Raw genomic sequence first — 108,892 nt, forward strand, 5'->3', positions numbered from 1 at the left:
CACCGGTGCGGCGCTCATGGCCCTGGGCCAGCTCACCGCGGCCCTGCTGGGCAACCACCAAGCGCTCGTCGATGCCGTGCGCAGCAGCGCTTCGAACACCGACGAGCAGGTGTGGCAGCTGCCACTGGAGCGCAAGTACCGCAAGCAGCTGGACTCGGACATCGCGGACATCTCCAACCTCGGAGGCAAGTACGCGGGGGCGACCACTGCCGCGCTGTTCCTTGCGGAGTTCGTGGGGGAGACCCCGTGGGCCCACCTGGACATCGCCGGCACCATGCAGTCGGATACCGACGACGTGTGGCGCTCCAAGGGCGCCACGGGCTTCGGCACCAGGACGCTGATCGACCTGGCGCAGAACTTCTCGCGCCGCTGACCCTCGGGAAGGATTCTTCGCCGAGACAAGCTCCGGCCGGTGCGCCGTACCCGCAGGACGCGGGTGCGGCGCACCTTCCATGGAACCGCACGGACAAAACCACGAATGGGCCACGAACGGGGGGAACCGATGTACACCATCCGCGAGTACCGACCCGGGGACGAGCCTCAGTGGCTCGAATGCAGGCTGCTGAGCTTCTTCGGGACCGACTACTACGACGACGTGAAGACCGCCAAGACCGTCCTGCCCGACCCGCAACTCTGCTTCGTTGCAGAGGAAGAGAGCCGGGTGCTGGGGCTCATCGACGTCGAGGTCGACGGGCAACGCGCAACCATCGATTCGATCGCAGTGCGCCCGGAAGCCCAACGCCGGGGGATCGCCGGAGCGCTGCTGGGACACGCCATTGAACGGCTGCCGGAGGGAGTTCTCACCCTCGATGCGTGGACGCGGGAAAACACCGAGGCAAACGCCTGGTACCAACGCAGCGGATTCGTCGAAAACCACAGCTACCTGCATGTCTACAAGGGGTGGGACGAGCCGAACGACGGGTACGCCAGCCCGCCCGGTCTCTCCGCACCGGTCATGGCGTTCATGCACGCCGACATCGAACACGAGGCTGCCATGCGGGAAAAGCACGCGCGGGTGTACACCTGCAGGCAGTACCTGAAGCAGCTCTGAGGCAATTGCCGAGTCGCCGGGCGGGGCGCCAGTCACCGCAAAATCGGGCCGCCTCACCGAGCAACCCCGCCCGGGGACGGCCCTGCGGGTGCTTTTGGTACGGGTGTGACGCGATCACCCGATAAAGTGGCGCAGATGACACTTGCGCAACATGTGTCAAACGTCTTAGGAAGGGCAGCCGTGCACGATCGGATCCATCACTCCAAGTTCTTAGACCTCCTGATGTCGGCCGAGCAGGCCGCCGCCCTGGTGAAGCCGGGGATGACGGTGGCCATGAGTGGTTTCACCGGCGCCGGCTACCCCAAGGCCGTCCCCGGCGCGCTCGCCGGGTTGATGGAATCCGAGCACAATGCGGGCCGCGACTTCAAGATCAACGTGCTCACCGGCGCCTCGACGGCACCGGAGCTCGACGGCGTGCTGGCCCGCGCGGGCGGCATGGAACTGCGACTGCCCTACATGTCCGACCCGGAGCTGCGCCGCCGCATCAACGACGGCGAGATGGAATACATGGACATCCACCTGTCCCATGTGGCCCAGCACGCCTGGTTCGGCTTCTACGGCAAGATCGACCTGGCCATCATCGAGGTCGTCGGCGTGACAGAGGACGGCCGGCTGATCCCGTCCTCCTCCGTGGGCAACAACAAGACCTGGCTGGACATGGCCGACAAGGTCATCATCGAGGTCAACTCGGAGCAGTCCGCCGCCATGGACGGCATGCACGACATCTACTACGGCACCGCGCTGCCCCCGCACCGCAAGCCGATCGAGCTGACCGCAGCGGACCAGCGGATCGGCGAGCCCTACCTGCGCGTGGACCCGGCCAAGATCGTCGGCGTGGTGGAAACCAGCGCCCCGGACCGGTTGAGCCCGTTCGCGCCGGTCGACGAGACCAGCACGCAGATCGCCGACCACCTGCTGGACTTCCTGGACCACGAGATCCGTGCCGGCCGCCTCACCGACAAGCTGCTGCCGCTGCAGTCGGGCGTCGGCAACATCGCCAACGCGGTGCTCGCCGGGCTGGCCCGCGGCGGCTACAAGGGCCTGCAGGCCTACACCGAGGTCATCCAGGACGGCATGCTGTCGCTGCTCAAGGACGGCACGCTCGATTTCGCCTCGGCCACCTCCTTCTCGCTGTCGGCTGACGGCATCGACGAGTTCAACGCGCACGTAGACTTTTACCGCGAGCGCATTCTGCTGCGCACCCAGGAAATCTCCAACCACCCGGAGCTCGTGCGCCGGCTGGGCTGCATCGCGTTGAACGGCATGATCGAGGCCGACATCTACGGCAACGTGAACTCCACCAACGTGGTCGGCTCGCACGTCATGAACGGCATCGGCGGCTCCGGCGACTTCGCCCGCAACGGATACCTCTCGGTCTTCATGTCCCCGTCGACGGCCAAGGGCGGGAAGATCTCCGGCATCGTCCCGATGGCCAGCCACGTGGACCACACCGAGCACGACACCATGATCCTGATTACCGAGCAGGGCCTGGCCGACCTTCGCGGGCTTTCCCCGAAGATGCGCGCCCAGGTGGTCATCGACAAGTGCTCAAACCCGGAGTACCGCCCGATGCTGCAGGACTACTTCGACCGTGCCCGCGTCGGCAGCTACGGCAAGCACACCCCGCACCTGCTGAACGAGGCCCTCAGCTGGCACCAGCGCTATATCGAGACCGGGGACATGCGCCCGGGTATTGCCACCGGCTAAGCGGCTTCGGCTCTTGCCGTTTCGCGACGGGCACCCCCTCGACCGCCACGGCAGGCGGTCGAGGGGACGGAGCTGTCGGACCCGGACCCTGCCTGCACCGGCTTCCCCGCCGGCCGCCGGCGGGATGGCGATCAAACACCTTGACGCAGGGCGCTTCGGCTTCTAGCATTCGACTCGTGAACGTGCCCATTGAAGTGGGCCGCTGGTTTCGGGGTCGCTGGAACCAGCTCCATACCTTCTGATCCCCGGGGAAACCCGGGGTTCGGCATCTGTTTGATTCCCCGTTGGCGGGGTCGGAGTCCGGGACGGACGCAGGCCAAACGGAGTGGCAATGACTGTCGCAGGCATGAACGGTCCCCACGTGGTGTTGCTGGCCACGGGCGGAACAATTGCCTCCCGCGCGCCGGAAACCGGGGGAGGGGCTGTCGCTTCCGATGCCGGGGACCAGGTCCTCATGAGCCTGGGGGTGCCATCCCCGTACCCGGTTCGCGTGGTCGATGTTTTCCGGAAGGGTTCCTACCTGCTGACGGTGGACGACATGATTGCGGTCTGCGTCCGGATCAAGGATGCTCTGGCCGATCCCCTTGTCCTGGGAGTGGTTGTCACCCACGGCACGGACACCATGGAGGAGACGTCCTATCTTGTTGACCTCACCCACGATGATCCCCGGCCTGTGGTGTTCACCGGGGCGCAGCGGGCCGCCGACTCGCCGGACCCAGACGGTCCCGGCAACCTGGCCCGGGCCGTCGCCGTGGCCGGTGCCCCCGAAGCCCGCGGCGCGGGGGTGCTGATCGTCTTCGCGGGGGAGGTCTTCCCTGCCGGCGGGGTGCGCAAGAGCCAGACAACCAAGCCGAACGCCTTCGCAAACCCGGATTTCGGGTCGGCGGGATCCGTCTCGGCCGCGGGCGAGGTCCGCATGGGCCGCCCGCCGGTCCGCATGGAGGCCTTGACCTTGCCGGGACCCGCGGCCGGATCTCCGCGTGTCGACTTGGTTGCCTCATACCCCGGGGCCGACGCCACGCTGCTGCGGGCCGCGTTGGGTGCCGGCGCCGCGGGGATCGTGTTGCAGGGGACGGGAATCGGCAATGCAAATCCGCTGCTGTGCGCGGGGATCTCCGAAGCCACGCGGGCCGGCATCGTCGTGGTGACAAGCACTCGGGTGGACGCCGGGCCAGTGGTCCCCGTGTACGGTGCCGGCGGCGGTGCGGACCTGCGCTCGGCAGGGGCCATACCCTCCGGGCTGCTGCGGCCATCCCAGGCCCTGGTGCTGCTCAGCCTCCTGCTCCGTATCGGAACCTCCGGAACCCGCATTGCGGAGGTCTTTGCCCTCCGGGGTGGGTCTCGTCTGCTCCCCGCCGGCCCGGGCGCAACGTAAACCAGCAAGCAAAGCCAGTGAAAGGTTGAGGTCATGGCCAAGGACATTCAAGTCGCGTTCGGCGTCGATGTCGACGCGGTTGCCGGAATGCTCGGTTCTTACGGGGGCGGGGACTCGCCGTGCGACATCTCCCGCGGGATGTTCAGCGGGGAGGTCGGGGGTCCGCGGCTCATCCGGCTCTTTGCGAAATACGGGCTGCCGGCCACCTGGTTCGTACCGGGCCACTCGATCGAGACGTTCCCGGACCTGACAAAGATGATCGTCGATGCCGGGCACGAGATCGGGGTCCACGGCTATTCGCATGAAAACCCGATTGCCATGACCAGAGCGCAGGAAACCGCAATCCTCGACCGCTCCATGGAGCTGATCGACAAGGTGTCCGGCCGCCGCCCCACCGGCTACGTGGCACCGTGGTGGGAGTTTTCCCCCGTCACCAACGAGATCCTGCTCGAGCGGGGTTTCAAGTACGACCATTCGCTCATGCACAACGACTTCGAGCCGTACTACGTCCGGGTCGGCGACAGCTGGAAGAACATCGATTACACCAAGGACGCCGAAACCTGGATGGAGCCGCTGGTCCGCGGGCGGGAAACCGGTCTGGTGGAGATCCCTGCCAACTGGTACCTGGACGACCTGCCTCCCATGATGTTCATCAAGGCATCCCCGAACTCCCACGGGTTCGTCAGCCCCCGGGAGATCGAGCAGACGTGGCGCGACCAATTCGACTGGGTCCACCGGGAGATGGACCAGGCCGTCTTCACCATGACCATCCACCCGGATGTCTCCGGGCGCCCGCAAGTGTTGCTGATGTTGGAGCGCCTCATCGAACACTTCAGCAGCCACGACGGCGTCAGCTGGCGCACCTTCGACCAGATCGCCGACTCGTTCCTGGAACGCAGCCCGCGGACGGAAAGCAACCCCTGAGCATGCGGCAGGGTGCCTTCTACCCGTGGGCATCGAGTCCCACCGGTGCCGACGCATCTGCCGCCTGTCGGAAGAGCTGTGGACCGCAGTGGTGCAACGCGCGGTTCGGGCGCGTTGCACCACGGCCATCGGCTGGCCGGCCGAAACACCGGCTCTTCCGGTCGCTGGTGCCCAGTGGCGAATCGCTGAGACGCGGGGCCTATGCGGAAACGGCGTTGCCCTGGTCCGGGCCAAGGACCAGCGGCTGTGCCGACGGCAGCACCACGTTCGGCTGAGCGGGAACCAGCGGATCCATGCCCATGCGGGTGCGGTACCAGGAGGATTCGGTGGCGACCCAGATGGTCATCGGCAGGCCGGTGAACCACCCGGTGTATTCCCGCTCCGGGGTCCACTTTGCCGAGCGCTCGTAGTAGCTCCAGGAAGCCTCGTTGCGGTTGTCGATCACCGTAATCGGGGTCCCGCCCATGGACAGGGCGTAGGTGAGCCGCGCGTCGGCCATGTGCTGGCGGATTCCCAGCCGGCGGTAGGCGGGGTGCACGAACATCCCACCGAGTTCCAGCGGGCGTTCCACCTCGGTGGGTGCCGTCACGGAGGTGTGCACGATTCCGACACCCACGCGGGTGCCCTCGTGCAGGGCGGTGACGACGAATTCGGCATGATCCATGCGCTCGTGCCAGCGGGCATCGGGCGTGTGGCAGAGTGCGGACAGGGCATCGCGCTCGGCGCCCATGGGCGGAGCGTAAGACAGGGAGTACTCAATGGTTGGAAGCACTGGGAGCGGTCCTCTAAGTGAAAAAGAGCGAACGAAAGAAGGGGTTCCCGGGATTACGCCGGGCCGGTTCTTTGGCCGGTAGGGGACCGATGCCGGCGGCTCCCGGCAGCTTCCTTGTAGGGCCCAGTTTTTGGGCGTCGTGGAAACGACAAAAGAAATTATTACCCGAGCGTAGGCCTCTTGTAAACACGGCTCGAAAGCGCCAAGCTGGTGGACAAATTCAAGCGGCCCTTCGCGACGTTTGAAACCCCCGAAATTCCCCGTATTTACGCGGTTTTTGGTGCCCATGAAGTTGCCGGGGTGCGGGCGGCGTTTTACGGAAAATTCATGCGCCCGTTTCCCGTGGTTTCCGGGGCCGCTCGGGCCGGTTTTCGGTGGAGGTGGTTCGAGGCCGGTGAGCGCGGCCCGCACGTAGGAGTTCGAGGTCGGGGCAACGCCGTCGATTTGGTGTGCACCTCGCACCTCGGCTAACCTTGTGAGGTACGCCCCTGTGGGGCTGATCGATCGGTTCTTTAGCTCAGTTGGTTAGAGCGCTCGCCTCACACGCGAGAGGTCAGCAGTTCGAGTCTGCTAAGAACCACCAACAAGAAAACCCCCGGCATTTGCCGGGGGTTTTCTTTATGCCCGTGGGCCGCGTTCGCGCCCTGGTGGGAGCTACTCGTTGAGCATCTCCAGAACCAGGGGCTTCACCTTGGCGCCCAGCAGTTCGATGCTGCGGACCATGGTTTCGTGCGGCAGGGTCCCGTTCGAGTACTTGATGTCGACCCGTGAGAGGCCCAGCCCCTTGGCGAACGTGGCGATCTTCTTGGCCACGGTTTCCGGGCTGCCGGCCAGGAGGGAACCTTCCGGGCCGGCCGAGGCCTGGAACCGCATGCGGCTTGCCGGCGGCCAGCCGCGCTCGGCACCCAACCTGTCCATGGTGCGCTTGTAGTGCGGCCACAGAAGATCCAGGGCTTCGTCATCGGTGTCGGCAACCAGTCCGTGGAAGTGCGCGCCGATCTTCTGCTCCGGGTGGCCGAATTCCTCGAGCGACCGCTTGTAGAGGCGGGTCAGCGGTTCAAAGGCCATGGGTGCGCCGCCGATGATGGCCAGGAAGAGCGGCAGCCCGTGGCGGCCTGCCCGGACAACGGATTCCGGGCTTCCGCCGACGCCGACCCAGGTGTCCAGCTGGCCGGATTCGATGGGTGGGTAAACGCTCTGGTTGCGCAAAGCGGACCGGGTCTGTCCCTGCCAGGTCACCGGCTCGGACTTGCGGAGCTTGGCAAAGAGGGCGAGCTTCTCCTCAAAGAGGATTTCGTAGTCGGAGAGTTCGTAGCCGAAAAGCGGGAACGACTCGATGAAGGATCCGCGGCCCAGGATGACCTCGGCGCGGCCGTTGGAGAGCGCGTCGACAGTTGAGAAGCGCTCGTAGACGCGCACGGGATCGTCGGAGCTCAGGACCGTGACCGCGGAGCCCAGCCGGATGTTCTTGGTCACGCCGGCGATGGCGCCCAGAACGACCTCGGGTGCCGACACCGAGTAATCGTCACGGTGGTGTTCCCCGACGCCGAAGAAGTCCAGTCCCGCGGCTTCCGCGGCCTTGGCTTCCTCGACAACGTTTCGAATGACCTGGGCCGGGTGCAGCAGGCGGCCATCGGAATCCTCGGTGATGTCTCCGAATGTCTCTACGCCGATTTCAAGTTGCCGGCGCTGGGTGTGGTTTTCGCTCATGGTCGCAGTGCTCGCCTTCCATAGATTTGAATACTTTTGCATCTATTTTTGCTCAACGCGGGTGGCTCGGAGGATATTCCCGGGCCGCTCCCCGAAGGCCTGTGCGCAGGGCAACATGTGAGCCACGAAACCTGTTCAATAAATACCCAAGATACGGCTGTAAGGTGGGGGTGAAAAGGCGCAACCGACAGGAGTGAGCGTGTCTTCAGGCAAGGATCCGGACGGTGCCAAAACGGTGCCCTCCGGTGAAGACCCAAATCCACATGTCGCGAGCATCAGGCGGGTTCATACACGTGAAATGAACGTGGTGGTCCCGGCCGATCCAAGCGCGCCCGAGACGCCGAAACGGCCGCCCGCGCCCGGAAACCCGGCAGTGCCCGGACGGCGCACGATGGATCACGGGAAACACTCGACACCTCCGCGGCAGACGCCGAGGGCACCCGAGCAGCCGGCCAAGTTGCCTCCCGCGGTGCAGGACAAACTGAACGCCCAAACCGGCCAGGTCGGCGTGACCCCCAGCGGGGCCCCCGCGTTGCCGCCGAGGGCCAACCCCACGGCCAGACGCATGATTGCCCGCTGGCTGGCCTCCGACACCCCTCCGACCCAGGCGTTCAGCATCGTGGACAGGCTCAGGGGCACGCCCTACGCCAACCCCAAGGTCAACTCGGCGCAGGACGCCTCGGCGCGCAAGACCCTGGAATTCGCGCTGGATCTGGCCGAAACGATGTTCCGTTACGGGGCCGGTGCCCTGGAGGTCGAGACGAGCGTCATCGCGGTGACCGCGGCCCTGGGCCTGCGGCACATCGACGTGGACATCACCAACCAGTCGATCCATCTGAACTTCTCCCCGCCCGAGGGCGAGTCGTACTCCATGCTGCGCGTTGTGCGCTCGTGGACCAACAACTTTGCCGGCCTTGCCTACGTGCACCAGCTGGTCTCCGACATTGTCGCCGGCGGTGTCACCCGCCAGCAGTCGGTGGACAGGCTTCGGGAAATCTCCCGGCAGCCAAAGCCCTTCCCGCGTTGGATGGTGTCCGGCGCGGCGGGCGGATTCGCCGCGGCGTTTGTTGTCTTTATCGGCGGATCCCTGGTGGGGGCCGCGATTGCATTCTTCACCGCGCTTTTGGTCGGCCAGATCGCGAAGTACGCTTCGCGTTGGCGCATCCCCGATTTCTTCTCGATCGCCGCGTCGACCTTTGTGGTCACGGCCATCGCCGTGCTGTTCCATGCCTTGAATGCGCCGATCGACCCGGCATTGGTGGTTTCGGGCGGAATCTTGTTGCTGCTGCCCTCGTCCCGGTTCGTGTCGGCGCTGCAGGATGCCATCAACGGGTTCCCCGTGACCGCCGCGGGCAGGTTCTTCTCCGCGGGACTCAGCTACGCCGCAATCCTGACGGGCATCATGGCCGCCCTGGTGATCGGCCAATTGGCCGGTGCGCCGGAGCTTGACGTGCGGACCATCGACAAGATCGCCTACCCGGGGTGGCTGCTGGTCATCCTGGTCGCGGCGGCCGTCGTGCTGGGTGCCGTTACCGAACAAACCAGCCGGACCCTCCTGCTTCCTACCGGGGCCATCGCGCTGCTTGGCTATCTTTTGCTGCTGGGCATCCAGGCCCTGGGCGTGGGGGACCGGACCGCTCCGGCCGTGGCCGCCACGTTCATCGGCTTGGCGGGCCGCATCGTTGCGCACCGGATGCGGGCGCCCCAGCTGGTGCTTGCGGCCCCCGCCATCGTGTTCCTGCTGCCGGGCTTGATGATCTTCCGGTCCATGTACGGCCTGGTGTTCGACATCGAGGACATGACGGGTGCGCTGATCGACATGTTCACGGCGTTCACCATCATGATGGCCATCGCCGGCGGCGTGGTCTTCGGGGACACCCTGGCGCGGCCGTTCACCGGCAGCGCCGTCAGCGGGGAACGCAGCGGCATCCGCCGCCGTTAGCGCGTGCGGCTTACCGGGGCAGCGACCAGTCAATGGGGGCTGCCCCTTGCGCTTCCAGCAGCTGGTTGGTTCGGCTGAAGGGGCGCGACCCAAAGAACCCCCGGCGTGCCGAGAGCGGCGAGGGATGCGCGGAGGCGATGATCGGGGTGTCGCCGAGGCGGTCGCCCAGCGCCTGGGCGTCCTTGCCCCAGAGGATCGCAACCAGCGGGGCATCGCGTGCGGCAAGCGCCTCGATCGCCGCGTCGGTGACGGCCTCCCAGCCGATGCCGCGGTGGGAGCCCGCGGCGCCGGCGCCGACCGAGAGCACTCGGTTCAGCAACACCACTCCCTGGGCCGCCCACGCCGAAAGGTCGCCGTGGGTCGGGGTGATTATTCCCATGTCCGTGTGCAGCTCGGTGTAGATGTTCTGGAGGCTCCGGGGGAGCGGGTTCACGGTTGCCCGGGTCGAGAAACTCAGGCCCACGGAATGCCCCGGCGTTGGGTATGGATCCTGTCCCATGACCAGCACCCGGGCATCGGCCAGTGGCGACCTGAAGGCTCGCAAGATGTTCTCGGGTGCCGGAAGCACGTGCTCCCCGGCGCCTCTGCGCTTCTCGAGGGTCCGGGCAATGGCGACGAGGTTGCCTTCCACCGGAGCCAACGCCTCGGCCCAGTCGGCGGCCACGAGGCCCGCCGCAACCGCATCGCCAAGCCCCTTGTCGAAGGGGAACCTGGTGGTGTCGGGCTGTTCGTCGGGTAGCTCAAAGAGCGTTGGTTCTCCGGTGTCCATAGGAGCCATTGTGGCCGGATCGGACCCCCTTGAGGCAAATGACATGCACCGGATCCGCGTTAGAATAATTACATTGAACTAATTTGTTGGGGTTCACCATGCGGGGAACTGGATTGTTGAGGGTGTGCGATGCCAACCGAGGCACTTGGGCTTGATTTCGAGCTTGATGAATCCAGTGAATTGGACGAGCGTTCCCAGCGGATACTTGCGCTGGAGCGGCAGTGGTGGAAGTACGCTGGAGCCAAGGAGCAGGCAATCGCGCAGCTCTTTTCCATCTCCGCAACCAACTACTATCAGCTGCTGAATACCCTGATCGACACGGACGCCGCGTTGGCTTATGACCCCATGCTGGTCAAACGATTGCGTAGACTACGAACGACGAGGCATCGCGCTCGTTCGGCCAAAAAGGTCGAATCAGAGGCTTGAGTGCAACGCAGGTTGAAGGTTTCATTCTTCAGCCGCGCCTGCACCCTTGTATCCGCGTGTGCCCCCAAAGCTAGACACATCACCGAGGACGGGCATGACCAACTATCCGCGCGATGAATTTGATCGCGTCCCAGAGTTCAGCAACCGCAGTGGCTCGCACCGCGCCAATGGCTGGGCGGCTGCCGCATCTGTCGGTGGCGCGCGCCCGGGCCTTCGTTGGCTGGTGGTCTTCGGTGCCGTTGCTTTGCTGGTCGGAGTGTTTTCCTTCACGGCATTGCCCAAGCTCCTGAACGACGGAGGCGGCAAGCCCCCGGCAAACGTGGCGGCAAGCAGCTCCGAGTCCTCGGCCGACAAGTCGGCGTCGAAGGGCTCGGCGAAGGAATCCGAGAGCTCGAAGGCCTCTGACAAGTCCTCGAAGTCGGCTGAACCCAGCGAATCCGATGCGGTCCCGAGCGGCAGCGAATCGGGCCTCGGCGACGCAGCCGATCTCTCGATGAAGGTGGGTGTCTACAACGGCGCCAAAAAGGTCGGACTTGCCGGCACTGTGCGCACCACGCTCCTGAACGCGGGATTCACCAATGTCTCGGCCGCCAACTGGAGCAAGCAGGTTACCTATTCCACGGTTTACTACCGTGACGAGGCCAGCCGCGCCACCGCCGAACAGGCAGCCAAGGAGCTTGGAATCACCTCGATCGTGAAGACCAGCAACATCCCGGGCAGCATTGCCGTGGTCCTGGGAAACACCTTCCGCTAAGGACCGCGCCGCTGTCTATGCTCTGGGCTAACGCGTACAGCTTGCACTCTCCATGCTTGAGTGCCAAGATTTGTATTAGCACTCACGAGTTCCGACTGCTAATTCGATCGAAGTTTCGAGGCGAATCCATGCGGTCCGGAGTCTGTGTTTGAGTGAGTCCTGGACCTGAGCAGCGAGAATGTTTCACGATCGTCCCATGACATCGCGGAACATTCGTCCGTCGCGGGCGTTGCCTCCGGTCGTAGATAAGCATGAACGTCCCGAAAGGACATAGCCGCTATGGCCAAGATCATTGCATTTGATGAGGAAGCACGCCGCGGCCTTGAGCGCGGCCTGAACATTCTGGCCGACGCCGTCAAGGTAACGCTCGGCCCGCGTGGACGCAACGTCGTTCTGGAAAAGAAGTGGGGCGCCCCCACGATCACCAACGACGGTGTCTCCATCGCCAAGGAAATCGAGCTCGAGGACCCGTTCGAAAAGATCGGCGCCGAGCTCGTCAAGGAAGTTGCCAAGAAGACTGACGACGTTGCTGGCGACGGCACCACCACCGCCACCGTTTTGGCCCAGGCACTGGTCAAGGAAGGCCTGCGCAACGTTGCAGCCGGCGCCGACCCGCTGTCCCTGAAGCGCGGCATCGAGAAGGCTGTCGAGGCCGTCACCGTTGAGCTGCTGGCTTCCGCCAAGGAAATCGAAACCAAGGAAGAGATTGCGGCCACCGCATCGATCTCCGCAGGCGACGAGGAAATCGGCGCACTGATCGCCGAGGCACTGGACAAGGTCGGCAAGGAAGGTGTCATCACCGTCGAGGAGTCGAACACCTTCGGCCTCGAGCTTGAGCTCACCGAAGGCATGCGCTTCGACAAGGGCTACATCTCCGCTTACTTCGTGACCGACAACGAGCGTCAGGAAACGGTCCTCGAGGATCCGTACATCCTGATCGTCAACTCGAAGATCACCAACGTCAAGGACATGGTCTCCATCCTGGAGAAGGTCATGCAGTCGAACAAGCCGCTGCTGATCATCGCCGAGGACATCGAGGGCGAAGCCCTTGCCACCTTGATCGTGAACAAGATCCGTGGCCTGTTCAAGTCCGTCGCCGTCAAGGCTCCGGGCTTCGGCGACCGCCGCAAGGCCATGCTGGCCGACATCGCCATCCTCACCGGTGGCCAGGTCATCTCCGAGGAAATCGGCCTGAAGCTCGAAAACGCCACCATCGACCTGCTGGGCTCCGCCCGCAAGGTCGTTGTCACCAAGGACGAGACCACCATCGTCGAGGGTGCAGGCGACGCCGAGGAGATCGCCGGTCGCGTCAACCAGATCCGCGCCGAGATCGAGAACACCGATTCGGATTACGACCGCGAGAAGCTGCAGGAACGTCTGGCCAAGCTGGCCGGCGGCGTTGCAGTCATCAAGGCCGGTGCCGCAACCGAGGTCGAGCTCAAGGAACGCAAGCACCGCATCGAAGATGCAGTGCGTAACGCCAAGGCCGCCGTTGAAGAAGGCATCGTCGCCGGTGGCGGCGTGGCACTCATCCAGGCCGGCGCTGCTGCATTCGCCAAGCTGGAACTGACGGGCGACGAAGCAACCGGTGCGAACATCGTCCGCGTTGCCATCGAAGCACCGCTGAAGCAGATCGCCTTCAACGCCGGCATGGAGCCGGGCGTTGTCGCCGACAAGGTCAAGGGCCTGCCGGCCGGTCACGGCCTGAACGCCGCCACCGGCGAGTACGTCGACCTGTTGGCTGCAGGCGTGAACGACCCGGTAAAGGTGACCCGCTCTGCACTGCAGAACGCCGCCTCGATCGCCGGTCTGTTCCTCACCACCGAAGCCGTTGTTGCTGACAAGCCGGTTCCGGCAGGCGCAGCAGTAGGCGCCGGCGACGACATGGGCGGCATGGGCGGATTCTAATCCCCCCTGCAGCACCGCTGGCAATACCGCACGGGCCGCGGAGCACGTTCCCCTCGGGGAATGGTGTTCCGCGGCCCGCCGCATTTAACAAACCCGGAAGCGTGGCCGTCAGGATGGTTCCGGGCGCTCCAGGAGCTCGAGTTCCGCGGCCAGGTTCGCCCGGGCCCGGGTTTCCCACAGCGAACGGGCCAGCGGGCTGGAATACAGGTAATCCGCCTCCAGCAACTTGCGCAGGATAGCGGCCCGGCCCGCGGCAAATGCGGCATCCGGCACGTGGGCGTATTCCCGGCGCACGGAGAGCGCATAACGGCGGTAGGCGCCTGCATCGCGGCCCAGGACCTCCAGGTCCGCATCGCAGAGCAGCTGCCCCGCGGCATCGCCGGGGCCGGGGCGATGCTCGATGGTCAGTTCAACCATCCGCACCACCTCGTCGATCTCGGCCAGATCGAGCCTGGCTTCCGGAAGCTGCGCGGCTGCCAGCGACGCCGAATCGCGTTCGTCGGAGGGGCGTCCGTTGTAGACGGCGTCGTGGTACCAAGCCGCCAGGTAGAGGACGCGGTGTGCCGGGTCCTTCTCGTTGGATCCGGTCAGGGTGTCGAGGGCGCTGAGCATTGCCAGCAGGTGGGCCCGGTCGTGGTAGGCGCGGTGGGGCTCGGACCACCGCGCCAGCAGGTCCCTGCCAAGTTCCGGCTCACCGGGCAGCAACCCGTCCCAGCGGGCCAGCAAGACCGCATCCAGGCGCTCCGGGCGTTCCCGCGCAGGCACCCGCAGACCGGAGCGCACCAGGCGGCGCACCAATTCGGTTGCGGAGACCGGCAGCGCCCCGGCAGCCACCAGGGTGTCGTAGCGTTTCTGCGGGACGTCGTAGTGGTCCCTGTCGAAGGCTCTTTCCGGCAGGCCCTGCTCCAGTGCGAAGGTGCGCAGCTCGTCCAACGACGCGTCGGATACGAGATGGGAGAACAGGGTGCCGTGGGCCGGCCACAGCGGGGGATCGATGAGTATAGCCACAAGGCAACACTAATGCCTGGCGGTTGCCCCGGCTCTGCCACGGGTCAGTACGTGAACAGGTTGGTGTTTGCCGCTTCTGCCTCCTCGTAGTGCACCGAGGCCCGGTTCAATGCGGTGCCGATGGCGTTGAGGGATTCCTCGACTCGGATCTGGGTGGAGCGCCAGTCCGCGACGACCGTCTGGAAGTTGGCGGACGCCGAGCCCTGCCAGGTCCCCTGCAGGTCCTGCAACGAGGAAGTCATGGAATTCACCTCCGCCCGCACCCTTTCGATGGTCGCCTGCACGGCCATCGACCGCAATTGCATTTCACCGGTGTTCGCGGCGAATGTGCTCATTGGTTCTCTCCTTTGGGCGGCGCTCCAAAGCCGGGCGGAAGGGTCGGGCCCTTTCGCGGGGCAGGAGCGGCAGCGGCTGGGGATGTGCTCCCGTTCCTAGGCTAGAAACAGCAAGTCCGCCGCGGGACGGACCCGCGACGGACTGTGCATAAGCCGGCGGAACCGTCCAGGTTCCACCTTGGTGCTGCGAATTACCAAGGTCAGGCCTCGGTGGAGGAGTCTTCTGGTTCGCGCTCCGGCTCGACGTAGGGAAGGTGGATCGACATGGTGGCGCCGCCTCCCGGGGTCTCGCTGAGCCTGATCGAACCGTCGTGTTGGGCCGCAATGGCGGCCACGATGGCAAGGCCCAAACCGGTTCCGCCGGTTTCGCGTTGCCGCGAGGAATCAGCGCGGTAGAAGCGTTCGAAGACGCGACCGGCCTCCTCCTCGGATATGCCGGGGCCGTGGTCGCGGATCTCCAGGACGGCATCCGACCGGCCGTTGATTACGGGTTTCACGCCAACGGCTATTTCAATATCGCTACCCTCGGGGGTGTAACGCAGCGCGTTTGTCATCAGGTTTGCCACGATCTGGCGCAGCCTTGCCTCGTCCCCGCTGGTGGGCGCGGGTCGCGGACCGCCGCCTTCCAGCCCGACCAGGCGCACCCTGCGGTCGGGGGCATTGACCCGCGCGTCCTCCGCAGCGTCTCCGGCCAAGAGCAGGAGATCCACGGGTTTCCGGTCCAGCGGGCGCTGCTCGTCCAGGCGTGCCAGGGTCAGCAGGTCCTCCACCAGCTGTCCCATGCGCTTGGATTCGGCCTCGATGCGTCCCATGGCGGTGCGCAGCATTTCCGGGTCAGCCAAGCCGCCCTGCCTGTAGAACTCCGAGTACCCCTGGATGGTGACCAGCGGGGTGCGAAGCTCGTGCGAGGCATCCTGGATGAAGCGCCGCATCTTGCGTTCGGAAGCGGCCCGGCCACGGAACGCGTGCTCAATGTGCGCCAACATGGCGTTCAGCGAGCGCGAGAGCCTGCCGACCTCGGTTTCCGGGGGATAGTCCTCGACGCGGCGGGAAAGGTCCCCGGCGGCAATCGCCGCGGCCGTGCGTTCCACCCGAAGCAGCGGCAGCAGGGCCCGGGTGGTGATGCCGTAGGCAATCATGGACATCAGCAACGTCGCAAGCATTCCCGTGGACATGACAAGCATGGCGGCCTTTGTCACCGTGTCCTGGACCGAATCCATCGGCAGGGCGTAGATGAGGTCGTAGTCGCTGCGATTCAGCGTGACGATGCGTACGCGCCAGCCGCTGGAGCTCATGGAGGTCCCCGGTACCGTCACCGAGCTCGATGGATCCTCCCGGAGCTTGTTCAGCGTCGCGAGATTCAGGTCCGGGATGTCCGCAGTGACGTTGTTTGAGGTTTCCTTGCGCGGCATGGTGTAGAGGATCCTGCCGGATTCATCGCGCAGGTCCCCGTAGAAACGGTCGAACCCCGGGCTCTTGGGATTGATGGGGGTGATCTCCGCATAGTCGTTGAGCATCAACGAGGTGATCGCAACCGAATTGCTCTTGAGCTCCGAATCGACCTGGGCGGTGAGCATGAGACGAAGCGACTGCGCGGATCCGACGGCAGTGACAACGATGCCCAGGATCATCAGCATGCTCATCAGCGCCACTAGTTTGGTACGCAGCGAAACCTGCCGCCAGAAGCGACGCAACCCTTGCACTCCCTAAACCCCTTAGCGGCGATCCGAGGTGCGCATCAAGTAGCCGACCCCGCGTTTGGTCTGGATCAGCGAAGGCCACTCGGGACGCGAGTCGATCTTGCGGCGAAGGTAGGAAATGTAGGACTCGACGATGGAGGCGTCCCCGTTGAAATCGTATTCCCACACGTGGTCGAGGATCTGCGCCTTGGAGAGTACCCGGTTGGGATTCATCATCAGGTAGCGCAGCAACTTGAATTCGGTGGGGGAGAGGTCGATGACCTCGCCGGCCCGGCGGACCTCGTGGGCGTCGTCGTCGAGTTCCAGGTCGTCCACCCGGATCACCGCGGTGTCTTCCTCCGCCGGCTGGGTGCGGCGCAGCACCGCACGGATGCGGGCGACCACCTCATCGAGGCTGAAGGGCTTGGTGACGTAGTCGTCCCCGCCAACGGTCAGGCCGGTGACCTTGTCCTCGGTGTCGTCGCGGGCCGTCAGGAAGAGCACCGGGAAGTGCTTGCCCGCGGCGCGCAGCCGGCGGGTGATGGTGAAGCCGTCCATGTCCGGAAGCATGACATCCAAGACGGCCAGGTCCGGGGCTTCCTTTTCAACTGCGGCGAGGGCTTCGCGACCGTTGGCCGCTGCCACGACTTCGAAACCTGCGAAGCGCAATGAGGTGGAAAGCAACTCGCGGATATTGGGTTCATCGTCAACAACCAGCAGCCTGGCTTCGGGGGTCTTGGCATTCATGCCTATAGTCTGCAACCGTTAACTGTAAGAATCCTGTGTGTTCATTGTGCGGATCTTCGACCTTGCCCGAATGCCGGCACATCGTCCGCGGCCAAGTCACCCCGAAAAGGCTCTTAACTCCTGCGGCGTTCGCGGAAATTGAGGCCGAGGACGACCATTAGCAAGATGAAGGCCAACGGCAGCCCGTAGAGCCCGACGGCCAGCAGCAACGGCGACAACGCCACGGACATCGCGTACTGGACCAGTATGACGGCCAGCGCGACGAGCGAAATGATGGCAATGCCACCGGCGAACAGGGTCAGGAACCGCTGGGCGGCCGGAGTTTTCACGGTGGTATTCACACCTTAAAGTTACAGCGCGCCGGCCCCGGAACCACAATGCGGGTCCACGCCGCAGGTGGGCCGCCAATTGCCGCGAATGTCGTACCCTAGAAGAATAGACTTGCCCGGCGTGAAGAGCCCACCGATCCGTCCACGGATCTGGGGCCCGCGTAGGGAATCGCCAGATATGGGATCGGGGACTGAGTTTCCCCGTGGCCCATTGTGACGCAAGAACGAGGTAGCAAGACGTGCCAACCGGCAAAGTGAAATGGTACGAACCCACGAAGGGGTTCGGGTTCCTGGTGACCGATGAGGGTCAGGAAGTGTATTTGAACGCCTCGGCTCTGCCGGCAGGCGTGACCGAGTTGCGCGCCGGTACCCGCATGGAGTTTGGCATTGCCGAAGGCCGCAAGGGTGCGCAGGCGCTGAGCGTGCGCGTCCTGGAGGCGGCCCCGTCGGTGGCCCGCGCCAAGCGCAAGGATGCAGTGGACACCGCGGTACTGATCGAGGACCTCATCAAGGTGCTTGATTCGGTATCCAACGGGTTGCGCCATGGGCGCTACCCGGAGAAATCCCAGGGCGCAAAGGTAGCTTCAGTGCTGCGCGCCGTCGCCGACGATCTCGACGTCTAAGCCCATGGCCCGCAAACCAAAGCTCGACGAGACACTGGCCGCGGCGCATGATCGCGCACGCACGGCCCTGCTGGAGATCGCTCCGGAGTCCATGATCGGTGAACACCTTGATGCGGTGTGCGACGGTGACCGCTTGGTGACCCACCGTTTTGTCACGCTGCAGCCCGGCTACGAGGGTTGGTGCTGGTTTGCGACCCTGACGCGGATTCCGCGCGCCCAGGCCAAGGACATCACCGTGTGTGAAGTCGGAATCCTTCCTGGCGACGACGCGCTGCTGGCACCCGCATGGGTTCCGTGGGCGGAACGCGTGCGGCCGGAAGACCTGGAAGCCGAGCGTCTTGCCGCCGAGGAAGCTGCCGGGCATGCCGCGGGCGGCGCGGAGGAATCCGGGAACCTCGACGAAGGCTCCGAGCAGGAAGCCGCCGACGAAACCGATGGCGGCTCCGTAGACTCGGCCGAGCAGTTCGAAGACGAAGAAGATGCCGACGGGGAACTTCCCGAAGAGGACTAAGTCCCGGCAAAGTGGTTGAATGATCGACCGGGAGACTTGTCGATCAGGGGGCCGGGCGGAAGATGCATCAGCATCTTCCGCCCGGCCCCCTTGCGTTGCTGGGTATGGTGCCGGACCCGCAACCGACTTCAGGTGTGCGGCGGCACTGACTTGCCCGCAAACGAAAACGGGGAGCATTGCCTGCCTGCCTCATGGCAGGTGGGCAATGCTCCCCGTTCGCTGTCAGGCGACAGCGGGCTTAGCCGTTGGCGATCACGTATTCGATGCACTTGATCAAGGCCGAGATGTCCTCGGGCTCGATGGCAACGAAGGTGGCCACGCGCAGCTGGTTGCGGCCGAGCTTGCGGTACGGCTCGACGTCCACGACGCCGTTGGCGCGCAGGGTCTTTGCAATTGCTGAGGCGTCGATCGAATCATCGAAGTCGATGGTCGCGATGACGTTGGAGCGGTCCTCCGGGGCAGCAACGTACGGGCTCGCGAACGAGGAGGCCTCGGCCCATTCGTAGAGGCGGGATGCCGAATCGTTGGTGCGGGCTGCGGCGAATTCCAGGCCGCCGTTGGCGTTGAGCCACTGCACCTGTGCGTTGAGCGAAACCAGCGTCGAGAGCGACGGGGTGTTGTAGGTCTGGTTCAGGCGCGAGTTGTCGATGGCGGTCTTCAGGTTCAGGAAGTCCGGGATCCAGCGGCCGGAGGCCGCGATTTCCTCGGCGCGGGCAATGGCCGCCGGGGAGAAGAGCGCGATCCACAGGCCGCCGTCGGAGGCGAAGTTCTTCTGCGGAGCGAAGTAGTAAACGTCGGCCTGGGAAACATCGACGTCCAGGCCACCTGCCGCCGAGGTGGCGTCGATGACAATCAGCGAGCCCTCGTCGGCGCCTTCCACGCGGTGCACCGGTGCTGCAACGCCGGTGGAGGTTTCATTCTGCGGCCAGGCGTATACGTCAACGCCGGCTTCGGCAACCGGCACCGGGCGGGTGCCCGGCTCCGACTTGATGATGGAGGACTCCGCAAGGAACGGTGCCTTGTTGGTGGCCGATGCGAACTTGGAACCGAATTCGCCGAAGGACAGGTGCTGTGCCTTGTTGCGGACCAGGCCGAAGGTGGCGATGTCCCAGAAAGCGGTGGATCCGCCGACGCCCAGAACCACTTCGTAGTCTGCCGGGGCGTTGAAGAAGGTCTTCAGGCCTTCCTGGATGTCGCGAACCAGGTTCTTGACCGGGGCCTGGCGGTGGGAGGTCCCCAGCAGTTCGCTGCGGGCCTCCACGAGGGCCTGGACCTGCTCGGGACGGACCTTGGATGGACCGGCACCGAAACGCCCGTCCACTGGCAAAAGATTTTCGGGAATGGTCAGGCCGGTGCTCATTTTGCTCCTCGATAAAAGGCTGGGTTCACTCTTCCGACGCGCCACGTGATGACAATTGCCTTGGGGTCGGTGTTCCAATAATCCCGCATGGCGCACCCAAACGCGTAAAAGCGAGTCGTCATTATTAACGGCCGCAAACCCGCGAAGTCATGCCGGCTGCGCCGAGAAGTCCGGGGCTAGCCGCGTGTGAAGCGGCAGGGGGCCTGCGTGGCAATTCGTATGAGAAGCGCCGGGTAGAGTGGTGGGCGTAGTAATTCCGTGTAAAACCAACCCTTGCAGGAGCGGCAGACGTGTCAGACCTGATCGATACCACCGAAATGTACTTGCGCACCATTTTGGAGCTCGAAGAGGAAGAAATCACGGCGCTCCGTGCCCGTATTGCAGAGCGCCTGGGTCATTCGGGTCCCACCGTCTCGCAGACCATCGCCCGCATGGAGCGTGACGGCCTGGTGGTTGTGACAACCGATCGCCACCTTGAGCTCACCGAACGGGGTCGCGAACTGGCCACGGGCGTGATGCGCAAGCACCGCTTGGCCGAGCGACTGCTGGCCGATGTGATCGGCTTGGAATGGGAATTCGTCCACGACGAAGCCTGCCGCTGGGAGCACGTCATGAGCGAGCGCGTGGAGAAAAGGCTGTACCAGCTGCTTGGCCAGCCGGCATCCTCTCCCTACGGAAATCCCATCCCCGGACTCGAAGCACTGGGCGGCCCGGAACTGGCCGAAATCTCGGTAGGTGTCCAAAATCTCGATTCCGCCCTTTCCGACGGAAACACGGGCCCCGTGCGCGTAGAGCGATTGGCCGAATCGATCCAGGTTGAACCCGAGCTCCTGGTGCAGCTCGATGAGGGCGGAATTCGCCCGGGTGCCCTAGTCACGCTGGAACGCGCGGACGACTATGTCTTGGTTCGCGTCCAGGGTATCGAAGGAGCGCTGGAGCTTCCGACCGAGGTCAGCGCACATGTGTTTGTCCGGCGCTTGGATAGATAACGGAATTGTAACTTTGGACTAAAGCCCGGTAGGGTTTCTAGTTGTGTCATATTTTCGTGACTCAATCCAGATCCGGTTCGCATAACCTTACCGGCGGATCCTGGACTAAGACTTACCGGTAGGGGCGGAGGACCCAATTCAACCGTTTCATGGTTTTGAACCATGGATCTTGGGGTGAAGTTGAGTCCGCCACGGTGGGCTCGGCCGAGTTAATCTCATGACTCGAATCCGACAGCTAACTTCGCAGGCGATACATGAGAGGTTGTCATTTGACACAGCAGCACAATTCCGGCCGCCGTCGTGCGTCCGGTCCGGTTGATGCTTCGCCTGCCGAAGGCACATTGGAACGTATTGTCGACTCCGCGTTGAGCGAGGAAGCACCTTCCCGCCGCAGCGGTCGACGCTCCCTGCACGTGGTTCCCGAGCTGGCCGAGACGACTCCGGCAAGCTACGTGGGCCGTCGCTTTGAAACCAGCCTTCGCTACGGCGCCGCACCCGAGGCCGCGGCCATTGCCGCAACCGAGCGCGTCGAAGAACCGACTCCCTTGGCACCAGAGTTCCACGCCCAGGTCGAGTCCGAAGAACTCAACAACGTATTGCGTTTCGAGCCGCGCCCCAAGCGTTCGCGCCTTGGCTTCACGCACAAGATCGCCGCAGTTGCGGCCGTTTCCGGCCTGGCGCTGGCCGCGGCCAGCCCGTCGCAGGAAGCCGACCAGCTTCCAAACGGGGAAGCTCGCGTTGCACAGTCGGTTGTCGCGGACGTGAAGGCTCCGGCCGCGGACGAGGTCAAGATCGAGCGTGTTTCGGTCACGAGCAAGTTCACCAAGGAAGACAAGCTGGCCACCGTGATGACCGCTGCCGGCGGCGACGTTTCCAAGATCGCCACGCACGGTGTCCTTGCCCAGCCGGTGGACAACATTCGATTGACTTCGCGCTTCGGTCACCGCAAGAACCCGACCGGCCCCGGCTACATGAACCACAACGGCCTGGACTACGCAGTTCCCATGGGAACCCCGATCAAGGCCACCGCCGCCGGCACCGTCGTACAGGCGGGATGGGCAGGGCACTCGGGCTTCCGCGTGGAGATCGACCACGGCAACGGCCTGCACACCAGCTACAACCACAACTCGGCCGTGAAGGTCTCGGTCGGACAAAAGGTTGAGCGCGGCGAAGTTGTTTCGCTGAGCGGTAGCACGGGCAACTCGACGGGTCCGCACCTGCACCTTGAGGTCATTGTCAATGGCAAGTGGGTAGACCCAGCGGGTTGGTTATAACGAAGAATGTCACCGTTCCGTGATCAGAACGTGACATTTACAGTCGTTTCATATATTCTAGAAATGTAGTCGGCGCTCAAGCCCGATTACCGCCATGAGGAGTGCCGAGCACTGCCGCCGCATGGTGTCCGTTCAAAAAAACGCATGGCAGTGGCGGGGGACCCACTTTTTGGCTTCTGAAGTTAGGAAGCCTTGGGGTTAAGTAACCCGGACCCGCAAGGGGCCGGATTGCCGAGTGACTCCCACTCGAACCCGACAGCTCACCTCGTAGGCATCAGGAGAGGCATAACAACGTGACTACACGTCAAGCACTTGGTCGCCACCGCGCGACTTCGGTTCGGACGAACCCACTTGAATCCATCTCGAAGGCAGTTGCCTCGAATGCTGGGTCGGTCGGTCGTCAGGCAGCAGTAATTGCAGCAGCATCCGGTCTGGTTCTTACCCTGGGTGTTCCGGGTCAGGGCCCGGCAACCCGCGAGGCATCGTCTGCCCCCGTAGAAGGTCTCTCCGCAGAGCGTGTTGCAGTCAAGGCTGTTTCGGTCTCCGCATCCAAGGTCAAGGACCTGGATATTGAGCGCGCCGCATTCACCTCCAAGCCGGCTCCGGTCGTCGTAGCAGTCGCCAACACGGTTACGACCCGCGACAGCAACACCGCGACCCGTGCAACGGCCAACCGCGCTTCGGGCGACGCCTTTGCGCCGACCACCCGCACCAGCCGCGGCGGCGCCGTCAGCACCGCAGTTGCTCCTAAGAGCGACTCGATCAGCACCGCAAACCTCTCCGGCATTGCCGCGACGGCAGCGCAGTACGTTGGCGTTCCCTACGTCTGGGGCGGCAACACCACCTCGGGCTGGGATTGCTCCGGCTTCGTCAAGTACGTTTACGCCAAGCATGGCATCGACATCGCCCGTGGCACCTCCGCGATCCGCGCCTCCGGCCAGTTCGTGCGCACCAGCAGCCCGAAGCCGGGCGACCTGGTCTTCCAGAACGGTGGCGGCCACGTAGGCATCTATCTCGGCGGCGGAAAGATGATCGGCGCACAGAACCCGACCGTCGACACGATCATCCACGACGTGACCCGCAACCCGCTTTACGGCTACTACACCCTGGCCAAGTAAGCAGCATTCTTTCAAGGGCCCCGCTGAATCCGCAAGGATGCAGCGGGGCCCTTTGCTTTGCGCGGACGGAATTGAACGATACCCCCAGAGGGTATATTGTGGGTCCTGTGAAGAAGTCGTTCAGACCTGTCAATCGCCGGGCGCTGTCGCCCGCCATTCAGGTTGTGGTCTTGTGCGCGTTCTTCCTCGGCCTGCTCTCCATGCATGTGCTCACCGGGGCCGCCTTCGGTCCCGTGCACCATGGGGAAACCCGGAGCGCGGCTGTTACCGAGGCTTCCCTCGCTGCGTCAGCGCACGACCACGGCGAACAACACATGCAGGCCTCCGAACCCGACGGTGATCACGGGATCGGGCTGGGCGAATGCGCACTTCTAGTCGCCTGCGTTCTCGGCCTCGTGGTGTTTGCACACAAACTCGGACGGCCGGGGATCGGAGGAACCGCCCCGCGTGCGGGTCCGACGCCCTATCGTCCGCGCCTGATCGCCTTCAGCGCCGGCATTTTCCAGCCGCCTTCACCACAACAACTGAGTATTTGCCGTAGATGAGTGTTCCGGAGCAAAGCCGGAACACAAACACATCTCACGCAAGGAAAAGACGTTGAAAAAGAACAAGACAACCCTGATGCTTTCGACGGCCGTCGTGGCGGGCACCCTGGTCCTGGCCGGTTGCTCCGCACCGGCCACCGTCCCCGGTGGAAACACCACAGCCGGCCAGCAGGCGTCCGGAAACGAGCACAACGGCGCCGACGCCATGTTCGCCCAGACGATGATCCCCCACCATGAACAGGCCGTTCTCATGAGCGAGATCATGCTGGAAAAGAGCAACCTGAGTCCGGAAGCGGTGAAGCTCGTCACCGACATCAAGAACGCGCAAGCCCCCGAGATCAAGCTCATGGAATCCTGGTTGGAAGGATGGGGCGAGTCCCGGGAAATGGGCCACAGCATGGCGATGGACGGCATGCTCGGTGAGGAAGACCTGAAGGCACTGACCAGCGCCCAAGGTGCCGCAGCCGAGGAACTCTTCCTGAACCAAATGATCGGGCACCACCTTGGAGCCACGAAAATGGCGGAAGAGGCACTGAAAAATGGCAAGGATCCGAGGGTGCTGGAACTGAGCCGGAAAATCATTGCCGACCAAAACGCCGAAATCGCGCACATGCGCGACATGCTCAAGAAGTAGCGGGCGAGCCAACAAATGAAGACAATGACAACGAAGCCGTTACTTTTCGCTTCCGTGGCGCTGGCAGGCGGCTTGGCATTTGCCGGCTGCGCCCAGGACCCCGGTGATGCCGGGCCAGGCCCGGGCGCTCCGTCAATCGAAAGTGCTGCGCCGGCAGATGCCACGGCGCAGCCAATGGAGACTGTCGCTGGATACCCGACCGCTCATGTGCACGCCATCGCGGACACCGGCAAGGGACAGGTGCTGCTTGCCACGCACGACGGCCTCTACGACGTCTCGGTGAACCCCGCCCAACGCATCGGCCCCGTCGTCGACTGGATGGGTTTCACCCTCGGGAAGGACGGTTTCTATGCCTCTGGCCACCCGGGTCCCGGCGCCGACCTGGACAACCCCGTGGGCCTGATGCGCTCCACCGACAAGGGGCAAACCTGGGAGAGCCTCTCCCGTTCGGGGATTTCGGACTTCCACGCGATGACGGCAAGCAAGAACGCGATCATCGGGTTCGATACGACGTTGCGTTCCACCGCCGACGGCACCACATGGAAGGACCTCGAGCCGAGGATCCTCCCGGCGACACTTGCCGCGGACCCACGCGGAAGCCTCGTACTGGCGGCCACCGAACAAGGCCCGTGGCGCTCCACGGACGACGGCGCGACCTTCAGCGAGCCTGCGCCAAACACCCCGCCGCTGCAATACCTGGCGGTGGCCCGCACCAAGGCCGTCGGCATAACGCCTGACGGGGTTGCCTGGACCAGCCAAGACGGAGGGGTGGGCTGGAAACGGGGTGCGGAGCTGCAAGGAACCGTCAGCGCGGTGGCCATGAGTCCGGACGGATCCCGGATCTGGGTGTCCAGCTCGCTGGGCGTCGAACATTCGGACGACGGGGCCGGCAGCTTCGAATTGCGTTTCGCTTCGCCCCAATAAACGCGAATGGTGTTGTGAAGCCCCGTTTTTCGGGGTTTCACAACACCATTCCCGGAACGGGCAACTTGCAAAATTCGGAGGGAATTCGAACCAATTTCACCCAAACCCGCGCGGAATCACCGACCTTTGTCCTAGGCTAGCCCCAGAGTCAATGCTCAGAGCCACGCGCGTCACATGAGGGATTCCGTTGTGAACGGGTCCCTCTGTTGCGCCGGGTCGGGATCTAAGGATGCGCCGATGCGAACCCTAGTGCTGAATGCAGGATTTGAACCGCTGGCGGTAGTCACGTTTCGCCGGGCACTGCTGCTTGTCTTCATGGACAAGGCCACGGTGCTCGCGGCCGACGAAGAGCACCCGGTGGTCGGCCCCAACCAAGTCATGGCCCGCCCCACGGTGATCCTGCTGAACCGCTACGTCCGGATGCCGCACCGCCGCAACCTCCAGGTGTCGCGCCGCGGAGTCCTGCGCAGGGACGCCCACCGGTGTGCCTACTGCGGCCGCAGCGCCAGCACGGTGGACCACATCATTCCGCGCAGCCGGGGCGGGGCCGACAGCTGGGAAAACCTCGTGGCGGCATGTCATGGCTGCAATAGCGCCAAAGGCGACAGGACGCTGGCACAGTTGGGATGGAAACTACGTTTTGCACCCGGCACTCCGCGCGGCGCCCACTGGTTCATCACCGAACTGGACCGCCCCGCGGAAGCCTGGAGCCCATTCCTTCGGAGCGCAGCATGAAATTTGATGCCATCATCGTGGCAGGCGGCCGTGGCTCACGGCTGGGCGGGGTGAGCAAGCCTCTGCTTGAACACCACGGGGAAACCCTGCTCGAGCACGCGCTGAACGCGGTGAAGGACGCCGAAGGCATTGCCGTGGTCGGAGCACACGCACTGGCGGACGCCGTGACCCGGTACATGGAAAACGCACCCGACAGCCAGCGCGTGGTCATCACCCGGGAGTACCCCAACTATGCCGGTCCGGCCGCCGCCGTGGCCGCGGGGCGTGCGGCGCTCGACGACGGCCCCGATGACGAAAGCGCCGAATGGCCAAGCGCCGCAGCGGAAATCACCGTGGTGTTGGCCGCCGACCTGCTGGAACCGGCTCCCGTGGTGAAGGCGCTGCTGGAGGTGGCGCGCCGCAGGGCCCCCGGCGTCGAGGCGTGGGTGCCGCAGGACGCCGGCGGGGTCCTGCAGACGCTAGCCTGCGCCATCACCACCGAGGCGCTGAAGGCGGCAATCCAGCAGGCCGCCGAACCCCACGGCAGCCTGGAGAATGCGTCAATGATGCGTCTGCTTGCTACAGTGCAGATGGAACGACTGAAGCTGCCAGAGGTGGATTTCAGCGACATCGACACTCCGGGGGATGCCGGGCGTCACGGGATTACGGTGGCAAACGGCCACTGACGAGGAGAACACCAAATGCCTGCAGAGGAACTCGACGACTGGGTCAGGGAACTACTGGCCGCCTATGAACTCACCGACACGCAGGTCGACATCGACAAGGTGCTTTCCCTGGCCGGGGTTGCGGCCCACGGAATCGTGCGCCCCGCGGCCCCGCTGACCACCTACGTGGCCGGCTACGCGGCGGGACTCGCCGTGGGCAGGGGACAGGCAAGCGAGAAGCACGCCATGGATTCCGCCGATGCCCTGGCGCGTGAGGTCCTGCAGGCGCGCGTCACCGCCGGCACCGACGACTAGAGCATGCCCGACCACGACCACGACTGGGAACACGCGCGGCAGGACGCACACCGGCTGGGCCGGGCCCTGCAGCTGGCCCCGGAACTCGTCCCCTTGCACCAGGCCGGCGGCCGCGTGCTGGCCCGGGACCTGGTTGCCCGTTACCCCATACCGCACTGCGCAACCTCCGCCATGGACGGATTCGCCGTGTCCGGGCGGGGCCCCTGGCTGTTGCTCGACGCGGTTGCCCACAACCCGGCCGAGGGCGCCAGGGTCTCGCTGGCCCCCGGCGAAGCAGTTGCGGTGGTGACGGGATCCTTGATCCCCGACGGCGCCGAGGCCATCGTCCGCCTGGAGCACACCACCGAGCGAGACGGGATGCTCACCGCCGACAGGCAGCTGTCCCCGGGAGCCGACATCCGTCCTGCCGGAACCGAGGCCGCGCCGGGCGACGTGCTGCAGGCGGCGGGCACCGTGCTTCGTGCCGGGGTCGTGGCCACCGCCGCGGTGGCGGGGTACGACGAGCTGCTGGTTGCCGCGCGTCCCAAGGTCCACCTGGTCTACACCGGGGACGAGGTCACCACCTCCGGCACCCCGGCCCCCGGACAGGTGCGCGACGGTTTCTCCCCGGTCCTGCCGCAGATCATCGCGGCGCTGGGCGGGCGGGCAGCGAGCTCGGCGCGCATCGGCGATTCCCGGGCCCAGAGCCTTGACGCGCTCACCGACGTGCCTGCCCTGGCCGCCGACATCGTCGTCACCACGGGCGGCACCGGGTTCTCCGACCGCGACTTCGTGCGCGGCGCCGTGGCCGAACTTGGCGGCAAGGAAGTCGTTTCCTCCATCACCATGCGTCCCGGCCACCCCTCGATGCTCGCGACGCTGCCCGACGGGCGCATCCTCGTGGCACTGCCGGGCAACCCGCTGGCCGCACTGATGGCGGTTGCGACGCTGGTCGACCCGCTGTTGCGCGGCGCCTGCGGCACGGAACCGGCGGAACCCGGCAACGCGCTCGGCGCCGTCGACTTCGGACCGCTGCCGGGCCGGCACAGGCTCATCCCGGCGCGCTGGGTGCGCTCCGCAGACCCGTTTGCCCCCGACGCGCTGGCCCCGGCCGAGCACGTCGGCTCGGCCATGCTGCGCGGGCTCTCCGGGGCCGAGGCGATCCTGGTCGTCCCGCCCGCCGGCGCCCGGGCCGGAACCCCCGTCGGCTACCTTGGACTACCTTGGTAACCGGGGAATCCCATCGATTTGGCCGGCGGCAGCCGGACGCAAGAAAAGGAATGTGAGAATGGGACGCAAAATCGTGCGCCGGCGCATCGTCCGCGCCACCCTTGACGGTGCGTGGAACGAGCGGGAGGAAAAACTCGCCGTCGAGGAACCCCTGGAAATTCGTTTCGGATCCACTCCCTTCACCACCTCCATGCGCACCCCGGGCGACGACTTCGACATGGTCGCCGGGTTCCTGCTCGCCGAGGGCATCATTTCCCGGGCCGAGCACCTGGTGGCCATGCGCTACTGCGCCGGCACCGACGAGGAAGGCAACCAGACCTTCAACGTCATCGAGGTGCAGCTGGGCTTCGGTGCCCAGGCCCCGGACCTGTCGGCGGCCCGCCACGTGGTGACAAGTTCCGCCTGCGGCATCTGCGGGACCAATTCGATCGACGAGGTGCGCAAGAAATCCCACTACGCGCTGGAATCCGCGGCCGGGATGGTGGAGCTGGAAACCCTGCTGGCCATGCCGGACACCCTGCGCGAGGCCCAGCAGCTCTTCAGCGCCACCGGCGGCGTGCACGCGGCCGGCCTCTTCGGCACCGACGGCAAGCTGCTGGTGCTGCGCGAGGACGTGGGCAGGCACAATGCGGTGGACAAAGTCATCGGTGCGGCCCTGCGCGAGGGCCTGCTCCCGCTGGGCGAAACGGTCCTTCAGGTCTCCGGCCGGGCGTCCTTCGAACTGGTCCAGAAGGCGGCGATGGCGGGGATCCCCGTGCTCTCCGCGGTCAGCGCCCCGTCGTCGCTTGCCGTCGAGCTGGCGCAACAATCGGGACTCACCCTCGCCGCTTTTTCCCGCACCAGCAGCGTGAACCTATACACTCATGCTCAACGCGTACTAGGTGCCTAGAAGGCCCACCGGCTCGACGGCCGTGGGAACCCCCGGTGCCCCCGACGCCAGTGCCAGCACGCCCCCGGTGGCGAGCAATCCAGCAACACCGCTGTGACGTGGAGGAACAAGATGAATCGCCCGGCCCCAACGCAAGACATCAACGAAGACGACCTGGTGGTCGGCAAGCCGAAGCGCAGTGCCGCCGGGGTCGAGGCGGTCAAGGTGTCCCTTGAGCGCGGCTTCGCCGAGGCCGGCGTGACGCGCACGATCCGTTCGATGCTCCGGATCAACCAGCGCGGCGGCTTCGACTGCCCCGGTTGCGCCTGGCCGGAGTCCATCACCGGCGCCCGCAAGCCCGCAGAGTTCTGCGAAAACGGCGCCAAGGCCATCGCCGAGGAAGCCAGCGCGCGCACCGTCACCCCCGCGTGGTGGGCGGAGCACCCCATCGGCGTGCTCCGCGAGAAGACCGAGTACTGGCTCGGCTCGCAGGGCCGCATCACCGAACCCATGGTCATCCGCGCCGGGGAGACCCACTACACGCCGATCACCTGGGCCGAGGCCTTCCGCACCATCGGCGAGCACGTCAACGCGACCACGCCGGACAAGTGCGTCTTCTACACCTCGGGCCGGACCGCCAACGAGACCGCGTTCATGTACCAGCTGCTGGCACGCTCGCTGGGCACCAACAACCTGCCGGACTGCTCCAACATGTGCCACGAATCCTCCGGCTCGGCGCTGAACCCCACGATCGGCATCGGCAAGGGCACCGTCTCCCTCGAGGACTTCGAGCACGCCGAGCTGATCTTCGTCGTCGGCCAGAACCCGGGCACCAACCACCCGCGCATGCTCTCGGCGCTTTCCGAGGCCCGCAAGCGCGGTGCCCGCGTCGTCGCGGTGAACCCGCTGCCTGAGGCCGGGTTGTTCGGCTTCAAGGACCCGCAGAGCGTCAGCGGCATGCTTGGCAAGTCCTCCGACGTCAGCAGCCACTTCTTGCAGATCAAGGTCGGCGGGGACCTGGCGCTCTTCCAGGCATTCGGGCACCTGCTGCTGGCCGCGGAGGAAATGAACCCGGGGTCCGTGATCGACCGGGCCTTCATCGATTCGGCCACCGACGGCTTCGAGGCCTACCGGGCCGCCCGCGCGGACCTCGACTGGGAGGCCACGGAGGAGGCCACCGGGCTGACCCGCGTGGAGATCACGGAGATCGCCGGGCTGCTGATCGAATCCAAGGCGACGATCTTCTGCTGGGCGCTGGGCCTGACCCAGCAGCCGCACTCGGTGCCGACGCTCAAGGAAATCATCAACCTGCTGCTGATGCAGGGCAACTTCGGCAAGCCGGGCGCCGGCGCCTGCCCCGTGCGCGGGCACTCGAACGTGCAGGGCGACCGGACCATGGGCATCTGGGAGAAACCGGGCGAGAAGCTGCTGGCGGCCCTCGACGCGGAATTCGGGATCGACTCCCCGCGCGCCCACGGCTACGACTCCACGGAGGCACTCGACGCCTTCGCGAACGACGAGGTCGACGTCTTCGTGTCGATGGGCGGCAACTTCGCCCTGGCGAACGCGGAGACCGAGGCGCTCGAGGCCGGCATGCAGCGCGCCAAGCTCACCGTCCACATCTCCACCAAGCCCAACCGCTCCCACGTGGTGCACGGGCAGACCTCGCTGATCCTGCCCACCCTGGGCCGCACGGACCGCGACGACAAGCACGCCGGCGGCCCGCAGTTCCTCTCGGTGGAGGACTCGATGTCCGTCATCCACTCGACCCAGGGCCGGCTCAAGCCGGTCTCCGAGCACTTGCTGGCCGAACCCGTCATCGTCGCCCGCATGGCCACCGCCATCCTGGGCGAGGACCACGTGGTCCCCTGGAAGGCCATGGCCGAGGACTACGACGTCGTCCGCGACCACATCTCCCGGGTGCTGCCGGGCTTCGAGGACTTCAACCGCCGGGTGCGCGGCCGCAACGGGTTCGTACTGCCCAACCCGCCGCGCGACACCCGCTCCTTCGCCACGGACATCGGCAAGGGCAGGTTCACGGTCTCGCCGTTCGAGGCGCTGCACGCCCCGGAGGGGCACCTGATCCTGCAGACCATGCGCAGCCACGACCAGTACAACACCACGTTCTACGGGCTGGACGACCGCTACCGCGGCATCAAGGACGGGCGCCGCGTCATCCTCATCAACCCGGATGACCTCCTCGAGCTGGGCCTGGAGGACAAGTCGCTGGTGGACGTGATCTCCACCTTCGGCGGCACCGAGCGCCGCGCCAACAGGTTCCGCCTGGTGTCCTACCCGACGGCCAAGGGGTGCGCCGCGGCGTACTTCCCGGAGGCCAACGCGCTGGTGCACCGCGACCTGGTGGCCCGCGAATCCAACACCCCCGGGTTCAAGGCCATGACCGTGCGGTTCGTGCCGCACTCCCTGCAGCCCGGCCCGACCCTGGACAGCTGACCGGTCCGGCCGCGCCCGGGCCGCCGGTATAGTTGGTCTGCACCTCGGACCCGTCGGGGCCCGGCTGACCGGTGCGGCAATCCCGTGGTGCCACGCGCGGCCACACCCTAGATTTGGCGGAACACCTCATGAGCATGGAAAGCGTCGCCTGGAATTCGCTGTGGCGGATGTCGGGACAGGACAAGGGCAAGGCGTATGCGCCGACCACACCGCGACGGGTCCTGGCCTTCGCCGGGGTCTACAAGAAGCAGCTGCTGGTGTTCGTCTTCTTCTCCGTGTGCGCCGCGGTCCTGACCGTCGTGACACCGGTCCTGGCCGGCCGGGTCGTCGATGCGATCGTCGCCCAAAGCGATGCCGCCACGGTGCTCGGGCTTGCCGGGATGATCGCCGTGGTTGCCGTCTTCAGCGCGATCTTCTCGCTGATCGTGCGCTGGTTCTCCTCCAGGCTCGGCGAGGGCATCATCTTCGACCTGCGCACCGCCGTCTTCGACCACGTGCAGAAGATGCCCGTTGCCTTCTTCACCAGGACCCGCACCGGCGCGCTGGTGAGCCGGCTGAACAACGACGTCATCGGGGCCCAGGCGGCCTTCGCCGGGACCCTGTCCGGGCTCGTCTCGAACGTCGTGGCCCTGGTGCTGACGGCCGGCGTCATGTTCTCCACCTCGTGGCAGGTCACGCTCGCGGCCCTGGTGCTGTTGCCGATCTTCCTGTTCCCGGCGCGCCGGTTCGGCCGCACCCTGGCCCTGCTGCGCAAGGAGTCGGCGGACCTCAACGCCTCCATGGCCACGCAGATGACCGAGCGCTTCTCGGCCCCCGGCGCCACCCTGATCAAGCTCTTCGGCCGCCCGGCCGACGAATCCGCGCAGTTCGCGATGCGCGCCGGCCGGGTCCGGGACATCGGCGTGAAGATGACGATGCGCCAGTTCTTCTTCGTCACAATGCTCACCCTGGTGGCGGCCCTGGCGCTGGCCCTCGTCTACGGACTGGGCGGCGTGTACGCGACCCGCGGCCAGCTTGCCGCCGGCGACGTGGTGGTCCTGGGCATGCTGCTGGTCCAGCTGTACTCGCCGCTGACCGCGCTGGCCAACGCCCGGGTGGAAATCACCAGCGCGCTGGTGAGCTTCGACAGGGTCTTCGAGATCCTGGACCTCAAGCCGCTGATCACCGATTCGCCGACGGCCCGGGCCCTGGACCCGGGGCCGGTGGACGTGAAGTTCAAGGGCGTGTCCTTCGCCTACCCGAGCGCGGAGAAGGTCTCGCTTGCCTCGCTCGAGGACGTTGCGGTGCTCGACGCCCGGGGCGGGGAGACGGTGCTCCACGGCATCGACTTCGACATCCCCGCGGGTTCCACCGTCGCGTTGGTGGGCTCCTCGGGTGCGGGCAAGTCGACCATCGCCTCGCTGCTTGCCCGTTTGTACGACGTCGATTCCGGCTCGGTCGAACTGGCCGGCGTCGACATCCGCGAACTGAAACTCGGTTCGCTGCGCTCCACCGTGTCGATGGTGACCCAGGACGGGCACCTGTTCCACGAGACCATCGGCGCGAACCTGCGCCTGGCAAAGCCCGGGGCCAGCGACGCGGAGATCTGGCAGGCGCTGACCCGGGCCCGGCTGCTGCAGACCATCGAGGCGTTGCCCGACGGCCTGGACACCGTGGTGGGGGAGCGCGGCTACAGGCTTTCCGGCGGCGAACGCCAGCGCATGACGATCGCGCGCCTGCTTCTCGCGGCGCCGCAGGTTGTCATCCTGGACGAGGCGACGGCGGCACTGGATTCCTCCAACGAGGCGGCCGTCCAGGCGGCCCTCGCCGAGGCCCTGGAAAACCGCACCGCGCTGGTCATCGCGCACAGGCTCTCGACCATCCGCTCGGCCGACCAGATCCTGGTGGTCGAGGGCGGGCAAATCGTTGAGCGCGGCACCCACACCGAGCTGCTGGCGGCCGGCGGTCGGTACGCCGAACTGCACGAAACCCAGTTCGCCCAGTAGCGGCAGCAGGGCCGTCTGTCCGTTGTCGGGCTAGCCGCCCAGCAACGAGGGCAGGACGTGGTCGCGCAGCAGCGGAGCGATGTCGTCGCGTTCAAGGGCGACCGCGGGGTTGAGCCACATCATCTGCTCGATCTCGGCTTGGATGCACGGTGCTTCCGCAGTGGTCGCACCGTAGAGGTAGGCGTGGATTTCGGTGTCGGCCTCGTTCGCCGCGGGGCCGTTCCAGTGCCCAAGGAATTCGACCTGGTCGGGGGCGAAAACCAGGCCGATTTCCTCCCGCACCTCACGCAGGACCGCGGCCTCGGGGCTTTCGTCGGGTTCGAGCTTTCCGCCCGGTTGCATGAACATGGTGGTTGCGCGTTTGCGCACCAAGAGAATGCGTCCGGCGGGGTCAAGGAGCCGCATGGCGGCGATGGTGAGAATCTTTGGCACACCTTGAGCTTAACAACAGCCAAAAGTACATGCGAGGATGATAACGTGCTCTTTGGGCTGAATTAGTCTCGACTATTGGCGTAATACGAAAATAGTGGTATTGCGCCCGGCACAAAGTAGTCTTCGTGCGACGTCCGGATACTGGGACTATCCGGACATGGGCACGGCCAACGGGGGATCATACATGGATCTACAAATGGAGAATTGATGCAGCGGGGCACCAACTTAGGTCGACTCGGGGATTTTAATCAGGCTGTTATTTTTGAGTCGATTCGTCGCGCTGTCGACGGGGTAAGCCGCGTTGAGCTGGCGGGCTCCACGGGACTTTCTCCACAGACCATCTCAAACGTCGTACGCCGATTGCTCGATGAAGGTTTGGTCCGCGAGGACCGCACCATCGTTTCCGGTCCGGGCAAGCCCCGGACCGTCTTGGAACTGGAAGTCAACCGCATGGTTGCCATCGGAATCCACCTGGATCCCGGAGTTATTTCCGTCGTCATGCTAAACCTGCGCGGTGAAGTGATGCATTCCCGCCGGCTGGATATTCCGCCGGTCGAGGTGCCGGAGAAGACCGTCGAAACCATGGCCAAGACCGTGGAAGAGATCATCGCCGCATCGGGCATTCCGCGCGCCAACGTCGTTGGCGTCGGAGTGGCGGCTCCCGGGCCGCTGGACCGCGAGCGCGGGGTCATGATCGATCCTCCGTTGCTTGACGGCTGGAAGGACGTGGCGATCGTCGAGCCACTGCGACGCATGCTCGACCTGGATGTCATCCTCGAAAAGGACACGATTGCCGCATCCATTGCGGAATTGTGGAAGGGGAACGACGCCGCGCGGGACAACTTCATCCTCATGTACGTGGGTGCGGGCATCGGCGCAGGCATGGTCCTCAACGGGGAAATCCACCGAGGCGTCAGCAACAACGCGGGCGAGGTCGGCCACTACTCGACCGGCGTCGTCGCCCAGCCGTGCACCTGCGGCCGCAACGATTGCCTGCATGCCAACCTGGCGTTCAACCACGTGGCGCAATTGGCCCGTGAAGCCGGCTTGACGTTGACCGTGCCGGATGACGGAACCCCCGAAGAGCGTGCCGAAGGCATGAGCCAGATCGTGAAGATGGCTGGCGAGGGCAACGAAAGTGCCGCGACCCTCATGCGCGGATGCATGGGCAAGGTCGGGCAGGTCGCCGGCCAGCTCTGCAACGCGCTGGACGTCTCCCAGGTCATTTTTGGCGGACCCCTGTGGTCCGAGGTCGGGGACTACTGCCTTGACGGAGTCCGCGAGGTCATCAACGAGCGATTCAGCTCCAAGAACGTGCACGGCATCGAGGTTCGTTCCTCGACGCTTGGACCCGAAGCCGGGGCAATTGGCGGTGCCTGCGCAGTGATGGACGCCAGTTTGTCGCCAAAGGCCGCTGCGCTCCTGCTGCGCTAAGCGGTCGCAAAAATCAGTTGAAGGGTCGTTCGGTTACGCGCCGAACGACCCTTTTACGTGAATTAGGTGACTCGGTTGACAAACCCTTCTAAATGGATTTAGATGTCCGGTAGGAGTTGGTAGTAACCGAACTGCCCACCGTTGTTTGCGTGAAAGTCTCGATTATCCGCAATATTGATGTGTGGGGGAACGGCAGGTCGGCTGCTGGGGAGCCACTCCAACGCCGTCGACCGGTGATGTGGGATGTAATGGGAGTTATCCCACATTTCACCGGTCGACGGCACCTTTTCTTAAAGCCCTTCCGGGTCGATCCCGCCCGCTCCGCGGCGTCGGGATGCTCTGGCCGCACACATGCGGCAAACGCCCCGAGCGGTTCATGCCGGCGCCGTGAAACGACGCCCGGATCCGCAGTGGCGGCTTTTCAAACACTCCCTTTCCAAACCCGGGCAAGGCCCGTCCAGGGATGCGTGCGCCTGGGCGATGGTCCGTCCGGTGCGCCGCACGACCTCCGCGGCCGGCACCAACGACTGACCGGTTTCCTCGGGAGAGCCATTAAACGCGTTATGACCTGCACAAGTGCAGGTCATAACGGTGTGGTGCCCCTGGCCGGAATTGAACCGACGGCCTACCCTTTAGGAGAGGGTCGCTCTATCCAACTGAGCTACAGAGGCTTGTTTCGTCGAAACGAACCCTACTAATCGTAGCGGTTTTTCGACAAGAATTTTGGAAGCGGCACCCCGCACGTCGCACCGGGTGCCGCTGGCCGGGGTTAGAGCAGTCCCTGCTTCGAGGCTTCCCACTTCTCGCGGAACGTGCGGATGAAGGAGGCCACCAGCACCCCGACCAGGATCGCCGCGGTGGCGAAGAGCAGGATCCAGCGTGTGGTGGTCAGCGTCGAGGCCAGCGCAACCGCGGCCGGGTCGACCGGGCCGTTGAGGAGCGCGTCGATGGCGCTGTTCTCCCACAGGTCAACGACGGCGAACAGCATCGGCACCGCCCACAGCACCCAGCGCAGGGCACCGCGCGACGTATTGAGGTTCACCGCAAGCATCGTGACAAGGGCCAGGAAAAGCGGGAAGAGCAGGCCTGCGGTCTTGTGGAGGTAATTCAGCTGGCCGACGGCATTCTTGTCCATCGAGGCCCGCAGGGCCTCGATGTGTTCGACGGAATAGCCGCCGATCATCTGGTCCGGCATCATCAGTCCGTTGGACAGGTCGGTCATCTGGTTCAGCGTCAGCAGGTGGTAGTACCAGAAGAGGAGAATCACTGCGCCAACGCCTGCCACCAGGACCAGGTTTCCGTTGCCCTGCGCCTGTTCGGGCGTGCGTTCCGTTGACGGGTTGACGACCGGCGCCGCGGGGGCAGGGCGGTTGTACTGTTTCGACTTGCGTGACTTGGCCATGAACCAATTATGCCTTCAAACAAACACCCACCGGCCAAGCCGGGGCAGGCTCCACGTAGACTAGGGCCCATCATGGATTTCCTTTTCGATGACTTCGTCGCACCCGCTCCAGCCCAGCCACTGCCGGACGCCCTCGAGCTCCTCAGGGGCCTGAACCCGCAGCAGGAACAGGCCGTCAAGCATGCCGGTTCACCACTGCTCATCGTTGCAGGAGCGGGCTCGGGCAAGACCCGCGTGCTCTCGCACCGGATTGCCTACCTGCTGGCCACGGGCCGCGCACGCCCGCATGAAATCCTTGCCATCACCTTCACCAACAAGGCTGCGGCGGAAATGCGTGAGCGCATTGCGGCATTGGTGGGCGACGATGTGGCCAAGAAGATGTGGATATCGACCTTCCACTCATCGTGCGTACGCATCCTGCGCCGCGAGGCCGCCGCGGTCGGGCTGAAGTCGAGCTTCTCGATTTACGATTCGGCCGATTCGCTGCGCCTGATCACCATGGTTTCCAAGGGCCTGGAGCTGGACCCGAAAAGGTTCACGCCGAAGTCCATGGCCCACAAGATTTCTGCGCTCAAGAACGAGCTGATCGACGACGAGCAGTATGCCGCGACCGTCGACTCGAACGACCCCTTCGCCCGTGCGGTTTCTCAGGTCTACCGCGGATACGCCGAGCGCCTGCGCGCGGCGAACGCCCTGGACTTTGACGACCTGATTGCGCACGTGGTCAACATCTTCCGCGCATTCCCCGCCGTGGCGGACAACTACCGCAGGCGTTTCCGCCACGTCATGGTCGACGAGTACCAGGACACGAACCACGCCCAGTACGCGTTGGTGCGCGAGCTGACCGGACCCGACGGCCCCACCCCGGGCGGGGAACTGACCGTTGTCGGCGATTCCGACCAGTCGATCTACGCGTTCCGCGGTGCGGACATCCGCAACATCGTGGAATTCTCCAAGGATTACCCGGACGCCGAAACCATCAAGCTGGAGCAGAACTACCGCTCCACGCAGACGATCCTCTCGGCAGCCAACGAGGTCATCAAGCGCAACCCGAACCGACCCGAGAAGCGCTTGTGGACCGCCGAGGGCGACGGCGAAAAAATCGTCGGCTACGTGGGTGAATCCGAATCCGACGAGGCGCGCTGGATCGCCGACGAGATCCTTCGCCTGAACGACGAGGAAGACATCCGACCCGGGGACGTCGCGATCTTCTATCGCACCAATGCCCAGTCGCGTTCGCTCGAGGAACAGCTCATGCGCGTGGACCTGAAGTACAAGGTCATCGGCGGCACCCGCTTCTACGACCGCAAGGAAGTCAAGGACGCCCTGGCGTACCTCCGGGTCCTGATGAACCCGGAGGACGACATCAACGTCCGCCGCATCCTCAACGAACCCAAGCGCGGCATCGGCGACAGGGCCGAATACTCGGTTGCGGCCCTTGCCGAACGCGAACGCATTTCCTTCATGGAGGCCCTGCGCCGGGCGGACGAAGCGCCGGGCCTGGGCACGCGGGGCCAGAACATGATTGCCTCGTTCGTCAAGATCCTCGACGACCTGGCGGTCGTGGCAGACGGGTCAGGTCCGGCCGAGGCCCTCGAGGCGGTGCTCGAACAAACCGGGTACCTGGAAATGCTGCGTTCCTCCAACGACCCGCAGGACGAGTCGCGCGTCGAAAACCTCGCCGAACTGGTGGCCGTGGTGCGCGACTTCATGAAGGAAAACCCCGAGGGCACGCTCACGGACTTCCTGGAACGCGTGGCGCTCGTCGCCGACGCCGACCAGATCCCCGACGCACCCAGCGACGACGAGGGCGCAAACATGGCCCGCCGCGAGGGGTTCGTCACGTTGATGACGCTTCACACGGCCAAGGGGCTCGAGTTCCCGGTGGTGTTCCTCACCGGCATGGAACACGGGATTTTCCCGCACCAGCGTTCGCTGACCGACGAGAAAGAACTCGCCGAGGAACGCCGGCTGGCCTACGTGGGGCTGACCCGTGCCCGGGAACGCCTGTACCTCACGCGTGCCGAATACCGCAGCCTGTGGGGCCAGTCGCAGTACAACCCCGCGAGCCAGTTCCTCGAGGAAATCCCGGTTGACTTGCTGGATTGGAAGCGCGAAGGCACCAAGCGTTCGTCCTTCGATTCGTTCGGCGGTTCCGGGAACTTCGCCACCAGCCGCTACGAATCCGGCTCGTATTGGGGCGCTGGACGCGGAAATGCCGGCGGTGGAGCGACGCGCCTGAGCGGCGCCAGCGAAGAACACACCCTGCGCACCGCGCCCACCGCACGGGCAGCGGCGCGCAGTGCCCGTGTCCAACCCAACAAGGAAATCATCGCGCTGAACATCGGCGACAAGGTCTCGCACGGCACCTTCGGGCAGGGCGTTGTCCTGGCGCTTGAGGGCGCCGGTGACAAGACTGTCGCGAAGGTGAAGTTTGCGGACGCCGAAAAGCGGTTGCTGCTCCGTTACGCACCTTTGACTAGGCTTGACTAGCATTTTTGCGGCACATTTTACGCGCCGGGAGCGGCGGGCATGGCGCCGGGCCCGTCTCTACGTTTTGTAGAACTGGGTCATTGCGGTGGAAAGCGTTAGTCTGAAGGTGCATCAGGCCTGATTAAGGCCCGGTGCTCCCCTCTGAGGCGCGACATGGTTATGCCTTGCCGCGTCTTCGAGTCAGCATAGACTTCGACAAGAAGGACACAAGCCCGTGGACCTGTATGAATACCAGGCGCGCGATATGTTCGAGTCGCACGGCGTACCCGTGCTGGCCGGCATCGTTGCCTACACTCCTGAAGAAGCCAAGGCCGCAGCCGAGAAAATCGGCGGCGTCGTGGTTGTTAAAGCCCAGGTAAAGGTCGGAGGCCGCGGCAAGGCCGGTGGCGTCAAGGTCGCAAAGACCGCCGACGAGGCATTCGAGCACGCAACCAACATTCTCGGCATGGACATCAAGGGCCACACCGTGAACAAGGTCATGATCGCCCAGGGTGCAGACATTGCCGAGGAGTTCTACTTCTCCGTACTGCTGGACCGCGCCAACCGCAACTACCTGGCCATGTGCTCGGTTGAAGGCGGCATGGAAATCGAGGAACTCGCCGTTGAGCGCCCCGAGGCACTGGCACGCATCGCCGTTGACCCGGCCGTTGGCATCGACCAGGCCAAGGCCGACGAGATCGTTGCAGCAGCAGGCTTCGCCCCGGAACTGACCGAAAAGGTTGCCTCGGCAATCCTGAAGCTGTGGGACGTCTTCAAGAAGGAAGATGCAACCCTGGTTGAGGTCAACCCGCTGGTTCGCACCGGCGCCGGCGACATCGTGGCACTGGACGGCAAGGTCTCCATCGACGAGAACGCCGACTTCCGCCACCCGCACCACGCAGACCTTGAAGACAAGGACGCCGCGGATCCGCTCGAGGCCAAGGCCAAGGCCCAGGACCTCAACTACGTCAAGCTGGACGGCGAAGTGGGCATCATCGGCAACGGTGCTGGCCTGGTCATGTCCACCCTGGACGTTGTTGCCTACGCAGGCGAGAACCACGGCAACGTGAAGCCCGCCAACTTCCTGGACATCGGAGGTGGAGCCTCCGCAGAGGTGATGGCCGCCGGTCTGGACGTCATCCTGAATGACGAGCAGGTCAAGTCCGTATTCGTGAACGTCTTCGGTGGCATCACCGCGTGTGACGCCGTTGCCAAGGGCATCGTCGGCGCGCTGGCCGAACTCGGTTCCGCAGCCAACAAGCCGCTCGTTGTGCGCCTTGACGGCAACAACGTGGAGGAAGGCCGCCGCATCCTGGCCGAGGCCAACCACCCGCTGGTCACCCTGGCAGCAACCATGGACGAGGGCGCCGACAAGGCCGCCGAGCTCGCCAACGCAGCGAAGTAAGTAGGGATACGCGAACATGAGCATTTACCTTAACAAGGACTCCAAGGTCATCGTTCAGGGCATCACCGGTGGCGAGGGTACCAAGCACACCGCCCTGATGCTGAAGGCCGGCACCAACGTCGTCGGTGGCGTCAACGCCCGCAAGGCCGGCACCACCGTCGTGCACGGCGGCAAGGACATCAAGGTTTACGGCGCAGTGGCAGAAGCCATGGCCGAAACCGGTGCCGATGTTTCCATCGTCTTCGTTCCGCCGGCATTCACCAAGGATGCAGTCGTCGAAGCCATCGAGGCAGGCATCGGCCTGGTCGTTGTCATCACCGAAGGCGTTCCGGTACAGGATTCGGCCGAGTTCTGGGCACTTGCCCAGTCCAAGGTCGACGCCGACGGCAAGCAGATCACCCGCATCATCGGCCCGAACTGCCCCGGCATCATCACCCCGGGTGAAGCACTGGTAGGCATCACCCCGGCCAACATCACCGGCAAGGGCCCGATCGGCTTGGTCTCCAAGTCCGGTACCTTGACCTACCAGATGATGTACGAACTGCGCGACCTCGGCTTCTCCACCGCCATCGGCATCGGCGGCGACCCGGTCATCGGCACCACCCACATCGACGCCCTGGCTGCGTTCGAGGCGGACCCGGAGACCAAGGCCATCGTCATGATCGGTGAAATCGGCGGCGACGCCGAAGAGCGTGCAGCCGACTTCATCAAGGCCAACGTCACCAAGCCGGTTGTCGGCTACGTGGCAGGCTTCACCGCACCCGAGGGCAAGACCATGGGCCACGCTGGCGCCATCGTCTCCGGCTCGGCCGGTACCGCACAGGCCAAGAAGGAAGCACTTGAGGCTGCCGGCGTGAAGGTCGGCAAGACCCCGTCGGAAACCGCAACGCTGCTGCGCGAAGTTTTCGCCGCCCTCTAAGGCACAATCAGCATCCGCCGACGGCGGCCGACCACCCGGTATTCCGGGAGACCGGCCGCCGTCGGTCTTTAAGCGCCGCCCGGCCCGGCCGATTCCCGCGGTGCGGGAATGCCGCTTGTGGGCGGTGCCACGGTGATGCCTAGGATGCGGGGAGGAAAAGTGTCCTCCAGCATCGAAAGGCAGGCCGCTTCGCATCATGAAACGTTCTCTCACGCGGATCCCGGCAGCGCTCGCGCAATTGAGATTCAAGCCGTTCCCGAAACCGGGCGGCAACTCCGCAACAGCGGCCCTCACCGTGGAAGACCTGCGGCTGCTGGCCAGGCGCCGCACTCCCACCGCGGCCTTCGACTACGCCGACGGCGGCTCCTATTCCGAGGAAACCCTGGACCGCAACTACCGCGCGTACCGGAACGTGGAGCTTGTCCCCGGGATCTTGCGCGACGTGAGCGTGGTGGACCCGCGCACAACCGTGGCCGGGACGGAGTTCTCGCTGCCCGTGGGCATCGCCCCCACGGGGCTGACCCGGCTCATGCACGCGGACGGCGAACACGCGGGGGCCGCGGCCGCCGCCAAGCACAACGTTCCCTTCACCCTGGCCACCATGGGCACGGTGTCCATCGAGGAAACCGCAGCGGCGGCGCCGCTGGGCACCCGATGGTTCCAGCTGTACCTGCGCCAGGACCGCGCACTGTCCCTGGAGATGATGCGCAGGGCCCGGGCTGCCGGCTATGACGCACTGATGCTGACGGTGGACACCGCCGTCACCTCGACGCGCGTGCGCGATGCGCGAAACGGCATGACCCTGCCGCCGACGCTCGGCGTGCGGACCATGGTTGATGCGGTCAGGCGCCCGGGGTGGTGCCTGGACTTCCTCACCACGCCGCCGCTGGAATTCGCGAACTTTGCCGATGACCCGGGAAACGTCAGCGCCCAGTTCAACACCATGTTCGACGCCTCGCTGAGCTACGCCGACCTGGGCTGGGTCAGGGAGGCCTGGCCCGGGACCCTGATCGTCAAGGGCGTCCAGGGACCGGAGGATGCCGTGGAGTGCTTCGGGCACGGAGCCGACGGCGTGGTGGTCTCCAACCACGGGGGACGGCAGCTGGACAGGGCCCCGGTGCCGCTGATGCAGTTGCCGGCGATCCGCGCCGCCGTCGGGCCGGAGAAGCTCGTCATCGCCGACTCGGGAATCATGAGCGGCGGCGACGTGGTGGCAGCGCTGGCGGCCGGCGCCAACTTCACGCTCATCGGCAGGGCCTACCTCTACGGACTGATGGCCGGGGGACAGGCGGGGGTTGAGCGCACCCTGGAGATCCTCGAGCGGGAGATCCGCCAGACCATGGCGCTGCTGGGCGTGCGCACCCTGGACGAACTCGGCCCCGGGCACGTGCGCCTTGGCACCGTGGACGCATAGGGGCGAACGCCCTACACACAAAAATCGTGCGTTGTTCCCGGATTGCTTTGGGGAACAACGCACGATTTTTCACGTACCCGAGGTGCGGGGGAGCTGTTCAGGCCGCGGTGACCCTCACCGGAATGGACTTCCAACCACGCAGGGTGGTGTGCATGAACTGCTCGGGTTCGGCGGTCAGCTCGATGGACTTCACCCGGTTCGCCAGCTCGGTGATGAGCACATCCATTTCAAGGCGGGACAGCGGCTGACCCACGCACTGGTGGATGCCCATGCCGAAGGCCAGGTGCCCGCCGGACTGCCGGGTGATGTCGTATTCGTGGGCGGTGGGACCCCAGCGGCGCTCGTCGCGGTTCGCCGCGCCCACGAAGACTGCAACCTTGGTGTCCTCCGGGACGGCGACGCCGCCGATCTCCGTAGCCTCGCTCGTCGTGCGGTAGAAGGACTGGAACGGTGACTCGAACCGGAACGCCTCGTCGATGGCGAACTTCACGAGCTTGGGATTCTCGTGGACCTTGGCATACTGCTCGGGGTGGCGCACCAGGGTCAGCAACGTGGACCCGAGGGAGAAGATGGTGGTGTCAAGGCCCGCCGAGAGCATGGCCCGCACCAACAGTGCCGCCTGCGCGGTGGTTATTTCGCCGCGGTCCGCATAATCCCAGATCTGTGCCCCGAGGCTGCCGGGGCTCAAGCGCTCGCGGGCCGTGTTGGCCATGGCCCAGTCGTTCGTGCCGGCGCCGGCGGCAAAGTGCTCACGGGCCAGGGGCGTGTCGGGCCCAAAGGTGGAGAAGTTTGCGGCCCCGAGCGTCAGGAGGTTTTCGGCCCGCCCTTCCCGCGGGATGCCCACCGCGTCGCCGAATGCCCGCAGCGGGAAGACCTCGGACATGTCCTTGATCAAGTCGAATTCGCCGCGTTCCAGGAGTTCGTCAACGAGCTCGGTCGCGTACTCCTCGAACCCGGCACGCAACGAACGAACCCCGCGCGGGGAGATGACCCCGGCCATGGCCTGGCGCATCTGGGTGTGGATCGGTGGATCGGATTCCATGATGCCCTGGGCCCGCCAGCTGGGTTCGTGGTGCAAATTCTTGGGCCCGGCACCCGCGCCGGAGATGAAGGTCCGGTAGTCATCTAGGACTTCTTTGCATTCATCAAAGCGGGTGACTGCGAGGACGCCGTGTTCCTGGATTTCGACCACGGGTCCAACCTCGCGCATGCGTTCAAAGAGTGCGTAGGGATCCGCGAGATGTTCGGTTGAGTAGGGGTCTTCCGTGAATATGGGTGCCGTCGCGCCGGCCAGTTTCGAGTCCAAGGGTGCCTCCCCAAAGTAGTGGTGAATGCCATCAACCTAACGCGATGTGAAAGTTGGGGTTAGTGCGATTCCCACATAGTGAGAACCCGAATTGTTCTTCCGTTGCGCAGCATGGAACATCGTTGCAATGCCTGAATATATGTCTTGCATCACACGAAAAGCCGAAGGGAGGGACGAGGGATGGCAACGTCATTTGAGCGGGGTCTGAGCATCCTGGCCGAGGTCGCCGCCGACGGCGATGTCACTGTCGACGCGGTGGCGAGCAAACTAGGCATTCCCTCCAGCACCGCATACCGGTACTTCAGGGCGCTGCGCGAACAAAACTTCGTGATCGAGGAAGAAGGACACTACCGCCCCGGGCAGGTCATGCTCAGGGTTTCCGGCCAGCACCAGGCCCAGTCCTTCCTGTCCGAGGTCGGAAACGCGGTCCTGCGTGAAATCGTGGACCAGGTGGGGGAAACCGCGGTCATGATCGTGCGCATCGGTTCCCAGGCCATGTGCCTTCGCCGGGTGGAACCCGACAAGTCCTTGAAATACTCGTTCGCCGTCAACGAATTGCTGCCCCTCCACGCGGGCGCCGGTCAACGCCTGCTGCTTGCCTGGGCGCCGCCCGAGGTGGTGCATCAGGTACTCTCCGGACAGATGGCCCGGTTCACCCAAAACACCCTGGGTCGCGAGCAGATCCTGGCCTCCATTTCACAGATCCGCTCCTCCGGATACGTCCTCTCGCGCGGCGAACTCGATCCCGGGTCGGTGTCCATCGCCGTCCCCGTGGTGAACCACGGCGAAGTCGTCTGCTCCATCAACGTGGCCGGCCCCGAAGGCCAATGCGGCTCAAAGCTCTGGATTTCCTCCACGCTGCGGGTCATTCGCGAGTCCGCCAACAAACTTACCCACGCATTGCAAGAAAGCACTCCGAACAAATCAACCAGGGAGACCCTTGATGACTACAGCAGTATTGGCTGAGACGGCACCGGTGACCATCGGCGTTCACCGTGCCACCCTCGATGACCTCATCCAGGTTGCCCGGCACCGCCGTCCGGTGGTCATCGACGAGGCCGTCTTCGAGGCCATGCGCCCGAGCCAAGAATGGCTCCAAGGCGTGGTCGACCAGATGGGCCCCGGCAAGCAGACCCCGCCGATCTACTCCATCAACACCGGTTTCGGCTCGTTGGCTGGGCGCCGGGCCTTCGCCGAACCGTCGGATGCCGCCGAGCTCTCCCGCCGGCTGGTGCTCTCCAACGCCGCCGGCGTCGGGCGCAACGTGGACGAGGAGGTGGTCAGGGCGACGATGTTCATCCGCATCGTCAGCCTGACCCAGGGCTACTCCGGGGTCCGCCCGGAAATCATCACCACCCTGGCCAAGATGCTCAACGCGGGCGTCTGCCCCGCGATCCCGGAGTACGGTTCGCTCGGCGCCTCCGGCGACCTCATCCCGCTGGCCCACGTGGCCATCGTGATGTCCCGATCGCACACCGGCGAGGACGAGGAACTGGACTCGGGTGAGGCCCTCCTGGACGGCAAGGTCGTCAGCGGCATCGCCGCGATGCGGCATGCCGGCATCGAGCGACTGCCGCTGGGTGCCAAGGACGGACTGGCCCTGCTCAACGGCACCTCGTTCTCTTGCGCCCAGGCGGCGCTGGCGCTCTACGACGCCCAGAACCTCTTGGAAACAGCCCAGATCACCGCCGCGATGAGCATCGAGGCGCTGATGGGCTTCGGTGACGCATTCATCGACGAACTGCACCAGGCGCGCGGCCAGCGCGGACAGATCGAGGTCGCCGCACGCATCCGCGAACTGCTGGCCGGATCCACCCTGATCGACGGAAACGCCTCGACCGACCCGGTTCGCCAGCCTCCGCAGGACGCCTACTCGCTGCGTTGCGTTCCGCAGGTCTTCGGCGCCATCAAGGACACGCTGGGCTTCGCGGCGGGCATCATCGACAACGAGATCAACGCGGCCACCGATAACCCGCTGATCTTCCCGGCGCTGCCAGACACCCGCAAGCTCAAGGCGGTGTCCGGCGGAAACTTCCACGCCGAATACGTCGCCTTCGCCGCCGACTTCATCTCGATCGTGGTCACCGAGATCGGCAACATCACCGAACGCAGGCTCTTCCGCCTCGACGACGGCACCCTGAACCGGGGGTTGCCGGACATGCTCATCGACAGCGAGCAGACCGGGATGGACTGCGGCTACATGCTGCCGCAGTACCTGGCCGCGGCGCTGGTCTCCGACTGCAAGACCCTCGCCCACCCGGACTCGGTCGATTCGATCCCCACCTGCGCCAACCAGGAGGACCACGTGTCGATGGCCAACAACGCCGGCCGCCACGCGCGGCAGATCGTGGCCAACATCGAATCCGTGGTCGGCATCGAGCTGCTTATGGCCTCCCAGGCCCTTGAGCTGAGGGCCATGCGCCAGGAAACCGGGGACGCGCGGCCCGGCCCGGCCAGCGCCGCCGCCCTGGAACTGGTGCGGTCCTCCAAGTCCGCCGACGGCCGGCCCGTGGACCACATCCGCAAGGACGTCGTGCTCTATCCCCGGGTCCGCAAGGCACTGGATCTGGTGCACAGCGGCGCCGTCGTCGAGACGGTCAACAAGGTCCTCGCCGGCTAGCCGGACGTAACCGGCCGGGATCCGCCCGGCCGCCCACCACTCAACACCCATCCAATCCACCCATCCAGCCCGCCGGCAACCGCCGGTGGCTCCATCAACCCTGCCCCATTCCAGGGTCGCACCACCCGCATCGACGCCGATGCAAACCAATCACTCCAGCAGTTCCGAGCTCACTCACAGGGAGAAAAAACCATGAAAAACTCGACTCGCACCGCTCGTCCCGCAGCACTGGGCGCCCTTGCCCTTGCCGCATTGCTTGCCCTGACCGCCTGCGGGGGGAACGCAGAAGCGGAAAAGAAGGTCCCGGAAGCCGCGGCCAGCGCACCGCTCTTTGCGCAGCTGCCGGAAAAGATCCAGTCGGCCGGAACCATCAACGTGGCCAGCAACGTCGAATACCCGCCGTTCGAGTCCTTCGACACCGACGGCACCACCATCATCGGTATCGACAGGGAAATCGCCGACGCGCTGGAGAAGCAGCTGGGCGTCACCATGGACTTCGACAACATCGCCTTCGACGCGATCATCCCGGGCCTCGCCTCGGCCCGCTACGACATGGCGATGTCGGCCATGTCCGACACCGTGGAACGCCAGAAGCAGGTCAACTTCCTGGACTACTTCTCCGCCGGCGGCGGGGTCATGACCTCGAGCGCCAACGCGGAGAAGTTCAAGACCCTGGACGACCTGTGCGGCGCCCACGTCGGCATCGTGAAGGGTACCACCGAGGACGCCGACGCGGCCGAGGCCTCCAAGAAGTGCGAGGAGGCGGGCAAACCGAAGGTCGAGGTGACGATCTTCGCCGGACAGAACCAGGCGGTGCTGGCCCTGCAGTCCAACCGCGTGGATGTCTTCCTGGTGGATTCGACCTCCGGTTCGGTCATCGCCGCCGAGTCCAAGGGCGCCCTGGCCATGGGCGAGCGCTACCAGGACCTTGCCTTCGGCATAGTCTTCCCCAAGGACCAGGAACAGCTCATGACCGCGATCCAGAAGGGGCTTGAGGCCATCAAGGCCGACGGCAGCTACGACAAGATCCTGACGAAGTACAACATGGCAGACCACTCCCTGGAATCGTTCCCGGTCAACGGCGTGAAGCAATGACATCGCGTCCAATGACTTCGCGTGCACGCCGGGCGGAGGAACCCGGACTGGTCGTGGTACCCGCCCGCTACGTGGGCCGCTGGATCGCCGCGGTGGTGGTCATCGGCATCCTGGCGATGCTCGTCTACGGCATGTTCGCCAACGAGCGCTTCCACTGGGACGTGGTGGGCCAGTACCTCTTCGCCAAGCCGGTGCTGTCCGGCCTCGGCCGCACCCTGATGCTCACGGCGATCTCCATGCTCATCGGCATCGCGCTGGGGATCGTGGTGGCCGTCTGCAGGCTCTCGGCAAACCCGATCCTCTCCACCGCGGCCTGGGCGTACTCGTGGTTCTTCCGCGGCACCCCGCTCATGGTGCAGCTGCTGTTCTGGTTCTTCCTGGCGGCGCTGATCCCCAACATCGGGATCGGGGTTCCGTTCGGCCCGGAGTTGCTGAGCATCGACACCAACTCGGTGATCTCCCCGTTCACCGCGGCCCTGCTGGGCCTCAGCCTGAACGAGGGCGCGTACATGGGCGAGATCGTGCGATCCGGGATCCGGGCCATCCCGCCCGGGCAGACGGAGGCCGCGAAGGCGATCGGCATGTCCCGCCTGCAGACCATGCGGCGGGTCATCCTGCCGCAGGCCATGCGGGTGATCATCCCGCCGACCGGCAACGAGACCATCGGCATGCTCAAGTACACCTCGCTGGTGATCGTGATCGGCTACTCGGAGCTGCTGACCAGCGTCTCGATCATCTACTCGCGGAACTTCCAGACCATCCCGCTGCTGATCGTGGCGGCCATCTGGTACCTGGCCGTCACCGCGGTGCTCTCGGTCTGCCAGTACTTCGTCGAGCGCCACTTCGAGCGCGGCTTCACCCCCGTCAAGGGCAGGAAACCCGCGGCGCCCGCGGCCGCGGCGGCCCTCCCGGGGGCCCCTACCGGGGCCTCGCCAAGCATCGAACCGGAATTGGAGCCGAGCAAATGAGCGAACCAGTCCTGCGCGCCCAGGGCGTGCGCAAGTCATTCGGGCACCTGGAAATCCTGAAGGGCATTTCCCTGGAGGTGCAGGCGGGGCAGGTGGCCTGCCTGCTGGGGCCTTCGGGCTCCGGCAAGTCCACCTTCCTGCGCTGCATCAACCACCTGGAAAAGATCAGCGACGGGGAGCTCTGGGTCCACGGCGAGCGGATCGGCTACCGCCGAGCCGGCAACAAGCTGCACGAGCTTAAGGAAAACGAGACCGCCAGGCAGCGCGCCTCCGTGGGCATGGTGTTCCAGCAGTTCAACCTCTTCCCGCACCGCACGGCGCTGGAGAACGTGATCGAGGGGCCCCTGATCGTGCAGAAGATGCCGCGCGCCCAGGCGCTGGCCGAGGGTATGGAGATGCTGGACCGGGTGGGGCTGGCCGACAAGTACCAGCACTATCCCGCGCAGCTCTCCGGCGGCCAGCAGCAACGCGTGGCCATCGCCCGGGCGCTGGCCCTGAAGCCGAAGCTCATGCTCTTCGACGAACCGACCTCGGCCCTGGATCCGGAATTGGTCGGCGAGGTGCTGGACGTGATGACGTCGCTGGCTGCCTCCGGGATGACCATGATCGTGGTGACCCACGAGATGGGCTTCGCCAAGGAGGTCGCGGACGTCGTCCACTTCATGGCCGACGGGCAGCTCGTCGAATCCGGGGACCCCAGGCAGGTGCTGGAGAACCCGCGGGAACCCCGCACCCAGGCGTTCCTCTCCAAGGTGCTGGCCTAGCCCGCACCACTCGCACCCGCACCATCCGCACAGCCGGAGAAGGGAACGTCCAGATGAACGGGCAAGGACTGAACACCGCAGTATCACTGACCGAAGTATCGACTCCCGAACCGCGGGCCCTGGTGGGCCGGCTGCCCGGCTACTCCCGGTCGGCGTCCGCCGGAACGGTGCGGTGGGTGGCATCCTCCAACGAGTCGTGGATGCCGCCCTCGCCGGCGGCCCGGGAGGCCATGGCCGCCAGCGTGGAAGGGGCCAACAGGTATCCGAGCCTGGCCGGGGACCGCTTGGTGGCGGCCCTGGCCGAGGGGCTCGGGCTGCCCGGCGCGCAGGTGGCGGTTGGCGCCGGCTCCCTGGCGCTGCTGGGACAGATCCTCAACGCGTTCGCCGGGCCGGGCGACGAGGTGCTCTACGCGTGGCGCAGCTACGAGGCGTACCCCATACTTGTCACCCTGGCCGGGGCCGAATGCGTCGAGGTGCCGCTGGACGCGGCGCACCGACACGATGTCGGGGCGATGGCCGCGGCCGTCACCGAACGCACCAAGGTGGTGCTGTTCTGCAACCCGAACAACCCCACCGGGACGGTGCTGGACGCCGGGGAGATCGGATCCTTCCTCGACGCGGTGCCCGGGCACGTGCTGGTGGTGCTCGACGAGGCCTACCTCGAATTCTCCGGCGACTCCGGGCAGACGCTGCAACTGCTGAGGGACTACCCGAACCTTGCCATCCTGCGGACCTTTTCCAAGGCCTACGGGCTGGCGGCGGTGCGGGCGGGATACCTGCTGGCTCAGGAAGCGGTCGTGCGGGCCATCCGCGCCGTGGCCCCTCCCTTCGGGCTCAGCGCCGTGGCGGAGGCAGGGGCCGTGGCGGCGCTGGCGGATGCCGACCACCTGCGCGGCACCGTGGATGCGGTCTTGGAAGAACGCGCTTTCCTGCACCGTGAACTCACCGCCCGCGGCTACAGCATCCCGCCCAGCGGGGGAAACTTCCTCTGGATCCCGGAGACCGACGCGCGGGCCGCGGACATCGAACGAAGCTGCGCGGCGCACGGGGTGTCGGTGCGCGCCTTCGCCGGGTCCGGCGTGCGCGTGAGCATCGCCCCTCGCGAGGCCTCGCTGGCGGTGCTGGCAGCCCTGGACGAACTCGGCCGGCAGCCGGCGCCGGCACAAACCACCCCACCCACCCCGCAAGACCACAGCTTTGAAATACACCGCACTGGAGGTGCATCGTGATCGGCACAAGCGAACAGCCCGTCGTTGAAGACCCGCGAGGGGGAATCCTCGTTTCGGAGGACGGATTCTTCGACGTTGAGGTGGCGGGGATCAACCGCGAATCGGATTCGGTGGTGTCCCTGGAACTGGCCCACCCGGCCGGCCTGGCCCTGCCGGCATGGAGCCCCGGCTCGCACATCGACGTGCTGCTCCCCAACGGGTTGCTGCGCCAGTATTCGCTGTGTTCGGCGCCGGGCGATGCCCGCTGGCGGCTCGGCGTGCTGCGCGAACCCGCGGGGCGCGGCGGCTCTGCCTACATCCATGAAGACCTGCGCCCCGGCGCACGGGTCAAGGTGCGGCACCCGCGCAACAACTTCGAGCTGGCCCCGGCGCCCGAGTACCTGTTCATCGCCGGCGGCATCGGCATCACCCCCATCCTGCCCATGCTGCGCGCAGCCGAGGAATCCGGTGTGCCGTGGCGGCTGGTCTATCTGGGGCGCAGCCGCAGCTCCATGGCGTTCACCGAGGAGCTGGCCGCCTACGGAAACAAGGTGCACCTGCACGCCGACGACGAGTCCGGGTTCTACCCGCTTCCGGAACTGCTCGGGGACCCCTCGGCCGCCTTCCATGCCTACGTGTGCGGCCCGGGCCCGCTGCTCGATTTCATTTCCGGCCTCGCCGCCGACTGGCAGGATTCGTCCCGCTACAGGTTCGAGCGCTTTGTCGCCGACCCGGCCGCGAGCGCGCCGGCGGCAGGGGACCACGAGTTCACGGTGGAGACCACCCAGGGACTGGAGGTGAAGGTGCCGGTGGGCACCAGCATCCTCAGCGCCCTGGAGCAGGTGGGCGTCCGGGTCCTGAATTCCTGCCGCGAAGGAATCTGCGGCACCTGCGAAACACCGGTGGTGTCCGGGGAGGTCGACCACCGCGACTCGCTGCTCAGCGACGAGGAGCGCGAGGCCGGGGACACCATGATGATCTGCGTTTCACGCTGCAAGGGCAAACGACTGGTCCTGGACATCTAGGAGCAGGCGGCCCGGTTGCGCGGCTGGCGGTCCAGCACGGCCGGGGGTCCTGGAACGTCAGTCGCGCAACCTGAAGAACGAGGTTCCGGCCGCGGTGAAGGCGCCGGGCAGCAGCAGGATGGAAAGTTCCGGGTTGAACTGCACCTCCGTCGGCCCGCGTCCGTCCAGCGCTGAGGCGAGCTTTTCCGGGGCGAGCGCCTCCAGCAGCCATTCGGACGGTCCGGCGCCCAGCTGCAGGAGACCGGTTCCTGGGTCGTAATCGAGCCAGGCGGTGATCCAATCGCCGGCAAAGCGCGGCAGGGGATTGGCTGTGGTTGCGGGTGCTGCATACGTGTTGTGGGACATGGGTGTCACGGTCCTTGAAGCTGGTTGTCCTTGCCCTGCCGCAGGTGTGCGTGCGAAGGCCGCTTCGTCATCCGAACCACCCGCCGTACAACAATGGGGTTGGTACCTGGTCAGTCGGAGCTTTGCCATAAGCAACCAGAATTCGTGAAGCTGTTCCAACCATACGTGGGTGAACGGACAATTAGCCACCGCGGGGTCAGGAACCGCAACAATCCGTCATCGGGTCGCAGTGCAGCCTGCACCCGGCCGGGAGGCATAGGCTGGGAAGAATAGAAATCCAACCCCAGCTTCCGGAGGTACACCATGCGCGCCACACTGATCCACGGACCGCGGGACATCCGCGTCGAAGACTGCCCCGACCCGGTGCTGCTCGCCGACACCGACGCGCTGGTCAAGGTCACCGCCGCCTGCGTGTGCGGGTCCGACCTGTGGCCTTACCGCGGGGTCAACGAGATCCCGAAGCCGCGGCGCATCGGCCATGAATTCATCGGCGTCGTCACCGCTGCCGGGGACAAGGTGGCAACGCTGAAGGTCGGGGACTTCGTGGTGGCCCCCTGGGCCAACAGCTGTGGAACCTGCCCGCCGTGCCGAAATGGCGTCCAGGTGGCCTGCGAGCACCGCGCAGTCTGGGGCGGGAACGACGAAAACGGCCTGCCGGTGGACGGCGGCCAGGGCGAGGCCGTGCGCGTCCCCAACGCCGACGGCACCCTGGTGCCGGTCCCCGGAGTCACGGAGCCGGACGAGGCGCTTGCCAAGTCGCTGCTCGCGCTCTCGGACGTGATGGGCACCGGACACCATGCCGCGCTCGGGGCCAAGGTGGCACCCGGCCGCAGCGTTGTGGTGGTCGGCGACGGAGCCGTGGGCCTGAGCGGGGTGCTGGCCGCCAAGCGACTGGGCGCCACCCGGATCATCGCCATGTCCAGGCATGCAGACAGGGCGGAGCTGGCCCGCGAATTCGGGGCCACCGATGTGGTCGCCGAACGCGGGAAGGAAGCCGCCGCGAAGGTGCGCGAGCTGCTCGGGGGAGTGCTTGCCGACTCGGTCCTCGAATGCGTGGGCACCGAAGAGTCCCTGGGCCAGGCGCTGGCCTGCACCAGGCCGGGCGGCGCAATCGGCTTCGTCGGAGTTCCGCACGGGGAAAACCCGCTGCCGCTCTACGAGCTCTTCTCCAAGAACATCACGGTGGCCGGCGGGGCCGCCAGCACCCGGGCCTACCTGCCCGCGCTGCTGGAAGACGTGCTGGCCGGGAAGATCAATCCCGGGCTGGTCTTCGATACCGTGATGCCCCTGGAACAGACGCCGGAAGCCTACCGGGCCATGGACGAGCGCCGCTCCATCAAGGTCATGCTGGTGCCGTAGGACGCACAGGGGGCCGGCACTGACAGGAATCGTATCCCCGCCAATGCCGGCCCCCTGTCGTGGCTGTCTGTTCTATGCGTTCTCGTGGCTGCGCTCGGAGGCCGGAGCGCGCTTCGGAAGGCTGCGTCCCGCGAAGAACTCGGGCCGGCGCACGGCCGCGCCCACCAGGAACAGCGCGCCCAGGGCGATGATGCCCACGCCGATGACAAACACCAGCCCGATGCCGAAGATCTCCGATCCCGATCCGTAGGACGGATCCCAGGAATCGACAGCGGTCTGGATGAAGACCGCAACCAGTGCGATGCCGCCCAGCAACGGGGCCAGCAGGCGCAGCAGGAAGTTGCGCAGCGAGTCCAGTGCGGTGTGCCTGAAGTACCAGACGCAGGCCAGCGCCGTGATTCCGTAGTAGAAGCAGATCATCATGCCCAGCGCCAGGATGGTGTCGTTCAGGACGTTGTTGCTCAACACCCGCATCAGCGCGTAGAAGCCGGCCGAGACGCCGCCGGCGACGATCGTGGCGAAGGCGGGTGACTTGAACTTGTTGACGGAGCCGAACCGCTTGGGCAGGGCGCCGTGGTGCGCGATCGCGAGCAGCGAGCGGGCCGGGGAGATCATGGTGGACTGCAGCGACGCGGCGCAGGAGGACAGCACCGCCAGCGAGAGCAGGATCGCGAACGGGCCCATGACCGGCGTCGCAATGGCGGTGAAGACGTTAGCGGAGTTCTCCGGATTGCGCAGGCCCAGCCCGGTGTCCCCGACGCCGGCGAACATCACCGTGGCGATGGAACCGACCAGGTAGATCGCGAGCACGCCGATGGCAGTCAGAGCCGCGGCCATGCCGGAGGTCTTCTCGCCGTTCTTGGTTTCCTCGGTCATGGTCAGGCACACGTCCCAGCCCCAGAAGGCAAAGATCGACAGGCTCAGGCCAACCGCGAAGGCGGAGAAGGAATCGATGTGCATCGGGTTGAACCAGGAGGCGTCGAAGGCCAGGTGCCCCGGCTGGCCGGCCGCCTTGGAGAAGGCTCCGACGGCAAACCAGGCGAGCACGACCAGCTGGAATCCCACCAGGACGTACTGGACCAGACGCGTGGTGGTCAGCCCGCGGCAGGCGATGAAGACCGCCGCGCCGACGAAGGCCAGGCAGGTGAGGATGTTGATCGCGTTGTTGCCGGCCAGGTCGGCCAGGGCGGGGTTGCCCGTGGCCTGGGCCAGGAACAGGTAGAAGAAATCCACCGCCACGCCTGCGAGGTTGGAGAGCACGATGATGTTGGCCGCCAGCAGGCCCCAGCCGCCCAGCCAGCCCAGGGCCGGGCCAAAGGCCTGGCTCACCCAGGTGAAGGTGGTGCCGGAGTCGGGGGTGTCCGCGTTCAGTTCCCGGTAGGCCAGGGCGACCAGGAACATCGGGATGAAGCCGATGATGAAGATGGCCGGCAGCTGGGTGCCGATGGCCTGGACCGTGGGGCCCAGCGAGGAGGTCAGCACGTAGGCCGGGGCGATGGTGGAGATGCCGATCATGACCGCGGCGAAGAGCCCCAGCTGGCCGGACGCCAGTCCCTTGCCGCGGACCGGGCCCGTGGCCGACGAGGGCGCCTGGGTGTTTGCGGACGCTTGTTTCAGCGTGGACTGGCTCATGACTCGTCGTCCTTTGCGGCTGGTTCCTGCTGGGTGATGCAGTGGATTCCGCCGCCGCGGGCGAAGAGTTCGCGGGCGTCGACGCCGACGACCTTGCGTCCCGGGTAGGCGTCGGCCAGCACGGCCAGCGCCTTTTCGTCGTTGGGGTCGTTGAACGTGCAGGCGACGACGCCGCCGTTGACGACCAGGTGGTTGATGTAGCTGTAGTCGACGAAGCCTTCCTCGTCGCGCAGCGTGGCCGGGGCGGGTACCTCGATGACGTTGAACGGGCGTCCGGCGGCGTCGGTGGCCCCGTTGAAGGAGGCGATGATTTCGCGGCTGACGGCGTGGTCGGGGTGTTCCGGGTTGTGCTGGGTGTGGACGAGGACGTTTCCGGGGGAGGGGATGGTTGCAACGATGTCGACGTGGCCGCGGGTGCCGAATTCTTCGGAGTCGCGGCTTAGGCCGCGGGGCAGCCAGTGGACCTTGGTGGCCCCGAGGGTGCGGGCGAACTCGGCCTCGACCTCTTCCTTGGTGATCCCGGGGTTGCGTCCGGCGTCCAGCTGGACGGTTTCGGTGGCCAGCACCGTGCCCTCGCCGTCGACGTGGATGCCGCCTCCCTCGTTGACCAGTGCCGAGGCGATGCGCTGGACGCCGGCCCATTCGGCGACCTGCGCGCCAATCTTCGAGTCCTTGTCCCAGGCCGCCCAGTCCTGGGCGCCCCAGCCGTTGAAGACCCAGTCGACGGCGGCAAGTTCCCCGGCGTCGTTGGTGACGAAGGTCGGGCCGATGTCGCGCATCCACGCGTCGTTGAGTTCCGCGGTGCGGATTTCGATGCTCCCGTCGAGGTAGTCCGCCGCGATCGCGGTGTCGGCGGGATCCACGACCATGACCACGGGAGCGAACTCGGCCACTGCGTGGGCAACGTTGGCCCAGGTGGAGCGGGCCGCGTGGGCCTCTGCGTCGGTCTCGCCGAGGGTGTAGCCCTCGTGGGGGAATGCCATCCAGACGCGCTTCTGCGCCGAGGTTTCTGCGGGCATGGTCCAGCTCATGGTGTTGCTCCTGCGGATGTGTGCTGCCTGAACGGGAGTGTCTTGGCCGTGCCGCGTCCCGCCCGGATGCACCGGGGCGGGAGCCTCCTGTCACAGTAAATGAATGTCGTTCGTTTTAGTATGGTGCCTTGCGTCACGTTGCGCAAGGGCTAAAACGAACTTCATTCGTTAGACTCGGGTCAAGCGCACAACAACCCAGGGAGTCTTCTTCGATGGCACGACCCAGCAGCCCGAAACTTTCGGCACCGGCCATTGCCGCGGCGGCACTAGAGATCGTGGACGCCCACGGGGAATTCACGATTCCGCGCCTGGCCAAGGTCATGGGCGTGAGCCCGTCGTCGCTCTACAACCACGTCTCGTCGAAGGACGACATCATCGAGATGATGCGCGGACAGGCCATGGGGGAAATCGAGTTGCCCGATCCGGACGCGGACTGGGTGCAGACCCTGCGGCAGATCGCCAAGGGCTACATGCGTTCCTATGCCAAGCACCCGCGGCTCATCCCGCTGCTCACGTCGCACACGGTCCGCGACGAGCTGACGCTGAGGGTCTACGACCTGCTCGCCGAGGCATTTGCCCGCGGCGGATTCAGCGCAAGCGACTCGCTGGCCGCGATCACGGTGCTGGATTCCTTTGTGCTCGGTTCGGCACTGGACGCCGCGGCGCCGTCCCAGGTGTGGGAATCTAACGAGGATTCGTCGGAGGCCTGGCGCGCCGCGCTCGAGGCGGGCCTGGCGGTCAGCGACAGGGCGCAGAGGACATTCGAGTACGGCCTGGAGATCCTGCTGGCGGGATTCTCGCTCCAGGCCGCCTCGAATGTTCAGGTTGCCTAGCGCAGCAATTCGCGGATGTCGTCCGCGTTGAGCACCTTGCCGAACCCTGCGCCCTCGTCCATGACCGAGGAAATCAGCTGGCGCTTGGAATCCTGCAGCGCCACCACCTTTTCCTCGATGGTGTTCTTGGCGACCATCCGGTAAACCATCACGTTGCGCGTCTGCCCGATGCGGTGGGCGCGGTCGACGGCCTGCGACTCCGCGGCGGGGTTCCACCACGGGTCCAGCAGGAAGCAGTAGTCGGCCTCGGTCAGGTTCAGCCCGAAGCCGCCGGCCTTCAGCGAGATCAGGAACACCGGCGCGGCGCCGGACTTGAACGAGTCGATGACCTCGGCGCGCTTGCGCGTGGAGCCGTCAAGGTAGGCGTACGGCGTGCCGGCCTCCTCCAGCCGGTCCGCGGCCTTCTTCAGGAAGGACGTGAACTGGGAGAAGATCAGCGCGCGGTGGCCCTCCGCGACGACATCCTCGAGCTGCTCGAAGAGCATGTCGAGCTTCGCGCTGGAGATGTTCGCGTACTCGTCGTCGACCAGGGAGGCGTCCAACGAGAGCATGCGCAACAGCGTCAGCGACTGGAAGATCGTAAAGCGGTTCTTGTCCATGTCGTCGACCAGGCGCAGCACCTTCTGGCGCTCGCGCTGCAGGTGCGTGTCGTAGATCTTGCGGTGCGCCGGGGAGAGCTCCACGTGCAGCACCTGCTCCTGCTTCGGCGGCAGGTCCGTGACAACCGCGTCCTTGGTGCGGCGCAGCATGAACGGGCGGATCCGCCGGCGCAACCGAGACAGCGGTTCGTCGAGGCCCTGGCGTTCGATCGGGCGCTGGTAGTTTTCCGCGAAGCGCACGGCGGAGGGGAACAGCCCCGGGGAAACGATGGCGAAGATCGACCACAGTTCCATCAGGTTGTTTTCCATCGGGGTGCCGGTGATGGCCAGCTTGAAGCGTGCGGGCATGTCCCGGGCCACGTGGTGGGCCTTGGTTGCCTTGTTCTTCACGAACTGGGCCTCGTCGAGGATCAGCCCCGCCCACGAGATGTCCGCATACGCGTCTGCGTCGAGGCGCAGCAACGTGTAGGACGTCACGACGATGTCGTAGTCCTTGGCGAGCTGGGCCAGCGACGCGGTGGCGCGGGTCTCGGTGTCGGTGATCGCCGCGACCTTCAGGCTCGGCGCAAAGCGTGCCGCCTCGTCCTTCCAGTTGGAGACCACGGAGGTCGGTGCGACCACCAGGAACGGCGCACGACGGGTGGCGTCCTGGGGCAGGTCAGGGTGGTCCTGCGGCTTCGCCCAGATCTGGTGGGCGTGCAGGATCAGCGCCAGCGTCTGCAGCGTCTTGCCCAGGCCCATGTCATCGGCCAGCACGCCGCCCAGGCCGTTGCGCCACAGCGTGCTCAGCCAGCCGAAGCCCTCCAACTGGTAGGGGCGCAGCGTGGCGTTGAGCGTGTCAGGCAATTGCGCCGGGGCGGCATCCTTGAGGTTCAGCAGCGCGCCGAGCGAACTCGCCCACGCATCGGGCCCCTCGATGTGGGTCGCCAGGGCGTCGAGCTCCTCCCAGAGCGACAGCTGGTACTGCGTGATGGACAGGTCCCCGTCCTTGTCCTTCATGTCGCGCAGGGCCCCGGCCTCCGCGACGAGGGCGCGCAGCTTTTCGAAGAGCGGGTTGTCCAGCGAGAAGTAGCTGCGGTCCGGCATCAACAGCTTGGTCTGGCCGTTCGAGAGGGCGCGCAATACGTCGGCAAAGGGGATCTGGCGGTCCCCGATCGAGATCAGCAGGCCCAGGTCGAACCAGTCGCGACGGTCCGATTCGACGGTGGTGATGGTCAGCTCGGGGGCCTCGGTCAGCTCGTGGAAGACGGGGCGGACGCCCTTTTCCTCGATGACCAGCCCGTCGAGGTTCTCCAGCTCCGGCAGCGTGCGGCGGACGAAGTCGATGACGTCAAGACCCTGCAGGTGCTTGGGGCCAAGGACCGCCGATTCCAGGGCGGGGAAGTCGTTGAGGATGTCCAGGGCCGCGGACTCCAGGGCGCTTTCCACCACGGTGTCGCGGTCCTCGGCCTCGACGACCAGGCCGTTGTAGTCGAAGACCCAGTCCAGTTCCACGTTGTCGCGCGAGCCGTAGCGGATCTTGCTGACAAGCTTCGGGGGCAGCACGGCGGGCAGCTCGACGCTGGCATCCGGGCTGGTGACGCGCAGCTTGCGGGCCAGTCGAGGGTACACACGGGAGAAGAACTCTTCCGATTCCTTTTCCGGCACCGTGACGGGTTCCGGGTGGTGCAACATGACGAGTTCGCTGGCCGAGAGCCCGCCGGGGACCCGTCCCAGGAAGATCTGGTTGTGGTCGTCGCTGGCGGCGTACACGCCGTGGTTGCCGATGGCGCCGGCGGCCGAGTCGGCGTCAAGGTCGATGCGCACGTCCCCGATCAGCAGGCTGGGGGCCAGCTCGATGCCCTCCGGGGTGGTGGTGGCACCGAGGGAGGCGTGGGCCGGTTCCAGGAGCGTGATCCGGGTGTTGGTCTTGGTGCCGATCAGTGCCACGCCGAGCTTCTTCGCCTCGGCCAGCAGCGGCCAGAGCAGCGAGGAAGAGAACTCGTCAAGGTATAGCCAGTCGTTGTCCTCGCCGAAGTAGAGTTGCCCGTTGGCGCGGTAGAGCGGCACGAACTGGCAGAACCACCGGTGCTGCTCGGCATCCAGGTTTAGCCCGTAGGTCTTGAAGCTGATGGTGTTCCAGCGCAGGTTTCCGCGGACCCAGCGCTCCGCGCCGGTGCGGACCATGGGGCGCACGCCCAGCCGCCACCTGCGGCTTGCGACCTTCTGCTGCCCGACGCCCGAGCCCGGGGCCCACTGCTGGTGGGCGCTGAGCGTGGTGTCCTGCAGCTCGAATTGCAACCCCATGTGGGCCAGGGGGTTCTTGGCACTTGCCGAGGACACGCTCTTGGGTGCGGCGGCGGGCGTGAGCAATTGCTGAAGCGATTGCTGCCAGGCCGGAACGCTGACGGTGGCGCTGCGGAACACCACGTCCTTGGCGCGCAGGTGCAGGGTGTTGGAGTAGATCAGCAGTGCCGCGACGTGCTTGCACTTGGGCGCATCGCCGCAGGGGCACTCGCCCTCGTCGATGAGCCAGGCTTCCTTTTTGAAGACCAGGGTGATCCCCACCGAATAGGTGGGGTTCTCATCCTCGCTGACCCGTCCGGCGAGCATCGCTGAGTCGGGGTCCCAGGAGATATCGCTCATTGAGGCGTCCGTGGCAAGTACCTTGCCGCGAGTAAAGGCGGCACCACCAACGACGCGCAGGATTTCACGCGCATCGACCATGGGGAAAGCTGAATCGGTCATCCTCCTATCGTTTCACGTTCCGGGGCCCGAGGACTAACCGGTGGCAGTGTGGTGTGCATTAATCGCGGCGCCATTTAACACCGGGCCGCCCTTCCGATGCGGGGAAGGTCCACGTTTCCGCGGAAACCGGCAACTTCAACCGGGGATTGGCTCAGGGCGCGTCGGGGACTTTGCACGTCAATTCCGCCTAGAATCGCCATTCGGGACAAAGAAAGAAACTAGGTTGGTTCCATGAACAGCACACCCGCCTTGACACCGCTGCCGAGAGTGATCGAGATTGCCTCGCTGCGTGACTTTGACAGGCATGCCACGTCGGCGCTGGCCATCGAGGGAGGACGCCTTGCCGCCTCCATGCACGGGTGGCACGTCCAATCCGTCGATCTGCGCGGACGCAGCGCGGTGCTGGAGAAATTGCGCCCGTCCGGTTCCGTGTTCATGGGGTGCGACATGGAGGGGAAAATCGAGCGGCGCCTGCGCGGCGGCGGGGCGCTGGTCTTCCCCGAAATCCCCGGGCTGCCGTTCGACCCCTATCGCGGGGAGCTCTACAGCTGGAATGAGCTGTACTCGGGAATCGCCGAGGGGTCCTACGAATCGGTGCCGGACGCCAGGATCTACGCCTGGAGTTCCCACCGGCTGGGCGCCGGTGCCCATGACGCGCTGAACGCGGCCCTGGCCAGCACCCTGCACGACCACGCGATCGGGAACAGGCTCGATTCCCAAGTCCGGGAGGGGGACCTCTCCTACGCGCCGCTGGTGGGCGTGATGGGCGGGCACGCGCAACAGCGCGGCGGGGAGGAATTCAGGATGGCCGCCAGGCTGGGGCACGCGCTCTCCGGGGCGGGGTTCATCGTTGCCACGGGCGGGGGACCCGGGGCCATGGAGGCCGCAAACCTGGGGGCATACCTTTCGGCCTTGCCGCTGTCCACGCTGGACGAGGCGCTGGGGATGCTGGCCGTCGCGCCGAGCTTCGGCACCTCGATCACGGGATGGGCCCGTGCCGCGGAAAGGGTGCGCAACAGGTGGCCGTCGGGAACGCCGAACCTGGGCATCCCCACCTGGTTCTACGGGCACGAGCCGCCGAACATGTTCGCCACCCACATCGCCAAGTACTTTGCCAATGCCACCCGCGAGGCGGTGCTGCTGGAGAAGTGCTCCGGCGGCATCGTCTTCCTTCCCGGTGCCGCCGGTACGGTGCAGGAAATCTTCCAGGACGCCTGCGAGAACTACTACGGCGCCGCCGAAAGCATCAGCCCCATGGTGCTGGTGGGGGTGGATCACTGGACGCAGACGCTGCCCGCCTACCCGCTGCTGCTGGAACTGGCGCGCGGCCGGCACATGGGCAGGCTGATCCACCTGGTCGACGACCCGGCCGAGGCGGCCAGCATCCTGGTGGGCCTCAACGATGGCGGCATTTCCGGGGTGCGCGGACTGGCATGAGCGCCTACGCGATCGGCATCGACATCGGAGGCACGAAGATCGCCGCGGGGCTGGTGGACCCGAACGGCACGGTCCTGGTCAGGGGCCGGCGCCCCACCCCGGGATTCGAGCCCGCCGCGGTCCTCGCCGCGGTATGCGACCTGGTCGGGGAGCTTGGCCCCGGCGGCGCAGGCGCCGTGGTGGGCGTCGGTGCCGCCGGGTGGATGGACCCCACCGGCAGCACCGTGGTCTTCTCCCCGCACTTGTCTTGGCGCGACGAACCCCTGCGCCGGAACCTCGAACAGGCGCTGGGCCGGGACGTGCTGCTGAGCAACGACGCGGATGCGGCGGGCTGGGCCGAGTACCGATTCGGCGCGGCGCGCGGCGAGGACAATATGGTGTGCCTGACGCTCGGCACGGGGATCGGCGGTTCGCTGGTGCTGGACGGGAAGCTCCGGCGCGGGCGCTTCGGCATGGCCGGGGAGTTCGGGCACCAGGTCCTGGTGCCCGGCGGGCACCGCTGCGCCTGCGGCAACCGGGGCTGCTGGGAACAGTACGCCTCCGGCAACGCCCTGGCCCGCGAGGGCCGCAGCCTGCTGGCGGTGCACGGGCCGGTGGCAGACGGGTTGCGCGAGGCCGCGGGAAACGACCCGCATGCGGTCACCGGGGAGCTGGTGAATTCCCTGGCCGAGGCCGGGGACGAGGCGTGCATCGAGCTGGTGGTCGAGGCCGGGCAGTGGCTGGGGCTGGGCCTCGCCAACCTGGCTGCGGTGCTGGACCCGGGCACCATGGTGATCGGCGGGGGATTGGGCTCCGCCTCACCGCTGCTGCTGGAGACGGCCGAACGGACCTACCGCAGCTCGCTCAGCGGCCGCGGCCACAGGCCCTTTGCCCGGGTTCTCGGCGCGGCCCTGGGCCCGGACGCGGGGCTGGTGGGCGCGGCCGACCTGGCCCGGAACGCATTGGGCCAGCGGCGCGTGCGAGCCGGGGAGCAACCAAACAGCCGGACGTGAAAATGGCCGGCGGGTCCGTGGGAAACGGAGCCGCCGGCCACCTCGCGTGCGGCGCCGAAGGTTGGTGCGCCCGGGGTCAGACGACGCTGCCGCCGAAGAGCAGGCCCAGCGCGTAGGTGACTCCGGCCGCGCCCAGGCCGATGGCCAGCTGGCGCAGGCCGCGCTTGGTCGGGGAGGCCCCGGAAAGCAGCCCGACGACTCCGCCGGTGGCAAGCAGCGCGATGCCGACCAGCACTGCGGAGAGCATGATGGCGGGGGTGCCGCTCATGCCGAAGATGAAGGGCAGGATCGGGATGACGGCGCCGGAGGCGAAGAAGCAGAAGGACGACGACGCCGCTCCGACGGCCGAACCGATCTCCTCGTGTTCGATCTCCTGTTCTTCCACCTCGCGCTCGGGCCACAGGGACAGCGTGGGGTTGCAGTCGCAGGAGTACAGGCCCATGCGTTCGGCCGCGCGGTGCGCTGCGTCCTCGTCGCTCATGCCGCGGGCCTTGTAGACCAGCACCAGCTCGTTGGCGTCGAGGTCCAGGTCCGGGGCCGCGGACAGGGTGATCTGCGTGGGCTTGGAGGCGGAGAGCAGTTCGCGCTGGGAACGCACGGAGACGAATTCGCCGGCGGCCATCGACAGCGCGCCGGCCAGCAGGCCGGCTATGCCGGAGAAGAGCACGAAGGAGCTGGCGACGCCGGTGGCGCCGATGCCCATGACCAGGGCGAGGTTCGAGACCAAGCCGTCGTTGGCCCCGAACACCGCGGCACGGAAGTTGCCCGAAAGCCGGTTGCGCCCGCGTGTTGCCAGTCCGCGCACGACCTCCTCGTGGACCAGCTCGTCGGCGGCCATCTGGCGGGTGGCGTCGGTGTCGGCGGCGTAAGGGGAGTCGCCCTCGGCTCGCTGGGCCAGTGCCAGCACGAACACGGAACCGAAGTGGCGGGCCAGGAAACGCAGCATCGTGCGGCGCAGCGAGGGGCGGGCGGCCTTAGCTGCGTGCTCGCCCAGCAGGTTGCGCCAGTGTTCCTCGTGGCGGGTTTCGGCGTCGGCCAGGCCCAGCAGGATGGCGCGTTCCTCGCCGGTGCGCTTGTTGGCCAGCTCGCGGTAGACGGCGCCCTCGGCGATTTCATCGGCCAGGTAGTGGCGCCAGCGTTTGATTTGGGCGGGAGTGGGGGTTGGCGCTTGTGGCGTCATGTCTCGTCCTCGTTTGGTGTTCATGGCGGGTGAGGCCATGCGATGGGGAGGAACAAGCAATGTTTTTGGGTGCGTTGAACCTCGGACCACCATGGTGGGCCGAAGGTCTCGTTCGCCCGGGAAATCCTGTCGTGGATTCCCGGGTGGATTGCCGGGCCGCACCTTTGCGGCCAGTATGTCGACGCACCGCCGCCACCACGAATGGTGGATTCGGAACTACTCCCCTTCAGCGAACAACTTTAGCCTTCGGCCGCGCTTCAGAGAATTCGACGAGGCTAAAAATGTGCGTCCGGCCTGCGGTGTTCCCGGTGACCGGGGTGCGGATCAGCAGGCTTGACGAAGCGGGGTCCCAACGCGGCGTCGCAACCGAGTCCGCCAGGGCGCGGGCGACGGCGGGCGCGTCGTTGACATGGAAGCTGCGCCAGGAACCGTGCAGGTTCAATTCGACGACGGCGCGGTGGAGGTCAAAGAGGGGCAAAACGGGGACGGTGTGTTCCATGGCGGCAGCGGCCGGCCTTTCACTAGCTCTTGCCGCCGCCTTGTGGCGCCGGCCGCTTCTTCATCCGAACCACCCATGAACCTGGGGTTGGTGCGCGGCCAGTCGGAGCTTGGCGCCGCATCTCGTGAAGCTGGTCACCACACTATCGCGACTCGGCCCCCAGCTGAATTTTTTGGTACAAATCGGTCCACGCCGCTGCGTCATAATCGGGCAAATTGGGGGAAATGCGACGATCCCCGGCGCTGCCGTCAATGAGTTCGCGCACGATGTCGATGTGCCCGGCATGGCGGGCGGTTTCCACGTTCATGTGGATGAGCAGCCGACCGATGGTGGTGTTCCGTTTCTCCGGCGCCCACCACGGGACCGTCGCCGGGGCATCGAGCGGCAACGCCGCGATGTTCCGGTTGGCCGAGTCGATGGCGCTGCGGTAGTAATCGAGGATGTCCGCGCTGGGGATCTCCGCCGGAACCCACATGTCGTAGTCGGGGTCGTCGCTCTCATTCAACGCGATGAATCGCGGGTGCTCGACGGTCTGCCCCAGGCATTCCACGAAATACCCGAGCTCCACGCCGGCCAGATGCTGGATGAGGCCCAGGATGTTGGTTCCGCTGGGCACCAGGGGCCGTGTCAGGTCGTAGTCGCCCAGACCCTCGGCCTTCCACAGCACCGCCTCGCGGGAAGCATTGAGGTACGTGAGCAGGTGGTTCTTCAGATCGTCCATGGGCTACAGCCTAGGAGCGGGTATGCCCCGCTGGCTAGGGTGCATGCCCAGAGACGACGAAGGGCCCCGCCGGGCAATCATCCTGGGATGAGTGTCCGGCGGGACCCTTGAGTGTGCCCGGGTGGGCTACTTGGCGATCGACTCGACTTCGATGCCCTCGACGTCGCCTTCGCCGGCGACGCGGGAGTTCCAGCCGTCGATGACGGCGCGTTCCGTGGGCTTGGTGACGAGGGAGACGAGCACGTAGACCACGGCCGAGGCGATCAGGCCGTAGTAGATCGGCTCGTTGGCGTAGATTCCGTCAAAGCGTTCCTTCGCCTGGATTTCCAGGACGATCATGGTGCCCAGCGTGACGACGGTTCCGGCCGCCATCGACGCGGCCGCGCCGATGCCGTTGCCGCGCTTCCACATCAGGCCGCCGATGATTGCCACCAGCAGGCCGCCGACGAGGATGTCGTAGGCGATGGTCAGGGCCGCGACCACGTCGGAGACCATGATGGCCAGAAGGATGGCGACGATGCCCAGGATCAATACCCAGATGCGGTTGGCGCGCACGTCGTGCTCGGGGTTCTCGTTCGAGTTGACCCGGATTTCCTTGCCGAACCAGCCGGCGACAAACGGGGTGACGTCGGTGCGCGCGACGGTTGCCGCAGCGATCAGTGCGCCGGATGCGGTGGACATCATGGCGGCAACTGCCGCTGCGAGGACCAAGCCGCCGACTGCAATCGGCAGAAGCTGGGTTGCAACCTCGGCATAGACGACGTCCTTGCCAAGGTTGGCGACGTCGATGTCCGGCAGCGCAACGCGGGCGGCCAGGCCGATGATGGCGCCTGCAGCGCCGTAGAGCACGCAGTAGATGCCGGCGGTGGTGCCGCCCCAGCGGGCGACCTTCGGGGTCTTCGCGGTGAAGACGCGCTGCCAGATGTCCTGGCCGATCAGCAGGCCCAGGGTGTAGACCACGAAGTAGGTGATGATGGTCTGGACGCCGATGCCGTCCCAGGTGAAGAACTCGGCGCCGACGCGTTCACGAATGCCGCCCATGCCGCCCGCGGCGTTCAAGGCAAACGGGAGCATCAGGAAGAAGATGCCGACCGTCTTGATGACAAACTGCACCTGGTCGGCCAGGGTGATCGACCACATGCCGCCAATGGTCGAGTAGATGACCACGATGATGCCGCCGATGGCGATGGCCATCCACTTTTCCCAGCCGAAGAGCACGACGAAGATGGTCGCGTAGGCGCTGGTGGAAGTTGCGCAGAGCATCAGTGTGTAGGCGAGCATCACGATGCCCGAGGTGTTGGTCGCCGACTTGCTGCCGTAGCGAAGGGTCAGCATCTGGGAGACGGTGAAGACCTTCAGGCGCTGCAGCGTCGGCGCGAACACCAGCGAGAGGAGGATGACGCCGACGCCGATGGCGACCACGAGCCACATGCCGGAGATGCCGAACTTGTAGCCGAGGCCCACGCCTCCGACGGTGGATGCCCCGCCCAGGACGACCGCCGCCATGGTTCCGGTGTAGAGGAAGGGGCCGAGGCGTCGGCCAGCGACCAGGTAATCGCTGCTGTTCTTGGTGCGGGACTTGCCCCACCAGCCAAAGGCGAGCATTGCCGCCAGATAGACGGCCACGATGGTGCCATTGATGAATTCCATGGGAGTGAACCTTTGGGGGAGAACGATACAGGCAACAAGATTGGTGCCTGTAAGTAAACTTTTGTTGTCTCCTAGGCTAATGTGAGCTGACTTACACGTCAATTGCCCTAAGCTATATAAACCCGACCTATTTCTGAGCACCTTGGAGTATCGAGCCCATGAAAGCCTTGCCCGTTGAGCCCAGCAATGCGGCATTGGCCATTGGTTCGCGCATTCGAAGCGTCCGCCAGGCACAGCGGCTGACCATCGACCAGGTCGCCGAATCCACGGGGCTGACCAAGGGTTTCCTCTCCCGCGTGGAGCGCGACCTGACCAGCCCCTCGGTTGCGTCGCTGGTCACCCTGTGCCAGGTCCTGTCCATTGATGTGGGCGATCTTTTTACCCAGCCCGACACCCACGTGGTGAGGCTGTCCGAGGCGCCGCGCATTTCGCTGGGCGGCGAGGGCATCGTCGAGCAGCTTGTCACCGCACGCTCCGAGCGGCGCCTGCAAATGATCCGGGCGGTCATCGAACCGCGGGGTGAGGGCGAGAAGGAGCTCTACTCGGTCGACTGCGAGGTCGAGGTACTGAACGTCATTTCAGGGAAATTCATCCTGATCTTTGCGAACGAGCGGTTCGAGCTGGACGCGGGGGACACCGTGACGTTCCCCGGCCGCGAACCTCACAGTTGGATCAACCCCACCGACGACCAGGCCGTGGTGACCTGGACGCTGGTGCCCGCGGCCTCGCGGTAACTCCCTTCGAACTGCCCCGAGGGAGTTGCCCGCAGTGTGGCCCTAGCCCACGTGCACCCAGGGGCGCTTGGCAATGGAAGGCTCCGCTTCGCGCAGGACTTCGCGGGTCAGCGGCGCAATTTCGCCCTGACCGAGGAAGATGAAGCGCATCAGATTGCGCACCGGATCGCCCTCCGTCCAACGGAAGTAGATGTGTGGCATGATTCCGGTCTGGTCCCTAATGGCGATGCACGTCGCGGCGATGGCCGTCGGGACCGAAGGGGCCGAGGCCTGGAGGATCTTGTAACCATGCCGGGTGACGCCCTGCACCATAAGGTCCTGGGAGAATTCGGAAAAATCGGAGACCTTGATCTCGATGAAGATCACCGGCGCGCCTTCCGGCAGGTGGCTTGCCATTTGCGCGTGGGTCAACTTGTGTCGGTAGCGCGCGGCCGACAGCCGTGCCGGCTCATGGGCAATGATGCGCACCATGTCGTCCTCGGCTGCAGCCTTCACGATCGCCAGTGCGTCCTCGTCCAAGGTGACAGAGGTGGCGCGCAACTCGGTGGAGCGCCGGAAGCGCGAGAAGAAGGACACGGCGACGATACCAAGAATGAAGAGTGCGGCAATGCGGATGCCGTCGGGGCGTTCGACCACGTTGGCGCCCGTGGTGTAGAGGAAGATGACGGAAGTGATGCCGAAGCCTATGGTGCGCCAGCGTTGTCCCTTGCGCTTGGCGGAAATGGTGACGGCGACGGCCGCCGAAGCCATGAGGACCAACACGCCGGTGGCGTAGGCGGCGCCCTGTGCATCGACGCTGGCTTCAAACACCAGGGTGATGACCACGGCAACACCGATAAGCACCAGCACCAAGGGGCGAATGGCGCGAGCCCATTCCGGTGCCATGCCGAAACGCGGCAGGTATCGCGGGATGAGGTTGAGCATGCCCGCGAGGGCCGAGGCGCCGGCGAACCACAGGATCAGGATCGTCGAGATGTCGTAGATGCTGCCGAAACCGTCGCCCAGCATGCCGTGGGCCAGGAACGACAAGGCGCGGCCGTTGGCTGCGCCGCCCGGCTGGAACTCTGGTGCCGGGATCAGCATGGTGGTCACGATCGATGAGCAAACCAGGAAGACGCTCATCGTGAGTGCCGCGGTCAGCAGCAGTTTCTTGGCGCCGTCAATGCGGCCCGAGGGTTTCTTCTCAGTGTCTCCGGGGTTGGAGCGGATCTGCGGCATGACGGCCACGCCAGTTTCGAACCCCGAAAGGCCTAGGGCCAGCTTCGGGAAGACCAGGAGCGCAATGGCGATCATCATCCACGGATTGCTGTGTTCCGCGGTGAGGTTGAGCCACCAGTGGTCAACCGGGGCGGGGTTTTGGATCAGCGAGACGAATGCCGTGGCGATCACGACGACGTTCAGGGCCAGATAAACCGCAACAAGCACCACGGCCAACCAGATGACCTCGTGGAACCCGCGCAGGAAGAGGCCTCCCAGCAAAAGGATCAAGATCAGCGTGATCGCCACTTGCTGCCCGTGGAACCATTCCGGGGTGAGGGGGTTTTCGATGATGTGTGCCGTGGCATCGGCCGACGAAAGGGTGATGGTGATCATGAAGTCCGTCGCGGCGAACCCCAGCAATACCAGTACGAACAGCTTGCCCTTCCAATGCGGGAGCAGGCGCTCGAGCATGGATATGGAGCCTTGGCCGTGTGGGGATTCCTGTGCCACCCTGCGGTATACGGGAAGCGCGGCGCAGAGGGTCACTGCCACCAGCATCAAGGTGGCAAGAGGTGCAAGGGCTCCCGCAGCAAGGGCGGCAATGGCCGGCTGGTAGCCAAGGGTCGAGAAGTAGTCCAAACCCGAAAGGCACATGACCTGCCACCAGCGATGACCGGTTGGCTTCGCCTCGACGGGCTGACCTTCCTCGTGTCCGACTTCAGGATCCTTGAGCCACCGAGATATTCCGGCGGTTCGAGCCCTAATAGGGGTGGTCCTCACTAAGTCGGACGAACTCACGTATTTATTCACGAGTGAGAACGCTACTCCTGATCGAATCAAATTGATCTAGTGATCCCGGAACAATTTGGGTGATTTGCATGACACTGTCCACTTTGACATTCCCTGCCGGAAAAGCAACCATTTTTGTAGCGGAGTACCGGAGAATTCAATCTCTTGACCGCCACCCGTGAAGGACAATGCTTGTGAGTTCCCTGCCCGAAGACCCCGCGCCGGCCATTTTCGTGCCCAAAAGGCTCTGGGCGCCGTGGTGGTTGGCCCTGGTGTTGGGTGTTGTCAGTGGCACCGCGTTGACATTCCTGCGCGCCCACAAGTCCTTTGTCATCCCCGGCGCCGTTGCGCTCGCCGGGTTGATCCTGATAGTCGGAATCGCCACCATTGTCCGGAAGCAGCGGCACGAAGAAGCCCTGGATCCGCCGGTGTCAGCCGCATATGTGGCTTGGATGGCGGTTCTCGTTTTCCTTGCCGGACCGGTGCAGGTGTTCTTCCTTCCGTCGAATCCGCAAGAGATCATTCTGAAGGCGCTTGTCTTGTCGGTGGGCCTTTCGGTCGCCGTCTACGGAGCCGATCGCTCACTCTTTGCGAAGTTTGCCAAACCCTCGGCGGGTTGATTGTTGACTTTCCGTTGCGGAAAGGCGAGGCTTTCCATAACGGAAAGCGAGGTTGTGCATGCCTGATGCCAAGCCTGCAGGTTTTGGTCCCGATGATGCCTTGGCTGAAGTCGAGAAAGCCGCCGGCCGCATGGTTGGGGCTGCTGAAATGCCCAAGAGTTTCCTGCTCGCAATGGTTGCTCTCGTTGCCACCATCTTTGCGCTGTTCCATGTGGTCCCGATGCCGGTGTCGCTGGGCCTATTGTTGCTGGGGATTCCATTGGTTATCTGGTACTACCTGTTGGTGCGAGTGCGGCCCAAGCCGCGCACAATGCTCAAGCATTCCGGGCCCTATGTCGGTTATGCGCTCCTTCTCTCCCTGATTTTTCAGGCCACCCGCTTTTGGGAGGCCCTCTTGTGGTGGGAAGTTGCGGCCAAATGGGTGGTGACATTTGCGCTCGCCTGGTTCCTTTTGACGCGATTGCTTGATGCGGAAGCGAAAAGCCGCCTTAAGGACGCAAGTGAACACCCCTACTAGCTCCGGCCGCTTTGACGAGTTGATTCATGCTCCGCTCCGGCTGCGTATCTGCGCGAGCCTCGCGCCGGTTCAGTGGGCGGAGTTTTCGCAGCTTCGCGAGGTGCTGGATGTTGCCGATTCGGTCCTCAGCAAGCATCTCAAGCAGCTCGCCGACGCCGGCTACGTCTCAATCGACAAGTTTGCCAAGCTGGGCCGCAGCCATACGCGGGTTTCGCTGACCCGCGACGGTCGCATTGCCTATGTCGGGCATGTAGCGGCCCTGAGGGAAATGCTCGGCTAGGAAGGCACATTTCCTCGTACGCCCCGCAACCCTTGACTGTAAGCCGCGCCACAAATAGCATGTAAGGCAACTGTTGTTTCATATTGGACAACTTATGGTCGTTGGCGTACCCGTCGAGGTCGCGATGTCGTGGAGGAAAATCATGCAAGAAATCCGCATTGAAGAAAACGGAAACGTAGGACCCATCGATGCCTCGAGGATCCCGCGATTCGCCGGACTTGGCACGTATGCGCGCCTGCCCCGCATCGACCAGGTTCCGAATGCGGACATCAAGGTCATCGGCGTTCCCTTCGACGCCGGCGTCTCCTACCGCCCGGGGGCCCGTTTCGGGTCCACGCATATCCGCGAATCCTCGCGCCTGCTGCGCCCGTACAACCCGGCCCTGAATGTTTCCCCCTTCGCATTGAGCCAGGTTGTCGACGCCGGGGACATGGCGGTGAACCCGTTCAACATCAACGAGGCCATCGAAACGATCCAGCAAAACGCGCTGGACCTTACCGCCGACGGATCCTCGCTGGTGACGCTGGGTGGCGACCACACCATCGCACTTCCTCTGTTGCGCGCCGCTTCCGAGCGCGCCGGCGCACCGGTGGCCATGCTCCACTTCGACGCCCACCTTGACACCTGGGACACCTACTTCGGCGCCGAATACACGCACGGCACCCCCTTCCGCCGCGCCGTCGAAGAAGGCATCCTCGATACCGAAGCCATCTCCCACGTGGGAACCCGCGGCCCGCTCTACGGCAAGAAGGACCTTGAGGACGACAAGCGCTTCGGCTTCGGCATCGTCACCAGCTCCGATGTTTACTACCAAGGCGTGCGCGAAATCGTGGACAAGCTCCGCGACCGCATCGGCAACCGTCCCCTCTACATCTCGGTGGACATCGACGTTCTTGACCCGGCGCACGCGCCGGGCACCGGCACCCCCGAGGCCGGCGGCATCACCAGCCGCGAGCTGCTCGAGATCATCCGCGGCCTGCGCGGCATGAACATCGTGGGCGCGGACATCGTCGAGGTCGCACCGGCCTACGACCACGCAGAAATGACGGGCGTCGCGGCCTCCCACGTCGCCTACGACCTGATCTCGCTGATCTCCGACAAGCGCGCAAACGACAAGAAGGACAGCGAATGACCTCGGAGATTTCCGGCAACCTGGCCCAGCGCAACGGTGGCGACCTTGTCATCGAGACGCTCGAGGCACTGGGTGCCAAGACCGTCTTCGGCATCCCGGGGCAGCACGCCCTGGGACTCTTCGATGCGTTGTCCCGGTCGGACCTGCACTTCGTTTCCTCCCGCGTGGAAAACAACTCGGCCTTCGCGGCCGACGGCTACTCGCGGGCAACCGGCGAGGTGGGCGTGCTCTTCCTGTCCACGGGTCCCGGCGCGCTGACCTCGCTGGCCGGCCTGCAGGAGGCCTACGCAACGGGCGTTCCGATCGTCGTGGTGGCAAGCCAGATTCCGCTGGACGGTCTCGGCGCCCGCCGCAAGGGCATGCTGCACCAGCTCGATGACCAGAAGGCCTCGGCCGCAAACGTCACCAAGTCCCAGCGCACCGTGCACCACGCCTCCGGGATCCCCTCTGCCATCCAGGACGCCTGGGCCGATGCCATCACCGTGCCGCAGGGCCCGGTCTGGGTCGAGGTGCCCCAGGACGTGCTGCTCGCGCCGGTGCTGGTTCCGCCCGTCGTCGACGCACTGGCCGAAGCCTACGAACACCCGCCGCGCGTGGAACTGGTCAACGAGGCCGTGCGCTGGCTTTCCGATGCCCGGCGCCCGGTCATCGTGGCGGGCGGCGGCGTCCGCCGAGCCCGCGCCGAGGCCGAACTGCTGGCCGTCGCCGAGCTCCTGGGCGCCCCGGTCATTTGTTCCCCCGGCGGCAACGGCGCCTTCCCCTGGACCCACGAGCTTTCGCTGCAGTCTTGGGTCGAGGACCGTCACGCCACGGAGGTCCTCGAGGACGCCGACGTGCTCATCGTCGTCGGCTCCGCGCTTGGCGAAGTGACGAGCAACTACTTCACCCTTGAACCGCGCGGGCACCTGATCCAGATCGACGCCGAACCGCGCGTGCTCGAATCCAACCGCCCGGCCCTCGGTATCAGGGCCGACGCCAAGGTCGCGTTGGCGTACCTTCGCGATGCCCTGGTCAAGGTCGAGGGCGGCGTGAAGGCCGACTGGCACGGAAGCACCCCGCAGCAGGTGGTCGCCGAAACGCTGGCAAAGGTCACCGAACGCCTCGACTCGCAGGACCTGGCCAAGGAGCGCAAGTTCATGGCCGACATCCGCGCGGCGGTTCCGGCCGGGATGCAGACGTTCTGGGACATGACAATCTCCGCCTACTGGGGCTGGAGCTGCTGGGATTCCAAGGACGGCCAGTTCCACTCGGCGCAGGGCGCCGGCGGGCTCGGCTACGGGTACCCCTCGGCCATCGGCGGTGCGCTCGGCCTGCAGGTCGCGGGCGCCTCGGCGGCCGACGCGCGGGTGCTCGCGGTGTCCGGCGACGGATCCTCGATGTACTCGATCGCCGAGCTGGCCACGGCCAAGCAGCACAACGCGCCGGTGACCTGGCTGATCGTCGACGACGGCGGCTACGGCATCCTGCGCGAATACATGGTCGGCGCGTTCGGCAAGGCAACAGCCACCGAACTGGCCCGCCCCGACTTCGTGGCGCTGGCCGAATCCTTCGGCGTCCCGGCCCGACTGGTGGACCACACCGACATCCGCGAGGCGCTCGAGGAATCCTTCGCCGCCGAGGGCCCCAACGTGGTGGTAGTGCAGACGCTGCTTAAGATGTTCGCGCCCACGCACCTGTAGACGGGCAATTTCCGTTCGATTGTGTGGGGATAGGGGCCCGGTTCATGTAACCGCGGCCCCTATCCGCGTCTGCGGGCGTTTTGTCCGGTGCCCACCCATGAGGTCTATTGAGTTGACTTAGCATTTGGGGCGGCCGCATGGCACGTTCACCTGGCGGCGTCCGGATCTTCCGGTGCATTTTCACGGCGCTCACGAATCAGTTCCTTGTTGCGCACCAACCGCAGCGCCGTGACCAGAAGCAGGCCGCCGACCATGTTGAACAGCACCGTATAGCCGAACCAGCCCAGCCAATCCATGTAGTCGATCTGGACCCCGGCGTGGATGGCCCCGAAGATGAGCAGCGAATCGAGGACGGAATGGAACAGCTGCAGCCCGACGAGAATAAACCCGTCGGCCACCGCCACTGCCATCTTCGCGACATCGGAGTCGGTGCCATGCTGCATGCGCGTCATCAGCGTGATGGTGCTGCCGGCCAGGACTGCCAGGCAGACCGACTGCCAGGTGAAGCCTGCCTCCACGAAGTACAGGGCAGCGTCCTCAAGTTCGGGTTTCCAATCCGGAAAGGCCTGCACCACGATCCACATGAAGATCCACCCGCCGACGAGGTTCATCACCAGGGTTGCGCCCCACAGCTTCAAGAGCTGGCTCACGCTGGCCTCCTTGGCGGCGACCGCGGTGATCGGCACCAGGAATCCCTCGGTGAACAACTCGCTTTTGGCCAGCAGCAGGGCAACCATGCCGATGCCGAACGCCAGCCCGGCCAGCAGGTGGTTTTGCGTTTGATGCATGACCGCGAGGTATGCCATCACGCCGACGCCGACCTCCAGCCCACCGAAGGTCCCGGTGATCAGCATGGTGGTCCAGGAGCGGGCCAGACGTTGGGCTCCCTCCTCGACGATGCGGTCGAAGGATTCCTCGATTTCCTCTTCCACAGGCGCGTCGTTGTCGCCTAGCTGTCGCCGACGTTCATCACCTGTCATCGCTTCCAACCTCCCGAAGGGTCAAGCTATCGAAGTTTCGTTTATGCCCTGGAGCACCGGACGGTCGTGTTCAAAGGATGGCACGACATCACGGCTCCGGCCATGCTTGTCCTCCGGACCACCCAAAGCGGACCAATCATTTGGCGCTCGTGGCGTCCGCCTGAATCATGCTTCTCCGGCACATGTGCGATCAGTTTCGGGGCACCGCCGGGAGTGACTCCCAGTGCACCGCAAGTGACTGCCACGCCGTGAATTCCCCAGCCCGACCCACGAACTTCGCCATCTGGGTACTGCCCTGGAAGAGGGGCAGCGGACCGCCCAACGCACCCAGCGATTCCAGCATCAGCGGGGTCACCGAGACCGTATTGGTGGAATAGCAGCCGAGACCACCGTTCCTTGTTGATATGGCGATGCCCCGGATCCGAATGGATCCGGGGCATCGTCCACCCGCGGCAGAACCGTTCATGCCCCGACGGGGTACCTGTCGGGGCGGTGCGCCTCGGTGTGCTCACAAGTCCAGTACGAGCTTTTTTCCTTTGCAGCGACTCACGCAGAGCATCATCACTTTGCCAGTGTCTTGATCGGCGGGAGTCAGGAATTCGTCTCGGTGATCGGGCTCGCCTTCGAGCACCCGCGTCTCACAGTCGCCGCAGTATCCCTCTTTGCACGAGAAGGGTTGTTTCGGAACAACCTTGAGAACTTCGTCCAGAACATTCACGCCGTCGGCGACGGTGAAGGTGACACCCGTTCGCCGCAACTCCACCTCGAACGAATCGCCGCTGGTGTCCACCGGTCCACTTGCCGAGAAGCGTTCGAAGTGCAGGCCGCCCAGGTGGCTGTGAGCGGAGAACGCCTTGGCGACTGCGTCGAGCATTACGCCGGGCCCACAGGCGTAGACCATGGTGCCCGCCGGTGCATCCGCCAGGATGGCAGGCAGGTTGGGGTACCCGCGCTCTGCTTCGATCCACAGGTCCACCTGGTCGCCGAGCGAGCTCAGCATTTCCCGATAAGCCATCGAGCTGGCGCGTCGGCCGCCGTACACAAGCGACCACTGCGCACCGGCGTTCCGGGCCTGCATGATCATCGGGATCATCGGCGTGATTCCGATCCCGCCGCCGATGAACAGGTACGAGTCCGCTTCCACAAGTTGGAAGTTGTTTCGAGGTAGTCCGATGCTCAGCTCGATACCGGCCTTCACCGCCTTGTGAAGTTCCTTTGATCCACCGCGGCCGTTCTCTTCGCGCAGAACCGCGATCGTGTACTTCGATCGATCGTCGCGGTCCCCGCAGAGCGAGTACTGGCGGGACAACCCCGAAGGAAGGGTCACCTCGATATGGGCTCCAGGCTCCCAATCCGGTAGAGGATGTCCTTCCGGATGTTCGAATGATACTTCGATGACGTCGTCGGCGGCAGCTGCCACATGTGTGACACGAAGGGTCAGACGTTCGAGGGTGGTGATCATGGGCTCATCTCTTTCGCTGCTTTAACAATCTGCTTCAGGTCGCTGAGAACCTCGAGCGATGTTGCTGGTGTTTTGATTTCGGAGCAGAAATTGCTCATCGATGATGGCTCCTTTGAGGACTGCGGCCAGGCACTCCACAACCAGGGCGATCATCTCGTTGACGGTCCGGGGTACGAGTCTGTAACTCACCGAATACCCCGTTTCGCCATGCGGAGCGACCCGCATGTTGAAGGTATTGATCAAGAGTTGCTGTACTCGTTCGCATCCGTCTGCTCAACGGTTTTGGTGCGTGCCAAGCGCTTGGAAAGGATGAACCAGCACGCGGTGGTGAGGAGGATCGGGCCGGCGAGCAGCAGCACGATGTTCTGTGCCGGCCAGGCGAACCCGAGAAGGACACCGGCAATCGCGGGTCCAACAATTGATCCGATTCGTCCGGCTGCGGCCGACCACCCGACACCCTTGGCGCGGATGGACATCTCGTAGATCGACACCGCGATGCCGGACTGTCCGACCGTGCACGCAGTGATTCCCACGCCGGCGATGCAGATCAGGATCATCAGAACGACCGTGTTCACCGGAAGCAGTGCGACGGCGGCCGTCGCGAGTGCGCCGATCACGGACATCACAACCAGAGATCGTGCCGCACCGAACTTCGCCGAGACCGCCATGAGGATGAAGCCGCCGCCCATTCCTCCGAGGCCGAAGAACGCCAGCCCCAGGCCCGCGGTGGACCGAGATATGCCGAAGTCTTCGAACAGCGTCGGAAGCCAGGACTTCAGGGTGTAGCTGACCACGAAAACGAGGAAAGTCGCAGTCCACAGCAGCAGCGTCGACACGCGAAGTTCTGGCCCAAGGATGGCGGCGGCGGTGGAGTCGTCGCTCGTGTTCTTTTTCCCGGTGGGTTCGGAAGAATTCGGGATGAAGTAGGCCAGAAGGACAGTAAGGCCGATCGGAAGTGCACCGGCAAGCCAGAGCACCCCGGCAGTGCCGAAGGCATTGATAAGAAGCCCGCCGGAGAAGCCTGCGATCGTTGTGCCGGTGATGAGGCCAGTGGTGATGAACACTGCGATTGACTGCCGCTTTTCCGCGGGGCCGTTCTGTGTGCCGATGACGATGGCGGTAGGCGCCACAATCCCCAATCCGATGCCAGTGATTGCACGGGTCACGCTGAGGAGGGTCATGGACTCAAGGGGAAGCGTCGCGGCACTCATCAAAGTGGCGATCCCGAATAGCGCGGTACCAAACACCAGGGTCCGTTTCAGTCCCAGGCGTTGCGACAGTGACCCGCACGTGAGGTATCCGATGACGACGCCGACGCTGGTCAGAACAAGGGGATAGGTGAACGCGGCGGCCTTCAAGCCCCATTCTTCTGCCAGGTGCGGAACAAGAAGCGCAAGGATGGCGGTGTCGTAACCGTCGATGAAAACCGCGAAAAACGCCAATCCCAGCACGGCTTTGCGGATTGTTGTGGGTGGCGTACTACTGAATTTCATGTTGTTGTCCATGTCCTGGGCTGCTCCCTAAGTGCGGTTGAACGTTCTGATGGATTGCGGATCCGGTATGTCAGGACCGCTAGTAGCCTCCGGGGCGAGCGGATCGTCGTGGCAGCCACGATCTCACCGGTTCCGGGGAGGCTCTGCCTGCAAGTCACGGCGTTAGTCGCCGCGACAGGGGCAGGAAAAATCTGCTAATCCGCGATGGCTCCGGCAGGCGCCAGTGCCCACCGCCCTCACGTCAAGATCGAGCTCGAAGGAGCGAACCAATATTGTTGTCAGGGTCACTCTTCCATAAAAATGTGATCTACATCTCGACTGCTTGTAGTATCGTATGACAATAGGTTCGATTGCAAGCATTTGCCGAAAGAAGTTGTGTAAACCGACTTGCCTCACCGGGTCGGAAGTGGCCGGGCCGAAGGCGGTTCGGCCTAATGGTGGGCGGTTTGCCTGAAGTTGCAACGCGTACATCGGGGCCCCGGGTTGATCGGCGGGCGGCGATGGGGGCGTGCTCCATTGAAGCCCTTGCGCCTCTACTGCCGAGGTGTCGGTCGGCACCCGTTTGTAGCCTTGATGGGCGACCGGCCCGCCTGGCGTGCGTGTCCAATGTGGCGACGCCCCTGGTTCGGAAGCTCCCGGCCGGCGCCCGCGGGCGACCGTTGACACAACCGTATTATCGTAATACGGTAATTTCGAAGTTGCGGGCTATTCGCCCCCTGCCCATGGCGGTTGATCCGTCGTTGACAACGTTGTTCTAAGGAGTTGATGTGAGCGTTCTTGATAGCGAACCACTGATGGAGTCCGAACTGGCCGAAATTATCGGTCACGGCGAGCTCGTCCCGCTGCTGGCGGCACTGGCCCATCTCACGGGCGACCGTCGCTACCTTGACCCGGAATCTCGACCCCGGTCCGTGACGGTCCTGGGCAGGGCCGTCGCAGGGGCGACCGACGACGCGGCACTGGAACTGGCGATCAGCGGGCTGAAGGCGATCTCAGGAACGGATCCGGACGCCGTGGGCTCGACCGTGGATCGCGAGCTCATCGAGTACCTCGTTGGTGCTCCGATCGACGACGGAACGGAGGACATGCTGCGCTACCAGTTGGGCATGCCCCATGACCAGGGTGCGCCGCGCTGGCAGGCCTCGACGTCATCCGAGGCGGGGCTCTCCGTCGCCATCATCGGCGCCGGCATGTCGGGAATCCTCATGGCCCGGCGCTTGGACCAGGCCGGCATCCCGTATACCGTCTTCGAACGCAATGCGGACATCGGTGGCGTCTGGTACGAGAACACCTATCCGGGCTGCCGTGTCGACACCACCAACTACATTTACAGCTACAGCTTCGCCACTCGAGACAACTGGACACACGACTTCTCGCTGCAGCAGGCTGTCCGCGACTACCTGGGTGAGGTGGCCGCGGAATACGGTGTCGACAGGAACGTTCGCTTCGGGACGGAACTCTTGGCTGCTACGTACAACGAGGCTTCTTGCACCTGGCAGCTGAAGCTCGACGGCCCGGACGGGCCGTACGAGGCCGAGTTTTCCGCAATGGTCTCCGCTGTCGGCCAGCTGAACCAGCCGAAGATTCCCGACGTCCCGGGGCTTGACTCCTTCGCCGGTCCGGCATTCCACACGGCGCGGTGGGAGCAGGACGTGGATCTCACGGGCAAGCGCGTCGCCGTCATCGGCACCGGAGCCAGTGCCTACCAGGTGATCCCCGCGATCGCCGATCGGGTGGAGAGCCTGACGATCTTCCAACGCAGCGCGCCGTGGATGGAGTGGACCCCGGCCTACACGGACGAGGTCAAGCCGGGCTTGCGCTGGCTCTTCGAGAACGTACCTACTTACTCCCAGTGGTACCGCGCGTACCAGTTCTGGATCACAGCCGACGCCCGACGCCCGTACTACAGCGTCGATCCCACCTGGGACCGGCCGGGATCGGTCTCCGCGGAGAACGAGGAACTGCGGCAGCACCTGGTCAGCGGGCTGGAACGGCAGTACCAGGACCGCCCGGACCTGCTCGAGCAGGTCATTCCGTCCTACGCCCCGTACTCGAAGCGATTGCTTCGCGACAACGGGCAGTGGGCGAAAACGCTGCATCGACCAAACGTCCGACTCGTCTCGGATCACATCGAGGCCATCGACGAACAAGGCGTCAGGACTTCCGCGGAGCACATCGACGTCGACGTCATCATCTTCGCAACCGGGTTCAGGGCTTCCGAGATCCTGGCACAGGTCGACGTCACGGGCACCAACGGCTTGAAATTGCGCGACGAGTGGGCCGGCGATCCGAAGGCCTACATGGGTGTAGCGGTGCCGGGGTTCCCCAACATGTTCTGCCTGTACGGGCCCAACACCAACGTCGTGGTGAGCAGCAGCCTCTTCTTCTTCTCGGAGAGTGCGGTCAACCTCGTGATATCCGCCCTCGAGCACCTCGACAAGACCGGCGCGGGAGCGGTTGAATGCACCCGGGAAACCCTGGACCGGTTCGTCGCCGAGATCGACGAGGCCAGCGAGCTCACCGCGTGGGGAGCCTCGAACGAGTCGACCTGGTACAAGAGTGCCTCCGGTCGGGTGTCGCAGAACTGGCCGCTGCGCGTGCTCGACTACTGGAGCGGGACCCGTGAGTTCCCGCTGGATAAGTTCCAGGTCCTGCGGCCGGCCGTCCGCGATCTGGAGGTCGCCCGATGAGCATGATGTCCCTGTCCCACTACTGGATCCCGGGCATGCAGGGCGTCCCTGTTCTTCCCACCGTGGAAACCGCGCAAGTGCTGGACATCGATCGCGGCGACGCGATCCGTGTCCAGAATGTCTCGGCGCCGTCGCACATGGGAACGCACATCGACGCACCGAGCCACACCTTCGCCGACGGGCGCACCATCGACGAATACCCGCTGGAGCGGTTCATCGGGTCCGCGGTGATCTCGTCTCCGACCTGCTCGTACGGCACCGCCATTACGGTCGACGACATCCTCGCGGGCGGGCCGGAGCCGAAGCGCGGCGACATGCTCTTGATCCACACCGGGTGGGGCGCGAAGTTCGGGGACCCAAGCTACTTCAACCATCCGAGCCTGGACGAGTCTGTGGCTGTCTGGGCCGCCGAGCTCGGGCTCGGCCTGATTGGCATGGACCTGTTGACGCCCGAGCTGCCGGCGCAGGACCGTGATGCATCGTTCGCCTTCCAGCTGCACCGAGGTCTGCTGGGTGCCGATGTGCTGATTGCGGAGAACCTGGTCTTCCCGCATATCGAGGAGCGCAGGGTGCGGGCAGTTGCCGCGCCCGTCGCCTTGGCCGGGGGCGATGCCGGCTGGACCAATTTCGTTGTTGAGTGGTGATAGGAGCCGTGAACATGAACATGTTGAACATATCGTTGGGTGCGATCGAGATTGCCTACTACGACGTCGGACCGCGCGACGCGGAGGATGTCATCGTGCTCCTGCACGACGGCGCGTACGGCAGCTCCGCCAAGCTCGCGTGGGAGCATATGATGCCCGAACTGGCCGGGAACTTCCGCGTGATTGCGCCGGACCTGGTGGGATATGGGGCCTCCAGCAAGGTCACCTTCTTCGACCGCCCTCCGCAGGCTGCCCACGGAGACATGATCGCGGCGTTCCTCGCCAACGTGGGGATCGAAGCGCCGCGGGTTCACGCCGTGGGTTCGTCGTTCGGGGGGAGCGCGGCGGTCACCGCCGCCCGTATGCAGTTCGGGCGACCGTGGACCTCGGCCGTCTCGATCGGTGGATCCCTGGGTTACGGCCGGAACGGCGATGCCTTCGACGAACTGCAGCGCTACGACCAGTCCATGGAGGACGCGCGTCGGATCACCGGCCTCCTGGTCGAGGACGTCGACCGGTGGGAGCAGCACGTGAAGGAGCGCCATGCCAACGGCCTGCTGCCCGGCCACTGGGAAGCCTTGTCGGCGGCCCGGGTCAAGGCGCCACAGCGCAACGCGGCTGCCGGACCTCCACCGCTTTCCGAGCGACTGGCCGGCTGCCCAGCACCTGTCCTGTTCGTGGAAGGTGAAAATGACCAGCTCCTCGTCCGCGGATGGACGGAAGACCTGGCCGCCATGGTGCCGAACGGGAGGGCTGTGACCGTCCCCGGGGCGCACTGCCCGAATATCGATCGCCCCGAGGGCGTACTTGAAGTCATTGTGAATTTCGTAGAGAGCGTTAGCTCAGAAAGGCAGGTCGTGTCGTGACTAATGGAGTCATTTTTGCGTGGTCAACCCCGGTCGAGGGTCATGAGGAGGCGTTCCACGCCTGGTACGACGACGAGCACATCCCTTCGAGGGTGAACCTGCCCGGCATTGAGGCCGCCAAGCGGTACGTCAACGCCAAGCCCGGATCGACTGCGCAGTTTGCCGTTCGATACGACGTGTCAAACATCGAGGTGTTCGACTCTCCCGAATTCAAGCAGCTGCGCACGGATCCGTCCGAGGAGACCCGCAAGGTCATCGAGAACACCGTCGATTTCGATCGCTTCGTGGGTGAGGAGATCATCTCGCAGGGCAACAACTGGCACGCGATCGACCCCACCCTGATGTACGTCGTGACGTTCAGCGTTCCCGAGGACTACTGGAACGAATTCGAGGCGTGGTACGCGACCGAGCACTTGCCGATCATGCTGGCCGAACCGCTCTGGGCCGGCTGCCAGATCTACCGTTGTCTAGACAACGACCGGAGTAGCGGTGCGCCCGGAAAGGAAGCGCAAGATTCCTGGACGCACGTTGCCTTCCACTCGCTGCGCAGCGAGGATGCCATGCAGAGCCCCGCTCGTGAGCGTGCCCGCGCGACCGCTTGGCGCGAAAGGCTGTCCCAGAACGCTTGGCATCGAGCCTCGGAACGCCACGTCTTCGAGCCGCTGAACCAGTAAAACCGGGGGGTATGACCTGAGAATATTATGCTCCACTTTGGTGTACTACGGTATGATGAAGGTTCAGGAAGTCGAGGAAAGGGGATCACCATGACCGAACTTGCAGGTGTCTATCGAGTCGCCCGCAGCGCGGCGCCCGTTCGTGAACAGGCCGTTATCCAGCTGCGCAGCCTCCTGGCCGGAAGATTCCAGCCGGGGGAGCGGGTTACCGAGGCGACTGTGTGTGAACTCCTCGGCACCAGCCGAACCACCGTTCGAGAGGCCCTGCGGCAGCTCGAGACCGAGGGCCTTATTGAGATCGTTCCTGGCAAGGGTCCCACGGTCGCCAGGGTGAGCGAAAGCGATGTCCGCGATCTGTACGAGATCCGCGAGGTCCTGGAGTCGTTCGCGATCATGCTCTTCACGGAGCGTGCCAGCGCAGATGAGAAGGCGCGGCTCGCGTCTGCTTTCAGCGACCTCGAGAAGGCTCACGCGAGCGGCGAGGCCACTCGGGTTCTCGAGGCCAAGCAGGCCTTCTACGACGTTCTCTTTGAGGGTGCCCACAACAACTCCATCTCAGCGTTGTCCCAGAGGATCTACTACCAAGTTGCTCGGGTGCGTCTGGCGTCCTTGTCCGCCGAGCGGATCCAAGCGGGAATCGGAGAGTTGCGGATCGTTCATGAGTTCATGGCGGCCGGCTCTGCACGCGAAGCCCAGGATGCCTACGCTGTGCACATGCGGAACGCGCGCGAAGCGGCTGTCGAGGCTGTCAAGCGGTTCAACTGACCTTTCGATTGCCTATGCAGCGAGGGCCCGGATCCGGTATTGCACCGGATCCGGGCCCTCGCTGTTTTGGCGGGATCCGTTCGGTGTTGGACCAGTGGATGTGTTCGTCCGGGTGTGCGGAGACTGCATCGGGGCTGACGTGCAGGCACTCTCGAGGATTTTCTCCAGGAAGCGGGTAGGTGCTGGTGACCCCGGTTCGAATGCGCGAGCAGCTGCCTTCCGGGCTGCTGATGGTCGGCGACTGCGGCGCCGACCATCAGCGTCTGGTTCGGGGCGACCGTGCGCCGCTCGTCCTGAGATGAGTTGCAGAGTTTCCTGTGCAGGCCCTTGCCTGTCGACCCAAGGCTTCACGCGGTCTTGGGCGCGAGCCTCCGGCCCCGGCTAGGCGTTTCCGTGCGGATGCGGCGGTGCGCGTACCGGCGGTGCTCATTCCCGAAGGGGACCGTGACCGCCGTCGTGGGTGTCTCTTGCGGGCCAAGGGCTTGGAAACGGGTTTGGCCATAGAAGCGTCGATGGCGCATGGCCGGCGACCTGCAGCAGTGCCGGGATTGGGGAACGGACCCCGACGGCAGGGTCCTTCGCCGTTGTTTTGAGTCCTCAAGGCCCGCAACTTTCCCGGGTTGCCACCTCTGCCGTAAACGGCTCCGGCTCGGTACCTCCGCCGGAGAAAAGGAATATTGACTGGCCAACGAAGCGCACGCTGCATGGTGGCATCTTGTCTCAAAGGCCTTTCCTGATCCACGCTGCAGCGGCCTCGCAGTGATCTCCTGTCGGAGAAATAATTGCACGAATAAAGATGCTCCCCGGGAGTCTGGCCTGAAATTCTCGCTCCAGACTCCCGGGGAGCGGTTCGCTGTGAGGGTGGGGGCCTTTTGATATTCTCCGAAGTATTGACGTATCGACATACCGTAGTACGATCGGACAGTAGGTTGAAAACGTGTCATTCGTGCAGGGTTGGAAAGGATATTCAAAGTGGCTACAGCAGGTGAACGCGTCAGCGATTTGTTGGCAGAGTTGGGCGTGGATTACGTCTTCGGCGTGGTGGGCTCTTCTGCCATGGAAATCTACGACGGTCTCCATACGCACCCAAGCGTCAGGTACATCGGCGCACGCGACGAGCGTGCGGCAACCGGCATGGCGGACGGATACGCCCGCGCCAGCGGAGCACTCGGGGTGGTGCTGGCCGGCCAGAGTGGCCCGGGCGTCACGAACCTTGTCTCCGGACTGGCTGCGGCCAAAGCGGCGCACACGCCCATTCTCTCGCTGGGAGGATCGGTTTCGACCGACCAGTGGCACAACGATGCCTTCCAGGAGGTGGACCAGGAGGCTCTCATTCGGCCGGTGGCCAAGGCGGTGCTCACCGTTCTGAAGCCCGAGCGGGTCGTCCCCATGATCGAGTACGCTGCGCGGCTGGCGATGAGCCACCCGATGGGGCCGGTGCACGTCAATCTTCCACGCGACGTCCTCATGGGGCAGGCCCCGGAGGTTAAACTGGGTGGCTCCCTGAAGCCGTCCAACCCGAGCCACCCGGAGGCCATCGAACATGTCCTGCGCCTGATCAGTTCCGCCAAACGCCCCGTGATCGTGGCCGGCGGCGGGGTCAAGAGCAGCCGTTCGGGGGAGTTGGTCGAACGGCTGAGTGACATCCTTCGGATGCCGATCGTCACCTCGGCGGGCCACCGGGATGCTGTGAACAACGAGAACCCGTTGATGCTGGGCCAAATGGGGCCGCGAGGCGGAGCCCTGGCCGCGGCCGTCGTGGCCGAGGCCGACCTGGTCATCGGTGTCGGTACCCGCTTCGGCTTCAACTCCACGTTCTTCGAGCCGGAGACCTTCCGCAAGGACGCTCGACTCGTTCAGGTCGACGTAGACTCCGCAAGCCTGAACCGGTACTGGCCCGTCGAGCTCGCCGTCATGGCCGAGGCCGGATCCTTCCTGGCGGAATTGCTCTCGCGCGTTGACGAGGGCGCTTCGTCCGGCACCGAAGCGGAGTGGTTCGAATCCGTCAAGGAGCGCGCCGCGCAGTACCGGGAGGAACGCTCGAGCCTTCCTGAAACGAGCCACAAGAGCCCGTTGGACGATGCCACCCTCTTCCACACCTTGCGCCAGTCGCTGCCGCGGGAGTCGATCATCAGCCTCGATGCCGGCACCTGGTGCCTGAAGGCTTCGGAAGCCCTTGACCACGCGCTGACGCCATCCCTGTTTACGCCCCTGGACTTTGCCTCCCTCGGGTTCGCATTCCCGGCCGCCATCGGTGCCCAGTTGGCTTGCCCGGAACGGCCGTCGGTGGCACTGCTTGGAGACGGAGGGGCGCTCTATGCGATCGCAGAGCTCAGCACGGTGATCGAGCACGATATCCCCGTCACGATGATTGTCATGAACAACTCGGCATGGGGTGCTGAGAAGGCGTACCAGCACGACTTCTACGAAAAGCGCTACATCGGGACGGACCTGCCGTCCCACGACTTCGCGTCGATTGCGGAGTCCTTCGGGATCCGGGGTCTGCGCGCGGACAGCGCGCAGAGCCTCGAGCTGGCCATCAAGGAGGCGTTTGCCGACCAGGCGCCGACCGTGATTGACGTTCGCATTGACCCGGAGATCCTGTTCAGCTTCCGCAAGGACGTCTTTAGGAAGTTCAAGTGATCGGCGCCCAGCGTACCGCGGTCGTTACGGGCGCAGGCCGGGGGATCGGGAAGGCGACCGTCGAGGTTCTCGAGGCGCAAGGCCTGCGCGTGGTCGGAGTCGATCTCGCGGGTGCCGATATCAACGCCGATCTCTCGACGCCTGAAGGTCGCGCTGCCCTCGAAGCCGGGGTTCTCGAGCTATGCCCGTCCGGCATCGACGTCATCGTGGCGAACGCGGGAGTGCTCACCGACAACGAGCTGAGCATCCAGGTCAACTACTTCGGCGCCGTCGAGACACTCGAGCGCCTGCGCCCGATGTTGCGTGCCGACGCTCCGCGCGTGGTCGTGGTCGCGTCCCGCTCCGTCTTGAAGCCGGTCGACGAGGCCATCGTCGAGGCGTGCCTGGCGGGCGACGAAGCGCTGGCCGTCGCGTTGGCGCGGCAGTCCGAATCCCGCCACCTGCTCTATGCGACCAGCAAGCGAGCGATCGCCCGGTGGATCCGGCGCAACGCCGGGTTGCCGAAATGGGCGGGCGCCGGCATCGCCCTGAACGGTGTCGGTCCCGGGGCCGTCCTGACGCCGATGATCGCCGAGCGGGATCCGGCCGAGCAGGCCCGGCTGGCGGTCGAACGGCCCATGCCCTTGGGTGGCATGGCCACCGCCGAGGAGGTGGCGGAGCTGATTGCCTTCCTGGCGGACGCCAGGAACTCGAAGATCGCGGGACAACTCATCTTCATCGATGGCGGCGGCGAAACGGTGATGGGCCACGAGGACATCTGGGAAGCCATGCTCAAATAACTCTCGCTCGGGCGGCGAATCGACGGAAAGGATTGGCCGCCCGCGGCGGTTCTTCTCCTGGATCGTGGGCTTCCCATGCTCGGAGGGCCGTGATAGTTTACGACAATATGATGGTATGACAAGCAGTCGAGATGGTATTTATTGTCTCGGCGGATGGAGGCAGCATGAATACTACACAGTTAGACAACGGCCAGCCGTCAGGGTGCCCGTTCTCCAAGCCCAAGGACTTCATCCCTTGGGCACCTGAGTTCGTCCAGAACCCGTATCCCACCTTCAAATGGCTTCGCTCGCTTGGCCCCGTCGCCTATTCCGAGGCGATGGACTACTGGGTGGTCAACAGTCGCGACGCGATCAAGGAAATCCTGATGGACGAGGAGCGATTCTCCGCGAACCTCATGCTCAGCACCATGACCAAGTGGCCCGAGGACGTGGCGCGGGAATTGGCCGCCGTGATCCCCGATCGTCCAATGCTCAAAGATCTCGACGGAGAGCCGCACGAGAAGGCCAGGCGTTTCCTCCGTTTCGCCTTTACACCCCGACGGCTCGAGTGGATCCGTGAAGACGTCGAACGCATCGCCGACGATTGCCTGGATTCATTGTTCGCCGACGGCGACGGTTCCGGTGACATCGTCCGGCGATTCACCGACATCGCTCCCATCCGGGTGCTGATGAAGTTCCTGGGCATTCCCGACGACATGGGTGAGCAGATCCGGGCGTGGTCGCACAACCGCGAGGACATGTTGCAGGGCAACCTCACCGAGGAAGAACTGCGCGCCGGCGTGCAGCCGTTGAAGGACTACTACGCATACGCACGTCGGCGCATCGAAGAGCTTGAAGCCAACCCGGGCGATGACTACATGAGCGAGGTCATCCAGCTGTGGAAGGAAGAGCAGCCGGACAACGTCGTCTGGGACGACGTCATCAACATCTTGATGTCACTGATGAACGCCGGCCACGCAACAACGTCGGACCTGTTCGGCAACGGACTGTGGGCCCTGCTGACCCACCGCGAACAGTGGGACAAGTTGTGCGCCGACCCGGATCTTGTCCCCGACGCCATTGAGGAGATGCTGCGATGGGAAACCAGCGTTCCCGCGTGGCGGCGCAGGGCGCTCGTTGACCTTGAGATCGAAGGCCACCATATTCCCGCGGGATCAAAGATGTTCCTGCTGCTCGGGTCAGGCAACCGGGACGAATCGGTGGTGTCCGACGGAGAAGCGTTCGATATCGAACGAACCGACGGCCGCCAGTACCTGACATTCAGCGCGGGCGCCCACTACTGCTTGGGACAATCGCTGGCCAAGCTTGAGCTCAACACGTTCTTCCGGCGGCTGGTCGCCCGGTACCCGCACCTCGAGCTGCGCGAGGGCTACGTGCCCGACTACCGCGTCAACGCGTTCCACCGCGGACCGAATTCATTGCCGGTCGAGCTGGGACCGGAACCCCTCGTTGCCGGCGCCGGCGCCGGAGCAGAGAGGGACGGGCGATGAGAATAACGATCGATGCTTCAAAATGCGTCGGCGCCGGTAACTGCGAGGCAGACATGCACGACATCTTCGAGGTCCAGGACGTGGGTCCGACCAAGGTGGTGGGCCAGCCCGCGGAAGACCAAAGGCGCCTGCTGGAACTCGTCATCGGCAACTGCCCGGCCCGCGCAATCGGCATCGGCTCATGAGAAGGTGCCTGATTGTCGGAGGGTCGGCGGCCGGGATGCGCGCAGCGGCCGACCTGGTCGCCGGCGGCTATGACGGCAGCGTGACGGTCATTGATGCGGATCCCCAGGCGCCGTACGACCGGACCGTGCTCTCGACAGGTGTCTTGACCGGTGCCAGAAAATTGGAGGATGTCGTTCTCGACGTACCCGATGGCGTCGAGCTGTTGCGTGGTGTTCGGGCGCACGAGTTGGACACGGCGAACCGAACGGTCCGCACGGACGTGGGCGACCTGTCCTACACCGAGCTCGTCCTAGCCACGGGCGGCGTGGCCTTCCTGCCGGGCGCCTGGCGGGACATGGAGGGTGTGTTCACCGTGCGCAGCCTCGATGACGCACGAGGACTCAGGGAGGCCGTCGGCCCGGATTCCCGCGTGGCAATCGTCGGCGGTGGTGTCCTGGGCATGGAGATCGCCACGAGCCTCGTCGACCTCTGCAACGGGGTCGAGGTGATCGAAGCTGCGGGCCTTCCCCTCGGCCGGGTGCTTCCGGCTGAGCTGGGGCGGCTGCTGCGCGACCGTGCGGCCGGCCATGGCGTCACTCTGACGTGCGGAGTTTCTGTCGAGTCCATGGACCGCGTTGCCGGTGTGAGCCGGCTGACGCTCAGCGACGGCCGCCTTGTCACTGCCGACGTGGTGGTCGTTGCCTTGGGCAATCGGCCCGCGACGGGTTGGCTGGCAGGCTCCGGACTGACGATCGAGGACGGGGTGGTCTGTGACGGGCGGCTGAGGACCGGCGCGCCCGGAGTGTGGGTCGCCGGAGACCTCGCGCGGGTCCGAGACGGGGATGGGGGTTCCGAGCGGTCGGAGCATTGGACCCGGGCAGGCGAGCACGGGGCCTACATCGCGCGGTCGATTCTTCTGGGTGGGGACGGCCCCGAGTTCTCGGCGCTCTCCTACGTTTGGACGGACGTCCTCGGGACGCGGATTCAGGTCCTGGGGACGTTGGCGGCAGACCGGCACGTGCTGGTCCGGAACATCGCCGACGACAAACAACTCGCGGTGCTCGCCGCGACGCCGGACGGTGCCCTATGCGGCGCGGCGGTCCTCGGATGGCAGCGGCTGGCAGTGTCGGTCCGCCGGCAGATGAACCAGGGCGTCTCACTGGATGAGCTGCTCGGTTCCCTTCCACAGCATCGGCTCGACGAACCATCGATGTCCCATGCCTGATCTTCGCCAGCAGGCGGGCAACCTACGGAGTGAAGTTGCCCGCCGGTTGGCGAAGGCCCCGGGGACCTCGTCGACACAGGCTTCCCCGACATGCCGCTTATCCAAGATCGTCGACCCCTGCTGCGGCGCACCGCGAACAGGGGCGTAAGCGTGACGCCCGAACTCAGCCTGGGGCTTGCGGCACTGGGCACCTTCTTCGGCGCCGCCATGCAACGTGTGACCGGTCTGGGCTTTGCGCTTGTCAGTGTCCCGTTCCTGATGCTTTCGCTTGGACCACGAGAGGGCGTATTGCTCGCCAACCTCCTGGGGCTGTGCACCTGCATTGTCGTCGCCGTGACGACGTGGTCGAACATCTGCTGGCGCAGGACCCTCACGCTGATACTTGGCGCGGCTGTCGGCATACAGCTCGGTGCCTGGACATCGCTGGTCATTCCCGCTCCTTACCTGATGATCGCCACCTCTGCCATGGTGCTCGTCTCGTTGTCGTTGGTGAGCGGCGCTTCGACACGGGTGACCAACGCCCTGGAGGTGTCGGCGACCGGGTGGCAGTGGAAGTCCCGCGTGCTCGCCGGCACGATCTCGGGCTTCATGAACGCAGCAGCCGGGGTCGGAGGACCCGCTGTCGTGGTGTTCGGGAAAGCCGTGAAATGGCCGCAGACGTCCTTCGTGGCCTCCTTGCAGGCGTACTTTATAGTCCTCAACGCGATGGCGCTCGCCACCAAGGGCATGCCGACGCTGCACTGGATCACGGTGGTCACGGTCGTCGGCAGCCTCGCCGCCGGAGTTGGTGCCGGGTTTCTCCTGCACCGGCGGATTCCGCAGGCAATCGCCTTGCGATTTACCGTCTGGGTTGCCGCACTGGGCTCGCTGGCCGTGGGGATCCGAGGACTGCTCCTGATCGTGTGACGGACGCGTGGGCCCGATGACTGCGACCTCACAACGTCGGGCTCGCGGACCTGGGATAGTCATGGCCCGACTCTGCCGCGGCTACGAGACGAAGTTCGTTACCAGCTAACATCCGGCAGACTACTTTCTCGCTTGCCCAAGCGAGGAGCTGGGTAGGACGACCCACGTACGAAAGAGACTTGGGGGACGAGCTGAGTGATCTGGGGACTCCTGCCTCAAATATCGGGAATCCCGACGCCTGTCTGTCCCGTTTGGGGGGAACCTTGACCGGGCATAATTTGGTCCGAGTCCAGGGAACAGCTATTCCTTTGGGGATCTCTTCGACAGAACGAACAAACTTCCCAGACAGATCACTAGTCCAGCCAATGCCGAAACGAAGCCCGCCGTTGCCAGGTTCTCGCTCCAGGGCGCTTCGGCACCCCACGCCGCAATGATGCCCATGAATGAAACGATCATGAGCCACAATGCCGAAGTTGCTACAAGCGGTTCCCGCCGCCGTCCGGCATGTTTCGCCCACCAGGTACCCAAGGCGGTGGTGGTGGCCAGAAGCGCGAGGAGGAACAGCGCAAACAAGACCCAGTAGACAACGGACGGTATCGAGTGACTGAATACCGTGGGCAACGCATTGCCCAGTAGGGCCAACGCGCAAAATATCAGTGCGGCTGCACCCGCCGCTGCGACAGCTGCCTTTACAGGTGTTAGCCCGCGAGGATTTACCGGTTTCATCGAGTGTCACCATTTTTCGAAAGTGGGCAGTTGCGAGTCACCATTTTCCCATGGAACGGTGGCCTCTTACCGAACCCAATCCAGCTATCGACACCAGGTGCTGTTCTTCCATACCTGACATTCCCAGATGACGCCTGCGCTGGCAACTCATGTCCGGTAGCGCCATCCCTTGGCGGGCACTTGGTCGTGGACAGCCAGCAGATGCCCCGAAGAACGAACATCGACCGTGCGTAGGCACCTAACGGCATCTCGTGGAGTATAGGCTACATGCCATGATGACCAACGAGCGCCTCAAGCCACTGCTCGAGCAGTACGACTGGGCGACGGAACGACTTCTCACTCGCCTCGCCGGGCCCACCAGCAACTCGGGTGATGACAACGACGTCGACGTACCGGTACTGACGGACGCCGAGTACCTTTGGGAACCGGTCGACGCGTGCTGGTCTGTACGGAGGCGCACCGATGGGCCCGGACCGGGCGCCATCAAGCTCATCGGCGCGGGGGAGTGGGGGCGAGACGGCGCCCCCGAAAGTCCGTGGCCTCCGCCCCTCACGACGATCGCCTGGCGGCTTGACCACATCTCCGAGACGCTGTTGGGCCGCTCCAACCACCTCGGGGGCGACCGAACGTTCGATCGAGCGACGTACGAATCACGACCAGATGCAGCCGGCGCTGTCGAGAGGTTCCGTCAGGCCGCAGCCGAATGGCGCCGGGTACTACTCAGTGTCGATGAGTCCGACTATGACCAGACCGGGCTAAGCAGCTACCCCTACGGCAGCGATGCCGTGGAGACGTTTCTGTCGATGGTGTGGTGGGAGAACCAGGAGATCCTGCACCACGGAGCCGAGATCGCGCTGCTCCGCGACCTCTACGTTCACCACGCTCAGTAGCGACGAGCGCACACCGCGGACAGCTCAGCTGGCGGAGTCTCGACGAAGTCGGCAATTCCATGAACATGTCCCGCGTCATAGGGAATTTAACGTCATCTCGTGCACGAGATGATTAAGAGGATTACGTCCGCATCGGTGCATAGGTGCCCGCAAACCGATCCATTAGAACAAGGAAGATGCTCATGGCGTCACGCTAACGCAGGGGTTGAACGCAATTCCGCCCGTAAGCCGGTCGGCACATGGGTCATCGAAACCGGGCCAGCACCATCGTAGTGACTCTGGAAGTCTCGCTCCTCAAGGGAACCTCTCCGCGGGACATTAAGGGGTGGGCCAACTCCTCAGCACATGGCATGGTGGAATTGCGCGAATGCGCCACCACGATGCAACCGCAGCAACCCTCGCACGCGGAACTCCCCAGATTTACGGGTATCCCGTGTCAGCGCTGGATACAGCTGCTTCACAGCGTTGCGGCGAACCAACTGCCTGGAAAACCGCGTTAGCTGTTGGCCAGTCCGGACGCGCCTCGGATCCGGTGAATTGGGGCAGGCAACCAGGGACCGAGCTATTGCGTTGCCCGAGCGCTGAGTCTAACGTGAGCCGCAGAGAATCCACCCCTACCAAGGAGCCGTCATGGCCGGGTTTGTGCAAATCATCGAATTCCAGACCTCGCGCATTGAGGAGATCGAACAACTGGGACGACCGTCAAGGACCGAGGGAAGCACAATGCCGACCTTCCGTCGCATCACGGCCACCGCGGACCGGGACCGCCCCGGTACTTACTACACTATTGTCGAATTCGATTCCCACGAATCGGCCATGGAAAACTCCAACCGGCCGGAGACCTCCGACTTCGCTGCGAAGATGGCCGCCCTGTGCGACGGGCCGCCGGTTTTCCGCAACCTTGACGTGGTGTGGCAGGATACGGGCGCGCCCGATGCCAAGGGCTAAACCCATCGTTAAAGGTCAAAGGCTAAAGGTTAAAGGCTCGCCTGCGGGCAGCGAGACAAGGGGTGTCTGTTCCCCCGGCCAGTATGCGAAGATCCGCGGCTACCCCCCCGACCAGGGGTCGCTTCAGAAAACGGAAAAATCGTACGCTAAGGTCCCGCCGACGGAGGTAACCGCTGGCTCACAGTTTGACGATGGAAGCTGGCCAAAGTTTGTCCGTAGGGGAACGTTCTGCGGGACAGTCTTGCGAGGGCGGACACCTTCTCACGAGCCCGCAGGATCGCCGATCCGGCCAAGGAGCAGCGCGAGGACCGATTGTTCCTCGCGGCTAAGCGGCGACAGGATGGCTCGTTCGGTTTCGAGGTGGTCCGGCAATGCATTCTCGATGAGTTCTTTCCCGGTGTCGGTGAGCGCAACGAGCGTGCCGCGGCCGTCGCTCGGGTTAGCCTCGCGCACCACCAGCCCGCGGGCTTCGAGCTTGTTCAACCGCTGTGCCACCGCGCTCGTGGAGACCATCGCCTCCCGCGCCAGTTCCGCCGGGGTGATCCGATAGGGGGCGCCACTGCGCAGCAGCGTGGCGAGCACGTCGAAAGACGACGCATCCAGGTCGTGCCGAGCGAAGGTGCCCGCGAGGCGGTATTCGACGGCGAGGGCGGTGCGGCTCAGGCGGCCTATGACGGCCATGGGGGAGACGTCAAGCCCCGGCATTTCCTTTTGCCACTGTTCGAGGATGCGGTCCACTTGGTCTGCCATGGGTCTAGTCTAGGCTTTTGCTAAGCACTTAGCTAGAATAGCTAAGTGCTTAGCAATCGAAGACTCCTGATCCTGACCACCGCCTTGGCGCCCGCACTGTGGGGCACCACTTACCTCACGGCCACCATGTTCCTGCCCGAGGGGCGCCCACTGCTTGCCGCGACCTTGCGCGCGCTTCCTGCCGGACTGTTGCTCCTGCTGGTTTGCCGCCAGTTGCCGCGTGGTGAATGGTGGTGGAAGTCCTGGGTTCTGGGGATTTTCAACATCGGGGCGTTCTTTGCTCTGCTCTTCATCGCGGCCTACCGCCTTCCGGGAGGCGTCGCCGCGATCGTCGGTGGCATCCAGCCGCTCGTTGTCGCCCTGCTGGCCAGCCGGGTCCTTCATGAGCGGTTGACCGCGCGCGTCGTGGCGGCCGGCCTTGCCGGTGTGTTCGGGGTTGGACTGATAACGCTTCAGGCCCAGGCGCGGTTGGATGCCATCGGCGTCCTGGCGGCAGTTGGCGGAACCCTCTCCATGGCGTCGGGGATCGTGCTTTCCAAGAAGTGGGGGCAACCCGCGTCGCCGCTTACGACCACCGCCTGGCAGCTCATCACCGGCGGGCTCACCCTGCTGATGGTCATGCTCGCGTTCGAGGGGCTCCCCGCGACTGCGCTGACGCCGTCGAACCTCGGCGGCTACGCATATCTTTCCCTTGTCGGCACCGCATTTGCGTACGTCATGTGGTTCCGCGGAATCGCCCGACTTCCCGCGAGCACCACGGCATTCCTCGGCCTGCTCAGTCCGGTGGTGGCGATACTGCTCGGGTGGGCGGTCGCCGGGGAAGCCTTTACCCCGACGCAGATGCTGGGAGTCCTCATCGTCCTGGGATCCATTGCTGCCGCGATCTTCGCCAAGAGTGCGAGGCCTCCCGTCGAGTACGAAGTGGTCGCCGCGAATCGTTCCTCATAGCCGCTACCTATCTTGGTGAATAGGAGTGTTCCGACAAGTCCGGAACGCCATGCCTTCCATCTCGCAGCAACTGGATGTGTCCGTTTGCCTAACGGCTTGCGGGACAAGTTCTTCGGTCACCTGTGCACTACAGCGATTTCACCTGACTAAAGGAGTGGATCTATGGTGCACAACAACGATCTTGGACATTTGGTGGATCTGATCGGAGCGCTTCGGAGCAATAAGAACAAGAACTGCTTTGGAGCCACGGTCTATGAGGATCCTATGCTCAGCAACGATGACCATCGGAAGTATCAAGTCATTGCCAGACCTGACGAAGACCGGTATGAGTTGACCTGTCGCGAAGGTTCTCGGCAGCTGTCAATGACATATCACCCAGGGCGTCAGCTTTTGATTCGCCAAGATCCGGGTGAAGCACAGGTGCGTGTCGAGGGGCATGACCTGTTCCCAGCAGCTCCGCCTGTCTTGGCTATGTTCAGCCCACTGGACCTGCCGATTTGGGGAGGCGACCGGGACGGCCAACGCGTCGTGGCAGTTATGTCGGAAGCGGCGGGGATGATTCGCTTGAATTTCACGCCCAAGGATGCGCCCGATTACTTAGATGGCGGAGGGTACGCAATCATCGATCTTTCGAAGTGCGTCGTCACCGAGCTCCACTACCTCGGTCGTAGATACAGGGCCAAAAACATCACCAGCTATTATCCACTCGAGTTTTCCTGAGCTGCATAAGGGCGTGAAGCCGATCGCGGCACGCTTTCTCCAGCTTCCCCTGTTGTCAAAATCCGACTCCACGGCCCGGCTATGCCGCAAAGGCAACGGCAACCGGACACCGGCCATTAGTCATACAACCTACGGTAATTGCGTCCTGTAACGGAACCTACTGTTCGGCATCCCTGCTGGGGGTCAATATGATCAGCATCAATATGCGCGACCATGATTTAGACGAGGAAGTTGCTCATCATATACTCCCGGTATATCGGCTACGGATTAGGCTCGTCCGTTGGCGCGGTCCAGTTCCTGTCGAACCTTGCGCCTTCCGGGTTTGAGGGCCGCATGGCAAGGAACCAGACCGCCGGCGACATGCAGAATAGGAAAGACGCGTCGTCGTTGATGTCGTGCAAGCGACGTGTTCCCAGAGCCCAATTAGGGAAAAATGTGACGAGCGAGTAGGCGAGGAATAGCAACAAGCCGGGTTCGCTAGCCTCCGTCAGCTCGGAATCCGGATCGAAGATGGACGTGCCGCCCGCGGCCATGAGAGCAAAGCAGATGCTCCAAATCAGGGCGTTGAGCAACATGACCCACCAGTACTCGCTGCGGCTGGCACGGCCCTCGAAGATTCCATATTTCAGGAAGAACCGTTTGACGGCTTCGCCAAATGTGGCTCCGTAAAGCGGCAATTCCAGGTCATACGCCGAAGGCGTAGTGGAGCGGGGCCGGTCGGAGTTGGCGGGGGCTTGGCATGGTGCTTAGTCCTTCAAAGAGCTGATTCATAGTCATCTTACGTATCTCGCGCCACGAGAACAGGCGCATTAGGGTCGCGTTGTCTTTTCACTGGGCGGCCGCACTGATTATCCAAAGTCACCGATATTGGGACATTTGCCCGTTAGCCGAACGCTGACTGGAACAGTGGGCCACCTCAAACCGCAGCAGTCTGCAATTGGGCATGGGCCATGAGGGTGAGCTGGTGTTTGAGTAGTAATGGAACAGGATTGCGCGTTTAGCCCTCGGCGTCGTGGCTGTCGGTAGTCTGTAGGTTGTGCCAGTTGAATTCTTGAGTGATGGGGGTGGAGCCCAAGTACGCCTGAAAGCTGCTACACCCGCTGCGAGAAAGGCCCGCGACCGGCCATTGTTTGCCATGAGCGCGTGATATCTGAAGTTGATCCGCTGGATTCCGTGAACCTTTGTTGCGTGATATCTGAAGCTGTGCCCCGGATCTACTTCAGATATTCACTCTTATCTGAAGTTCCTACGGCCCCGTATCGCTGGAACGGCACTGGCCCGTGGCCGGTTTCAGGCGCACTTGGGTCCCACCCCTTCAACACCGAGCATCCACACGTTCGCGGCCCACCCGAGCCTCAAAGGTCCAATGAGTTTGCTGGTCAATTGTCTATGGCCGGGGCAAAAGGTGCCTGAGGGCCAATGGGTGATCTCTCCTCAGGAACGGGAAAACCATGCGATTTGCTTAAGGAGTAAGCTCCGGATAGTGTTCCCAATCACATTCACCTGAAGGTTTTCAGGCTTTGACTTGGGGCACTATTCGTGCCGCAGAAAGGTCTCATCATGCGCATTTCACGTTTCATCGCCCCCCCTGGTGGCGGCTTCACTCTTGACGGGAGCGGGTTCGCCGGCTTGGGCATCAGACGATCTGGGAAATCCAGATGTCGTGGATACCAGAGACACCACAGCCATGATTAATCCGTCCACCGATGTTCCAGAGGGTCCTAATAGCTCGGGCGGCATATCCACTAGAGCTATATCGTGTGGCGGTTACAAAGGCACTTACTACACCATCTCAAACACCTCTAAGGTCAAGAAAGTAACGCACGCCTCGAGACACTCCAACTTCACGCCAGACAATGCGACGACCTCCTACACTTCCGAATACAGAACCCAGCTTGATGCGGGGGTCACCTTCACGGTTGGTTCCAGTGCCGATTTCAATGGCGTCCTGGCTAAGATGTCCGCCACCACCAACGTGTCTCTCGCCCTGAACAAGAGCAAGACCACAGCAAGTAACGTCGGCATCACTGCGACGATTAGACCCGGTAAGTTCGTCGTCGTAGCTGCGGGCAACACGAAAGTCACCGGTAACTGGACGAAGAACGTCTGCACTTCGGGAAGTGCTGGCCTTACCACCCCAGCCAAGGGCACCGCCCGATCATTCGGAGTACGAGAAAACACCGCCATTCAGTGTGGCCTGAGCGCACCGGCGGGAAGCCTTGCGGCTATTGCCAAGAGCCGTTACTGCTGATGAAGTTCCTACGCCCACCATTGGTGGTGGCAATAGTAGCCCTAGTGGCCGGCTGCACCGCGGGTGAAAGTACCTCACCGAGTGCTTCTACTCCGCCTCCGGAAGCAAGTAGTACAGCAACTGCTCTTGCATGTGAACAGCCAATTGTTTCCGTTCTGAATCGAGCGAAAGAAAAAGCTACGTTCACTGCGATCCGCCGGGTCAGCGGAAACAAGGCCGACAGCACGATAGTGCTCGACAGCCCCACCACACCACGTATCGCCTGGGAAGTTCCACCGGCCGATTGGGTCCAGAGTCCTCAAGTCGAAGAAGCCATACAATCGGAAGTTGATGGCCCCATATCGGGCCAGCTCGGAACCCTGACTGAAGTCGACCAATTCCTGAAAGGTATCAGCACACAGGACGCACATGTTGGCTACGCAGCCATCAATCCGGTCACGGTCGACATAATGGTCACTTGTTCCAATATTCCCCGAATTTTAGGCACCGTTCATACTTCGGAAATAACCGATGTTGGAGCAGCGACCTGTGATGGGAACATACCTAAAGGTGAGCATGCTGATCTCGCTCAGCTCGCTCAGAAGCTCTACTGCAACTAGAAGTTTGGCCGAGGGCTCTGGTAGCCCATCCGTCACCAGTGCCTAGCTGCACCGCCGCTAATCCGGGGCTGTGCAGCTGGGCACTGGTCATGGAAGTAGGGGTGGGACCCAAGTGCGCCTGAAACCGGCCACGGGTCAGTGCCGTTCCAGCGATACGGGGCCGTAGGAACTTCAGATAAGAGTGAATATCTGAAGTAGATCCGGGGCACAGCTTCAGATATCACGCAACAAAGGTTCACGGAATCCAGCGGATCAACTTCAGATATCACGCGCTCATGGCAAACAATGGCCGGTCGCGGGCCTTTCTCGCAGCGGGTGTGGCAGCTTTCAGGCGTACTTGGGCTCCACCCCTGATGCGCAGGCCGCCGCGTTCGGGCGGTTCGTGGGAGAACCTTCGCAGAACGATCTGGAGCGGTTCTTCTAACTTGACGACACCGATCAGGGGTTGATCCGCAGGCGTAGGGGTGAGCAGAACCGGATTGGGTTTGCCGTGCAGGTCTGGTCGGCACGATTCTTGGGGGCTAGTCGATGACGTGAGCGGCGGGAGACCCCGGCGCGTCGAGATCAGAGAGACTGAAAGAGAATGGGAGAGAATGAGGGTATGCCGCAGCCAACAGCACAGTCGAGGTATATCGAGATGCTCAACGGGTTCATCTCTCCGACGCTCCGCGAAGCCGGGTGGACTGGATACCGCGGGAAGTACTTGCGAAAACAGCACGGGTTGCTTGAGCATCTCGAGTTCCAGAAATCACGCCACAGTGGTCGGCAAACAATCCAGTTCAGGGTTAACTCGTGGCAGACCTCTGAGGAATCGGGGGAACTGATTCCACAGGCTTTCGAGGCCGGTCCTGACGCGTGGTTCATTATGTCCGTGGCGCCCGACTTCGATCCCGAACAGACCGTCACCGATGTGCTCGCCCACATTGCACGGCGGACCCAGCGCTGATATTCGACCCAGCACGCATAGGTACGCCCAGAGCCACCGGATTTGGGTAAATGCTGGGGTTGCCGCAGAAAACGGAAAAGATCGTAGGCTAAGGGCAAGTGGAGCCGGATAGCAACTGGACTTCAGCTTGCCGACGGAATCAAGTCAAAGTCCGTCCCGTAGCAGGAACGCTCTGCGGGAAGACAATTGCGGACAGATCGGTAAAGACAAGTAGAAGCCATATCCGCGTTGTTGTTCGATCCAAAGTAGCTAATACTTTGGCTCGAATTCAGATCCATTATGATTCTTGGACTTGATGTCCTGGCTTGCATGGAATTTGAATGACCCGAAAAGAAAATGGAACATGGTGGACTCTTCGAACGTAACCGACAATGCGGGCTGGTGGATAGCATTGGCGCTTGTGACAGCTGGGCTGGCCGAGACCAAGGGGCGTCGCCGCTGGACGTGGTTTCTCCTTGGCCTATTTCTCGGTCCGATTGCTACCGCACTTGTCGTCATCTGGGATCGCCCGTCCATAGACCAAAACCGCTAGGTCGTCTGGGTTACTCGACAGATGCAGTTCCAGAATGGCCTCATTACATAGTTCCGCACTCCGGCCCGTTCGTGTACGGAAGGAACCCTAACCGGTACACGTTTGGCGTCGGTCAGAAGTGGAAACCCACATCAGGCTCAGGACTCCTGGCATCAAGATTTAGCCGGTCGCAACTGTAATCTGGTTTTTGCTCCTATGTTTGAGGGCCAAGCATGTGCCGGGGCAGAGCGATGTCGGCTGGGTTCGCGGTGCGTGGCAACCGGGGACAACACCACGGTTCCTGAGATCTGGGGGGGTGTGACTAGTTGTGGTCGTGCCGAGGCAACGGAAAATTCGAGTGGTACCGGGAAGGACAGATATGTCGGTTAGGCATGAGTCGGCTTCGGGGCTGATTTGGAACAACAAAGTGGAAAAAGTCCGCATGTCCGAGGACTCCTATGCACGGCTTCGTTTCGCCAATATCCGCCAGCTGCCCGGAACTGGATTGTTCGCGGACGAGGTCGGCGCCATAGCACCGGATGTCCAAGCTGTTTCAATCGACTTGGATGATGGCGGCAACATCGACTTGACGGGGATTGAGAACCTGCCGTTGCTCTCATGGCTAATCGTTCATCATTGCGACGGCATCCTGTCCTATGGTGGTTCGGGAAACGGGGTCATGGCCTTGACGCGATTGCTCATGCCGTACGCGCAAGGAGTCACCGAGCAGCTTGTTGCTTCACCGCACCTGCAAGATATCGAGATCGAAGGCGGAACTCTCGATCTGCTCAAGCACATGCCGGAAACAGTACGCGAGGTAGAGTTGCGACGCGTGAAGAGCGCCTCAGATCCTGCGGCCTGGGACCGGCTGAGCCAGCTGGACCGGGTCGCGATCTATCAATCGGGGACCATAGAGGTCGCGGCACCTGCTGACGGTTGGCCCGAGTTCGTGAATTTCATCGTGATTGGGTCACTCAAGGGGATAGTGCAGGCTTCAGAAGTTTGCCCGTTTCAGCACCTGTATTTTGAGGGGGTTCGCTTGTTCGACCCGGGTGCATCGTTCTGGGACCTGCAGGCCAAATGCGTCACCGTCGGATACTCGACAAAGCCGCCAAAATGGCTGGTTGAGGCGTGGCCCCAAAGGCCAGAGGATTGGGCAGAGAGATTCAGCATTGCGTCGCATCGGCTGCTTCCTGGATCCGAGGAACCCTACTTCGACGAACTCTGATCTCCCACGCATGGCGACCACTGAAAGCGAATACCTGCTATCAAGGTCGCGTTCACACGCCGTCTACACAACACTCAGTGTCCGTAAGCGGAACGACCCGCGGCACCGCTCTTTTCGTTTCTATGGCTGCGGAGCGTCTGCGCCAAGTTTGGTGCGTAGGGTCTCGGCTTGGGCCGCAACACGGTCGCGCCATGTTCCGAACCACGCGCTGACTTGCAATTGAAATATGAACGAGCAGAGATCCTCATCAACATCCAGCAACTTGGCCAAACGCTCTCTTGCCGCGGATTCATCTGGTGCATCGTCAATGATCTGAAAGACCTCGTCCCGACGATCTAAGGCCTTCTTGATGGTAGTCAAGGCGAGAAGTTCAAGTTCGAGTTTGGATCGCTCGTCAGAATTCATGCCATGAGTCTTCCAGAGCCAACGGCCCGGAACGAATCACCTGGCGCTGGATTCACGATTCCGTCTCATCGCAACCTTATTTGAGGGGTTGCCCCGAAAAGGGTAGTCCGCAGCATTGACTTCATATGTCCCGTAAGCCGGTCCTCCGGCGGTGTGCGCGCCACCAAAAACCTATGATTCAGGAATCGGCGCGCTTCCGCGGAGGCCCGATTCCCATATACCCCGCCCGCAAAAATGCCCGGTGAAGGGGCGCTAACCGGTACATATAAAACCCTCACCGGAATGCTCTTCGGATACACACGTGAATCCGCAAACGTCCACGACTTCACCGCCCAAAAATGCTGGTTGCCCTTGGAAGGACACTGGATACGGCCTTCGTAGATGAAGACCCCAGAGGTGCTGACACGGCACAACCAAGCTCAGGGGAGTCAATGGCATTGCCCAGCAGATCAAGCTCTCCACGGTTTGGTCCGGTTAAATCGTGCCAACAACGGCACCGGCCAAGGTCCTTGTGGCCATCCAGGTGATTTCCGAGCTCGGTGTTCCCCTGTTGGTCGCCGAAGACGTTTTCGCGCCGCGGGCACGATTAAACGGAATCGGCCCCGCTTTCCCCCAAAGGGAAAACGGGACCGACCGTTCTTAGGCAGGATGCTTCTAGCGGAGCACCACGGTGCGGTTGCCGTAGAGGAAGACGCGGCCCTCGCAGTGCCACTTGACGGCGTTGGACAGCGCCTTGCACTCGGTGTCGCGGCCGGCGGCCACCAGGTCCTCGGGGGAGTAGGTGTGGTCGACGTCCTGGACCTGCTGGGAGATGATCGGTCCCTCGTCGAGCTCGGCGTTTACGTAGTGGGCGGTGGCGCCGACGGTCTTGACGCCGCGGTCCCAGGCCTGATGGTAGGGCTTGGCACCCTTGAAGCTGGGCAGGAAGGAGTGGTGGATGTTGATGGTCATGCCCGAGAGCTTGCGGCTGAGCTCGTCGCTGAGCACCTGCATGTAGCGGGCCAGCACCACGAGTTCCACGTCGTACTCGTCGATGAGTTCCAGCAGTCTGGCCTCGGCGGCCGGCTTCGTGTCCGGGGTGACGGGCACATGGTAGAACGGGATGTTGTGCCACTCGACCAGCGCCTCGTGGTCGCGGTGGTTGGAGACCACGGCGACGATGTCGATGGGCAGTTCGCCCAGCCGCGCCCTGTGCAGGAGGTCGTTGAGGCAGTGGTCGAACTTGGAGACCATGATCAGCACCCGGCGCTTGGTGCCCTTCGGGTCCAGCGTCCACTGCGCGTTCAGTTCCTTGGCGATCGGCTCGAATTCCGTGCGCATGGTCTCCGTGAGTCCCGGGGCATCGGCACCCGCCACGTCGATGCGCATGAAGAACTGGCCGGCCCGGCGATCGCCGAATTGCTTGAGTTCCACGATGTCGCGACCCCGCTCCAGCAGGAATCCGGTGACCGCGTGCACGATGCCCGGGCGTTCGGGGCAGGCAATGGTCAGGACATGTTCAACTTCGGAATTCGTATCCATCTCAACACTTTCTTACGTTCACGGCGGGTTGCGCCGCGCAAGTTTCCTTGTACTTGGTTGTCATGCGGGCCTTGTTGGCCGCATGGTTTCCACGGGCTCATGCAGTGACACCTTATGTCCGCCGTGGCCCTGCGAACAAAGGCTCGCCGCATCGACATCCGTCGCTCCGGCAAAAGCACTGCGGCGGGCGACCCGGACAGGGTCGCCCGCCGTGCGGTGGATTGCCGGAATGGCAGGCCGGGCCCGCCGGTGCGGCTAGTCGATCTGCGGGGAGGCGAACTCGCTCATGGCGTCGAGCAGCCAGCGTGCCGTGTAGTCGGCGAAGGAGGCCCGCGGCAGCAACCGGTAGGTGCTTTCGTCGGTCTTCCACAGCAGCACCGGCACCGGTCCCAGCACCGCGGAGATCGCGGTGCCGACGGCAAAGCTGCGCGGGTGCAGGTCCGCCGGGCATCCCTTTTCCAGCACCGCGCGGGCGCTGGGTCCGGAGAGTTCCAGGATGGTGCGGTTGGCGGAGAGGTCGACGACCTGCCCGGCCTCGCTGCCCAACGCCTCCACCAGTTCGTCGGCGAGGTTGCTGCCCTCGGGTGCCACCACCAGGAACTCGTCGGGTCCCTGCCAGAGCACGGCGGTTCCCGCAGCGTCCCCGGCGACCCGGCCCACGGATTCCGGCAGGCCGACGCCGGTGGCCGCGGCCAGGGCGGAGTGGGCCGCGGAGCCCGGCTCGGCGCGCAGCCCCACCTGGGTGGTGAAGGCGATCTCGCGCAACCGGACCCCTCGGTCGCCCTGGACGGATCCCCGTTCCAGGGCCTCGCCCAGGTGGGACAGCGGGCTGCGGCGCAATGCGGAAATGTCGGTCAATACCTGCTCAGCCATCTCGACGGCTCCCTTCGGGATCAAAAAGTACGGTTTCGGATACGACGACGTCAACCAGGCGCCCGTCGACGTAGGCCTGCAGTTCTTCGCCGATGCGGGCGCGGCCGTTCTTGATGAGCGCCATCGCGAAGCTGCGGCCCAGTGCCGCCGAGTGGTAGCTGGAGGTCACGTAGCCCTCCATCGGCACCGGCGCATCGGCCGGGGTGATGGGGGTGCCGGCGTTCACCAGCTGGGTGCCCTCCGGCAGGCGGAACGACTTGTCGACAGGCAGCACGGTGACCAGCTGCTTGCGGTCCTCGCGCTGGTTGTCGACGCGGTCGAAGGAGCGCTTGCCCACGAACTCCTTGACCTTGGAGACGACCCAGCCCATGGAGGCGTCCTGCGGGGTCACCGTGCCGTCGGTGTCCTGGCCGACGATGATGAAGCCCTTTTCGGCGCGCAGCACGTGCATGGTCTCGGTGCCGTACGGGGTGATGTTGAATTCCTCGCCGGCCGCGGCGACGTCCTCCCAGATCTTCAGGCCGTACCAGGACGGCACGTTGATCTCGAAGGCGAGCTCGCCGGAGAAGGAGATGCGGCAGATGCGCGCTGCGATGCCGGAGGCCAGCACGGTCTCGCGGAAGGCCATGAACGGGAAGGACTCGTTGTCCAGGTCCAGCTCCGGGGCCAGCTTGGCGAGCACGGCGCGGGACTTGGGCCCGACGACCGCGACGGTCGAGTACTGCTCGGTCACCGAGGTGCACTTGACATCCAGCTCCGGCCACTCGGTCTGCAGCCATTCCTCCAGCCAGTCCAGCACCTTCGCGGCGCCGCCGGTGGTGGTGGTCATGAAGAAGCGGTCCTCGTCCAGGCGCAGGGTCACCCCGTCGTCGAACACCATGCCGTCGGCGGAGCACATCAGGCCGTAGCGGGCCAGGCCCGGGGCGAGCTTCTTGAACGCGTTGGTGTACATGCGGTTCAGGAACTCGCCGGCGTCCCTGCCGCGGATCTCGATCTTGCCCAGCGTGGTGGCGTCCATGAAGCCGACCGAGTCGCGCACGGCCTTGCATTCGCGCAGCACCGCGGTGTCCATGTCTTCCCCGTCCTGTGGGTAGTACCAGGGGCGCTTCCACTGCCCGACGTCCTCGAAGAGGGCGCCGTTGGCCACGTGCCACGGGTGGATGGAGGTCAGCCGGGCCGGGTCGAAGAGCTCCCCGCGCTGGCGACCGGCCAGGGCCGCGAAGGCCACCGGGGTGTACGGGGCGCGGAACGCGGTGGTGCCGATCCCCGCGACGTCGGTGGTGTCCAGCGCCGCGGCGATCACGCCGATGGCGTTCACCCCGCTGGTCTTGCCCTGGTCGTTGGCCGTGGAGATGGAGGTGTAGCGCTTCACGTGCTCGACCGAGCGCATGCCCGCGCCGGTGGAACGCAGCACGTCGGCAACGGTCTGGTCGCGCTGGAAGTCCACGAAGTGGTGCTTGTAGTCGGCGGTCTCCCCGTCCAGCGAGGGAACCAGCCACAGCGCGCGGGTCTTGCCCGGCTGCTCGACCGCGGCGCTTGGCACCGAGGCGGTGGCGGGGAACCCCGCGGCGGTTGCGGCCGCTGCGCCGGCGGTGGCGCCCTCCGCCAGGGCCGAGGCCAGCTCGAGCCGGCCGTTCATGGCGCCGGCGGTCTGCTGGTTGGGCACCGGGTTGGCCGGGACGAAGGCGGAGAGCGACTCGTTCCAGCCCAGCCGGCGTTCGCGCTGCGAGTGCAGGTGCACCACCGGGTTCCAGCCGCCGGAGACCGCCAGCGTGTCCGCCTTGATGGTCTCGACGGTACCGGACAGCGCGCCGTCGGCGTCGATGCCGCTGACGGTGACGGAGGCCAGCGAGCCGTCGACGTTGGCCGCGGTGTCCGCGACCACCGAACCGGTGAGAACCCGGATGCCCAGGGCGGAAACCTCGGTGGCGCGGATCGACGGCTCCTCGCGGGCATCGATGACCGCGGCCACGGTGGTGCCGGCGGCGAGCAGGTCCTCGACCAGCGCGTAGGCCGAATCGTTGGTGGTCGCCACGACGATCTCTCTGCCCACCTGGACGCCGTAGCGGTTCAGGTAGCTGCGGGCCGCACCGGCGAGCATGATGCCCGGGCGGTCGTTGTTCTGGAACACGAGCGGGCGTTCGTGGGCGCCGGTGGCCAGGACCACCTGGGCCGCGCGGATGTGCCAGATGCGTTCGCGGGAAACCCCCGCGCCCAGCTCCCCGGCCAGGTGGTCGGTGCGGCGCTGGACTGCGACGAAGAAGTTCGCGTCGTAGCTGCCGAAGGCGGTGGTGCGGGCCAGATAGGTGAATTCCTCGGCGCCCTTGAGCGCCTCGGAGGTCCCGGCGATCCAGGCGGCGGCCGGCTTGCCGTCGATGGTCTCGGCGGAGGCGGAGAGCAGCGATCCGCCGGCCTCCGGCTGCTCGTCGATCAGGATCACGCGGGCGCCGGACTTGGCGGCCTCGCGTGCCGCGGTCAGGCCGGCGGGTCCGGCGCCGACGATGAGCACGTCGGTGTGCACGTACTTGCGGTCGTAGACCGCCTCGTCGGCGCGCGGGTCCAGCTGGCCCAGGCCCGACAGCAGGGTCACGTCCATGCCCTCGGTCAGTTCCACGGTGGTGGCCGGGAGCATCGATTCATTCACGTGCCCGGCGTAGCGGGCGCCGATCTTGACCAGCGCGTTGGCTTCCTCGACGCCGGAGGACATGATGCCGCGCGGGCGGTTCAGGTAGAGGGACGGGCCGCAGGCCTTGACCCCGGCACCCAGCATGGCCGAGGCCACGGTGTCCCCGGCGAACCCGGTGAAGGCCTTGCCGTCGACGGTGAAGTTCAGCGGCCGGCTCCGGTCGATGCGGGCGGAAGTCGATGCCTGCGCGTCGAGTCGGCGCGAAGAGGTGGTGCTCACTTGGTTCCTCCCTGGGCTGGTGCGTTGGTGGTGGCGATGGGCTGCGGTTCGCCCGGCTTGTAGACGGCCTTGAATTCGTAGGTCACGGTGTCGCGGATGGCGTTGAACCAGCGGCGGCAGCCGGCCGCGTGCGACCAGCGTTCGGCGAAGAGGCCCTTGGGGTTCTGCCGGTAGAACAGGTACCTGGACCATTCGGCGTCGGTCAGTGCCGAGGGATCCTCCGGGTAGGCCACGTGGGCCTGTCCGCCGTAGTGGTATTCGGTCTCGTTGCGGGGCCCACACCAGGGGCATTCGATGAGCATCATGGTTGTGTGGATCCCTTTCTAGTGGGCCACGGCTGCGGCGCCGTGTTCGTCGATGAGGTGGCCGGTCTCGAAGCGCTCGAGGGCGAAGCCCGCGTTGAGCGGGTGCGGCTCGTCGTTGGCGATGGTGTGGGCGAAGGTGTAGCCGGCGCCCGGGGTGCCCTTGAACCCGCCGGTTCCCCAGCCGCAGTTCACGTAGAGCTGGTCGATCGGGGTCTTGGAGATGATGGGGGAGGCGTCCATGGTGGTGTCCACGATGCCGCCCCAGGTGCGCAGCACATGGGCCCGGCCGAAGATCGGGAAGAGCTCGACGGCCGCGGCCATCTGTTCCTCGATCACGTGGAAGGCGCCGCGCTGGCCGTAGCCGTTGTAGCTGTCGATGCCGGCGCCCATGACCAGTTCGCCCTTGTGGGCCTGGGAGACGTAGACGTGCACGTGGTTGGACATGACGACCGTCGGGTGGACCGGTTCGTGCAGTTCGGAGACCAAGGCCTGCAGCGGGTGGGACTGGATCGGCAGGTCGAAGCCCGCCTGTTCTGCCAGCACCGAGGAGTGCCCGGCGCCGCAGAGGGCGACCTTGCCGGCGTTGATGCGGCCGCGGTTGGTTTCGACGCCGACCACGCGGTTGCCCTCCTTGATGAAGCCGGTGACTTCGCAGTTCTGGATGATGTCCACGCCCATCTCGTCGCACTTGCGGGCGAAGGCCCAGGCGACGTGGTCGTGCTTGGCGATGCCGGCGCGCGGCTGGTAGGTCGCGCCCATGACCGGGTAGCGGATGTCGTCCCCGATGTTGATGATCGGGCACAGCTCCTTGACCTGCTCGGGGGTGATCCATTCGGCGTCGACGCCGTTGAGCTGGTTGGCCCCGACCCGGCGCATGGACTCGCGCACGTCGCCCAGGGTGTGGGCGAGGTTCATGACGCCGCGCTGGGAGAAGAGGAAGTCGTATTCCAGTTCCTCGGGCAGCTGCTCCCAGAGCTTCAGGGAGTGCTCGTAGATGCCGGCCGACTCGTCCCAGAGGTAGTTGGAACGGATGATGGTGGTGTTGCGGGCCATGTTGCCGCCGGCCAGCCAGCCGCGTTCCAGGACAGCGATGTTTCTCATGCCGTGGTTCTTGGCCAGGTAGTAGGCGGTGGCCAGGCCGTGCCCGCCGCCGCCGACGATGATGGCGTCGTAGGAGGGCTTCGGGTCAGGGTTGTGCCAGAGGAAATCGGGGTGCTCGGGGAGAATGTCAACCATGGTCTTAGGCTCCAATCGGGGCGAGGTTCGGGTAGAGCGGGTGTGCGTTGGCCAGGGCATGCACGCGGTCCTTCAGGGCCGCGAGGCTCGCCTCGTTGTTTTCCTCGGTGCCGGCGATGAGGGTCTCGGCGATGATGTCCGCGACCTCCACGAACGCGGCCTCGGAGAAGCCGCGGGTGGCCAGTGCCGGGGTGCCGATGCGCAGCCCCGAGGTGACCATCGGCGGGCGCGGGTCAAACGGCACCGCGTTGCGGTTCACCGTGATCTCCACCTTCGCCAACAGGTCCTCGCCCTGCTGGCCGTC

At 64.6% G+C, this 108,892-nt stretch carries 98 protein-coding genes, 2 tRNA genes, 2 pseudogenes and 4 riboswitches (1 of these 106 running past the window's edge); of the genes and pseudogenes, 67 read left to right on the top strand and 35 right to left on the bottom strand.

Annotated features, from left to right (window positions below; genetic code table 11):
• The 5 genes from ACFY5D_RS20340 to ACFY5D_RS20360 form a co-directional block, all read left to right on the top strand.
• Positions 1-373, top strand: the end of a protein-coding gene (locus ACFY5D_RS20340; RefSeq protein ID WP_387534087.1) for a leucyl aminopeptidase. It extends 1,136 nt beyond the left edge of the window; only the last 373 of its 1,509 coding nucleotides appear in the window; the start codon falls outside the window, past its left edge; it ends in the stop codon at positions 371-373.
• Positions 374-478: 105 nt separating this feature from the next.
• Entirely contained in the window at positions 479-1,051 is a 573-nt protein-coding gene (locus ACFY5D_RS20345; protein ID WP_387534089.1) for a GNAT family N-acetyltransferase, read from the top strand.
• A 180-nt stretch (positions 1,052-1,231) separates the two neighbouring features.
• Positions 1,232-2,758: an acetyl-CoA hydrolase/transferase family protein gene (locus ACFY5D_RS20350; protein ID WP_387534091.1), complete on the top strand. Its 1,527-nt coding sequence runs from the start codon at positions 1,232-1,234 to the stop codon at positions 2,756-2,758.
• Positions 2,759-3,089: 331 nt separating this feature from the next.
• Positions 3,090-4,133, top strand: a complete 1,044-nt coding sequence (locus ACFY5D_RS20355; protein ID WP_387534093.1) for an asparaginase — start codon at positions 3,090-3,092, stop codon at positions 4,131-4,133.
• A 33-nt stretch (positions 4,134-4,166) separates the two neighbouring features.
• Complete coding sequence (locus ACFY5D_RS20360) at positions 4,167-5,057, top strand: polysaccharide deacetylase (protein ID WP_387534095.1); 891 nt, start codon at positions 4,167-4,169, stop codon at positions 5,055-5,057.
• A gap of 199 nt (positions 5,058-5,256) precedes the next feature.
• Here the strand turns inward: ACFY5D_RS20360 and ACFY5D_RS20365 are convergent, their stop codons facing one another.
• The gene (locus ACFY5D_RS20365) at positions 5,257-5,829 is read right to left on the bottom strand and encodes a GNAT family N-acetyltransferase (RefSeq protein WP_387534097.1); all 573 of its coding nucleotides are present in this window, start codon (positions 5,827-5,829) and stop codon (positions 5,257-5,259) included.
• Between the two features lie 506 nt (positions 5,830-6,335).
• Here ACFY5D_RS20365 and ACFY5D_RS20370 point away from each other — a divergent pair.
• Positions 6,336-6,412 (top strand) — tRNA-Val (locus tag ACFY5D_RS20370).
• A 71-nt stretch (positions 6,413-6,483) separates the two neighbouring features.
• On the opposite strand, the gene ACFY5D_RS20375 is transcribed toward ACFY5D_RS20370, so the two are convergent.
• Complete coding sequence (locus tag ACFY5D_RS20375) at positions 6,484-7,539, bottom strand: LLM class flavin-dependent oxidoreductase (RefSeq protein ID WP_387534099.1); 1,056 nt, start codon at positions 7,537-7,539, stop codon at positions 6,484-6,486.
• 235 nt (positions 7,540-7,774) lie between these two features.
• On the opposite strand from ACFY5D_RS20375, the gene ACFY5D_RS20380 reads away from it, so the two are divergent.
• Positions 7,775-9,481, top strand: coding sequence for a threonine/serine exporter family protein (locus ACFY5D_RS20380; RefSeq protein ID WP_387534282.1), 1,707 nt, complete (start codon positions 7,775-7,777; stop codon positions 9,479-9,481).
• A 10-nt stretch (positions 9,482-9,491) separates the two neighbouring features.
• On the opposite strand, the gene ACFY5D_RS20385 is transcribed toward ACFY5D_RS20380, so the two are convergent.
• Positions 9,492-10,250 carry a uracil-DNA glycosylase gene (locus ACFY5D_RS20385; protein ID WP_387534101.1) on the bottom strand — a complete coding sequence of 253 codons (759 nt, stop codon included), beginning with the start codon at positions 10,248-10,250 and terminating at the stop codon, positions 9,492-9,494.
• A 129-nt stretch (positions 10,251-10,379) separates the two neighbouring features.
• Here ACFY5D_RS20385 and ACFY5D_RS20390 point away from each other — a divergent pair, with 129 nt between their 5' ends.
• The 3 genes from ACFY5D_RS20390 (at position 10,380) to groL (ending at position 13,338) form a co-directional block, all read left to right on the top strand.
• A complete protein-coding gene (locus ACFY5D_RS20390) occupies positions 10,380-10,676 on the top strand; it encodes a DUF3263 domain-containing protein (protein WP_387534103.1) in 297 nt (98 codons plus the stop codon).
• Between the two features lie 94 nt (positions 10,677-10,770).
• Complete coding sequence (locus ACFY5D_RS20395; RefSeq protein WP_387534105.1) at positions 10,771-11,430, top strand: LytR C-terminal domain-containing protein; 660 nt, start codon at positions 10,771-10,773, stop codon at positions 11,428-11,430.
• 279 nt (positions 11,431-11,709) lie between these two features.
• Positions 11,710-13,338: a chaperonin GroEL gene (groL, locus tag ACFY5D_RS20400; RefSeq protein WP_387534107.1), complete on the top strand. Its 1,629-nt coding sequence runs from the start codon at positions 11,710-11,712 to the stop codon at positions 13,336-13,338.
• A 108-nt stretch (positions 13,339-13,446) separates the two neighbouring features.
• On the opposite strand, the gene ACFY5D_RS20405 is transcribed toward groL, so the two are convergent.
• From ACFY5D_RS20405 to ACFY5D_RS20425, 5 genes are all read right to left on the bottom strand, one after another.
• Positions 13,447-14,346, bottom strand: a complete 900-nt coding sequence (locus tag ACFY5D_RS20405; protein WP_387534109.1) for a DUF4031 domain-containing protein — start codon at positions 14,344-14,346, stop codon at positions 13,447-13,449.
• Between the two features lie 44 nt (positions 14,347-14,390).
• The gene (locus tag ACFY5D_RS20410) at positions 14,391-14,681 is read right to left on the bottom strand and encodes a WXG100 family type VII secretion target (protein WP_387534111.1); all 291 of its coding nucleotides are present in this window, start codon (positions 14,679-14,681) and stop codon (positions 14,391-14,393) included.
• Positions 14,682-14,881: 200 nt separating this feature from the next.
• Positions 14,882-16,324, bottom strand: a complete 1,443-nt coding sequence (locus ACFY5D_RS20415; protein WP_387534113.1) for an ATP-binding protein — start codon at positions 16,322-16,324, stop codon at positions 14,882-14,884.
• A gap of 72 nt (positions 16,325-16,396) precedes the next feature.
• Complete coding sequence (locus ACFY5D_RS20420) at positions 16,397-17,107, bottom strand: response regulator transcription factor (protein ID WP_209995209.1); 711 nt, start codon at positions 17,105-17,107, stop codon at positions 16,397-16,399.
• 113 nt (positions 17,108-17,220) lie between these two features.
• Positions 17,221-17,436, bottom strand: a complete 216-nt coding sequence (locus tag ACFY5D_RS20425) for a hypothetical protein (protein WP_387534116.1) — start codon at positions 17,434-17,436, stop codon at positions 17,221-17,223.
• A 239-nt stretch (positions 17,437-17,675) separates the two neighbouring features.
• On the opposite strand from ACFY5D_RS20425, the gene ACFY5D_RS20430 reads away from it, so the two are divergent.
• Together ACFY5D_RS20430 and ACFY5D_RS20435 are read left to right on the top strand one after the other, a co-directional pair.
• The gene (locus ACFY5D_RS20430; RefSeq protein WP_387534118.1) at positions 17,676-18,059 is read left to right on the top strand and encodes a cold-shock protein; all 384 of its coding nucleotides are present in this window, start codon (positions 17,676-17,678) and stop codon (positions 18,057-18,059) included.
• 4 nt (positions 18,060-18,063) lie between these two features.
• A complete protein-coding gene (locus tag ACFY5D_RS20435) occupies positions 18,064-18,570 on the top strand; it encodes a DUF3027 domain-containing protein (RefSeq protein ID WP_387534120.1) in 507 nt (168 codons plus the stop codon).
• Between the two features lie 238 nt (positions 18,571-18,808).
• On the opposite strand, the gene serC is transcribed toward ACFY5D_RS20435, so the two are convergent.
• Positions 18,809-19,930 (bottom strand): phosphoserine transaminase, encoded by a 1,122-nt coding sequence (serC, locus tag ACFY5D_RS20440; protein WP_387534122.1) that lies wholly within the window; start codon positions 19,928-19,930, stop codon positions 18,809-18,811.
• 290 nt (positions 19,931-20,220) lie between these two features.
• Between serC and ACFY5D_RS20445 the strand changes: the two genes are divergently transcribed.
• The 13 genes from ACFY5D_RS20445 to ACFY5D_RS20505 all read left to right on the top strand — a co-directional run bounded on the left by ACFY5D_RS20445 (position 20,221) and on the right by ACFY5D_RS20505 (position 33,624).
• Positions 20,221-20,919, top strand: a complete 699-nt coding sequence (locus tag ACFY5D_RS20445) for a metal-dependent transcriptional regulator (protein WP_387534124.1) — start codon at positions 20,221-20,223, stop codon at positions 20,917-20,919.
• 81 nt (positions 20,920-21,000) lie between these two features.
• Positions 21,001-21,185: riboswitch (cyclic di-AMP (ydaO/yuaA leader) on the top strand.
• Between the two features lie 75 nt (positions 21,186-21,260).
• Positions 21,261-22,193 carry a M23 family metallopeptidase gene (locus ACFY5D_RS20450; RefSeq protein WP_387534126.1) on the top strand — a complete coding sequence of 311 codons (933 nt, stop codon included), beginning with the start codon at positions 21,261-21,263 and terminating at the stop codon, positions 22,191-22,193.
• Between the two features lie 129 nt (positions 22,194-22,322).
• A riboswitch (cyclic di-AMP (ydaO/yuaA leader) is annotated at positions 22,323-22,481 on the top strand.
• 5 nt (positions 22,482-22,486) lie between these two features.
• On the top strand, positions 22,487-23,311 hold the full coding sequence (locus ACFY5D_RS20455) for a C40 family peptidase (RefSeq protein ID WP_387534128.1): 825 nt from the start codon (positions 22,487-22,489) through the stop codon (positions 23,309-23,311).
• A 107-nt stretch (positions 23,312-23,418) separates the two neighbouring features.
• Positions 23,419-23,856: a DUF6153 family protein gene (locus ACFY5D_RS20460; protein WP_387534130.1), complete on the top strand. Its 438-nt coding sequence runs from the start codon at positions 23,419-23,421 to the stop codon at positions 23,854-23,856.
• 52 nt (positions 23,857-23,908) lie between these two features.
• Positions 23,909-24,490, top strand: a complete 582-nt coding sequence (locus ACFY5D_RS20465) for a DUF305 domain-containing protein (protein ID WP_387534132.1) — start codon at positions 23,909-23,911, stop codon at positions 24,488-24,490.
• Positions 24,491-24,664: 174 nt separating this feature from the next.
• Positions 24,665-25,414 carry a F510_1955 family glycosylhydrolase gene (locus ACFY5D_RS20470; protein WP_387534134.1) on the top strand — a complete coding sequence of 250 codons (750 nt, stop codon included), beginning with the start codon at positions 24,665-24,667 and terminating at the stop codon, positions 25,412-25,414.
• Positions 25,415-25,651: 237 nt separating this feature from the next.
• Positions 25,652-26,149, top strand: coding sequence for an HNH endonuclease (locus ACFY5D_RS20475; protein WP_387534136.1), 498 nt, complete (start codon positions 25,652-25,654; stop codon positions 26,147-26,149).
• Positions 26,146-26,814 (top strand): molybdenum cofactor guanylyltransferase, encoded by a 669-nt coding sequence (locus ACFY5D_RS20480; protein ID WP_387534138.1) that lies wholly within the window; start codon positions 26,146-26,148, stop codon positions 26,812-26,814. The genes ACFY5D_RS20475 and ACFY5D_RS20480 overlap by 4 nt, the downstream gene beginning before the upstream one ends.
• A 15-nt stretch (positions 26,815-26,829) precedes the next feature.
• Positions 26,830-27,108 (top strand): DUF6457 domain-containing protein, encoded by a 279-nt coding sequence (locus ACFY5D_RS20485; protein WP_387534140.1) that lies wholly within the window; start codon positions 26,830-26,832, stop codon positions 27,106-27,108.
• A 3-nt stretch (positions 27,109-27,111) separates the two neighbouring features.
• Entirely contained in the window at positions 27,112-28,317 is a 1,206-nt protein-coding gene (locus tag ACFY5D_RS20490) for a molybdopterin molybdotransferase MoeA (RefSeq protein ID WP_387534142.1), read from the top strand.
• A 58-nt stretch (positions 28,318-28,375) separates the two neighbouring features.
• Positions 28,376-29,206 carry a formate dehydrogenase accessory sulfurtransferase FdhD gene (gene fdhD, locus ACFY5D_RS20495; protein WP_387534144.1) on the top strand — a complete coding sequence of 277 codons (831 nt, stop codon included), beginning with the start codon at positions 28,376-28,378 and terminating at the stop codon, positions 29,204-29,206.
• A 111-nt stretch (positions 29,207-29,317) separates the two neighbouring features.
• A complete protein-coding gene (locus tag ACFY5D_RS20500; protein WP_387534146.1) occupies positions 29,318-31,639 on the top strand; it encodes an FdhF/YdeP family oxidoreductase in 2,322 nt (773 codons plus the stop codon).
• A 128-nt stretch (positions 31,640-31,767) separates the two neighbouring features.
• Positions 31,768-33,624 (top strand): ABC transporter ATP-binding protein, encoded by a 1,857-nt coding sequence (locus ACFY5D_RS20505; protein ID WP_387534148.1) that lies wholly within the window; start codon positions 31,768-31,770, stop codon positions 33,622-33,624.
• 30 nt (positions 33,625-33,654) lie between these two features.
• On the opposite strand, the gene ACFY5D_RS20510 is transcribed toward ACFY5D_RS20505, so the two are convergent.
• Positions 33,655-34,056 (bottom strand): NUDIX domain-containing protein, encoded by a 402-nt coding sequence (locus ACFY5D_RS20510; RefSeq protein ID WP_387534150.1) that lies wholly within the window; start codon positions 34,054-34,056, stop codon positions 33,655-33,657.
• A gap of 207 nt (positions 34,057-34,263) precedes the next feature.
• Between ACFY5D_RS20510 and ACFY5D_RS20515 the strand changes: the two genes are divergently transcribed.
• Positions 34,264-35,490: an ROK family protein gene (locus tag ACFY5D_RS20515; protein ID WP_387534152.1), complete on the top strand. Its 1,227-nt coding sequence runs from the start codon at positions 34,264-34,266 to the stop codon at positions 35,488-35,490.
• Between the two features lie 594 nt (positions 35,491-36,084).
• Here ACFY5D_RS20515 and ACFY5D_RS20520 read toward each other — a convergent pair.
• Together ACFY5D_RS20520 and ACFY5D_RS20525 are read right to left on the bottom strand one after the other, a co-directional pair.
• Positions 36,085-36,161, bottom strand: a tRNA-Arg gene (locus ACFY5D_RS20520).
• Positions 36,162-36,259: 98 nt separating this feature from the next.
• On the bottom strand, positions 36,260-36,892 hold the full coding sequence (locus ACFY5D_RS20525) for a hypothetical protein (RefSeq protein ID WP_387534154.1): 633 nt from the start codon (positions 36,890-36,892) through the stop codon (positions 36,260-36,262).
• 72 nt (positions 36,893-36,964) lie between these two features.
• On the opposite strand from ACFY5D_RS20525, the gene pcrA reads away from it, so the two are divergent.
• From pcrA to ACFY5D_RS20545, 4 genes are all read left to right on the top strand, one after another.
• A complete protein-coding gene (gene pcrA, locus ACFY5D_RS20530) occupies positions 36,965-39,385 on the top strand; it encodes a DNA helicase PcrA (protein ID WP_387534156.1) in 2,421 nt (806 codons plus the stop codon).
• A gap of 214 nt (positions 39,386-39,599) precedes the next feature.
• Positions 39,600-40,769, top strand: a complete 1,170-nt coding sequence (gene sucC / locus ACFY5D_RS20535) for an ADP-forming succinate--CoA ligase subunit beta (RefSeq protein ID WP_387534158.1) — start codon at positions 39,600-39,602, stop codon at positions 40,767-40,769.
• Between the two features lie 16 nt (positions 40,770-40,785).
• A complete protein-coding gene (sucD, locus tag ACFY5D_RS20540; protein WP_387534160.1) occupies positions 40,786-41,688 on the top strand; it encodes a succinate--CoA ligase subunit alpha in 903 nt (300 codons plus the stop codon).
• A 196-nt stretch (positions 41,689-41,884) separates the two neighbouring features.
• Positions 41,885-43,102 (top strand): alpha-hydroxy-acid oxidizing protein, encoded by a 1,218-nt coding sequence (locus ACFY5D_RS20545; protein ID WP_387534162.1) that lies wholly within the window; start codon positions 41,885-41,887, stop codon positions 43,100-43,102.
• Between the two features lie 97 nt (positions 43,103-43,199).
• On the opposite strand, the gene ACFY5D_RS20550 is transcribed toward ACFY5D_RS20545, so the two are convergent.
• On the bottom strand, positions 43,200-44,408 hold the full coding sequence (locus ACFY5D_RS20550) for a cytochrome P450 (RefSeq protein WP_387534164.1): 1,209 nt from the start codon (positions 44,406-44,408) through the stop codon (positions 43,200-43,202).
• A 180-nt stretch (positions 44,409-44,588) separates the two neighbouring features.
• On the opposite strand from ACFY5D_RS20550, the gene ACFY5D_RS20555 reads away from it, so the two are divergent.
• The 7 genes from ACFY5D_RS20555 (at position 44,589) to ACFY5D_RS20585 (ending at position 52,088) form a co-directional block, all read left to right on the top strand.
• The gene (locus ACFY5D_RS20555; protein ID WP_387534166.1) at positions 44,589-45,374 is read left to right on the top strand and encodes an IclR family transcriptional regulator; all 786 of its coding nucleotides are present in this window, start codon (positions 44,589-44,591) and stop codon (positions 45,372-45,374) included.
• On the top strand, positions 45,352-47,028 hold the full coding sequence (gene hutH / locus ACFY5D_RS20560; protein ID WP_387534168.1) for a histidine ammonia-lyase: 1,677 nt from the start codon (positions 45,352-45,354) through the stop codon (positions 47,026-47,028). Before ACFY5D_RS20555 ends, hutH begins: the two co-directional genes overlap by 23 nt.
• A gap of 192 nt (positions 47,029-47,220) precedes the next feature.
• Positions 47,221-48,123, top strand: coding sequence for an ABC transporter substrate-binding protein (locus tag ACFY5D_RS20565; RefSeq protein ID WP_387534170.1), 903 nt, complete (start codon positions 47,221-47,223; stop codon positions 48,121-48,123).
• A gap of 11 nt (positions 48,124-48,134) precedes the next feature.
• The gene (locus ACFY5D_RS20570; protein ID WP_387534172.1) at positions 48,135-49,091 is read left to right on the top strand and encodes an amino acid ABC transporter permease; all 957 of its coding nucleotides are present in this window, start codon (positions 48,135-48,137) and stop codon (positions 49,089-49,091) included.
• Entirely contained in the window at positions 49,088-49,855 is a 768-nt protein-coding gene (locus tag ACFY5D_RS20575) for an amino acid ABC transporter ATP-binding protein (protein ID WP_387534174.1), read from the top strand. The genes ACFY5D_RS20570 and ACFY5D_RS20575 overlap by 4 nt, the downstream gene beginning before the upstream one ends.
• 53 nt (positions 49,856-49,908) lie before the next feature.
• Positions 49,909-51,084, top strand: coding sequence for a histidinol-phosphate transaminase (locus tag ACFY5D_RS20580; protein WP_387534176.1), 1,176 nt, complete (start codon positions 49,909-49,911; stop codon positions 51,082-51,084).
• A complete protein-coding gene (locus tag ACFY5D_RS20585; RefSeq protein ID WP_387534177.1) occupies positions 51,081-52,088 on the top strand; it encodes a PDR/VanB family oxidoreductase in 1,008 nt (335 codons plus the stop codon). The genes ACFY5D_RS20580 and ACFY5D_RS20585 overlap by 4 nt, the downstream gene beginning before the upstream one ends.
• Positions 52,089-52,145: 57 nt before the next feature.
• On the opposite strand, the gene ACFY5D_RS20590 is transcribed toward ACFY5D_RS20585, so the two are convergent.
• The gene (locus ACFY5D_RS20590) at positions 52,146-52,433 is read right to left on the bottom strand and encodes a hypothetical protein (RefSeq protein WP_387534178.1); all 288 of its coding nucleotides are present in this window, start codon (positions 52,431-52,433) and stop codon (positions 52,146-52,148) included.
• Between the two features lie 21 nt (positions 52,434-52,454).
• A riboswitch (SAM riboswitch) is annotated at positions 52,455-52,583 on the bottom strand.
• A gap of 153 nt (positions 52,584-52,736) precedes the next feature.
• Between ACFY5D_RS20590 and ACFY5D_RS20595 the strand changes: the two genes are divergently transcribed.
• On the top strand, positions 52,737-53,792 hold the full coding sequence (locus ACFY5D_RS20595) for a zinc-dependent alcohol dehydrogenase family protein (RefSeq protein ID WP_387534180.1): 1,056 nt from the start codon (positions 52,737-52,739) through the stop codon (positions 53,790-53,792).
• 72 nt (positions 53,793-53,864) lie between these two features.
• Here the strand turns inward: ACFY5D_RS20595 and ACFY5D_RS20600 are convergent, their stop codons facing one another.
• Positions 53,865-55,424 carry an APC family permease gene (locus ACFY5D_RS20600; RefSeq protein WP_387534182.1) on the bottom strand — a complete coding sequence of 520 codons (1,560 nt, stop codon included), beginning with the start codon at positions 55,422-55,424 and terminating at the stop codon, positions 53,865-53,867.
• Complete coding sequence (locus ACFY5D_RS20605) at positions 55,421-56,455, bottom strand: agmatine/peptidylarginine deiminase (protein WP_387534184.1); 1,035 nt, start codon at positions 56,453-56,455, stop codon at positions 55,421-55,423. Before ACFY5D_RS20605 ends, ACFY5D_RS20600 begins: the two co-directional genes overlap by 4 nt.
• Before the next feature lie 212 nt (positions 56,456-56,667).
• Here ACFY5D_RS20605 and ACFY5D_RS20610 point away from each other — a divergent pair, with 212 nt between their 5' ends.
• The gene (locus ACFY5D_RS20610; RefSeq protein WP_387534186.1) at positions 56,668-57,288 is read left to right on the top strand and encodes a TetR/AcrR family transcriptional regulator C-terminal domain-containing protein; all 621 of its coding nucleotides are present in this window, start codon (positions 56,668-56,670) and stop codon (positions 57,286-57,288) included.
• Here ACFY5D_RS20610 and ACFY5D_RS20615 read toward each other — a convergent pair.
• Positions 57,285-60,614, bottom strand: coding sequence for an SNF2-related protein (locus ACFY5D_RS20615; RefSeq protein ID WP_387534188.1), 3,330 nt, complete (start codon positions 60,612-60,614; stop codon positions 57,285-57,287). The two genes, ACFY5D_RS20610 and ACFY5D_RS20615, sit on opposite strands and share 4 nt — an antisense overlap.
• A gap of 231 nt (positions 60,615-60,845) precedes the next feature.
• On the opposite strand from ACFY5D_RS20615, the gene ACFY5D_RS20620 reads away from it, so the two are divergent.
• Together ACFY5D_RS20620 and ACFY5D_RS20625 are read left to right on the top strand one after the other, a co-directional pair.
• The gene (locus ACFY5D_RS20620; RefSeq protein ID WP_387534190.1) at positions 60,846-62,051 is read left to right on the top strand and encodes an LOG family protein; all 1,206 of its coding nucleotides are present in this window, start codon (positions 60,846-60,848) and stop codon (positions 62,049-62,051) included.
• On the top strand, positions 62,048-63,043 hold the full coding sequence (locus tag ACFY5D_RS20625; RefSeq protein WP_387534192.1) for an ROK family protein: 996 nt from the start codon (positions 62,048-62,050) through the stop codon (positions 63,041-63,043). Before ACFY5D_RS20620 ends, ACFY5D_RS20625 begins: the two co-directional genes overlap by 4 nt.
• Positions 63,044-63,119: 76 nt before the next feature.
• Here ACFY5D_RS20625 and ACFY5D_RS20630 read toward each other — a convergent pair whose 3' ends face one another.
• From ACFY5D_RS20630 to ACFY5D_RS20645, 4 genes are all read right to left on the bottom strand, one after another.
• Positions 63,120-64,223, bottom strand: a complete 1,104-nt coding sequence (locus ACFY5D_RS20630) for a VIT1/CCC1 transporter family protein (RefSeq protein WP_387534194.1) — start codon at positions 64,221-64,223, stop codon at positions 63,120-63,122.
• A gap of 226 nt (positions 64,224-64,449) precedes the next feature.
• The gene (locus tag ACFY5D_RS20635; RefSeq protein WP_387534196.1) at positions 64,450-64,722 is read right to left on the bottom strand and encodes a hypothetical protein; all 273 of its coding nucleotides are present in this window, start codon (positions 64,720-64,722) and stop codon (positions 64,450-64,452) included.
• A gap of 20 nt (positions 64,723-64,742) precedes the next feature.
• Positions 64,743-64,852, bottom strand: a riboswitch (SAM riboswitch).
• Positions 64,853-64,864: 12 nt separating this feature from the next.
• Complete coding sequence (locus ACFY5D_RS20640; protein ID WP_387534198.1) at positions 64,865-65,443, bottom strand: DinB family protein; 579 nt, start codon at positions 65,441-65,443, stop codon at positions 64,865-64,867.
• A gap of 126 nt (positions 65,444-65,569) precedes the next feature.
• Positions 65,570-67,093, bottom strand: coding sequence for a sodium:solute symporter (locus ACFY5D_RS20645; protein WP_387534200.1), 1,524 nt, complete (start codon positions 67,091-67,093; stop codon positions 65,570-65,572).
• 158 nt (positions 67,094-67,251) lie between these two features.
• Here ACFY5D_RS20645 and ACFY5D_RS20650 point away from each other — a divergent pair, with 158 nt between their 5' ends.
• The gene (locus ACFY5D_RS20650; protein WP_387534202.1) at positions 67,252-67,827 is read left to right on the top strand and encodes a cupin domain-containing protein; all 576 of its coding nucleotides are present in this window, start codon (positions 67,252-67,254) and stop codon (positions 67,825-67,827) included.
• A 42-nt stretch (positions 67,828-67,869) separates the two neighbouring features.
• Here ACFY5D_RS20650 and ACFY5D_RS20655 read toward each other — a convergent pair whose 3' ends face one another.
• Complete coding sequence (locus ACFY5D_RS20655) at positions 67,870-69,681, bottom strand: amino acid transporter (protein ID WP_387534204.1); 1,812 nt, start codon at positions 69,679-69,681, stop codon at positions 67,870-67,872.
• Between the two features lie 329 nt (positions 69,682-70,010).
• Here ACFY5D_RS20655 and ACFY5D_RS20660 point away from each other — a divergent pair, with 329 nt between their 5' ends.
• The 5 genes from ACFY5D_RS20660 (at position 70,011) to ACFY5D_RS20680 (ending at position 74,044) form a co-directional block, all read left to right on the top strand.
• Positions 70,011-70,436: a hypothetical protein gene (locus ACFY5D_RS20660; RefSeq protein WP_387534206.1), complete on the top strand. Its 426-nt coding sequence runs from the start codon at positions 70,011-70,013 to the stop codon at positions 70,434-70,436.
• 58 nt (positions 70,437-70,494) lie between these two features.
• Positions 70,495-70,953: a hypothetical protein gene (locus tag ACFY5D_RS20665; RefSeq protein WP_387534208.1), complete on the top strand. Its 459-nt coding sequence runs from the start codon at positions 70,495-70,497 to the stop codon at positions 70,951-70,953.
• Positions 70,937-71,233 (top strand): transcriptional regulator, encoded by a 297-nt coding sequence (locus ACFY5D_RS20670; RefSeq protein WP_387534210.1) that lies wholly within the window; start codon positions 70,937-70,939, stop codon positions 71,231-71,233. The genes ACFY5D_RS20665 and ACFY5D_RS20670 overlap by 17 nt, the downstream gene beginning before the upstream one ends.
• 142 nt (positions 71,234-71,375) lie before the next feature.
• Entirely contained in the window at positions 71,376-72,365 is a 990-nt protein-coding gene (speB, locus tag ACFY5D_RS20675) for an agmatinase (protein WP_387534212.1), read from the top strand.
• Positions 72,362-74,044 (top strand): thiamine pyrophosphate-binding protein, encoded by a 1,683-nt coding sequence (locus ACFY5D_RS20680; RefSeq protein WP_387534214.1) that lies wholly within the window; start codon positions 72,362-72,364, stop codon positions 74,042-74,044. The genes speB and ACFY5D_RS20680 overlap by 4 nt, the downstream gene beginning before the upstream one ends.
• Before the next feature lie 146 nt (positions 74,045-74,190).
• Here the strand turns inward: ACFY5D_RS20680 and ACFY5D_RS20685 are convergent, their stop codons facing one another.
• The 3 genes from ACFY5D_RS20685 to ACFY5D_RS20695 form a co-directional block, all read right to left on the bottom strand.
• Positions 74,191-75,024 carry a formate/nitrite transporter family protein gene (locus tag ACFY5D_RS20685; RefSeq protein ID WP_387534216.1) on the bottom strand — a complete coding sequence of 278 codons (834 nt, stop codon included), beginning with the start codon at positions 75,022-75,024 and terminating at the stop codon, positions 74,191-74,193.
• Between the two features lie 508 nt (positions 75,025-75,532).
• Positions 75,533-76,486 (bottom strand): PDR/VanB family oxidoreductase, encoded by a 954-nt coding sequence (locus ACFY5D_RS20690; RefSeq protein ID WP_387534218.1) that lies wholly within the window; start codon positions 76,484-76,486, stop codon positions 75,533-75,535.
• A gap of 239 nt (positions 76,487-76,725) precedes the next feature.
• Positions 76,726-77,979, bottom strand: coding sequence for an MFS transporter (locus ACFY5D_RS20695; RefSeq protein WP_387534220.1), 1,254 nt, complete (start codon positions 77,977-77,979; stop codon positions 76,726-76,728).
• A gap of 767 nt (positions 77,980-78,746) precedes the next feature.
• Here ACFY5D_RS20695 and ACFY5D_RS20700 point away from each other — a divergent pair.
• The 11 genes from ACFY5D_RS20700 to ACFY5D_RS20750 all read left to right on the top strand — a co-directional run bounded on the left by ACFY5D_RS20700 (position 78,747) and on the right by ACFY5D_RS20750 (position 90,826).
• Complete coding sequence (locus tag ACFY5D_RS20700) at positions 78,747-80,669, top strand: flavin-containing monooxygenase (protein WP_387534222.1); 1,923 nt, start codon at positions 78,747-78,749, stop codon at positions 80,667-80,669.
• The gene (locus ACFY5D_RS20705) at positions 80,666-81,313 is read left to right on the top strand and encodes a cyclase family protein (protein ID WP_387534224.1); all 648 of its coding nucleotides are present in this window, start codon (positions 80,666-80,668) and stop codon (positions 81,311-81,313) included. Before ACFY5D_RS20700 ends, ACFY5D_RS20705 begins: the two co-directional genes overlap by 4 nt.
• Before the next feature lie 14 nt (positions 81,314-81,327).
• Positions 81,328-82,179, top strand: a complete 852-nt coding sequence (locus ACFY5D_RS20710) for an alpha/beta fold hydrolase (protein ID WP_387534226.1) — start codon at positions 81,328-81,330, stop codon at positions 82,177-82,179.
• Positions 82,176-82,853: a hypothetical protein gene (locus ACFY5D_RS20715; RefSeq protein ID WP_387534228.1), complete on the top strand. Its 678-nt coding sequence runs from the start codon at positions 82,176-82,178 to the stop codon at positions 82,851-82,853. Before ACFY5D_RS20710 ends, ACFY5D_RS20715 begins: the two co-directional genes overlap by 4 nt.
• Before the next feature lie 90 nt (positions 82,854-82,943).
• Positions 82,944-83,618 (top strand): GntR family transcriptional regulator, encoded by a 675-nt coding sequence (locus tag ACFY5D_RS20720; protein WP_387534230.1) that lies wholly within the window; start codon positions 82,944-82,946, stop codon positions 83,616-83,618.
• A 972-nt stretch (positions 83,619-84,590) separates the two neighbouring features.
• Positions 84,591-86,261 carry a thiamine pyrophosphate-binding protein gene (locus tag ACFY5D_RS20725; protein WP_387534232.1) on the top strand — a complete coding sequence of 557 codons (1,671 nt, stop codon included), beginning with the start codon at positions 84,591-84,593 and terminating at the stop codon, positions 86,259-86,261.
• Positions 86,258-87,040, top strand: coding sequence for an SDR family oxidoreductase (locus tag ACFY5D_RS20730; RefSeq protein WP_387534234.1), 783 nt, complete (start codon positions 86,258-86,260; stop codon positions 87,038-87,040). Before ACFY5D_RS20725 ends, ACFY5D_RS20730 begins: the two co-directional genes overlap by 4 nt.
• 164 nt (positions 87,041-87,204) lie before the next feature.
• The gene (locus ACFY5D_RS20735) at positions 87,205-88,530 is read left to right on the top strand and encodes a cytochrome P450 (RefSeq protein ID WP_387534236.1); all 1,326 of its coding nucleotides are present in this window, start codon (positions 87,205-87,207) and stop codon (positions 88,528-88,530) included.
• Positions 88,527-88,715 (top strand): ferredoxin, encoded by a 189-nt coding sequence (locus tag ACFY5D_RS20740; RefSeq protein ID WP_387534238.1) that lies wholly within the window; start codon positions 88,527-88,529, stop codon positions 88,713-88,715. The genes ACFY5D_RS20735 and ACFY5D_RS20740 overlap by 4 nt, the downstream gene beginning before the upstream one ends.
• Positions 88,712-89,920 (top strand): NAD(P)/FAD-dependent oxidoreductase, encoded by a 1,209-nt coding sequence (locus ACFY5D_RS20745; protein WP_387534240.1) that lies wholly within the window; start codon positions 88,712-88,714, stop codon positions 89,918-89,920. The genes ACFY5D_RS20740 and ACFY5D_RS20745 overlap by 4 nt, the downstream gene beginning before the upstream one ends.
• Positions 89,921-90,070: 150 nt before the next feature.
• Positions 90,071-90,826 carry a TSUP family transporter gene (locus tag ACFY5D_RS20750; RefSeq protein ID WP_387534242.1) on the top strand — a complete coding sequence of 252 codons (756 nt, stop codon included), beginning with the start codon at positions 90,071-90,073 and terminating at the stop codon, positions 90,824-90,826.
• Between the two features lie 300 nt (positions 90,827-91,126).
• Here the strand turns inward: ACFY5D_RS20750 and ACFY5D_RS20755 are convergent, their stop codons facing one another.
• The gene (locus tag ACFY5D_RS20755; protein WP_387534244.1) at positions 91,127-91,552 is read right to left on the bottom strand and encodes a hypothetical protein; all 426 of its coding nucleotides are present in this window, start codon (positions 91,550-91,552) and stop codon (positions 91,127-91,129) included.
• Positions 91,553-91,803: 251 nt separating this feature from the next.
• Between ACFY5D_RS20755 and ACFY5D_RS20760 the strand changes: the two genes are divergently transcribed.
• Together ACFY5D_RS20760 and ACFY5D_RS20765 are read left to right on the top strand one after the other, a co-directional pair.
• Positions 91,804-92,442: a DinB family protein gene (locus ACFY5D_RS20760; RefSeq protein WP_387534246.1), complete on the top strand. Its 639-nt coding sequence runs from the start codon at positions 91,804-91,806 to the stop codon at positions 92,440-92,442.
• Positions 92,443-93,072: 630 nt separating this feature from the next.
• Positions 93,073-93,390 carry a putative quinol monooxygenase gene (locus ACFY5D_RS20765; protein WP_387534247.1) on the top strand — a complete coding sequence of 106 codons (318 nt, stop codon included), beginning with the start codon at positions 93,073-93,075 and terminating at the stop codon, positions 93,388-93,390.
• A gap of 261 nt (positions 93,391-93,651) precedes the next feature.
• Here the strand turns inward: ACFY5D_RS20765 and ACFY5D_RS20770 are convergent, their stop codons facing one another.
• The gene (locus tag ACFY5D_RS20770) at positions 93,652-94,140 is read right to left on the bottom strand and encodes a MarR family winged helix-turn-helix transcriptional regulator (RefSeq protein WP_387534249.1); all 489 of its coding nucleotides are present in this window, start codon (positions 94,138-94,140) and stop codon (positions 93,652-93,654) included.
• A gap of 45 nt (positions 94,141-94,185) precedes the next feature.
• On the opposite strand from ACFY5D_RS20770, the gene ACFY5D_RS20775 reads away from it, so the two are divergent.
• Both ACFY5D_RS20775 and ACFY5D_RS20780 read left to right on the top strand, forming a co-directional pair.
• A complete protein-coding gene (locus tag ACFY5D_RS20775) occupies positions 94,186-95,088 on the top strand; it encodes an EamA family transporter (protein WP_387534251.1) in 903 nt (300 codons plus the stop codon).
• Between the two features lie 162 nt (positions 95,089-95,250).
• On the top strand, positions 95,251-95,808 hold the full coding sequence (locus tag ACFY5D_RS20780) for a hypothetical protein (RefSeq protein WP_387534253.1): 558 nt from the start codon (positions 95,251-95,253) through the stop codon (positions 95,806-95,808).
• Between the two features lie 260 nt (positions 95,809-96,068).
• On the opposite strand, the gene ACFY5D_RS20785 is transcribed toward ACFY5D_RS20780, so the two are convergent.
• Positions 96,069-96,485: a DUF805 domain-containing protein gene (locus ACFY5D_RS20785; protein WP_387534255.1), complete on the bottom strand. Its 417-nt coding sequence runs from the start codon at positions 96,483-96,485 to the stop codon at positions 96,069-96,071.
• A 986-nt stretch (positions 96,486-97,471) separates the two neighbouring features.
• Here ACFY5D_RS20785 and ACFY5D_RS20790 point away from each other — a divergent pair.
• The 5 genes and pseudogenes from ACFY5D_RS20790 (at position 97,472) to ACFY5D_RS20810 (ending at position 101,343) form a co-directional block, all read left to right on the top strand.
• Positions 97,472-98,059: a hypothetical protein gene (locus ACFY5D_RS20790; RefSeq protein WP_387534257.1), complete on the top strand. Its 588-nt coding sequence runs from the start codon at positions 97,472-97,474 to the stop codon at positions 98,057-98,059.
• Between the two features lie 44 nt (positions 98,060-98,103).
• Positions 98,104-98,658 carry a hypothetical protein gene (locus ACFY5D_RS20795; RefSeq protein ID WP_387534259.1) on the top strand — a complete coding sequence of 185 codons (555 nt, stop codon included), beginning with the start codon at positions 98,104-98,106 and terminating at the stop codon, positions 98,656-98,658.
• A gap of 436 nt (positions 98,659-99,094) precedes the next feature.
• Positions 99,095-99,190: pseudogene (locus ACFY5D_RS20800) on the top strand (hypothetical protein); the annotation flags it as partial.
• Between the two features lie 51 nt (positions 99,191-99,241).
• On the top strand, positions 99,242-99,604 hold the full coding sequence (locus tag ACFY5D_RS20805; protein ID WP_387534261.1) for a hypothetical protein: 363 nt from the start codon (positions 99,242-99,244) through the stop codon (positions 99,602-99,604).
• A 953-nt stretch (positions 99,605-100,557) separates the two neighbouring features.
• Positions 100,558-101,343, top strand: a complete 786-nt coding sequence (locus tag ACFY5D_RS20810; RefSeq protein ID WP_387534263.1) for a hypothetical protein — start codon at positions 100,558-100,560, stop codon at positions 101,341-101,343.
• A 120-nt stretch (positions 101,344-101,463) separates the two neighbouring features.
• On the opposite strand, the gene ACFY5D_RS20815 is transcribed toward ACFY5D_RS20810, so the two are convergent.
• From ACFY5D_RS20815 to ACFY5D_RS20845, 7 genes and pseudogenes are all read right to left on the bottom strand, one after another.
• Complete coding sequence (locus tag ACFY5D_RS20815) at positions 101,464-101,748, bottom strand: hypothetical protein (RefSeq protein ID WP_387534265.1); 285 nt, start codon at positions 101,746-101,748, stop codon at positions 101,464-101,466.
• A gap of 654 nt (positions 101,749-102,402) precedes the next feature.
• Positions 102,403-103,269, bottom strand: a complete 867-nt coding sequence (purU, locus tag ACFY5D_RS20820; protein WP_387534267.1) for a formyltetrahydrofolate deformylase — start codon at positions 103,267-103,269, stop codon at positions 102,403-102,405.
• A 255-nt stretch (positions 103,270-103,524) separates the two neighbouring features.
• Positions 103,525-104,142 carry a sarcosine oxidase subunit gamma gene (locus ACFY5D_RS20825; RefSeq protein WP_387534269.1) on the bottom strand — a complete coding sequence of 206 codons (618 nt, stop codon included), beginning with the start codon at positions 104,140-104,142 and terminating at the stop codon, positions 103,525-103,527.
• Positions 104,135-107,047, bottom strand: coding sequence for a sarcosine oxidase subunit alpha family protein (locus tag ACFY5D_RS20830; protein ID WP_387534271.1), 2,913 nt, complete (start codon positions 107,045-107,047; stop codon positions 104,135-104,137). Before ACFY5D_RS20830 ends, ACFY5D_RS20825 begins: the two co-directional genes overlap by 8 nt.
• Positions 107,044-107,352, bottom strand: a complete 309-nt coding sequence (locus ACFY5D_RS20835; protein ID WP_387534273.1) for a sarcosine oxidase subunit delta — start codon at positions 107,350-107,352, stop codon at positions 107,044-107,046. The genes ACFY5D_RS20830 and ACFY5D_RS20835 overlap by 4 nt, the downstream gene beginning before the upstream one ends.
• 18 nt (positions 107,353-107,370) lie before the next feature.
• Positions 107,371-108,588, bottom strand: a complete 1,218-nt coding sequence (locus ACFY5D_RS20840; protein ID WP_387534275.1) for a sarcosine oxidase subunit beta family protein — start codon at positions 108,586-108,588, stop codon at positions 107,371-107,373.
• Between the two features lie 4 nt (positions 108,589-108,592).
• A pseudogene (locus tag ACFY5D_RS20845) lies at positions 108,593-108,892 on the bottom strand (serine hydroxymethyltransferase); the annotation flags it as partial.

Origin of the sequence: Paeniglutamicibacter sp. NPDC012692 (genome assembly GCF_042901625.1) — a bacterium.
In the GTDB taxonomy this organism is placed as follows: domain Bacteria; phylum Actinomycetota; class Actinomycetes; order Actinomycetales; family Micrococcaceae; genus Paeniglutamicibacter.

Coding starts and splice junctions, on each gene's coding strand:
- ACFY5D_RS20345 (WP_387534089.1), top strand. CDS start 479: ATGGGCCACGAACGGGGGGAACCGATGTACACCATCCGCGAGTACCGA.
- ACFY5D_RS20355 (WP_387534093.1), top strand. CDS start 3,090: ATGACTGTCGCAGGCATGAACGGTCCCCACGTGGTGTTGCTGGCCACG.
- ACFY5D_RS20360 (WP_387534095.1), top strand. CDS start 4,167: ATGGCCAAGGACATTCAAGTCGCGTTCGGCGTCGATGTCGACGCGGTT.
- ACFY5D_RS20375 (WP_387534099.1), bottom strand. CDS start 7,539: ATGAGCGAAAACCACACCCAGCGCCGGCAACTTGAAATCGGCGTAGAG.
- ACFY5D_RS20385 (WP_387534101.1), bottom strand. CDS start 10,250: ATGGACACCGGAGAACCAACGCTCTTTGAGCTACCCGACGAACAGCCC.
- ACFY5D_RS20390 (WP_387534103.1), top strand. CDS start 10,380: ATGCCAACCGAGGCACTTGGGCTTGATTTCGAGCTTGATGAATCCAGT.
- ACFY5D_RS20395 (WP_387534105.1), top strand. CDS start 10,771: ATGACCAACTATCCGCGCGATGAATTTGATCGCGTCCCAGAGTTCAGC.
- groL (WP_387534107.1), top strand. CDS start 11,710: ATGGCCAAGATCATTGCATTTGATGAGGAAGCACGCCGCGGCCTTGAG.
- ACFY5D_RS20410 (WP_387534111.1), bottom strand. CDS start 14,681: ATGAGCACATTCGCCGCGAACACCGGTGAAATGCAATTGCGGTCGATG.
- ACFY5D_RS20415 (WP_387534113.1), bottom strand. CDS start 16,324: ATGAGCATGCTGATGATCCTGGGCATCGTTGTCACTGCCGTCGGATCC.
- ACFY5D_RS20420 (WP_209995209.1), bottom strand. CDS start 17,107: ATGAATGCCAAGACCCCCGAAGCCAGGCTGCTGGTTGTTGACGATGAA.
- ACFY5D_RS20435 (WP_387534120.1), top strand. CDS start 18,064: ATGGCCCGCAAACCAAAGCTCGACGAGACACTGGCCGCGGCGCATGAT.
- serC (WP_387534122.1), bottom strand. CDS start 19,930: ATGAGCACCGGCCTGACCATTCCCGAAAATCTTTTGCCAGTGGACGGG.
- ACFY5D_RS20470 (WP_387534134.1), top strand. CDS start 24,665: ATGGAGACTGTCGCTGGATACCCGACCGCTCATGTGCACGCCATCGCG.
- ACFY5D_RS20475 (WP_387534136.1), top strand. CDS start 25,652: ATGCGAACCCTAGTGCTGAATGCAGGATTTGAACCGCTGGCGGTAGTC.
- ACFY5D_RS20480 (WP_387534138.1), top strand. CDS start 26,146: ATGAAATTTGATGCCATCATCGTGGCAGGCGGCCGTGGCTCACGGCTG.
- ACFY5D_RS20485 (WP_387534140.1), top strand. CDS start 26,830: ATGCCTGCAGAGGAACTCGACGACTGGGTCAGGGAACTACTGGCCGCC.
- ACFY5D_RS20490 (WP_387534142.1), top strand. CDS start 27,112: ATGCCCGACCACGACCACGACTGGGAACACGCGCGGCAGGACGCACAC.
- fdhD (WP_387534144.1), top strand. CDS start 28,376: ATGGGACGCAAAATCGTGCGCCGGCGCATCGTCCGCGCCACCCTTGAC.
- ACFY5D_RS20500 (WP_387534146.1), top strand. CDS start 29,318: ATGAATCGCCCGGCCCCAACGCAAGACATCAACGAAGACGACCTGGTG.
- ACFY5D_RS20505 (WP_387534148.1), top strand. CDS start 31,768: ATGAGCATGGAAAGCGTCGCCTGGAATTCGCTGTGGCGGATGTCGGGA.
- ACFY5D_RS20515 (WP_387534152.1), top strand. CDS start 34,264: ATGCAGCGGGGCACCAACTTAGGTCGACTCGGGGATTTTAATCAGGCT.
- ACFY5D_RS20525 (WP_387534154.1), bottom strand. CDS start 36,892: ATGGCCAAGTCACGCAAGTCGAAACAGTACAACCGCCCTGCCCCCGCG.
- pcrA (WP_387534156.1), top strand. CDS start 36,965: ATGGATTTCCTTTTCGATGACTTCGTCGCACCCGCTCCAGCCCAGCCA.
- sucD (WP_387534160.1), top strand. CDS start 40,786: ATGAGCATTTACCTTAACAAGGACTCCAAGGTCATCGTTCAGGGCATC.
- ACFY5D_RS20545 (WP_387534162.1), top strand. CDS start 41,885: ATGAAACGTTCTCTCACGCGGATCCCGGCAGCGCTCGCGCAATTGAGA.
- ACFY5D_RS20555 (WP_387534166.1), top strand. CDS start 44,589: ATGGCAACGTCATTTGAGCGGGGTCTGAGCATCCTGGCCGAGGTCGCC.
- hutH (WP_387534168.1), top strand. CDS start 45,352: ATGACTACAGCAGTATTGGCTGAGACGGCACCGGTGACCATCGGCGTT.
- ACFY5D_RS20565 (WP_387534170.1), top strand. CDS start 47,221: ATGAAAAACTCGACTCGCACCGCTCGTCCCGCAGCACTGGGCGCCCTT.
- ACFY5D_RS20570 (WP_387534172.1), top strand. CDS start 48,135: ATGACTTCGCGTGCACGCCGGGCGGAGGAACCCGGACTGGTCGTGGTA.
- ACFY5D_RS20575 (WP_387534174.1), top strand. CDS start 49,088: ATGAGCGAACCAGTCCTGCGCGCCCAGGGCGTGCGCAAGTCATTCGGG.
- ACFY5D_RS20580 (WP_387534176.1), top strand. CDS start 49,909: ATGAACGGGCAAGGACTGAACACCGCAGTATCACTGACCGAAGTATCG.
- ACFY5D_RS20590 (WP_387534178.1), bottom strand. CDS start 52,433: ATGTCCCACAACACGTATGCAGCACCCGCAACCACAGCCAATCCCCTG.
- ACFY5D_RS20595 (WP_387534180.1), top strand. CDS start 52,737: ATGCGCGCCACACTGATCCACGGACCGCGGGACATCCGCGTCGAAGAC.
- ACFY5D_RS20600 (WP_387534182.1), bottom strand. CDS start 55,424: ATGAGCCAGTCCACGCTGAAACAAGCGTCCGCAAACACCCAGGCGCCC.
- ACFY5D_RS20605 (WP_387534184.1), bottom strand. CDS start 56,455: ATGAGCTGGACCATGCCCGCAGAAACCTCGGCGCAGAAGCGCGTCTGG.
- ACFY5D_RS20610 (WP_387534186.1), top strand. CDS start 56,668: ATGGCACGACCCAGCAGCCCGAAACTTTCGGCACCGGCCATTGCCGCG.
- ACFY5D_RS20615 (WP_387534188.1), bottom strand. CDS start 60,614: ATGACCGATTCAGCTTTCCCCATGGTCGATGCGCGTGAAATCCTGCGC.
- ACFY5D_RS20620 (WP_387534190.1), top strand. CDS start 60,846: ATGAACAGCACACCCGCCTTGACACCGCTGCCGAGAGTGATCGAGATT.
- ACFY5D_RS20625 (WP_387534192.1), top strand. CDS start 62,048: ATGAGCGCCTACGCGATCGGCATCGACATCGGAGGCACGAAGATCGCC.
- ACFY5D_RS20630 (WP_387534194.1), bottom strand. CDS start 64,223: ATGACGCCACAAGCGCCAACCCCCACTCCCGCCCAAATCAAACGCTGG.
- ACFY5D_RS20635 (WP_387534196.1), bottom strand. CDS start 64,722: ATGGAACACACCGTCCCCGTTTTGCCCCTCTTTGACCTCCACCGCGCC.
- ACFY5D_RS20640 (WP_387534198.1), bottom strand. CDS start 65,443: ATGGACGATCTGAAGAACCACCTGCTCACGTACCTCAATGCTTCCCGC.
- ACFY5D_RS20645 (WP_387534200.1), bottom strand. CDS start 67,093: ATGGAATTCATCAATGGCACCATCGTGGCCGTCTATCTGGCGGCAATG.
- ACFY5D_RS20650 (WP_387534202.1), top strand. CDS start 67,252: ATGAAAGCCTTGCCCGTTGAGCCCAGCAATGCGGCATTGGCCATTGGT.
- ACFY5D_RS20655 (WP_387534204.1), bottom strand. CDS start 69,681: ATGTGCCTTTCGGGTTTGGACTACTTCTCGACCCTTGGCTACCAGCCG.
- ACFY5D_RS20665 (WP_387534208.1), top strand. CDS start 70,495: ATGCCTGATGCCAAGCCTGCAGGTTTTGGTCCCGATGATGCCTTGGCT.
- speB (WP_387534212.1), top strand. CDS start 71,376: ATGCAAGAAATCCGCATTGAAGAAAACGGAAACGTAGGACCCATCGAT.
- ACFY5D_RS20680 (WP_387534214.1), top strand. CDS start 72,362: ATGACCTCGGAGATTTCCGGCAACCTGGCCCAGCGCAACGGTGGCGAC.
- ACFY5D_RS20685 (WP_387534216.1), bottom strand. CDS start 75,024: ATGACAGGTGATGAACGTCGGCGACAGCTAGGCGACAACGACGCGCCT.
- ACFY5D_RS20690 (WP_387534218.1), bottom strand. CDS start 76,486: ATGATCACCACCCTCGAACGTCTGACCCTTCGTGTCACACATGTGGCA.
- ACFY5D_RS20695 (WP_387534220.1), bottom strand. CDS start 77,979: ATGAAATTCAGTAGTACGCCACCCACAACAATCCGCAAAGCCGTGCTG.
- ACFY5D_RS20705 (WP_387534224.1), top strand. CDS start 80,666: ATGAGCATGATGTCCCTGTCCCACTACTGGATCCCGGGCATGCAGGGC.
- ACFY5D_RS20710 (WP_387534226.1), top strand. CDS start 81,328: ATGAACATGTTGAACATATCGTTGGGTGCGATCGAGATTGCCTACTAC.
- ACFY5D_RS20720 (WP_387534230.1), top strand. CDS start 82,944: ATGACCGAACTTGCAGGTGTCTATCGAGTCGCCCGCAGCGCGGCGCCC.
- ACFY5D_RS20735 (WP_387534236.1), top strand. CDS start 87,205: ATGAATACTACACAGTTAGACAACGGCCAGCCGTCAGGGTGCCCGTTC.
- ACFY5D_RS20740 (WP_387534238.1), top strand. CDS start 88,527: ATGAGAATAACGATCGATGCTTCAAAATGCGTCGGCGCCGGTAACTGC.
- ACFY5D_RS20745 (WP_387534240.1), top strand. CDS start 88,712: ATGAGAAGGTGCCTGATTGTCGGAGGGTCGGCGGCCGGGATGCGCGCA.
- ACFY5D_RS20755 (WP_387534244.1), bottom strand. CDS start 91,552: ATGAAACCGGTAAATCCTCGCGGGCTAACACCTGTAAAGGCAGCTGTC.
- ACFY5D_RS20765 (WP_387534247.1), top strand. CDS start 93,073: ATGGCCGGGTTTGTGCAAATCATCGAATTCCAGACCTCGCGCATTGAG.
- ACFY5D_RS20770 (WP_387534249.1), bottom strand. CDS start 94,140: ATGGCAGACCAAGTGGACCGCATCCTCGAACAGTGGCAAAAGGAAATG.
- ACFY5D_RS20780 (WP_387534253.1), top strand. CDS start 95,251: ATGGTGCACAACAACGATCTTGGACATTTGGTGGATCTGATCGGAGCG.
- ACFY5D_RS20805 (WP_387534261.1), top strand. CDS start 99,242: ATGGGAGAGAATGAGGGTATGCCGCAGCCAACAGCACAGTCGAGGTAT.
- ACFY5D_RS20810 (WP_387534263.1), top strand. CDS start 100,558: ATGTCCGAGGACTCCTATGCACGGCTTCGTTTCGCCAATATCCGCCAG.
- ACFY5D_RS20815 (WP_387534265.1), bottom strand. CDS start 101,748: ATGAATTCTGACGAGCGATCCAAACTCGAACTTGAACTTCTCGCCTTG.
- purU (WP_387534267.1), bottom strand. CDS start 103,269: ATGGATACGAATTCCGAAGTTGAACATGTCCTGACCATTGCCTGCCCC.
- ACFY5D_RS20825 (WP_387534269.1), bottom strand. CDS start 104,142: ATGGCTGAGCAGGTATTGACCGACATTTCCGCATTGCGCCGCAGCCCG.
- ACFY5D_RS20835 (WP_387534273.1), bottom strand. CDS start 107,352: ATGATGCTCATCGAATGCCCCTGGTGTGGGCCCCGCAACGAGACCGAA.
- ACFY5D_RS20840 (WP_387534275.1), bottom strand. CDS start 108,588: ATGGTTGACATTCTCCCCGAGCACCCCGATTTCCTCTGGCACAACCCT.